Source organism: Pantoea sp. Cy-640, assembly GCF_011752635.1.
GTDB lineage: Bacteria > Pseudomonadota > Gammaproteobacteria > Enterobacterales > Enterobacteriaceae > Pantoea > Pantoea dispersa.
Map to the genome: position 1 here is coordinate 282,659 of NZ_VWXB01000005.1, position 114,544 is coordinate 397,202.

At 58.5% G+C, this 114,544-nt stretch carries 109 protein-coding genes, 10 tRNA genes and 1 riboswitch (2 of these 120 cut by a window edge); of the genes, 65 read left to right on the top strand and 54 right to left on the bottom strand.

The window, feature by feature from the left end; translation table 11 throughout:
• From mrdA to leuS, 7 genes are all read right to left on the bottom strand, one after another.
• Positions 1-1,026: the 5' portion of a peptidoglycan DD-transpeptidase MrdA gene (mrdA, locus tag F3J36_RS15075; RefSeq protein WP_021508584.1), read on the bottom strand. It extends 879 nt beyond the left edge of the window; only the first 1,026 of its 1,905 coding nucleotides appear in the window; its start codon is at positions 1,024-1,026; its stop codon lies beyond the left edge, outside the window.
• Positions 1,027-1,060: 34 nt separating this feature from the next.
• Positions 1,061-1,531 (bottom strand): 23S rRNA (pseudouridine(1915)-N(3))-methyltransferase RlmH, encoded by a 471-nt coding sequence (rlmH, locus tag F3J36_RS15080; protein ID WP_058757899.1) that lies wholly within the window; start codon positions 1,529-1,531, stop codon positions 1,061-1,063.
• Between the two features lie 3 nt (positions 1,532-1,534).
• Positions 1,535-1,852 carry a ribosome silencing factor gene (gene rsfS / locus F3J36_RS15085; protein ID WP_021508582.1) on the bottom strand — a complete coding sequence of 106 codons (318 nt, stop codon included), beginning with the start codon at positions 1,850-1,852 and terminating at the stop codon, positions 1,535-1,537.
• A 92-nt stretch (positions 1,853-1,944) separates the two neighbouring features.
• Complete coding sequence (gene nadD / locus F3J36_RS15090) at positions 1,945-2,589, bottom strand: nicotinate-nucleotide adenylyltransferase (protein WP_021508581.1); 645 nt, start codon at positions 2,587-2,589, stop codon at positions 1,945-1,947.
• Positions 2,582-3,613 carry a DNA polymerase III subunit delta gene (holA, locus tag F3J36_RS15095; RefSeq protein ID WP_021508580.1) on the bottom strand — a complete coding sequence of 344 codons (1,032 nt, stop codon included), beginning with the start codon at positions 3,611-3,613 and terminating at the stop codon, positions 2,582-2,584. The genes nadD and holA overlap by 8 nt, the downstream gene beginning before the upstream one ends.
• Entirely contained in the window at positions 3,610-4,209 is a 600-nt protein-coding gene (gene lptE, locus F3J36_RS15100; protein WP_021508579.1) for an LPS assembly lipoprotein LptE, read from the bottom strand. Before lptE ends, holA begins: the two co-directional genes overlap by 4 nt.
• Before the next feature lie 14 nt (positions 4,210-4,223).
• A complete protein-coding gene (leuS, locus tag F3J36_RS15105) occupies positions 4,224-6,806 on the bottom strand; it encodes a leucine--tRNA ligase (protein WP_058769436.1) in 2,583 nt (860 codons plus the stop codon).
• 221 nt (positions 6,807-7,027) lie between these two features.
• Between leuS and F3J36_RS15110 the strand changes: the two genes are divergently transcribed.
• Positions 7,028-7,510 (top strand): zinc ribbon-containing protein, encoded by a 483-nt coding sequence (locus F3J36_RS15110; RefSeq protein ID WP_021508577.1) that lies wholly within the window; start codon positions 7,028-7,030, stop codon positions 7,508-7,510.
• Positions 7,511-7,944: 434 nt separating this feature from the next.
• On the opposite strand, the gene F3J36_RS15115 is transcribed toward F3J36_RS15110, so the two are convergent.
• The 9 genes from F3J36_RS15115 to miaB all read right to left on the bottom strand — a co-directional run bounded on the left by F3J36_RS15115 (position 7,945) and on the right by miaB (position 17,250).
• A complete protein-coding gene (locus tag F3J36_RS15115) occupies positions 7,945-8,670 on the bottom strand; it encodes an amino acid ABC transporter ATP-binding protein (RefSeq protein WP_166719964.1) in 726 nt (241 codons plus the stop codon).
• Positions 8,671-9,348: a glutamate/aspartate ABC transporter permease GltK gene (gene gltK, locus F3J36_RS15120; RefSeq protein ID WP_152391251.1), complete on the bottom strand. Its 678-nt coding sequence runs from the start codon at positions 9,346-9,348 to the stop codon at positions 8,671-8,673. It lies immediately after the preceding gene.
• Positions 9,348-10,088: an amino acid ABC transporter permease gene (locus F3J36_RS15125; RefSeq protein ID WP_021508574.1), complete on the bottom strand. Its 741-nt coding sequence runs from the start codon at positions 10,086-10,088 to the stop codon at positions 9,348-9,350. The genes gltK and F3J36_RS15125 overlap by 1 nt, the downstream gene beginning before the upstream one ends.
• Before the next feature lie 161 nt (positions 10,089-10,249).
• The gene (locus F3J36_RS15130) at positions 10,250-11,143 is read right to left on the bottom strand and encodes a glutamate/aspartate ABC transporter substrate-binding protein (protein ID WP_021508573.1); all 894 of its coding nucleotides are present in this window, start codon (positions 11,141-11,143) and stop codon (positions 10,250-10,252) included.
• Between the two features lie 438 nt (positions 11,144-11,581).
• Positions 11,582-13,108: an apolipoprotein N-acyltransferase gene (gene lnt / locus F3J36_RS15135; RefSeq protein WP_166719965.1), complete on the bottom strand. Its 1,527-nt coding sequence runs from the start codon at positions 13,106-13,108 to the stop codon at positions 11,582-11,584.
• 4 nt (positions 13,109-13,112) lie between these two features.
• Entirely contained in the window at positions 13,113-13,994 is an 882-nt protein-coding gene (gene corC / locus F3J36_RS15140) for a CNNM family magnesium/cobalt transport protein CorC (protein WP_021508571.1), read from the bottom strand.
• A gap of 82 nt (positions 13,995-14,076) precedes the next feature.
• Positions 14,077-14,550 carry an rRNA maturation RNase YbeY gene (gene ybeY / locus F3J36_RS15145; RefSeq protein WP_166719966.1) on the bottom strand — a complete coding sequence of 158 codons (474 nt, stop codon included), beginning with the start codon at positions 14,548-14,550 and terminating at the stop codon, positions 14,077-14,079.
• Positions 14,547-15,620: a PhoH family protein gene (locus F3J36_RS15150; protein ID WP_058769440.1), complete on the bottom strand. Its 1,074-nt coding sequence runs from the start codon at positions 15,618-15,620 to the stop codon at positions 14,547-14,549. Before F3J36_RS15150 ends, ybeY begins: the two co-directional genes overlap by 4 nt.
• Before the next feature lie 205 nt (positions 15,621-15,825).
• A complete protein-coding gene (miaB, locus tag F3J36_RS15155) occupies positions 15,826-17,250 on the bottom strand; it encodes a tRNA (N6-isopentenyl adenosine(37)-C2)-methylthiotransferase MiaB (RefSeq protein ID WP_021508568.1) in 1,425 nt (474 codons plus the stop codon).
• 596 nt (positions 17,251-17,846) lie between these two features.
• Here miaB and ubiF point away from each other — a divergent pair.
• Entirely contained in the window at positions 17,847-19,019 is a 1,173-nt protein-coding gene (ubiF, locus tag F3J36_RS15160) for a 3-demethoxyubiquinol 3-hydroxylase (protein WP_166719967.1), read from the top strand.
• A gap of 106 nt (positions 19,020-19,125) precedes the next feature.
• On the opposite strand, the gene F3J36_RS15165 is transcribed toward ubiF, so the two are convergent.
• The 12 genes from F3J36_RS15165 to nagB all read right to left on the bottom strand — a co-directional run bounded on the left by F3J36_RS15165 (position 19,126) and on the right by nagB (position 26,043).
• A tRNA-Gln gene (locus F3J36_RS15165) sits at positions 19,126-19,200 on the bottom strand.
• A 28-nt stretch (positions 19,201-19,228) separates the two neighbouring features.
• A tRNA-Gln gene (locus F3J36_RS15170) sits at positions 19,229-19,303 on the bottom strand.
• Between the two features lie 7 nt (positions 19,304-19,310).
• Positions 19,311-19,387: transfer RNA gene (locus F3J36_RS15175), tRNA-Met, on the bottom strand.
• Between the two features lie 29 nt (positions 19,388-19,416).
• Positions 19,417-19,491 (bottom strand) — tRNA-Gln (locus F3J36_RS15180).
• Positions 19,492-19,525: 34 nt separating this feature from the next.
• Positions 19,526-19,600, bottom strand: a tRNA-Gln gene (locus tag F3J36_RS15185).
• Between the two features lie 21 nt (positions 19,601-19,621).
• Positions 19,622-19,706: transfer RNA gene (locus tag F3J36_RS15190), tRNA-Leu, on the bottom strand.
• Between the two features lie 7 nt (positions 19,707-19,713).
• Positions 19,714-19,790, bottom strand: a tRNA-Met gene (locus tag F3J36_RS15195).
• Positions 19,791-20,006: 216 nt separating this feature from the next.
• Complete coding sequence (asnB, locus tag F3J36_RS15200; RefSeq protein ID WP_058757891.1) at positions 20,007-21,674, bottom strand: asparagine synthase B; 1,668 nt, start codon at positions 21,672-21,674, stop codon at positions 20,007-20,009.
• Between the two features lie 339 nt (positions 21,675-22,013).
• Entirely contained in the window at positions 22,014-22,766 is a 753-nt protein-coding gene (locus F3J36_RS15205; RefSeq protein WP_021508565.1) for an HAD-IIA family hydrolase, read from the bottom strand.
• Positions 22,767-22,807: 41 nt separating this feature from the next.
• Positions 22,808-24,028, bottom strand: coding sequence for an N-acetylglucosamine repressor (locus tag F3J36_RS15210; RefSeq protein WP_021508564.1), 1,221 nt, complete (start codon positions 24,026-24,028; stop codon positions 22,808-22,810).
• 7 nt (positions 24,029-24,035) lie between these two features.
• Complete coding sequence (nagA, locus tag F3J36_RS15215; protein WP_058758042.1) at positions 24,036-25,184, bottom strand: N-acetylglucosamine-6-phosphate deacetylase; 1,149 nt, start codon at positions 25,182-25,184, stop codon at positions 24,036-24,038.
• Between the two features lie 58 nt (positions 25,185-25,242).
• Entirely contained in the window at positions 25,243-26,043 is an 801-nt protein-coding gene (gene nagB / locus F3J36_RS15220; RefSeq protein WP_166719968.1) for a glucosamine-6-phosphate deaminase, read from the bottom strand.
• 343 nt (positions 26,044-26,386) lie between these two features.
• Here nagB and nagE point away from each other — a divergent pair, with 343 nt between their 5' ends.
• From nagE to F3J36_RS15235, 3 genes are all read left to right on the top strand, one after another.
• Entirely contained in the window at positions 26,387-28,420 is a 2,034-nt protein-coding gene (gene nagE, locus F3J36_RS15225; protein WP_058758041.1) for an N-acetylglucosamine-specific PTS transporter subunit IIBC, read from the top strand.
• 151 nt (positions 28,421-28,571) lie between these two features.
• Positions 28,572-30,239 (top strand): glutamine--tRNA ligase, encoded by a 1,668-nt coding sequence (gene glnS, locus F3J36_RS15230; protein WP_058757889.1) that lies wholly within the window; start codon positions 28,572-28,574, stop codon positions 30,237-30,239.
• A gap of 236 nt (positions 30,240-30,475) precedes the next feature.
• The gene (locus F3J36_RS15235) at positions 30,476-30,871 is read left to right on the top strand and encodes a hypothetical protein (RefSeq protein ID WP_021508559.1); all 396 of its coding nucleotides are present in this window, start codon (positions 30,476-30,478) and stop codon (positions 30,869-30,871) included.
• Positions 30,872-30,932: 61 nt separating this feature from the next.
• On the opposite strand, the gene fur is transcribed toward F3J36_RS15235, so the two are convergent.
• From fur to ybfF, 4 genes are all read right to left on the bottom strand, one after another.
• Complete coding sequence (fur, locus tag F3J36_RS15240) at positions 30,933-31,382, bottom strand: ferric iron uptake transcriptional regulator (RefSeq protein ID WP_021508558.1); 450 nt, start codon at positions 31,380-31,382, stop codon at positions 30,933-30,935.
• Positions 31,383-31,734: 352 nt separating this feature from the next.
• Complete coding sequence (gene fldA / locus F3J36_RS15245) at positions 31,735-32,265, bottom strand: flavodoxin FldA (RefSeq protein WP_021508557.1); 531 nt, start codon at positions 32,263-32,265, stop codon at positions 31,735-31,737.
• Positions 32,266-32,402: 137 nt separating this feature from the next.
• The gene (gene ybfE, locus F3J36_RS15250) at positions 32,403-32,678 is read right to left on the bottom strand and encodes a LexA regulated protein (RefSeq protein ID WP_010616122.1); all 276 of its coding nucleotides are present in this window, start codon (positions 32,676-32,678) and stop codon (positions 32,403-32,405) included.
• Positions 32,679-32,847: 169 nt separating this feature from the next.
• Entirely contained in the window at positions 32,848-33,612 is a 765-nt protein-coding gene (gene ybfF, locus F3J36_RS15255) for an esterase (RefSeq protein ID WP_021508556.1), read from the bottom strand.
• A 248-nt stretch (positions 33,613-33,860) separates the two neighbouring features.
• Between ybfF and seqA the strand changes: the two genes are divergently transcribed.
• Complete coding sequence (seqA, locus tag F3J36_RS15260; RefSeq protein ID WP_010616121.1) at positions 33,861-34,400, top strand: replication initiation negative regulator SeqA; 540 nt, start codon at positions 33,861-33,863, stop codon at positions 34,398-34,400.
• Between the two features lie 25 nt (positions 34,401-34,425).
• A complete protein-coding gene (gene pgm / locus F3J36_RS15265) occupies positions 34,426-36,066 on the top strand; it encodes a phosphoglucomutase (alpha-D-glucose-1,6-bisphosphate-dependent) (RefSeq protein ID WP_166719969.1) in 1,641 nt (546 codons plus the stop codon).
• 42 nt (positions 36,067-36,108) lie between these two features.
• Here pgm and kdpE read toward each other — a convergent pair whose 3' ends face one another.
• Positions 36,109-36,783 (bottom strand): two-component system response regulator KdpE, encoded by a 675-nt coding sequence (gene kdpE, locus F3J36_RS15270; RefSeq protein WP_021508554.1) that lies wholly within the window; start codon positions 36,781-36,783, stop codon positions 36,109-36,111.
• A gap of 246 nt (positions 36,784-37,029) precedes the next feature.
• On the opposite strand from kdpE, the gene F3J36_RS15275 reads away from it, so the two are divergent.
• The 11 genes from F3J36_RS15275 (at position 37,030) to nei (ending at position 46,269) form a co-directional block, all read left to right on the top strand.
• Positions 37,030-37,230, top strand: a complete 201-nt coding sequence (locus tag F3J36_RS15275) for a YbfA family protein (protein ID WP_166719970.1) — start codon at positions 37,030-37,032, stop codon at positions 37,228-37,230.
• Between the two features lie 151 nt (positions 37,231-37,381).
• Positions 37,382-38,338, top strand: a complete 957-nt coding sequence (locus F3J36_RS15280) for a 2-thiouracil desulfurase family protein (RefSeq protein ID WP_058757888.1) — start codon at positions 37,382-37,384, stop codon at positions 38,336-38,338.
• A 12-nt stretch (positions 38,339-38,350) separates the two neighbouring features.
• Positions 38,351-39,778: a deoxyribodipyrimidine photo-lyase gene (gene phrB, locus F3J36_RS15285; RefSeq protein WP_166719971.1), complete on the top strand. Its 1,428-nt coding sequence runs from the start codon at positions 38,351-38,353 to the stop codon at positions 39,776-39,778.
• Positions 39,779-39,796: 18 nt separating this feature from the next.
• Positions 39,797-40,540, top strand: coding sequence for a type 2 GTP cyclohydrolase I (locus tag F3J36_RS15290; protein ID WP_166719972.1), 744 nt, complete (start codon positions 39,797-39,799; stop codon positions 40,538-40,540).
• Between the two features lie 161 nt (positions 40,541-40,701).
• Complete coding sequence (gene pxpB, locus F3J36_RS15295; RefSeq protein WP_088516294.1) at positions 40,702-41,358, top strand: 5-oxoprolinase subunit PxpB; 657 nt, start codon at positions 40,702-40,704, stop codon at positions 41,356-41,358.
• Entirely contained in the window at positions 41,352-42,290 is a 939-nt protein-coding gene (gene pxpC, locus F3J36_RS15300; RefSeq protein WP_088516295.1) for a 5-oxoprolinase subunit PxpC, read from the top strand. The genes pxpB and pxpC overlap by 7 nt, the downstream gene beginning before the upstream one ends.
• Positions 42,274-43,011, top strand: coding sequence for a 5-oxoprolinase subunit PxpA (gene pxpA / locus F3J36_RS15305; protein WP_166719973.1), 738 nt, complete (start codon positions 42,274-42,276; stop codon positions 43,009-43,011). Before pxpC ends, pxpA begins: the two co-directional genes overlap by 17 nt.
• Positions 43,012-43,068: 57 nt before the next feature.
• On the top strand, positions 43,069-43,797 hold the full coding sequence (locus F3J36_RS15310) for a DUF969 domain-containing protein (protein ID WP_021508546.1): 729 nt from the start codon (positions 43,069-43,071) through the stop codon (positions 43,795-43,797).
• On the top strand, positions 43,797-44,813 hold the full coding sequence (locus F3J36_RS15315) for a DUF979 domain-containing protein (RefSeq protein WP_166719974.1): 1,017 nt from the start codon (positions 43,797-43,799) through the stop codon (positions 44,811-44,813). The genes F3J36_RS15310 and F3J36_RS15315 overlap by 1 nt, the downstream gene beginning before the upstream one ends.
• A 7-nt stretch (positions 44,814-44,820) precedes the next feature.
• Complete coding sequence (pcp, locus tag F3J36_RS15320) at positions 44,821-45,468, top strand: pyroglutamyl-peptidase I (RefSeq protein ID WP_166719975.1); 648 nt, start codon at positions 44,821-44,823, stop codon at positions 45,466-45,468.
• Positions 45,469-45,480: 12 nt separating this feature from the next.
• A complete protein-coding gene (gene nei / locus F3J36_RS15325) occupies positions 45,481-46,269 on the top strand; it encodes an endonuclease VIII (protein WP_058769449.1) in 789 nt (262 codons plus the stop codon).
• Positions 46,270-46,613: 344 nt separating this feature from the next.
• Here nei and F3J36_RS15330 read toward each other — a convergent pair whose 3' ends face one another.
• Positions 46,614-47,897, bottom strand: a complete 1,284-nt coding sequence (locus F3J36_RS15330) for a citrate synthase (protein WP_021508542.1) — start codon at positions 47,895-47,897, stop codon at positions 46,614-46,616.
• Positions 47,898-48,652: 755 nt separating this feature from the next.
• Between F3J36_RS15330 and sdhC the strand changes: the two genes are divergently transcribed.
• The 22 genes from sdhC to F3J36_RS15440 all read left to right on the top strand — a co-directional run bounded on the left by sdhC (position 48,653) and on the right by F3J36_RS15440 (position 68,340).
• Complete coding sequence (gene sdhC, locus F3J36_RS15335; protein WP_021508541.1) at positions 48,653-49,042, top strand: succinate dehydrogenase cytochrome b556 subunit; 390 nt, start codon at positions 48,653-48,655, stop codon at positions 49,040-49,042.
• Complete coding sequence (gene sdhD / locus F3J36_RS15340; protein WP_166719976.1) at positions 49,036-49,383, top strand: succinate dehydrogenase membrane anchor subunit; 348 nt, start codon at positions 49,036-49,038, stop codon at positions 49,381-49,383. The genes sdhC and sdhD overlap by 7 nt, the downstream gene beginning before the upstream one ends.
• On the top strand, positions 49,384-51,150 hold the full coding sequence (sdhA, locus tag F3J36_RS15345) for a succinate dehydrogenase flavoprotein subunit (protein ID WP_021508539.1): 1,767 nt from the start codon (positions 49,384-49,386) through the stop codon (positions 51,148-51,150).
• 14 nt (positions 51,151-51,164) lie between these two features.
• Positions 51,165-51,881 carry a succinate dehydrogenase iron-sulfur subunit gene (locus tag F3J36_RS15350; RefSeq protein ID WP_021508538.1) on the top strand — a complete coding sequence of 239 codons (717 nt, stop codon included), beginning with the start codon at positions 51,165-51,167 and terminating at the stop codon, positions 51,879-51,881.
• Between the two features lie 206 nt (positions 51,882-52,087).
• Positions 52,088-54,895 (top strand): 2-oxoglutarate dehydrogenase E1 component, encoded by a 2,808-nt coding sequence (gene sucA / locus F3J36_RS15355; protein WP_021508537.1) that lies wholly within the window; start codon positions 52,088-52,090, stop codon positions 54,893-54,895.
• Between the two features lie 15 nt (positions 54,896-54,910).
• Positions 54,911-56,125 carry a 2-oxoglutarate dehydrogenase complex dihydrolipoyllysine-residue succinyltransferase gene (gene odhB, locus F3J36_RS15360; protein WP_021508536.1) on the top strand — a complete coding sequence of 405 codons (1,215 nt, stop codon included), beginning with the start codon at positions 54,911-54,913 and terminating at the stop codon, positions 56,123-56,125.
• Positions 56,126-56,195: 70 nt separating this feature from the next.
• Positions 56,196-57,362: an ADP-forming succinate--CoA ligase subunit beta gene (sucC, locus tag F3J36_RS15365; RefSeq protein WP_006118458.1), complete on the top strand. Its 1,167-nt coding sequence runs from the start codon at positions 56,196-56,198 to the stop codon at positions 57,360-57,362.
• Positions 57,362-58,237, top strand: a complete 876-nt coding sequence (sucD, locus tag F3J36_RS15370; protein WP_021508535.1) for a succinate--CoA ligase subunit alpha — start codon at positions 57,362-57,364, stop codon at positions 58,235-58,237. Before sucC ends, sucD begins: the two co-directional genes overlap by 1 nt.
• 676 nt (positions 58,238-58,913) lie before the next feature.
• Positions 58,914-60,485, top strand: coding sequence for a cytochrome ubiquinol oxidase subunit I (gene cydA / locus F3J36_RS15375; protein WP_058757874.1), 1,572 nt, complete (start codon positions 58,914-58,916; stop codon positions 60,483-60,485).
• A gap of 11 nt (positions 60,486-60,496) precedes the next feature.
• Positions 60,497-61,636, top strand: coding sequence for a cytochrome d ubiquinol oxidase subunit II (gene cydB, locus F3J36_RS15380; RefSeq protein ID WP_021508533.1), 1,140 nt, complete (start codon positions 60,497-60,499; stop codon positions 61,634-61,636).
• A 15-nt stretch (positions 61,637-61,651) separates the two neighbouring features.
• Positions 61,652-61,765: a cytochrome bd-I oxidase subunit CydX gene (gene cydX, locus F3J36_RS15385; protein WP_010615998.1), complete on the top strand. Its 114-nt coding sequence runs from the start codon at positions 61,652-61,654 to the stop codon at positions 61,763-61,765.
• Positions 61,765-62,058: a cyd operon protein YbgE gene (gene ybgE / locus F3J36_RS15390; protein WP_058775290.1), complete on the top strand. Its 294-nt coding sequence runs from the start codon at positions 61,765-61,767 to the stop codon at positions 62,056-62,058. Before cydX ends, ybgE begins: the two co-directional genes overlap by 1 nt.
• 177 nt (positions 62,059-62,235) lie before the next feature.
• The gene (gene ybgC, locus F3J36_RS15395) at positions 62,236-62,658 is read left to right on the top strand and encodes a tol-pal system-associated acyl-CoA thioesterase (protein ID WP_168714917.1); all 423 of its coding nucleotides are present in this window, start codon (positions 62,236-62,238) and stop codon (positions 62,656-62,658) included.
• Positions 62,655-63,341, top strand: coding sequence for a Tol-Pal system protein TolQ (gene tolQ / locus F3J36_RS15400; RefSeq protein WP_010616001.1), 687 nt, complete (start codon positions 62,655-62,657; stop codon positions 63,339-63,341). Before ybgC ends, tolQ begins: the two co-directional genes overlap by 4 nt.
• Before the next feature lie 13 nt (positions 63,342-63,354).
• Positions 63,355-63,783, top strand: a complete 429-nt coding sequence (gene tolR / locus F3J36_RS15405; RefSeq protein ID WP_021508530.1) for a colicin uptake protein TolR — start codon at positions 63,355-63,357, stop codon at positions 63,781-63,783.
• A gap of 25 nt (positions 63,784-63,808) precedes the next feature.
• Positions 63,809-65,068 (top strand): cell envelope integrity protein TolA, encoded by a 1,260-nt coding sequence (tolA, locus tag F3J36_RS15410; protein WP_021508529.1) that lies wholly within the window; start codon positions 63,809-63,811, stop codon positions 65,066-65,068.
• Between the two features lie 116 nt (positions 65,069-65,184).
• On the top strand, positions 65,185-66,480 hold the full coding sequence (gene tolB / locus F3J36_RS15415; protein WP_021508528.1) for a Tol-Pal system beta propeller repeat protein TolB: 1,296 nt from the start codon (positions 65,185-65,187) through the stop codon (positions 66,478-66,480).
• Between the two features lie 64 nt (positions 66,481-66,544).
• Positions 66,545-67,063 carry a peptidoglycan-associated lipoprotein Pal gene (gene pal / locus F3J36_RS15420; protein ID WP_021508527.1) on the top strand — a complete coding sequence of 173 codons (519 nt, stop codon included), beginning with the start codon at positions 66,545-66,547 and terminating at the stop codon, positions 67,061-67,063.
• 9 nt (positions 67,064-67,072) lie between these two features.
• Entirely contained in the window at positions 67,073-67,864 is a 792-nt protein-coding gene (gene cpoB / locus F3J36_RS15425; RefSeq protein ID WP_058757869.1) for a cell division protein CpoB, read from the top strand.
• Between the two features lie 166 nt (positions 67,865-68,030).
• A tRNA-Lys gene (locus tag F3J36_RS15430) sits at positions 68,031-68,106 on the top strand.
• 50 nt (positions 68,107-68,156) lie between these two features.
• Positions 68,157-68,232, top strand: a tRNA-Lys gene (locus tag F3J36_RS15435).
• A gap of 32 nt (positions 68,233-68,264) precedes the next feature.
• A tRNA-Lys gene (locus tag F3J36_RS15440) sits at positions 68,265-68,340 on the top strand.
• A gap of 463 nt (positions 68,341-68,803) precedes the next feature.
• On the opposite strand, the gene F3J36_RS15445 is transcribed toward F3J36_RS15440, so the two are convergent.
• Entirely contained in the window at positions 68,804-70,270 is a 1,467-nt protein-coding gene (locus F3J36_RS15445; RefSeq protein WP_104092700.1) for an AlkA N-terminal domain-containing protein, read from the bottom strand.
• Between the two features lie 158 nt (positions 70,271-70,428).
• Between F3J36_RS15445 and F3J36_RS15450 the strand changes: the two genes are divergently transcribed.
• The 3 genes from F3J36_RS15450 to pnuC all read left to right on the top strand — a co-directional run bounded on the left by F3J36_RS15450 (position 70,429) and on the right by pnuC (position 72,877).
• Positions 70,429-70,944, top strand: a complete 516-nt coding sequence (locus tag F3J36_RS15450) for a methylated-DNA--[protein]-cysteine S-methyltransferase (protein WP_021508524.1) — start codon at positions 70,429-70,431, stop codon at positions 70,942-70,944.
• Positions 70,945-71,070: 126 nt separating this feature from the next.
• Positions 71,071-72,132 (top strand): quinolinate synthase NadA, encoded by a 1,062-nt coding sequence (gene nadA, locus F3J36_RS15455; RefSeq protein WP_166719977.1) that lies wholly within the window; start codon positions 71,071-71,073, stop codon positions 72,130-72,132.
• A gap of 25 nt (positions 72,133-72,157) precedes the next feature.
• Positions 72,158-72,877, top strand: a complete 720-nt coding sequence (pnuC, locus tag F3J36_RS15460; RefSeq protein ID WP_021508522.1) for a nicotinamide riboside transporter PnuC — start codon at positions 72,158-72,160, stop codon at positions 72,875-72,877.
• Here pnuC and zitB read toward each other — a convergent pair.
• From zitB to F3J36_RS15480, 4 genes are all read right to left on the bottom strand, one after another.
• Positions 72,874-73,830 (bottom strand): CDF family zinc transporter ZitB, encoded by a 957-nt coding sequence (gene zitB / locus F3J36_RS15465; protein WP_166709783.1) that lies wholly within the window; start codon positions 73,828-73,830, stop codon positions 72,874-72,876. The two genes, pnuC and zitB, sit on opposite strands and share 4 nt — an antisense overlap.
• Positions 73,805-76,885, bottom strand: coding sequence for an ATP-binding protein (locus F3J36_RS15470; RefSeq protein ID WP_166719978.1), 3,081 nt, complete (start codon positions 76,883-76,885; stop codon positions 73,805-73,807). Before F3J36_RS15470 ends, zitB begins: the two co-directional genes overlap by 26 nt.
• Complete coding sequence (locus F3J36_RS15475) at positions 76,867-77,451, bottom strand: response regulator transcription factor (protein ID WP_021508519.1); 585 nt, start codon at positions 77,449-77,451, stop codon at positions 76,867-76,869. The genes F3J36_RS15470 and F3J36_RS15475 overlap by 19 nt, the downstream gene beginning before the upstream one ends.
• Before the next feature lie 103 nt (positions 77,452-77,554).
• Positions 77,555-77,914 (bottom strand): YbgS-like family protein, encoded by a 360-nt coding sequence (locus F3J36_RS15480; protein ID WP_058757861.1) that lies wholly within the window; start codon positions 77,912-77,914, stop codon positions 77,555-77,557.
• Between the two features lie 294 nt (positions 77,915-78,208).
• Between F3J36_RS15480 and aroG the strand changes: the two genes are divergently transcribed.
• Complete coding sequence (gene aroG / locus F3J36_RS15485; RefSeq protein WP_021508517.1) at positions 78,209-79,261, top strand: 3-deoxy-7-phosphoheptulonate synthase AroG; 1,053 nt, start codon at positions 78,209-78,211, stop codon at positions 79,259-79,261.
• Between the two features lie 63 nt (positions 79,262-79,324).
• Here aroG and gpmA read toward each other — a convergent pair whose 3' ends face one another.
• The 6 genes from gpmA to modE all read right to left on the bottom strand — a co-directional run bounded on the left by gpmA (position 79,325) and on the right by modE (position 86,044).
• Positions 79,325-80,077, bottom strand: coding sequence for a 2,3-diphosphoglycerate-dependent phosphoglycerate mutase (gene gpmA, locus F3J36_RS15490; protein ID WP_010616013.1), 753 nt, complete (start codon positions 80,075-80,077; stop codon positions 79,325-79,327).
• A gap of 152 nt (positions 80,078-80,229) precedes the next feature.
• Positions 80,230-81,264: a galactose-1-epimerase gene (gene galM / locus F3J36_RS15495; protein ID WP_166719979.1), complete on the bottom strand. Its 1,035-nt coding sequence runs from the start codon at positions 81,262-81,264 to the stop codon at positions 80,230-80,232.
• Entirely contained in the window at positions 81,258-82,406 is a 1,149-nt protein-coding gene (gene galK / locus F3J36_RS15500) for a galactokinase (protein ID WP_166719980.1), read from the bottom strand. Before galK ends, galM begins: the two co-directional genes overlap by 7 nt.
• Complete coding sequence (galT, locus tag F3J36_RS15505; RefSeq protein ID WP_021508514.1) at positions 82,407-83,450, bottom strand: galactose-1-phosphate uridylyltransferase; 1,044 nt, start codon at positions 83,448-83,450, stop codon at positions 82,407-82,409.
• Between the two features lie 262 nt (positions 83,451-83,712).
• Positions 83,713-85,185 carry a molybdate ABC transporter ATP-binding protein ModF gene (gene modF / locus F3J36_RS15510; protein WP_104187140.1) on the bottom strand — a complete coding sequence of 491 codons (1,473 nt, stop codon included), beginning with the start codon at positions 85,183-85,185 and terminating at the stop codon, positions 83,713-83,715.
• A gap of 76 nt (positions 85,186-85,261) precedes the next feature.
• Positions 85,262-86,044, bottom strand: coding sequence for a molybdenum-dependent transcriptional regulator (gene modE, locus F3J36_RS15515; protein ID WP_166719981.1), 783 nt, complete (start codon positions 86,042-86,044; stop codon positions 85,262-85,264).
• Positions 86,045-86,161: 117 nt separating this feature from the next.
• Between modE and F3J36_RS15520 the strand changes: the two genes are divergently transcribed.
• The 4 genes from F3J36_RS15520 to modC all read left to right on the top strand — a co-directional run bounded on the left by F3J36_RS15520 (position 86,162) and on the right by modC (position 88,968).
• Complete coding sequence (locus tag F3J36_RS15520; protein ID WP_021508511.1) at positions 86,162-86,320, top strand: AcrZ family multidrug efflux pump-associated protein; 159 nt, start codon at positions 86,162-86,164, stop codon at positions 86,318-86,320.
• Positions 86,321-86,447: 127 nt separating this feature from the next.
• The gene (gene modA / locus F3J36_RS15525; protein ID WP_166719982.1) at positions 86,448-87,221 is read left to right on the top strand and encodes a molybdate ABC transporter substrate-binding protein; all 774 of its coding nucleotides are present in this window, start codon (positions 86,448-86,450) and stop codon (positions 87,219-87,221) included.
• Positions 87,218-87,910, top strand: a complete 693-nt coding sequence (gene modB, locus F3J36_RS15530; RefSeq protein WP_021508509.1) for a molybdate ABC transporter permease subunit — start codon at positions 87,218-87,220, stop codon at positions 87,908-87,910. Before modA ends, modB begins: the two co-directional genes overlap by 4 nt.
• A complete protein-coding gene (modC, locus tag F3J36_RS15535; RefSeq protein ID WP_021508508.1) occupies positions 87,910-88,968 on the top strand; it encodes a molybdenum ABC transporter ATP-binding protein ModC in 1,059 nt (352 codons plus the stop codon). Before modB ends, modC begins: the two co-directional genes overlap by 1 nt.
• Positions 88,969-89,138: 170 nt before the next feature.
• Here modC and F3J36_RS15540 read toward each other — a convergent pair whose 3' ends face one another.
• Positions 89,139-89,957, bottom strand: coding sequence for a pyridoxal phosphatase (locus F3J36_RS15540; RefSeq protein ID WP_058757854.1), 819 nt, complete (start codon positions 89,955-89,957; stop codon positions 89,139-89,141).
• Between the two features lie 148 nt (positions 89,958-90,105).
• Between F3J36_RS15540 and pgl the strand changes: the two genes are divergently transcribed.
• Positions 90,106-91,101: a 6-phosphogluconolactonase gene (pgl, locus tag F3J36_RS15545; protein WP_166719983.1), complete on the top strand. Its 996-nt coding sequence runs from the start codon at positions 90,106-90,108 to the stop codon at positions 91,099-91,101.
• Between the two features lie 78 nt (positions 91,102-91,179).
• On the opposite strand, the gene F3J36_RS15550 is transcribed toward pgl, so the two are convergent.
• Positions 91,180-91,656: a kinase inhibitor gene (locus tag F3J36_RS15550; RefSeq protein WP_058781275.1), complete on the bottom strand. Its 477-nt coding sequence runs from the start codon at positions 91,654-91,656 to the stop codon at positions 91,180-91,182.
• Positions 91,657-91,723: 67 nt separating this feature from the next.
• Positions 91,724-93,016 carry an adenosylmethionine--8-amino-7-oxononanoate transaminase gene (bioA, locus tag F3J36_RS15555; RefSeq protein ID WP_021508504.1) on the bottom strand — a complete coding sequence of 431 codons (1,293 nt, stop codon included), beginning with the start codon at positions 93,014-93,016 and terminating at the stop codon, positions 91,724-91,726.
• Between the two features lie 87 nt (positions 93,017-93,103).
• Here bioA and bioB point away from each other — a divergent pair, with 87 nt between their 5' ends.
• Genes bioB through bioD form a run of 4 tightly spaced genes read left to right on the top strand, consistent with a single transcriptional unit; the run spans position 93,104 to position 96,691 of the window.
• Positions 93,104-94,135, top strand: coding sequence for a biotin synthase BioB (gene bioB, locus F3J36_RS15560; protein ID WP_058757850.1), 1,032 nt, complete (start codon positions 93,104-93,106; stop codon positions 94,133-94,135).
• On the top strand, positions 94,136-95,287 hold the full coding sequence (gene bioF, locus F3J36_RS15565; RefSeq protein WP_166719984.1) for an 8-amino-7-oxononanoate synthase: 1,152 nt from the start codon (positions 94,136-94,138) through the stop codon (positions 95,285-95,287).
• Positions 95,268-96,023: a malonyl-ACP O-methyltransferase BioC gene (gene bioC, locus F3J36_RS15570; RefSeq protein WP_166719985.1), complete on the top strand. Its 756-nt coding sequence runs from the start codon at positions 95,268-95,270 to the stop codon at positions 96,021-96,023. The genes bioF and bioC overlap by 20 nt, the downstream gene beginning before the upstream one ends.
• Complete coding sequence (gene bioD / locus F3J36_RS15575; RefSeq protein WP_058775301.1) at positions 96,020-96,691, top strand: dethiobiotin synthase; 672 nt, start codon at positions 96,020-96,022, stop codon at positions 96,689-96,691. The genes bioC and bioD overlap by 4 nt, the downstream gene beginning before the upstream one ends.
• 42 nt (positions 96,692-96,733) lie before the next feature.
• Here the strand turns inward: bioD and F3J36_RS15580 are convergent, their stop codons facing one another.
• On the bottom strand, positions 96,734-97,450 hold the full coding sequence (locus F3J36_RS15580; RefSeq protein ID WP_021508499.1) for an ABC transporter ATP-binding protein: 717 nt from the start codon (positions 97,448-97,450) through the stop codon (positions 96,734-96,736).
• Positions 97,451-98,368: 918 nt separating this feature from the next.
• On the opposite strand from F3J36_RS15580, the gene uvrB reads away from it, so the two are divergent.
• Entirely contained in the window at positions 98,369-100,390 is a 2,022-nt protein-coding gene (gene uvrB / locus F3J36_RS15585; protein ID WP_166719986.1) for an excinuclease ABC subunit UvrB, read from the top strand.
• Between the two features lie 30 nt (positions 100,391-100,420).
• Here the strand turns inward: uvrB and yvcK are convergent, their stop codons facing one another.
• Complete coding sequence (yvcK, locus tag F3J36_RS15590; RefSeq protein ID WP_021508496.1) at positions 100,421-101,323, bottom strand: uridine diphosphate-N-acetylglucosamine-binding protein YvcK; 903 nt, start codon at positions 101,321-101,323, stop codon at positions 100,421-100,423.
• A gap of 194 nt (positions 101,324-101,517) precedes the next feature.
• Positions 101,518-101,654, top strand: a riboswitch (molybdenum cofactor riboswitch).
• Between yvcK and moaA the strand changes: the two genes are divergently transcribed.
• The 7 genes from moaA (at position 101,643) to F3J36_RS15625 (ending at position 106,285) form a co-directional block, all read left to right on the top strand.
• Entirely contained in the window at positions 101,643-102,629 is a 987-nt protein-coding gene (gene moaA / locus F3J36_RS15595) for a GTP 3',8-cyclase MoaA (protein ID WP_021508495.1), read from the top strand. (Overlaps the previous riboswitch by 12 nt.)
• Before the next feature lie 17 nt (positions 102,630-102,646).
• Entirely contained in the window at positions 102,647-103,162 is a 516-nt protein-coding gene (moaB, locus tag F3J36_RS15600) for a molybdenum cofactor biosynthesis protein B (protein ID WP_166719987.1), read from the top strand.
• Between the two features lie 2 nt (positions 103,163-103,164).
• On the top strand, positions 103,165-103,650 hold the full coding sequence (gene moaC / locus F3J36_RS15605) for a cyclic pyranopterin monophosphate synthase MoaC (protein WP_058757847.1): 486 nt from the start codon (positions 103,165-103,167) through the stop codon (positions 103,648-103,650).
• Complete coding sequence (gene moaD / locus F3J36_RS15610; protein WP_021508492.1) at positions 103,643-103,888, top strand: molybdopterin synthase sulfur carrier subunit; 246 nt, start codon at positions 103,643-103,645, stop codon at positions 103,886-103,888. The genes moaC and moaD overlap by 8 nt, the downstream gene beginning before the upstream one ends.
• Positions 103,889-103,890: 2 nt before the next feature.
• On the top strand, positions 103,891-104,343 hold the full coding sequence (gene moaE / locus F3J36_RS15615) for a molybdopterin synthase catalytic subunit MoaE (RefSeq protein ID WP_166719988.1): 453 nt from the start codon (positions 103,891-103,893) through the stop codon (positions 104,341-104,343).
• An 82-nt stretch (positions 104,344-104,425) separates the two neighbouring features.
• Positions 104,426-105,520 carry a DUF1615 domain-containing protein gene (locus F3J36_RS15620; protein WP_166719989.1) on the top strand — a complete coding sequence of 365 codons (1,095 nt, stop codon included), beginning with the start codon at positions 104,426-104,428 and terminating at the stop codon, positions 105,518-105,520.
• 57 nt (positions 105,521-105,577) lie between these two features.
• The gene (locus F3J36_RS15625; RefSeq protein ID WP_021508489.1) at positions 105,578-106,285 is read left to right on the top strand and encodes a Bax inhibitor-1/YccA family protein; all 708 of its coding nucleotides are present in this window, start codon (positions 105,578-105,580) and stop codon (positions 106,283-106,285) included.
• A gap of 136 nt (positions 106,286-106,421) precedes the next feature.
• Here F3J36_RS15625 and F3J36_RS15630 read toward each other — a convergent pair whose 3' ends face one another.
• The 3 genes from F3J36_RS15630 to F3J36_RS15640 are packed head-to-tail and all read right to left on the bottom strand — an operon-like array spanning position 106,422 to position 109,389.
• Positions 106,422-107,387 (bottom strand): lysylphosphatidylglycerol synthase domain-containing protein, encoded by a 966-nt coding sequence (locus F3J36_RS15630; protein WP_058757844.1) that lies wholly within the window; start codon positions 107,385-107,387, stop codon positions 106,422-106,424.
• Entirely contained in the window at positions 107,387-108,631 is a 1,245-nt protein-coding gene (clsB, locus tag F3J36_RS15635; RefSeq protein ID WP_166719990.1) for a cardiolipin synthase ClsB, read from the bottom strand. The genes F3J36_RS15630 and clsB overlap by 1 nt, the downstream gene beginning before the upstream one ends.
• A complete protein-coding gene (locus F3J36_RS15640) occupies positions 108,628-109,389 on the bottom strand; it encodes an endonuclease/exonuclease/phosphatase family protein (RefSeq protein ID WP_021508486.1) in 762 nt (253 codons plus the stop codon). Before F3J36_RS15640 ends, clsB begins: the two co-directional genes overlap by 4 nt.
• A gap of 176 nt (positions 109,390-109,565) precedes the next feature.
• Between F3J36_RS15640 and F3J36_RS15645 the strand changes: the two genes are divergently transcribed.
• From F3J36_RS15645 to F3J36_RS15660, 4 genes are all read left to right on the top strand, one after another.
• The gene (locus F3J36_RS15645; RefSeq protein ID WP_021508485.1) at positions 109,566-109,958 is read left to right on the top strand and encodes a YbhQ family protein; all 393 of its coding nucleotides are present in this window, start codon (positions 109,566-109,568) and stop codon (positions 109,956-109,958) included.
• Positions 109,959-110,197: 239 nt separating this feature from the next.
• Positions 110,198-111,604 carry an ATP-dependent RNA helicase RhlE gene (rhlE, locus tag F3J36_RS15650; RefSeq protein ID WP_021508484.1) on the top strand — a complete coding sequence of 469 codons (1,407 nt, stop codon included), beginning with the start codon at positions 110,198-110,200 and terminating at the stop codon, positions 111,602-111,604.
• A gap of 4 nt (positions 111,605-111,608) precedes the next feature.
• On the top strand, positions 111,609-112,571 hold the full coding sequence (gene dusC, locus F3J36_RS15655; protein ID WP_031279875.1) for a tRNA dihydrouridine(16) synthase DusC: 963 nt from the start codon (positions 111,609-111,611) through the stop codon (positions 112,569-112,571).
• A gap of 174 nt (positions 112,572-112,745) precedes the next feature.
• On the top strand, positions 112,746-113,945 hold the full coding sequence (locus F3J36_RS15660; protein ID WP_021508482.1) for an MFS transporter: 1,200 nt from the start codon (positions 112,746-112,748) through the stop codon (positions 113,943-113,945).
• Here the strand turns inward: F3J36_RS15660 and F3J36_RS15665 are convergent.
• Positions 113,929-114,544, bottom strand: the final stretch of a protein-coding gene (locus F3J36_RS15665; RefSeq protein ID WP_166719991.1) for an inorganic phosphate transporter. The gene runs 992 nt beyond the window's last position; 616 of the gene's 1,608 nt are visible here — the last part of the coding sequence; its start codon lies beyond the right edge, outside the window — the gene reads right to left on this strand; its stop codon occupies positions 113,929-113,931. The genes F3J36_RS15660 and F3J36_RS15665 overlap by 17 nt on opposite strands.

Here is a 114,544-nt window from a genome sequence, read left to right on the forward strand (position 1 = left end):
GAGCGCTGAGACCGCCACATAAGGTTTAACCGTGGAAGCTGGCGGATACGATGCCTGCAGCGCGCGGTTATACAGCGGGCGGTTCTCATCGCCGAGCAGCGCCTTATAATCTTTACTCGAAATACCATCGACAAACAGATTCGGATCGTAACTGGGTGTGGAGACCAGCGCGAGAATCTCGCCGGTGCGCGGATCGCTCACCACCACGGCGGCGCGGCTGCCGGTCAGCAGGGTTTCGATGTACTGCTGTAGCTTGAGATCGATGGTCAGCCAGATATCGCGTCCGGCCTGCGGTGACTGCTCATGCAGCTGACGGATCACGCGGCCGCGGTTGTTAACTTCCACCTCTTCGTAGCCGGTTTTGCCGTGCAGCACATCTTCGTAATAGTTTTCGATGCCGAGCTTACCGATGTCGTGGGTGGCTGCGTAATTCGGCCATTTGCCTTCTTCATCAAGGCGCTTGACGTCACGATCGTTGATTTTCGAGACGTAACCCACCACGTGCGTCAGCGTCTGGCCGTAGGGATAGTAGCGGCGCTGGTAGCCTTTCACTTCCACGCCCGGGAAACGGTACTGGTTCACTGCGAAGCGCGCGACCTGCACTTCATTCAGGCCGGTTTTGACCGGAATGGAGGTAAAGCGGCGCGAGCGCTTGCGCTCTTTTTCAAACGCATCGATGTCATCGTCGGTCAAATCCAGCACCGGCCGCAAATCCTGCAGCGTCTGCTTCAGATCATCGACTTTTTCCGGCACCAGCTCGGCCTGGTAAATGGTGCGATTGAGCGCCAGCGGCACACCGTTGCGGTCATAGATGATGCCGCGGCTGGGGGCAACCGGCACCAGTTTGATGCGGTTTTCGTTTGAACGGGTGCTGTAGTCGTCGAAGCGCAGGATCTGCAGATGATACAGATTGACCACCAGCACGCTGGAGAGCAGCAGGATGCCGACAAAGGCCACCAGGGCGCGGCGGACAAACAGTTTCTGTTCGGCAGTGTAATCGCGAAAAGCGTTGCTCTGTAATTTCATCCGCTGCGTTTATTGTCTGGAGGTTGTCAGGCGTTTATTCACGGTGATAAGGGTGATTAGTGGTAATACTCCAGGCACGATACAGGCTTTCCGCCACCAGCACACGCACCAGCGGGTGCGGCAGCGTTAACGCGGACAGTGACCAGCTCTGTTCGGCTGCCGCTTTACACGCCGGCGCCAGGCCTTCCGGCCCACCAATCAGCAGGCTGACATCACGCCCGTCCAGCTTCCAGCGCTCTAACTGCTGCGCCAGCTGCGGCGTTTCCCACGGCTGTCCGGGAATATCCAGCGTCACAATGCGGTTGCCTTTGCCCACCGCCGCCAGCATCGCTTCACCCTCTTTTTCCAGAATGCGTTTGATGTCGGCGTTTTTGCCGCGTTTACCGGCCGGCACTTCAGTCAGCTCAAACGGCATATCTTTGGGAAAGCGACGCAGGTACTCCATGAAACCGGTCTGAACCCAGTCGGGCATTTTGGTGCCGACGGCGACAAGCTGCAGTTTCAACGTTTAGCTCCAGAGCTTTTCCAGCTCGTACAGCTGGCGGCTCTCTTCCTGCATCACGTGCACGATCACTTCACCGAGATCGACCACAACCCAGTCAGCAGCCGCTTTGCCGTCGACGCCGAGCGGTTTCAGTCCTGCCGCGCGCGATTCCTGCATCACATGGTCAGCGATGGAGGAGACATGGCGGTTGGAGGTCCCGGTACAGATAATCATGCAATCGGTGATACTGGATTTGCCCTGCACATCAATCGCAACGATGTCCTGGCCTTTGAGATCATCAATCTTATCAATAACGAACTCTTGGAGTGCTTTGCCTTGCAAAAGGTTCCCCTTAAAAACAGGTGATTATGGGCAGGCTGAATGCCCCGGAAAACGCAGCCAAAAATGAAGCGGCGCAGTATAGCACGCGGCGATCAATCGCGATATAAGCCCGCGCGATCGATGTAGTCGATCACCGCCGCTGGCAGCAGATCGGCGCAGTCCTGGCCATGATGGCGGCGCTGGCGAATCTCAGTGGCAGAAATGTCGAACAGCGGCGTATCCGCCAGCCAGATGTGGCCTGCCGGTGCGCGATGCAGCTGCTGCACCTCATGCGCGCGGTGCGCATCCAGCCACTGCTGCATCTCTGGCGTAGCCATCTGCGCGGCGTAGCCTGGACGCTGACAAACCAGCAGGTGACACAGCGACAGCAGTTCCTGCCAGCGATGCCATTTTCCTAACGTTAGCAGAGAATCCTGACCGATGATAAACCCGAGGGGCTGTTGTGCACCGCGCTCGGCGCGCAGGGTTTCCAGCGTGTCCACCGTCCATGACGGCGTGGTGCGCGTCAGCTCGCGCGTGTCGATATCAAACAGCGGACGATCGGCAATGGCGCAGCGCAGCATCGCCACGCGCTGTTGTGCGCTGGCTTCCGGCTGCGGCCGGTGCGGCGGCACGTTGTTCGGCAGCAGCGTCACTTTTTGCAGGCCAACCTGCTGCGCCAGCGCGGTGACCGGACGCAGATGGCCGAAATGAATTGGATCGAAAGTGCCGCCAAACAGCGCGTAAAGGTCAGACATCAGTTAAACCCAGCGGAAAATCACGATGGCACAGCAGCAATGACAGCGTCTCCAGCTGCGGCCACAAATTCTGACCGTAGTCCTGCTTCATGGTCAGTTCGAGTTGAGCCAGCAGATGCACCGCTTGCTGCAGCCGTTGCGCATCCAGTCGCTGCAGCGCTTCAGTGAACAGGGCACGGCGGTTCTGCCAGATACGCTGTTGATCCATCAGCGTACGCAGCGGCTGCTTCGCCTGCTGGCGTTGCAGCTGCAGTAGCGTCAGCAGATCGCGCTGCAGCGTGCGCAGCAGAATCACCACTTCGCTGTCCTCTTTTTGCAACTGACGCAAAATGTGCAGCGCGCGTTTGCTCTTGCCGGCCAGCAGCGCATCAACCCAGTGAAACGGCGTGAAATGCGCGGCATCGTTCACCGCTTCTTCCACGCGGGGCAGCGTCAGTTTGCCGTCCGGCCACAGCAGCGACAGCCGCTCCAGCGCCTGGGCCAGCGCCAGCAGATTACCTTCATAACAGTAGCAGAGCAGCTGAATTGCCGCGTCATCAATACTCAGCTGCAGGGCTTTCGCGCGGGCGGCCACCCAGCGCGGCAGCTGCGCCTGTTCCGGCGTCTGGCACGGCACCAGCACCGCACTGGCGCTGAGCGCTTTGAACCAGGCACTGTTTTCCTGCGCTTTGGTCAGCTTCGCCATCCGCAGCACCAGCATAATGTCGCTGTGCAGCAGCGCAGCCAGTTTCACCAGCTGTTCGGCGATGGCGGCGTTGGGGCCGTTTTCCGGCAGCTGCAGCGTCAGCGTCTGGCGCTGTGTGAACAGGCTCAGCGACTGACAGCTGGCGAAAATCGCCTCCCAGTCAGTCTGCGCATCAACGCTGACGGAAAAATGCTCGTCGAAGCCCTGCTGAGCGGCGGCAGCGCGGATGGCATCTGCGCTCTCCTGAATCAGCAGGGGTTCATTACCGGTGAGAAAATAACAGGCGCGCAGCCCCTCTCGAAGCTGCGCGCGCAGTTGTTCAGGATAGATCCTGATCATTGCAGACTGGTGGCTGACGAGGAGGGCACTTCCGGTGAGTCCGCGCCTGGCGCAATCACTTCAGGTTGCGGCAGCGTCTCTTTGTTGCTCTCCTGCGCGGCGTGTACCGTCAGCAGCTTACGTACCAGCTGCTCGGCGGCACGCTGACGCATCTCCTGCACGATCATATCCTGCTCGGCATCCTTCGCCAGCGCGGCGTTCGGGTTGTCGAAGAACGAACGGTACACCGTGGTGCTGATCGGATAAATGCCTTTACCCGGCAGCAACACCTGCGCGCTGACGGTCATCACCAGCGAGTATTCCGCGGTGGTGCCGCTGATGAATACCGACGCGGTGTCGCGTCCCTGACTCTCCGCGCCGAGACGCAGCGTCGGGTATTGCGCACTGGCCGCTTTGCTGTCTTCAACGATTTTGACATCGTTGATGCGCAGCTGCTGACGCACGGTGCGCGCCAGCGGGCCATACGGATCGCCGCTCTGGACGATCAGCGTTTTCATTTCCGGTGGCACCTGCGTGGTGCCGCGCGGATGAAAACCACAGCCGGCAGTGACCAGCACTGCCAGCAGGACAAACAGCCTGATAACGAGTTGTCGCACAGTTCCTCCTGAACTTAACCTACGACCAGGTTAAGCAGTTTGCCAGGGACATAAATCACTTTACGAAGGGTGACGCCATCCAGATATTTCGCCACCAGATGCTCCTGTGCCGCACGCGCCTGCACCTGTTCCTGCGTCGCATCCGGTGCCACGGTAATTTTACCACGCACTTTACCGTTGACCTGCACCACCACCAGCAGCGAATCCTCTACCATTGCCGCTTCATCGGCAACCGGCCAGCTGGCGTCGTCGATGCTGCCTTCGCCACCCAGTGCCTGCCACAGCACGTAGCTGGCGTGCGGGGTGAATGGATAGAGCAGGCGCGTTACGGCGACCAGCGCTTCCTGCATCAGGGCGCGATCCTGTTCGCTCTCCTGCGGCGCGCGCAGCAGTTTGTTCATCAGCTCCATGATCGCCGCAATCGCGGTGTTGAAGGTCTGACGACGGCCGATGTCATCCGCCACTTTGGCGATGGTTTTGTGCAGATCGCGACGCAGCGCTTTCTGCTCATCATTGAGCGCGTTGACATCCAGCGCCACGGTCGCGCCTTTAGCCACGTGATCGTACGCCAGCTTCCACACGCGTTTCAGGAAGCGGTTAGCGCCTTCCACGCCTGACTCCTGCCACTCCAGCGTCATCTCCGCCGGGGAAGCAAACATCATGAACAGACGCACGGTATCTGCGCCGTAGCGCTCAACCATCAGCTGCGGGTCGATGCCGTTGTTTTTGGACTTCGACATTTTGCTCATGCCCGCGTAGATCACTTCGCGGCCCTGATTGTCGATGGCTTTGGTGATGCGGCCTTTTTCGTCGCGCTCGACGTTAACGTCAACCGGAGAAACCCAGTTGCGCTCGCCGTTGGCACCGACGTAGTAGAAGGCGTCTGCCAGTACCATGCCCTGGCACAGCAGGCGTTTGGCCGGCTCGTCAGAGTTGACCAGGCCCGCGTCGCGCAGCAGCTTGTGGTAGAAGCGGAAATACATCAGGTGCATGATGGCGTGTTCGATACCGCCCACATACTGATCGACCGGCAGCCAGTAGTTCGCTGCCGCCGGATCCAGCATGCCTTCGTTGTAGTTCGCACAGGTGTAACGCGCGTAGTACCACGATGATTCCATAAAGGTGTCGAAGGTGTCGGTTTCACGCAGCGCCGGCTGACCGTTGACGGTGGTTTTCGCCCACTCCGGATCGGCTTTGATTGGGCTGGTGATACCGTCCATGACCACGTCTTCCGGCAAAATCACCGGCAGCTGATCTTCTGGGGTTGGCATCACGGTGCCATCTTCCAGCGTCACCATCGGAATTGGCGCACCCCAGTAGCGCTGGCGTGACACACCCCAGTCGCGCAGGCGATAGTTCACTTTACGCACGCCGACGCCTTTGGCCGCTAGCGCATCGGCGATAGCGTTGAAGCCGGCGTCGTGGTCCAGACCGTCAAACTCGCCGGAGTTGAACAGCGTGCCTTTTTCGGTCATCGCCGCGGCGCTGATATCCGGCGCGGTACCGTCGAGGTTGAGCACCACCGGCTTGATATTGAGATCGTATTTGGTGGCGAATTCCCAGTCGCGCTGGTCATGACCCGGTACGGCCATCACGGCACCGGTGCCGTACTCCATCAGCACGAAGTTAGCGACCCAGACCGGAATCTCTTCGCCCGTCAGCGGATGGATAGCGTGCAGGCCGGTGGCCATGCCTTTCTTCTCCATCGTGGCCATGTCCGCTTCGGCGACTTTGGTGTTGCTGCATTCAGCAATGAAATCAGCCAGCGCCGGGTTGTTGACGGCAGCCTGGCGCGCCAGAGGATGACCGGCTGCCACGGCGACATAGGTTGCCCCCATGAAGGTGTCAGGACGGGTGGTGTAAACCGTGACTTTTTCCGCGCTGTTGGCCACGTCAAAGGTGATCTCGACACCTTCAGAACGGCCAATCCAGTTGCGCTGCATGGTCTTGACCTGCTCCGGCCAGTCCTCCAGCTTATCGAGGTCGTTGAGCAGCTCTTCGGCGTAATCGGTGATTTTCACGAACCACTGCGGGATCTCTTTGCGTTCGACTTTGGTGTCGCAGCGCCAGCAGCAGCCATCGATCACCTGTTCGTTCGCCAGTACGGTCTGGTCGTTCGGGCACCAGTTGACTGCGGAGGTTTTTTTGTAGACCAGACCTTTTTCGTACAGTTTGGTGAAGAACCACTGTTCCCAGCGATAATACTCAGGCTGACAGGTCGCCAGTTCGCGACTCCAGTCATAGCCGAAGCCCAGCAGTTTCAGCTGGTTTTTCATGTATTCGATGTTGTCGTAGGTCCAGGGTGCTGGCGCGGTGTTGTTTTTCACCGCCGCCCCTTCAGCGGGCAGGCCAAAGGCATCCCAGCCAATCGGCTGCAGGACGTTTTTGCCCAGCATGCGCTGGTAGCGCGCAATCACATCGCCAATGGTGTAGTTACGCACGTGGCCCATGTGCAGGCGGCCAGAAGGATAGGGCAGCATAGACAGGCAGTAGTATTTCTCTTTGCCTTCCTGCTCGGTCACTTTGAAGGTTTCGTTTTCGTCCCAGTGCTGCTGGACGCGGGATTCTATCTCTTCCGGGCGGTATTGCTCTTGCATGGCTGCCTGTGGTCCTTGTGAAATCGTTTTTTAAACACTTTTGATCCGCATAGCATACCCATAAGGCCGCCCCTCAACAACAATTGACGCCCTCCGGCGGCGTGATTTGTGTCGAATGCGCCAGCGCTTTCACCCTTTTGCGATTTCCTCTGCGCTAAGCGCAGCAAATATGGCAAAGCGGCTAAACTTAACTCAGCATCCGCAGCGGAAAGGAGAACAAAATGAATAATGTGGCGCAGGAGTATCGTGCAACGGTAGCAGCATTAACCCAGCGGCTGGAGCGTGGCGAGCGTGATGTCGACGCACTGGTCGCCGAGGCGCGTAGTGCGCTGCTGCAGAAACAGACGCTGACCACCGCCGAAGTCGACGAGGTCATGCGCGCGGTGCGGCGCGATTTGCACGAGTTCGCGCTCAGCTATCAGGAGTCCAGCGAAGCGCTCGGCGATTCAGTGTTTCTGCGGGTGATTCGTGAAAGCCTGTGGAAAGAGCTGGCCGATATCACCGATAAGAGCCAGCTGGAGTGGCGCGAAGTGTTTCAGGATCTGCGGCATCACGGCGTGTATCAGAGCGGCGAAGTGGTGGGGCTGGGCAATCTGGTGTGTGAAAAGTGCGGCTTTACCCGGGCGATTTACACCCCGGAGAGCCTGACGCGCTGCCCGGAGTGCGGCCACGATCAGTTCCAGCGTCAGCCGTTTGAGCCCTGAATTATCACCGTGCTCTGAAGCAAAAAAAGTATTGCTGCTGAAGGCGTGCGGACTGTCAGAAGGGAACCTGAACACGCCCGGATCGGCAAAACCCGCATCCCTGCGTGCCTCGACACGCGGCATCCCTGCCGCGTGACGTCCGGCTTAGTTCAGGCTCCCTTCTGCCGTAAAAAACAGGTGCGGCGGTATGCGCGCATTTAGTCACCGCGATGATGAAGCTTAATAGTGCGCAAGGCATAGCGACTTGCGGCAGCCTCCGCGCCAGGGAAGGCGCGGCGGCAGGCTCCAGGAGGATTCTGCCGGTGCGGCAAGACGCTATGCCTTGCGCAGTCGCGTACCGCATCACAGCAGCAATATATCGATTTTGGTGAAGTGCAGGAGGGGCAAGATAAGCCCTGACGCTGGCGGTCCGTGGACCGCCAGCATTGTGAGTATTAGTGCAGGATTTTCGCCAGGAAGTCTTTGGCACGGTCGGACTGCGGATTGCTGAAGAAGTCATCCTTGTTGGTGTCTTCAACGATCTTCCCTTCATCCATAAAGATGACGCGATTCGCCACTTTGCGTGCAAAGCCCATCTCGTGCGTCACCACCATCATCGTCATGCCCTCGTTGGCTAACTCCACCATGACGTCCAGCACTTCGTTGATCATCTCCGGATCCAGCGCGGAAGTCGGTTCATCGAACAGCATGGCGATAGGATCCATGCACAGCGCACGGGCGATGGCGACGCGCTGCTGCTGACCGCCAGACAGCTGACCAGGGAATTTCTCCGCATGCGCCGCCAGACCCACGCGCTTCAGCAGGGCAAGGCCCTTATCGCGCGCGGCAGTTTTGTCGCGCTTCAGCACTTTCACCTGTGCCAGCACCAGGTTATCAATGATGCTGAGATGCGGGAATAGTTCGAAGTGCTGGAACACCATGCCCACTTTGCTGCGCAGTTGGGCGAGATTGGTTTTTTTGTTGTTCACCTCGGTACCGTTCACCTGAATGTTGCCCTGCTGCACAGGCTCCAGCCCGTTCACCGTTTTAATCAGCGTCGATTTACCCGAGCCGGACGGTCCGCAGACCACCACTACTTCACCTTTCTTCACTTCGGTGGAGCAGTCGGTCAGCACCTGAAAGTGCCCATACCACTTAGAAACATTTTTCAGGCTAATCATTTAAACCGTCCTTTTTCTTTTCAGATAACTGACCAACAGCGAAGCGCTCAGGCTGATCACGAAGTAGACCAGACCGGCAAACAGAACCATTTCTACCTGGGTACCGTCACGTTCACCGATGGTGGACGCGGTGCGGAAGAAGTCCGCCAGGCTTAACACATACACCAGCGAGGTGTCCTGGAACAGCACGATGCCCTGCGTCAGCAGCAGCGGCACCATGGCGCGGAACGCCTGCGGCAGGATGATCAGCTTCATCGACTGCCACTGCGTCATACCCAGCGCCAGCGCCGCGTTGGACTGGCCGCGCGAGATGCTCTGGATACCGGCGCGGATAATCTCCGAGTAGTAAGCGGCTTCAAACAGCGCAAACGCCACCATGGCGGAGATCAGGCGGATATCGGTTTTTGGCGACAGCCCAAGCACCTGCTGCAGGAAGCTGGGAACCACCAGATAGAACCACAGCAGCACCATCACCAGCGGCACCGAGCGGAACAGGTTCACGTACAGTTTGGCGAACCAGCGGACCGGGGCGAACGCGGACAAGCGCATCACCGCCAGAATGGTGCCCCAGATAATGCCAAACACTACCGCCACTGCCGTGATTTTCAGCGTAATGATCATGCCGTTAAGCAGATAGGGCAGGCTGGGCGGAATCGAACTCCAGTCAAAATCGTACATTATTTGCCTCCCAGGTTGCCGGGCAGGCGGATTTTGCGTTCTACCAGACTCATAATCAGCATGATCACCAGGTTAATACCGACGTAGGCCAGGGTGATAGCGGTGAAAGATTCATAGGCATGCGCCGAGTAATCCAGCAGCTTGCCCGCCTGCGCCGCCAGGTCGACCAGACCGATGGTAGAGGCGATGGCGGAGTTCTTCACCAGGTTAAGCATTTCCGAGGTCATCGGCGGCACAATCACGCGGTAGGCGTTAGGCAGCAGCACGTAGCGGTAGGTCTGCGGCAGCGTCAGGCCCATCGCCAGACCGGCGTTTTTCTGGCCGCGCGGCAGCGACTGAATCGCGGCGCGCACCTGCTCACACACGCGTGCGGCGGTGAACAGACCGAGACAAATGGTTGAAGAGAGGAAAAACTGGATGTTCGGGTCCAGTTCAGCCTTAAACCACATGCCGAGCTTCTCCCCGACCAGTTCTGGCGCCACCAGATACCAGAAGAAGAACTGCACGATCAGCGGGATATTACGAAACAGCTCCACGTAGCAGGTGCCAATCGTGGACAGCCAGCGATTAGGCACGGTACGCAGAATGCCAAAGAAGGAACCTACCAGGAAGGCGATAATCCAGGCGCAGCAGGAGACCGCGACGGTCACCTGAAATCCGGACCACAGCCAGCCGAGGTAAGTCGTATTGCCGAACGGAGCCTGCTGTAAAAAGATGCCCCAGTTCCAATCGATACCCATAACGAGCTCCGGTAAAAAAAGGGTAGCGAGGCTACCCATAAGATTGTTGAGCGGTGTCTTGTGTCCTGCTTCAGGGGAACGGCCTGTTACAGTCTGTCTGTCCGCACCGCGTGTTCAGCAATCGAGAGGGCAGCGGTGCCGCCCTTGTTTTCATTGTTAATTCAGAGTGCTTTGTCGTTCGGTGCTTTAAACAGCGCCTGCATGTCAGAAGACAGCTCGAAGTTCAGGTTCAGGTTCTTCGGCGGAATTGGCTGTTTGAACCAGGTATCGAACCATTTGGTGGCTTCACCCGATGTCTGCGCTTTGGCGATGGTGTCATCCATCAGCTGTTTAAACGGCGCATCGTCTTTACGCAGCATGCAGCCGTAGGCTTCTTTGGACTGCGGCGTGCCAGTGATTTCCCAGTTATCCGGTTTCTTCGCCTTGGCACGTTCACCGGCCAGCAGCGCGTCATCCATCATGAAGGCCACTGCGCGACCGGTTTCCAGCGTGCGGAACGAGTCACCGTGATCTTTCGCGCTGATGATGCGCATATCCATTTTCTTCTCGTCATTCAGCTTGCGCAGCAGAATCTCAGAGGTGGTGCCCGAGGTGACGACCACGGTTTTGCCTTTCAGATCGGCGAAATCTTTAATGTCGCCACCTTTTTTCACCAGCAGACGCGTACCGATGATGAAGATGGTGTCAGAGAACGCCGCCTGCTGCTGACGTTCTACGTTATTGGTGGTCGAGCCACACTCGAAATCGTAGGTGCCGTTCTGCAGCAGCGGAATACGGTTTTGTGAGGTGATCGGCAGCATTTTGACCTGCAGATCCGGCTTATTCAGTTTCGCTTTGATGGCGGCAACAATGGCGTTGGAGTAGTCCTGCGAATAGCCCACCACTTTCTGCTGGTTGTCGTAGTAAGAAAAGGGAACGGATGACTCACGGTGCCCCACGACAATCACGCCACTATCATTAATTTTTTTCAGGGTGCCGGTGAGATCTTCCGCCTGGGCCGCGCCCGCTGCTGCGCCCAACAGCAGAAGCGATAATGCCACTTTGCGAATCTGCATGTTCCTACTCCTTCGTGTGAATGTTGCGCAGAACATAAACTGCGCAGATTGTGATGTTGTGTGTATTTCCTGCTGCTTTTTTAATTATCCCTTAGCGCAACTGCGCGCAGGATAGTGATTAACATAGCGAATTGTTAACGTAATGAAACAAAAAAGTTTGTTTTTTGCGAGCCGCTCCGCACCAATAAGAGGCAAAAAACAGCCTCTGCGCCAATTAAGTGCGCTTCGGTGCCAGATAATAGTGCGCAAACGTGGCATTACGCTGACAAATCACCGATGTTGCTAAAACCACTGAAATAATTAGCAATGATCGTGCCAGTACGCGGAGAGCGGGCAAAAAGGCAGCAGAAAGTGGCGGTGACTAAGGATAAAGGGAGCGGAAAACTGCGCAGAAAAAAGGCGAAGCCTGCGCTTCGCCTGGTGAGAGGGGGCGGGATATCAGGCGCGGCGGCGTAAAATCGCCAGCACGATGCCTGCCAGCGTCAGCAGCCATACCGGCCAGATACCGACGCGTGCATATGGCGTTTCCCCGCTGGCAGGCGTGACTGTAGCGCTCAGCACGTCGCGGGTGAACTGCGGGATGATGTTCTCCACGTCTCCCTGCGCATTCACCACTGCGGTAACACCGTTGTTCGTTGAGCGCAGCAGCGGGCGACCCAGCTCCAGCGCACGCATGCGTGCCATCTGGAAATGCTGCCACGGACCAATCGAATGACCGAACCAGGCATCGTTCGACACCGTCAGCAGGAAGTTGGTGTCCGGACGGAAGTTGGCGCGCACCTGTTCGCCCAGCACGATCTCATAGCAAATGGCGCTGGTGAGATTGTAGCCCGCCACTTTCAGCTGCGGCTGCAGGTAGGCGCCACGGCTGAATGAGGACATCGGCAGGTCGAAGAACGGAGCCAGCGGACGCAGCAGACCTTCCAGCGGCACAAACTCGCCAAACGGCACCAGATGGTTTTTCTGGTAGCGGTTGCGGCTCTGATAGCTGTAAGGCTGCGCGCCGCCCAGCACAATTACCGAGTTGTAATCGTGATAGCGGTTATCGCTCTCCACGCGCGAATCAACAATGCCGGTGATCAGCGTGCTGCCGCGCGCGCGCAGTTCGTCATCCAGCGCATGCAGAAACGGCTGCTGATTACTCTCCAGATCGGTAATCGCCGACTCCGGCCAGATGATGATTGGCGCTTTGCCGATAAACGGCTTGCTGTATGCGGTATAGACGCGCAGCGTGGTCAGCAGCTGCTGCGGATCCCACTTCATTGACTGCGGAATATTGCCCTGCACCATCGCTACATTGACGCTGCGCTGCGGCAGCGGCTGATACCACTGCAGCATTCGCAGTGGCCACGGCAGCAGCAGCAGCGCGACGGCGATAATCAGGTTTTTCACGCTGCGGTGGTAGCAGGCCGAGGCCAGCAGACCGGCAATCACCATTAGCAGGAAGGTGATGGTTTCCACGCCAGCCAGCGGCGCCAGGCCTTTCAGCGGCCCATCGATTTGGCTGTAGCCAAACTGCAGCCACGGAAAGCCGGTCAGCACCCAGCCGCGCAGAAACTCGGTGACCTGCCACAGCGCCGGTGCCGCCAGCGCCATGCGCCACAGCGTGGCCCGTGGCCAGAAGCGGTTCAGCAGCAGGGCAAACAGCAGCGGGTAAAGCGCCAGATAGGCGGCGAGCAGCACCACGAGGAACACATTGACCGGGCCGGGCATGCCGCCAAACGTCGCAATGCTGACGTACACCCAGTTGATGCCGCTACCGAACAGGCCAAAGCCCCAGGCAAAACCGATGCCTGCCGCCTGCGCGCTGCGGCGATCCAGCAACAGCAGCTGCAAACCAGCCAGAGAGAGCAGGGCGGCGGGCCAGAAATCATATGGGGAAAAGGAAAGGGTGCCCGCGGCACCCAGAATTAACGCCAGCAGCAGGCGAACCCGCTGCTGCGAGTAGAGAGAGGCTAATGCCATAAAATTATTCGTCTTCCAGTTGCGGTTGCGGAGAGTCTTCCGGAATTTTCACATGCACCTGGATGATACGGCGGCTGTCAGCCATCGCAACTTTGAATTGGTAACCCTCAATGTCGATGCTTTCACCGCGCGCCGGCAGATGGCCGAATCCCTGCATCACCAGACCGCCAATGGTATCGACTTCGTCATCACTGAAATCGCTACCAAATACCTCATTGAAATCCTCAATTGGCGTCAGCGCACGCACCGTATAGGTGTGGCGGTTGAGCTGGCGGATATCGCGATCTTCTTCGTCGTCATATTCGTCTTCAATTTCGCCGACGATCAGCTCCAGGATATCTTCGATGGTCACCAGTCCGGAGACACCACCGAACTCATCAATGACGATCGCCATATGATAGCGCTGCGAGCGGAACTCTTTGAGCATGCGATCGACGCGCTTGCTCTCAGGCACCACCACGACCGGGCGCAGCACTTTTTCCATGCTGAATGGCTCGGCGCTGCTGCTCATAAACGGCAGCAGATCTTTCGCCATCAGAATGCCTTCAACATGGTCTTTATCTTCGCTGATCACCGGGAAGCGCGAGTGGGCAGATTCAATAATCACTGCCAGGCACTCTTCAAGGCTCTGGTTGCGCTTCAGGGTAATCATCTGCGAGCGCGGGATCATAATGTCGCGCACGCGCTGTTCGGCAATATCCAGCACCCCTTCCAGCATGTCGCGGGTGTCCTGGTCGATCAGCTCTTTTTGCTCAGAATCGCGGATCAGTCCCAGCAGTTCGTCACGGTTTTTGGGTTCGCCGTGGAAAAGCTGATTGATTAACAGGGAGAAAAAACCCTTTTTACTACTGGGTGCGTCGTTGTTTTGAGAATGGTCGTCGCTCATGGCGTTTTTATTTAGTTCTCTCGAATGAGGGAAAGGAACTGCCGGCATCCTCGCCAGCAGCGCAATGTCCTGAACCGGCGGTTCAGGCGTCTTCTTTTTCCGAAATGTACGGATCGGGATAGCCAAGAGCAAGCATTATCTCGGTCTCGAGCGCTTCCATCTCTTCAGCTTCCTCGTCTTCAATATGGTCATAACCCAGCAGATGCAGCGTGCCGTGAACCACCATGTGTGCCCAGTGCGCTTCAGGGCTTTTGCCCTGCTCGGCCGCTTCCTGCTCAACAACCTGACGACAAATAATCAGGTCGCCCAGCAGCGGCAGCTCAATGCCCGGCGGTGCTTCAAACGGGAACGACAGCACGTTAGTCGGCTTATCTTTGCCGCGATAAGTCAGATTAAGCTCATGACTCTCCGCTTCATCGACCAGCCGTATCGTGACTTCGCTCTCAGGCTGAAACGGCGTGACCGCCGCCTCCAGCCAGCGCTGAAACGCCGCTTCTGCGGGCAGGCCGTATTCATCGGCACACGCCAGCTGCAAATCTAAAATCACCGTGCTCATGAAGGCTCCTGCGGCGTCGGCTGGCTGGCAGGTTGAGCCGCCTGTGCTTCACGCTTACGCTCTTCCGCCAGTTTATCACGGCGTTTCTGGTCCGCTTCTTCCCAGGCTTCATAAGCATTAACAATGCGTGCGACCACCGGATGACGCACCACGTCTTCGCTGTGGAAAAAGTTGAAGCTGATCTCTTCCACATTGGCCAGCACTTCGATGGCGTGGCGCAGACCGGATTTGGTGCTGCGCGGCAGGTCAATCTGCGTCACGTCACCGGTAATCACCGCTTTGGAGTTGAAGCCGATACGCGTCAGGAACATCTTCATCTGTTCGATGGTGGTGTTCTGGCTCTCATCAAGAATCACGAACGCGTCATTCAGCGTACGGCCACGCATGTAGGCCAGCGGCGCGACTTCAATCACGTTGCGCTCCATCAGCTTCTCGACGCGCTCGAAGCCCAGCATTTCAAACAGGGCGTCATACAGCGGACGCAGGTAAGGATCGACTTTCTGACTGAGATCGCCGGGCAGGAAGCCGAGCTTTTCGCCGGCTTCGACCGCCGGACGCGTCAGCAGAATACGGCGAATCTCCTGCCGCTCCAGCGCATCCACCGCGGCGGCGACCGCCAGATAGGTTTTCCCGGTCCCGGCCGGCCCAATGCCGAACGTGATGTCGTGATCGAGAATATTGGCGATGTACTGCGCCTGGTTTGGCGTACGCGGTTTAATCACGCCGCGCTTGGTCTTGATGTTTACCGCTTTACCGTACTCCGGCACGCTGTCGGCCGTCTGCTCCAGCACGCGACTCTCTTTGATCGCCAGATGGATCTGATCCGGTTCAATGTCCGGGATCTGGCCGCGCACCGGCGCGGTATCAACGTACAGCGAACGCAGAATATTGGCGGCCGCCTCGACACTCAGCGCGCGGCCGACCAGCTTAAACAGGTTGTCGCGGCGATTGATCTCAATGCCCAGACGGCGCTCCAGCTGTTTTACGTTGTCATCAAACGGACCGCACAGGCTCATCAGTCGACGATTGTCTGCCGGTTCAAGGGCGATTTCACGAGTTTCGATATTCAAATGAATCCTTTGGGTCACTCAGGGCCAGTTGAAAGAAATAGCAGATACCGCACGCCAGGCGTCAGCATCTTTACGGAATTATTTATGGGGTCGCGCCCGGGCGCAAGCTTCAGGGAAGATATTTGGGCGGCAGCTGCGGAAAGCAAGGGCTGCGGGATGAAACAGGCGACAGCGCGTTGTGCGCTGTCGCTCAGTAATCGCGGTCTCAAGGTTGATACAGGCCCACGCCGATCTCATCCTCTTTACGCGTACGCGCAATCACCGATGCCGGACTCTCCGCGACGCGCAGGCCCATCTCCTCTTCGGTGCGAACCACGACGCCACGCAGCGAATTGGTATAAACATCGACGATTTCGACATCAACAAATTTACCGATCATGCGCACGTCGCCTTCAAAGTTGACCACGCGGTTGTTTTCGGTACGGCCGGTCAGCTCCATCACATTCTTACGTGAGGTGCCCTCCACCAGAATACGCTGAACGGTACCAAGCATGCGGCGGCTCCATGCCATCGCCTGCTGATTGATGCGATCCTGCAAAATGTACAGACGCTGCTTCTTCTCCTCTTCCGGCACGTCGTCCGGCAGATCGGCCGCTGGCGTACCCGGACGCGCCGAGTAGATAAAGCTGAAGCTGGTGTCGAAATTAACTTCGCCGATCAGCTTCATGGTCTGCTCGAAATCCTGCTGGGTTTCGCCCGGGAAGCCAATGATGAAATCTGAACTGATCTGGATATCCGGGCGCGCGGCCACCAGCTTGCGGATAATCGCTTTGTACTCCAGTGCAGTGTGCGCTCGCTTCATCAGCGTCAGAATACGATCGGCACCGCTCTGCACTGGCAGGTGCAGGAAGCTCACCAGCTCCGGCGTATCACGATAAACGTCGATGATGTCGTCGGTGAACTCAATCGGATGGCTGGTGGTGAAACGAATCCGGTCAATTCCGTCAATCGCGGCCACCAGACGCAGCAGCTCGGCAAAGGTACAAATCTGGTCGTCAAAGGTTGCGCCGCGATAGGCGTTGACGTTCTGCCCCAGCAGATTCACTTCACGCACGCCCTGTGCCGCCAGCTGGGCAACTTCCAGCAGGATGTCATCGCAGGGACGGCTCACTTCCTCGCCGCGCGTATAAGGCACCACGCAGAAAGTGCAATACTTATTGCAGCCTTCCATGATCGAGACAAAAGCCGTAGGCCCTTCAGCACGCGGCTCCGGCAGGCGATCAAACTTTTCGATTTCCGGGAACGAAACGTCAACAATCGGGCTTTTGCTGCCGCGCACCTGATTAATCATCTCCGGCAGACGATGCAGCGTCTGCGGGCCAAAAACGATGTCCACGCACTGCGCGCGCTGGCGAATTTTATCGCCCTCCTGCGAAGCCACACAGCCGCCCACGCCAATAATCAGCTCAGGATTCTTCGCCTTCAGCTTCTTCCAGCGTCCCAGCAAGTGAAACACTTTTTCCTGCGCCTTCTCACGGATGGAGCAGGTATTCAGCAGCAGAACGTCTGCGTCTTCGGCTTCCTCCGTCAGGGTATAGCCGTGCGTGCTGTTCAGTAGGTCAGCCATCTTCGATGAATCATATTCGTTCATCTGACAGCCCCAGGTTTTGATATGCAGTTTTTTGGTCATTGAACTAGCCATTGATTCTGAGCAGAGAAGTGCAGGGCGCGTATTGTAATGCTTTGGCGCGGGTGTGACCAGCATGCCCGTCATACTTCGCACGCCAGGTGCGTTGGCTGCGCGCGGCTCCCCCGGTCACTTACTGATGTAAGCTCCCGGGATGATCCTTGCTTGCCGCCTTCCCGGCGCACGAATTATTTAGGGCATGATGCCCGGTTATATTTCGCACGCCAGGTGCGTTGGCTACGCGCGGCTCCCCCGATCACTTACTGATGTAAGCTCCCGGGGAGATCCTTGCTTGCCGCCTTCCTGGCGCACGAATTATTTAGGGCATGATGCCCGGTTATACTTCGCACGCCAGGTGCGTTGGCTGCGCGCGGCTCCCCCGGTCACTTACTGATGTAAGCTCCCGGGGAGATCCTTGCTTGCCGCCTTCCCGGCGCACGAATTATTGAGGGCATGATGCCCGGTTATATTTCACACGGCTGAGCCGTCTGAAGCACAAGGTTAGCAGGGCTTTTCTGCTGGTGCGGTAAATTTCCGGTACACTTTGCCACATAGAGTGCTGCCGCAAGGCGTCACGGCAATCAGAAGGATAAGAGTCAATGCAGGATTCACAGTTTGATGTGGTGGTGGTGGGCGGCGGCATGGTCGGTGCCGCGCTGGCCTGTGGTCTGGCGCAGCAGCAGTTTCGCGTGGCGGTGATTGAGCGTGCCGAACCGGCCGCGTTTGACGCCAGCCTGGCGCCGGATATACGTATCTCCGCCATTGGTGCGTCATCGGTGGCGCTGCTGCGCCAGCTCAATGTCTGGCCGCGTGTCCAGGCGATGCGCAGCGCGCCCTACCGCAAGCTGGAAACCTGGGAGTGGCAAAGCGCACACGTCACCTTTGACGCCGCTGCACTGGGCATTCCCGAGCTGGGCTATATGGTGGAAAACAGCGTGCTGCAGCGCGCGCTGTGGGAGCAGATGCAGCAGGATGGCGTAACGCTGCTGTGTCCGGCCTCACTGCAGACGCTGCAGGCGCACAGCGGCGGCTGGCAGCTGCAGCTGGATGACGGGAGCACGCTGGATAGCCAGCTGGTGGTGGGGGCCGATGGTGCTCATTCGCGCGTGCGACAGCTGGCGGGTATCGGCGTGCGCGGCTGGAACTATGCGCAATCCTGCATGCTAATCAGCGTTGAGTGTGAACACGAGGCCGGCGATGTCACCTGGCAGCAATTTACGCCGGATGGACCGCGCGCGTTTCTGCCGCTGTTCGATCGTCACGCTTCGCTGGTGTGGTACGACGCGCCGGCACGGATCCGTCAGCTGCAAAATCTGCCGCTCAGCCAGCTGGCCAAAGAAGTACAGGCCAACTTCCCGGCGCGTGTCGGCCGCTTCGAGGTGAAGAACGCGGCGTCGTTTCCGCTGGTGCGCCGCCATGCCACGCGCTATGTGCTGCCGGGCCTGGCGCTGGTCGGTGATGCTGCACACACCATCAATCCGCTGGCCGGGCAGGGGGTTAATCTCGGCTACCGCGATGTGGATGCGCTGATTGATACGCTGGTGGATGCGCGCAGCCAGGCGCAGCGCTGGGCATCGCTGCCGGTATTGCAGCGTTATCACCGCCAGCGCTACAAAGATAACTTGCTGATGCAGGGCGGTATGGATCTGTTCTACTTCGCCTTTAGCAACGCGCTGCCGCCGCTGCGTGTGGTGCGTAACCTTGGACTGATTGCGGCAGAGAATGCTGGCGTGCTCAAGCGTCAGGTGCTGCGTTACGCGCTGGGGTTGTAAACACACCGGGCGCCGCAATTGTGGCGGCGTCATTTGTTGTATAAGGCGTGAAATTCAGGAACGACAAAAACAACAAAGCCCGCAAAAGCGGGCCTGTTGTGCAATTTGGCTGGGGTGCAGGGATTCGAACCCCGGAATGCCGGAATCAGAATCCGGTGCCTTACCGCTTGGCGACACCCCAATAGGTGTTTGGTCAAATTGTCTTTGTATGGCTGGGGTGCAGGGATTCGAACCCCGGAATGGTGGAATCAGAATCCACTGCCTTACCGCTTGGCGACACCCCAATTTGTTTGGTGGCTACGACGGGAATCGAACCTGTGACCCCATCATTATGAGTGATGTGCTCTAACCGACTGAGCTACGTAGCCAGATTGTACTGCTTTACTGCACCCGATGATGGCTGGGATACCTGGATTCGAACCAGGGAATGCCGGTATCAAAAACCGGTGCCTTACCGCTTGGCGATATCCCATTCGTCGACTCGTATCCACGAGAGTGCATCGGATTGGCTGGGGTACCTGGATTCGAACCAGGGAATGCCGGTATCAAAAACCGGTGCCTTACCGCTTGGCGATACCCCATCCGGCTGCCGAAGACTGAAATGGTGCGGGAGGCGAGACTTGAACTCGCACACCTTGCGGCGCCAGAACCTAAATCTGGTGCGTCTACCAATTTCGCCACTCCCGCAAAAAGATGGTGGCTACGACGGGAATCGAACCTGTGACCCCATCATTATGAGTGATGTGCTCTAACCAACTGAGCTACGTAGCCATCTTTTTTCGCGTTACCTTCATCGGCGTTGCGGGGCGCATTATGCGTATTGAGCTTTGTAGCGTCAACAAATTTTTTGCCGTTTTTTGCCTTAACGCGCCTGTTTGTCTGGCTTGTAACCAGGCTGATGATTTATTCGGCAATTTTCGATCGTATCCGCGTCAGATGCAAGAAAAAGGGGCCACAATGGGCCCCTTATACGCACAAAGAAAATGCTTATTTGTACGCTGACTGATGCACGCCTACCGCACGTCCTGACGGATCGTCCATCGATTTAAATGCTTCATCCCACTCAATGGCTTTCGCCGACGAACAGGCCACGGATGGACCGCCCGGCACGCACTCTGCCGCGCTTGGCAGTGGGAACAGCTCCTCAAAGATCTCGCGGTACAGATACGCTTCTTTCGAGGTTGGCGTGTTGTGCGGGAAGCGGAAATGTGCGGTCGCCAGCTGCTGCTCGCTAATCTGCTTCGCCGCCACTTCTTTCAGCGTGTCAATCCAGCTGTAGCCTACGCCATCAGAGAACTGCTCTTTCTGACGCCATGCCACGCTCTCCGGCAGGTAAGAGGAGAAACACTCACGCAGAATGTGTTTTTCCATTTTGCCGTTGCTGCCGCACATTTTGTCTTCCGGGTTGATGCGCATCGCGACATCAAGGAATTTCTTATCAAGGAACGGCACACGTGCTTCCACGCCCCACGCCGACATCGCTTTGTTAGCGCGCGCGCAGTCAAACATGTGCAGCGCCAGCAGCTTACGCACGTTTTCTTCGTGGAACTCCTGGGCGTTCGGTGCCTTGTGGAAGTAGAGGTAACCGCCAAACACTTCATCCGCACCTTCACCGGACAGCACCATTTTGATGCCCATCGCTTTGATTTTACGCGACATCAGATACATCGGTGTCGACGCGCGAATGGTGGTCACATCGTAGGTTTCGATGTGGTAAATCACATCGCGGATCGCATCCAGACCTTCCTGCACGGTGAAGTGAATTTCATGGTGCACGGTACCGAGGTGATCGGCCACCGCCTGCGCCGCTTTCAGATCCGGCGATCCTTCCAGACCGACGGCAAAGGAGTGCAGCTGCGGCCACCATGCATCGCTCTTGTCCTGATCTTCCACGCGTTTGGCGGCATAGCGCTTGGTCACCGCAGAGATGATGGAAGAGTCGAGGCCGCCGGACAGCAGCACGCCGTACGGTACGTCTGACATCAGGTGGCTCTTCACTGACTCTTCCAGCGCGTGCTTCAGGCCAGCGGCATCGGTGGTGTTTTGCGCCACGGCGGCAAAATCCATCCAGTCACGCTGCCAGTAACGACGGATTTCGCCATCGGTGCTGGAGAGGTAGCTTCCCGGCGGGAACTCTTTGATGCTGCGGCACACCGGCACCAGCGCTTTCATTTCAGAAGCAACATACAGGTTGCCGTGCTCATCGTTGCCCATATAGAGGGGAATAATACCGATGTGATCGCGGCCAATCAGATACTGCTGTTTGACGCTGTCCCACAGAATGAAGGCGAACATGCCCTGCAGATCGTCGAGGAAGTCGAGGCCTTTTTCCTGATACAGCGCGAGGATGACTTCGCAGTCTGAACCGGTCTGGAACGCGTAACGATCGCTCAGTTCCGCGCGCAGCGCCTGGTGGTTATAAATTTCGCCGTTAACAGCCAGTACGTGGGTGTGATCCGCGTTGTACAGCGGCTGGGCGCCGTTGTTCACGTCAACGATGGACAGGCGCTCGTGCACCAGAATGGCTTTCTCATCAGCGAAGACACCTGACCAGTCCGGGCCGCGGTGACGCATCAGACGCGAACATTCCAGCGCTTTCTTGCGCAGTTCAACAGGATCGGTCTTCAGATCCAGCACACCAAAAATCGAACACATAACTGACTCCTGATCTCACCCTGTGGCGATGTTATTGACTTGTTTGTCCGGCAGCCTGCGCTGCGTGATGTATAAGAAAATGCGCTAATTGATGGTGGTAACGCAAGCGAAATCACCAAATACTGATAAAAAGATTGTTGGTGTGAAGTAATGTTGTATTTTATTCAAAAAATTAGCGATTAAATTAGATGGTGTCTAATGAATTGTCAGAAGTGATGGTTTTGTGCGCAGCCGATGAGATCGCGTCAGCGGCTGAATCACAGCGGTGTGCCAGACAGATAAAAAAGCCCTGCACACCGTAACGGCGAGCAGGGCCATAAGCAGACAGCATGACGCTAATCAGAACAGGTCGATATCAGCCACGGAAGGGTAGATCCAGTCCGGACGGAACGGCATGGCGTCGATATCGCTCAGCGTAGAGACGCCGGACAGCACCAGAATGGTTTCCAGACCGGCCTGGAAGCCAGCCAGAATATCGGTGCGCAGGTTATCGCCCACAATCACCGTCTCTTCTGAATGCGCATGCATTTTATTCAGTGCGGCGCGCATGATGTAAGGGCTGGGCTTACCGACATAAAACGGTTTGCGGCCGGAAATGGTTTCGATACCGGCACAGAGCGCGCCACAGGCCGGCACAAAGCCGCGTGCGTGGGTATCAGGATTGGTCGCGATAAAACGCGCACCGTTAGCTACAAAGAAAGCGGCTTTATGCATCATTTCCCAGTTAAACGATCGCGTCTCGCCGACGATGACGAAATCCGGGTTGACGTCAGTGATGGTAAAACCGGCTTTATACAGTTCATGAATCAGCGCGCCTTCACCAATCACGTAGGCTTTTTTGCCCTCCTGACGACGCAGGAAATCCGCGGTGGCCATGGCGGAGGTGTAGAACACCGAATCCGGGATGTCGACGCCGGCGTTGGCAAAGCGGTTGGCCAGATCCTGCGCGGTTTGTGACGGATAGTTGGTTAGTACCACTAGCGGCATCTCTTTTTCCAGAATGCGCTGCAGGAATTCGTTTGCGCCTTTCACGGCGGTATTGTCGTGCATCAACACGCCGTCGATGTCACAGATTACGCTTTTGATGGTCATAGGTGGCTTCCGGTCGGGCCTGCCAGCCGGCAGGCTTTCTATTATTCTTCCAGCAGGTGCTGCAGCAGAATGCCATTCAGCATAGCGCGTTTTGCCAGCGCGAAAGCGCCAATTGCCGAACGATGGTCAAGCTCTGACCGCACCACGGGCAGATTTTTGCGAAACGCGTTCAACGCCTGGGTGTTAATGCAGCCCTCAATCGCCGGGAACAGCACTTTGTCGGCATCGGTAATTTCGCCGGCCAGCACCACTTTTTGCGGGTTAAACAGGTTAATGGCGATAGCGATCGCTTTGCCGAGATAGCGGCCAACGTATTCGATCACTTCGCAGGCCAGCGCGTCGCCCTGATTGGCGGCGCGGCAGATTTGCGGCATCTGGCAATCATCCAGCGTCAGGCTGCTGGGATAACCCTGATTGAGCAGGTGGCGCACACGGTTCTCAATCGCGCCGTTGGCGGCGATGGTTTCGAGGCAGCCAAAGTTGCCACAGTGGCAGCGTTCGCCGAGCGGATCGACCTGAATGTGGCCAATCTCACCTACGTTGCCATTGCTGCCGAGAAAAATGTGGCCGTTAGCGATGATGCCGGCGCCGGTTCCGCGGTGTAAACGCACCAGAATGGAGTCTGCACAGTCGCGGCTTGCACCGAAATAGTGCTCAGCCAGCGCCAGGCTGCGGATATCGTGCCCGACAAAACTGGTGACGTTGAAGCGTTTTTTCAGGCTCGCCACCAGCGGCCAGTGGCTGACGGCAATGTGCGGCATGTAGCGAATGATGCCGTTAATCGGGTCGACCAGCCCCGGCAGGATCACCGCGATAGCGATCAGCTCATGAATTTTACGCTGGTGCGCGCTCATAAAGGCACTGATGGCGTTGAACAGCGCGTTCTCCAGCGTCTCCTGGGTGCGCTCCGGCAACGGATAATCTTCCTGCGCCAGCGATTTTCCGCTGAGATCGAACAGCGTCAGCGTGGCATCGTTGCGCCCCAGGCGCACGCCGATGGTATGAAAATGGCGGGTTTCGGTGATGATGGAGATGGCGCGGCGCCCACCGGTGGAGGCCTGTTGCTCCACCTCTTTGATGAGGCCGCGTTCGATAAGCTGACGGGTAATTTTGGTGACGCTGGCGGGCGCAAGCTGGCTGAGTTCGGCAATCTGAATACGCGAAATCGGCCCCTGTTGATCAATCAGCCGGTAAACAGCTGCACTGTTAAGTTGTTTGACAAGATCGACATTTCCTATTTGAGTCTGGCCGCCAGTGGTCATTCAGTACTTACTCGCTGAGGACGTTGTCTCCGTTGACGAACGTCTTAGTGATTTGATAATCGCGGGTAAAGACAGTGAGGTTGGCGACTTTTCCTGCTTCCACCGTACCAAACTGCTTTTCCACACCCATTGCCCTTGCCGGATACAGGGTCGCCATGCGCAGCGCTTCGTCCAGCGCGATACCACAATGTTCCACGCTATTCTGCACCGCTTCAATCATCGTCAGCGCAGATCCGCTCAGGGTACCGTTCTCATCTACGCACAGGCCGTCGCGATAGTATATTGTTTTACCTGCAAAAATGAATTGATCAATCGACGCACCGGCCGGCGCGGTGGCATCGGTCACCAGCACCAGTTTGTCGCCTTTGATTCGTTTTGCATTGCGCACGTTAGCGTAATTGACATGTAAACCGTCTGCAATAATGCCGCAGTATACATCAGGCGAATCAAACAGCGCACCGATAAGACCTGGCTCACGACCGCTAAAGGCGCTCATGGCGTTATACAGGTGGGTGGCAAAAGTGACGCCCGCGCTGATGCCCGCTTTGGCTTCGGCATAGGTGGCATTAGAGTGACCAGACGACACAATAATTCCGGCGTCACGCAGCTGGCGAATCACCGCGCTGCCCGCATTTTCCGGTGCCAGCGTAACTTTGGTGATGACGTCAGCGTTGGCGCATAGGAAATCCACCAGCTCCGCATCCGGCAAACGAATCAGCTGCGGATTGTGGGTGCCTTTCTTCTCTTTATTCAGCCACGGACCTTCCAGATGCAGGCCCAGCGCCTGATTCTGATGCTTCGCCAGGTAAGCACGCATGGTTTCAATCGCGCGCTTCATCAGTTCATCACTGCTGGTAATCAGCGTCGGTAAATAGCTGGTGCAGCCGGATTTTTCATTGGCACGCTGCATGATCTCCAGCGTTTCCACGCTCAGGGCATTGATGTCATCGTTGAACTGCACGCCGCCGCAGCCGTTGAGCTGCAGGTCGATAAATCCGGGAGCGATGAACGCACCAGCCACATCTTGTTGTGGAATTGCGGCGTCCAGCGCATCGCGCGGGCAGACACGCTCAATCAGGCCATTGGCAATCACCACGGCGTGATTGTCCAGAACTTCATGACCGGTAAAAATCCGGCCGTTAACTAATGCGTACATCATCTCTTCTCCCGGCTGAACCTGCTGCGCTTAACAGCAGGCTTTCTACAACGTGTTGTTACACACCCTTCATATTTTCCGCTTCCATTTCGCGGAAATATTTCACGGTTTTCACTTTCAGTTCCATGGTGGCTGGCTCATCACACACCACCACCGCTTTCGGGTGCAGCTGCAGGCAGCTGATGGTCCACATGTGGTTGACGTTACCTTCTACCGCCGCCTGCAGCGCCTGGGCTTTGACGTGGCCGGTCACCAGAATCATCACTTCTTCCGCATCCAGCAGCGTGCCGACGCCCACGGTCAGGGCATATTTAGGCACCTGATCAACATCGCCGTCGAAGAAACGCGAGTTCGCCACACGGGTGTCGTGCGTCAGGGTTTTAATGCGGGTGCGGGAAGAGAGCGAAGAAGCCGGCTCGTTGAACGCAATGTGGCCATCGTTGCCGACACCGCCCATAAACAGGTGGATTTTACCCAGTGCGCGGATCTTCTCTTCGTATTGGCGACATTCTGCGTCAATATCTTCGGTATTGCCATTCAGAAGATTGATATTTTCTGGTTGAATATCAACGTGATCGAAAAAGTTACGGTACATAAAGCTGTGATAGCTTTCCGGATGCTCTTTCGGCAGACCGACATACTCATCCATATTGAAGGTGATCACGTGTTTGAAACTAACCTGGCCCGCTTTATGCATCTCGATCAGGTGCTTGTAGGCTTCCAGCGGCGTACCGCCGGTTGGCAGTCCCAGCACAAAGGGACGGTCTGCGCTGGGTTTAAAGGCATTGATGCGATTAACGATATGGCGTGCAGCCCATTTACCCACCTGGGTCGGTGTGGCCAAAGGGATCAGTCTCATGTCTTCACCTCAGTTAAGATTGGAAAGTTAGGGTCGCGTTTACTGCTGCAGCTGGCTGCTTATAGGGTAACCCGTTTGCGCGCTCGCGGCGTTGGAAAAGTGCGACCTGATATTTTTCATCATAAAATAAGTTTGTGGTGGTGGCTAGCATTTCGCAGTGAAAAACGTCCATTTTGGTGATTAAAGTCACAGTTGCACTGGTTTTAATTTGCGAGGCGAATTAATTTATCTTTACACTGCGCCTCGTGGTGAAGTGTGTCATCAAGGTACCGGGTGCCGGGATAATAAAATCAACCCGCATCACGGCAAAACGCCAGTCTCATAGGGGGAGAATAAGGTGAGTATTTTAGGATATCTGCAAAAGGTCGGCCGCGCGCTTATGGTGCCGGTAGCGACCCTGCCGGCAGCGGCAATCCTGATGGGGGTAGGTTACTGGATCGATCCGGACAGCTGGGGCGCAGGCAATGCGCTGGCAGCACTGCTGATCAAATCGGGTTCTGCCATCATCGACAATATGTCCGTGCTGTTCGCCATCGGTGTGGCTTACGGCATGTCAAAAGATAAAGACGGTGCAGCGGCATTAACCGGCTTTGTAGGTTTCCTCGTGGTTACTACCCTGTGTTCACCCGCCGCGGTGGCCATGATTCAGAAAATGCCGGTGGAGCAGGTGCCTGCCGCCTTCGGTAAAATCAACAACCAGTTTGTCGGCATTCTGGTGGGCATTCTCTCGGCGGAAGTTTATAACCGCTTCAGCCACGTTGAGCTGCCTAAGGCGCTGTCGTTCTTCAGCGGTCGCCGTCTGGTGCCGATCCTGGTCTCCTTCCTGATGATTGTGGTCGCCTTTATCCTGATGTACGTCTGGCCGATCATTTTCGGCGGTCTGGTGAGCTTTGGTGAGCACATTCAGAAACTGGGCTCGGTCGGTGCGGGCGTGTACGCCTTCTTTAACCGTCTGCTGATTCCGGTTGGCCTGCACCACGCGCTGAACTCGGTGTTCTGGTTCGACGTGGCAGGCATCAACGACATTCCGAAATTCCTGGGCGGCGCGCAGTCTATCGCCAACGGTACCGGCATCCCGGGTATCACCGGTCGCTATCAGGCGGGCTTCTTCCCGATCATGATGTTCGGTCTGCCGGGTGCGGCGCTGGCAATCTATCATTGCTCACGTCCGGAAAACCGCGCTAAAGTCGGTGGTATCATGCTGGCAGCGGCATTCGCCGCCTTCTTCACCGGCATCACCGAGCCACTGGAATTCTCCTTCATGTTCGTGGCACCGGTGCTGTATGTCATCCACGCCGTGCTGACCGGTATTTCGGTCTTCATCGCTGCCAGCATGCACTGGATTGCCGGTTTCGGTTTCAGTGCCGGTCTGGTGGACATGGTGCTGTCGACGCGTAACCCGCTGGCTGTGCACTGGTGGATGCTGATCCCGCAGGGTCTGGTGTTCTTCGTCATCTACTATGTGGTGTTCCGCTTCACCATTCAGAAATTCAACCTGCTGACGCCGGGCCGCGAGCTGGCTGCCGGTGATGAGACAGATGGCTACGACGTCAACGTTGATCACAGCAGCAACGGTGAGAGCGAAACCGAATCTCTGGCACGTCGCTACATCGGCGCGGTGGGCGGTTCTGACAACCTGACCAACATCGACGCCTGCATCACCCGTCTGCGTCTGAATGTGAAAGACTCGGCGCAGGTGAATGAAAGCGTGGCCAAACGCCTCGGTGCTTCTGGTGTGATCCGCCTTAACAAGCAGAGCGTGCAGATCATTGTTGGTACGCAGGCCGAAAGCATTGCGACCGCGATGAAAACCGTACTGAGCAAAGGTCCGGTAGCCGGCGCAGCGGCACCTGCTGCGGCAACCACCGCCGCGCCTGCGGCTGCTCAGCCCCAGGCCGTGCGCAACAGCGAGAAAAAGGTGATTGCAACGCTGCTGGCACCGGTCAGTGGCGAAGTGGTAGCGCTGGAAAACGTGCCGGATGAAGCTTTCGCCAGCAAAGCGGTAGGCGATGGCCTGGCGATCAAACCGAGCGATAAAACTGTCGTCGCGCCGGTGGCGGGTACCGTGGTGAAAATCTTCAACACCAACCATGCATTCTGCCTTGAAGCCGAAAATGGCGTCGAGATTGTCGTGCACATGGGTCTCGATACCGTCGCGCTGGAAGGTAAAGGGTTTACCCGTCTGGTGGAAGAGGGCGCAACCGTCACAGCGGGTCAGCCGATCCTCGAAATGGATCTGGACTTCCTCAACGCCAATGCGCGTTCGATGATCAGCCCGGTGGTGGTCAGCAACAGCGATGATTTCGCTGGTCTGAATCTGCTGGCAGGCGGTACCGTGGTGGCAGGCGTTACGCCGCTGTATGAAGTCAAAAATTAACAGGTTTTGATCGTCACTGAAGGCAGGAAGCAATTCCTGCCTTTTTTGTTTTAAAACGACCAACAAACGGTTGTTTCCCTTCAGCGCTTTGTGGATCATACTCCGTTACTTCGTGGTACAAATCACCCGCTATTGTTTTGAGGATTTTGAGATGAGTGAGGCTGAAGCCCGCCCAACGAACTTTATTCGTCAGATCATCGACGAAGATTTGGCGAGCGGTAAGCACAACAGTGTGCATACCCGTTTCCCGCCTGAGCCCAATGGTTACCTGCATATTGGCCATGCAAAATCGATCTGCCTGAACTTTGGTATCGCACAAGATTATCAGGGGCAGTGCAACCTGCGTTTCGACGACACCAATCCGGTCAAAGAGGATATGGAGTTCGTTGAATCGATCAAGAATGATGTGCAATGGCTGGGCTTTGAGTGGAGCGGCAACATTCGTTACTCCTCTGACTACTTTGACCAACTATTCAACTACGCGGTTGAGCTGATCAACAAAGGTCTGGCCTACGTTGACGAGCTGTCGCCAGAGCAGATCCGTGAATACCGCGGCACGCTAACCGCGCCGGGCAAAAACAGCCCGTATCGCGATCGCAGCGTGGAAGAGAACCTGGCGCTGTTCCAGAAGATGCGTGATGGCGGCTTCGAAGAGGGCAAAGCCTGTCTGCGTGCCAAAATCGACATGGCATCCAGCTTTATTGTGATGCGCGATCCGGTGTTGTACCGCATTAAATTTGCCGAACACCACCAGACTGGCAACAAGTGGTGCATCTATCCGATGTACGACTTTACCCACTGCATCTCCGATGCGCTGGAAGGCATCACCCATTCCCTGTGTACGCTGGAGTTCCAGGATAACCGTCGTCTCTACGACTGGGTGCTGGATAACATCACCATTCCGGTGCATCCGCGTCAGTATGAGTTCTCGCGCCTGAATCTGGAATATGCGGTGATGTCGAAGCGTAAGCTGACGCAGCTGGTGAGCGAGAAGATTGTTGAAGGCTGGGACGATCCGCGCATGCTGACCGTATCCGGTCTGCGCCGTCGTGGCTATAGCGCGGCGTCAATCCGCGAATTCTGCCGCCGTATCGGTGTGACCAAGCAGGACAACATTGTTGAGATGGCGTCGCTGGAGTCGTGCATTCGTGACGACCTCAACGAGAACGCGCCGCGCGCCATGGCGGTGCTGGATCCGCTGAAAGTGGTGATCGAGAACCTGCCGGCCGGGCATGAAGAAATCATCAGCATGCCGAACCACCCGAACAAACCGGAGATGGGCACGCGTGAGGTGCCGTTCAGCCGTGAGGTGTGGATCGATCGTGCCGACTTCCGTGAAGAGGCCAACAAGCAGTACAAACGTCTGGTGCTGGGTAAAGAAGTTCGTCTGCGTAACGCTTACGTCATTCGTGCCGAGCGCGTGGCGAAAGATGAAGCCGGCAACATCACCTGCATCTACGCTACCTGCGATGTCGACACCCTGAGCAAAGATCCGGCCGATGGCCGCAAGGTGAAAGGCGTTATCCATTGGGTGTCGGCGATTCACGCGCTGCCTGCCGAATTCCGCCTGTACGATCGTCTGTTCAGCGTGCCAAATCCGGGAGCGGCCGAGGATTTCCTCACCACCATTAACCCGAACTCGCTGGAGATCAAACAGGGCTTCGTTGAGCCGGGTCTGCGTGCCGCCAGCGCGCTGGCGCCGTATCAGTTTGAGCGCGAAGGTTACTTCTGCGCTGACAGCGTGTACTCGCAGCCGTCGAAACTGGTGTTCAACCGCACTGTGGGTCTGCGTGATACCTGGGCAAAAATCGGCGAATAATTTTACTGCTTGATAGCACGATATGATCAGCAAAGGGCGAGCAATCGCCTTTTTTTATTGCCCGTTATCTGCAAACGGGAATCGATTATGCTGAACCAGACAAAAAACAGTAATTACCCGCGATTACGACTAATCTGACTTTAATAAAATTAACTAATTTACCCGTGTGAAATCGTTATTTTCAGGTAGGCTATGCGCTCTTAAATGTTGCTGTGCGGGTTAGCGAAGGAAGAAAAATGACAAGTCTCGCTCTGGAAGCCAAACATAGCGTGGTGGTTTTACATCAGCTTATCGAACGTATTTTTAATCAGGCCGAAGGCAGCGATGACAGTATGGATCTGCTGCTGTCGCACTTTCATCCCGACTTCAAAATGGTGACGCCGCAAGGCAAACAGCTCGATCTCAATGACACTGAAACCCTGTTTCGCAAACTGCACGGGCAGCGGGAAGGGATGCGAATCGCCACCAGTGAGCATGCCATCATTTCCCAGCAGCAGCAGGAAGTGACCATTCAGTATCACGAACTGCAAATGCTTAACGGCAACAACCAGACCCGCATTTCGCTGGCGGTGCTGGACTGCAGCACGCCGGTTCCGCGCTGGCGCTATTTGCAGGAAACGCTGGTCGCCTGAACGCAGCCATAAAAAAACCGGTGCCTGGCACCGGTTTTTTTATACTGCATAGCATATTCAATTACTGATCGTGGAGCGTCTCGTCTTCGCGGCAGTCTCCCAGCGCACAGTGGCCGTACAGATACAGGCTGTGGTTGCTGAGTTTAATACCGTGGCGTGTCGCAATCTCACGCTGACGCGTTTCGATAGATTCATCGCTGAACTCGATCACTTTGCCGCAGTCGAGGCAAATCAGGTGATCGTGGTGATGCTGCTGGGTCAGTTCGAACACGGATTTCCCGCCTTCGAAGTTATGACGCGTCACGATGCCGGCGTCGTCAAACTGGTTCAGAACACGGTATACCGTCGCCAGACCAATCTCTTCGCCCATGTCGATCAGGCGTTTGTACAAATCTTCCGCACTGACATGATGGGACTCGGGTCCGGGTCCCTGAAGCACTTCCAGAATCTTCAGTCTGGGCAGCGTGACTTTCAGGCCAGCCTTTTTCAATGCGGAGTTGTTGTCAGTCATGCGGATATTGTCCTGTTACTTTGCTAGTCACTTACGGCGCAAAGGCCTTGAATGTGTGGTCAACGCGCATTCTCATTTGCGTCTCATTATAGAGCTCAGCCTGCGAAATGAAAACCGGCTGCGGCGGACAATTCCCCGGATGCTGTAAGGAGAAATGTCGTGAACCTCAGCGGGATCGTGCAGATCGATGTTCCTTTTCGCGCAGTCTCAGTCTGATGCCCGAGGAATAAGCAGATGACCGTTGCGGGTATTCTACAGAATTGAGGGAAAAAGTTAAAAAACCGTAGCTATTATTTTTATAGGTAATTCCATTGCCCGATGTGAGCCAGCGCCCACATCGGACAGGAAAGCATCAGGCTTCGATAATCGCCTGCAGCTGCAGCTCATCAAAGATCTGCTTAACCCATTTGTCGACGCGCTCGTTAGTCAGTTCAGGCTGACGATCTTCATCGATGGCGAGGCCGAGGAAGTGTTTGTCGTCTGCCAGTCCTTTAGAGGCTTCGAAGTGGTAACCTTCGGTTGGCCAGTGGCCCACAATCACTGCGCCGTTTGGCTCAATGATGTCGCGAATGGTGCCCATCGCGTCACAGAAGTACTCGGCGTAATCTTCCTGATCGCCGCAGCCAAACAGCGCTACCAGCTTACCGTTGAAATCAATCTCTTCCAGCGTCGGGAAGAAGTCATCCCAGTCGCACTGGGCTTCACCGTAGTACCAGGTCGGAATACCCAGCAGCAGAATATCGAATGCTTCGAGATCTTCTTTGGTGCTCTTAGCAATGTCATGCACTTCGGCGACATCTTTACCCAGTTGTTTCTGGATCATTTTTGCAATGTTTTCAGTGTTGCCGGTATCGCTGCCGAAGAAAATGCCTACGATTGCCATGGAGTGAGTAACCTCTTAAATCCTGATTGTGAAAGTAAGTCAGAAGACGACACAGTTATGCGAATGATAGCAGACCGGCGAAAAGCGCGGAATGTGTAAAGCGCCGAGTTTGTGTTCCAGCGTGCGGTCTGCGCACGTTACGCCAGTTTGAGCTGCGCCAGCAGCATTTGTTCAATCAGTTCACTGCGGCTGATGTTCTGCTGCTCGGCCAGCGTATTAAGCGCGTCGACCGCTTCGCTGGACATTTTCAGCTCAACGCGGCGCAGGCCGCGCACCCGGTCGCGCTTCAGCTGGTTGCGCTTATTAATGCGCAGCTGCTCATCACGCGACAGCGGACTGGTTTTAGGGCGACCGGGACGCCGCTCGTCTGCGAAGAGGTCGAGCGTGGTACGATCTGTCTGTTCTTTTGCCATGGTTTGTGAAACTGCGTGGGCGCGAACGGCGGAAAGGCGCTGCGCGATTTAAACATTTATCGGCCCGACCGCGGCGAAAAAAGCATCCGCGGCAAATTTTTAGCGCGACATCATACTCCAGCGCCCGGCGCGACGCCAACCCTAAACCGCCCGTAGCAATCTTTTGCTTTTACAGGTTAAAAAAGCGGCGCACCGCGCGCAGTACGGCATCGGGTTTTTCGGCATGCACCCAGTGGCCGGCACCGCTGATAATGTGCGCCTGCGCCTGCGGGAACTGGCGCAGCAGCGCATCACGGTGCTGATTGTCCAGATAGGGTGAATCACCGCCGCGAATAAACAGCGCCGGATGAGGCCACGCGGGCACCTCCTGCCAGCCGGAGAGCACCGGATAATTGTCCCATAACACCGGCACGTTAAAGCGCCATTCGCCTTCATGGAAGGATTTCAGAATGAACTGAATCACGCCTTCTTCGCGCACGTGCTCACGCATCACGTCGGCCGCAGCGCTGCGGCGCGTGACACCAGCTGCGCTGACCGCACGGATCGCCGCGAAGATCTCATCGTGGCGTCGCGTCTGGTAATCCACCGGCGCGATATCAATCAGCACCATTTTGCCAATCCGTTCGGGCGCAACGGCGCTCAGCGCCATGGCAATTTTGCCGCCCATTGAGTGGCCGATAACATCGACCCGTTCGATGTGGTGCGCATCCAGCGTGTCAACCATATCCTGCGCCAGCGCAGCGTAGTGCATCTCTTCGCTGCGCGGTGACAGGCCGTGGTTACGGACATCCACCTGCAGCGTGGGCCGTGCATCGCGCACGCCGCGCGCCAGTACGCCGAGGTTATCCAGGCTACCAAACAGGCCATGAATTAACAGAATGGGCTGGGCATCAGGGGCAGATTGTTCAGTTTGCAGACGGGCGTTCAAAATCATGGCTAAAGTTCTTTCGGTTGAGACCTGGGCTTAGGGTATCATGGATTCACCTGTCCCGGCGCCAGGCGGTCAGGCATTAGGGCATATTCCGACTTTTGCCCGTAAACGATGCCAGCGCTACCGGCTGTCGCGGATTTAACTTTATAATCCTTATGTTAGAGCCCGCTCACATTTTGCACGACCGGATTTTGTTAAGGCCTTTGCAAAGTAGCGTGGTTCTGCCATTTGCCAGAATCGCACGGAAAAAGATGAAAACGATTGAAGTTGACGAAGAACTCTACCGTTATATTGCCAGCCACACGCAGCACATTGGTGAAAGCGCCTCGGACATTTTGCGCCGTATGCTGAAATTCACTGCCGGCCAGAGCGCATCCGCTGCGCCAGCGGCGAATGCGGCGGTAAAAGAAGCACCGGCTGCACGCAGCGAAGCGCGACCTCAGGATCGCGTGCGCGCCGTACGCGAGCTGCTGCTGTCTGACGAGTATGCGGAGCAGAAGAAGGCGGTTAATCGCTTCATGCTGATCCTGTCAACGCTTTATCGTCTTGATCCGGCAGCCTTTGCTGATGCCACTGCCTCGCTGCAGGGCCGCACCCGCGTTTACTTTGCGGGCGACGAGCACACGCTGCTGCAAAATGGCACCCATACTAAGCCGAAGCACGTGCCCGGCACGCCGTACTGGGTGATCACCAATACCAATACAGGTCGTAAATGCAGCATGGTGGAACACATCATGCTTGCCATGCAGTTCCCGCAGGAACTGGCAGAGAAAGTTTGCGGCACCATTTAAACCGAAGCGTCAGGGAGAAGCGCCAATGGCCAATCACCCCCGTGCCGGGCAACCTGCCCAGCAGAGCGATTTGATTAACGTTGCACAATTAACCTCGCAGTACTACGTCCTGAAGCCGGATGCGGCGAACCCGGACCATGCGGTGAAATTTGGCACCTCCGGCCACCGCGGCAGCGCGGGACGTCATAGCTTCAACGAAGTACACATTCTGGCGATTGCGCAGGCGATCGCTGAAGAGCGTAAAAAGAACGGCATCACCGGCCCGTGCTACGTAGGTAAAGACACCCATGCGCTGTCTGAGCCGGCGATCCTGTCAGTGCTGGAAGTGCTGGCCGCTAACGGCGTTGATGTGATTGTGCAGCAGGACAACGGCTATACGCCGACGCCAGCTATCTCCAACGCCATTCTGGAGCATAACAAGCGCGGCGGCGCGCAGGCGGACGGTATCGTGATTACCCCGTCGCACAACCCGCCGGAAGACGGTGGCATCAAGTACAATCCGCCGAACGGTGGACCGGCTGACACTAACGTCACCAAAGTGGTGGAAGATCGCGCGAATCAGCTGATCAAAGGTGAGCTGAAAGAGGTTAAGCGTCTGGCGCTGGATCAGGCGTGGGCCAGTGGCCACATCGTTGAGCAGGATCTGATCCAGCCATACGTTGAAGGTCTGGCGCAGGTGATTGACTTCCCGGCGATCCAGAAAGCCGGCCTGAAAATCGGTGTCGATCCGCTCGGCGGTTCCGGCATGGCCTACTGGCAGCGCATTGCTGAGCACTACCAGCTGGATCTGACCATCGTCAATGATGCCATCGATCAGACGTTCCGCTTCATGCATCTGGATAAAGATGGCGTGGTGCGCATGGACTGTTCGTCCGAGTGCGCGATGGCCGGTCTGCTGGCGTACAAAGACAAGTTCGATCTGGCCTTCGGTAACGATCCGGATTACGACCGTCACGGCATCGTCACGCCCGCCGGTCTGATGAACCCGAACCACTATCTGGCGGTAGCGATCAACTACCTGTTCCAGCACCGTCCGCAGTGGGGCAAAGAGGTGGCCGTCGGTAAAACGCTGGTTTCCAGCGCGATGATCGACCGCGTGGTGAACGACATTGGTCGCAAGCTGGTAGAAGTACCGGTCGGCTTCAAATGGTTCGTGGATGGTCTGTTCGACGGCAGCTTTGGCTTTGGCGGCGAAGAGAGCGCCGGCGCCTCGTTCCTGCGTTTCGACGGCTCCGCCTGGTCAACAGACAAAGACGGCATCATCCTGTGTCTGCTGGCGGCGGAAATCACTGCGGTTACCGGTAAGAACCCGCAGCAGCACTATGATGAGCTGGCCGCGCGTTTTGGTGCGCCAAGCTACAACCGTCTGCAGGCATCTGCCACTTCTGCGCAGAAAGCGGCACTGTCGAAGCTGTCACCTGAAATGGTCAGCGCCGATACGCTGGCGGGCGACCCGATCACCGCACGTCTGACCGCGGCACCGGGCAACGGCGCCTCGATTGGTGGTCTGAAAGTGATGACTGAAAACGGCTGGTTCGCGGCACGTCCGTCCGGCACGGAAGACGCCTACAAAATCTATTGTGAAAGCTTCCTCGGCGCTGAGCATCGCCAGCAGATCGAGAAAGAAGCGGTAGAAATTGTCAGCGAAGTGCTGAAAAACGCCTGACAGGGCATCCTGCATGAAGAAGGCCGCGTTTGCGGCCTTTTTTTATGGCATGAAGCGATAGCCGATGCCGGTTTCTGTCAGCAGGTGCGTCGGCTGGGTGGGATTGGCTTCCAGCTTTTGCCGCAGGTGTCCCATATAGATGCGCAGATAATGGCTGTGTTCCACGGCGTTGGGCCCCCACACCTGGTTAAGCAACTGGCGCTGGGTCAGTACTTTGCCAGCGTTATTCAGCAGCAGGCTGAGCAGGCGAAATTCGGTCGGTGTCAGATGCACCTCTTCGCCGCTGCGCAGCACGCGCCGCGCGGCGAGATCAACGCTCACTTCGCCAAACTGCACCAGCGGCTCCGGCTGGCTGCGCTGATGACGACGCAGCGCCACGCGCACGCGCGCCAGCAGTTCGCCGATGCCAAACGGCTTAGTGAGATAGTCGTCAGCGCCGGCATCCAGCGCCTCGATTTTATCCTGCTCGTCACTGCGTGCTGACAGCACAATTACCGGCATGCTGCTCCACTGCCGCACTTCGCGGATGAAGGCATTGCCATCGCCGTCCGGTAAACCGAGATCGAGAATCACCAAATCCGGTTTGCGCGTAGCCGCTTCAATCAGGCCGCGCTGCAACTGCTCCGCTTCCACAATCTTCAGGCCTTCGCTCTCCAGCGCCAGGCGCACGAAACGGCGAATCTCCTTTTCATCTTCGACAATCAAGATGGTCGTCACGCTGACTCCTGCGGCAAATAAGGTTAACGCATTACTTTAACAATAAACCGCGACGGCGTCCGTCACGATCTCAGTAACTCGCTGTGATCCAAAATTTTACAAAAATGTAACTTCCTTTCATCCCGGCCAGGAAATGGCTGAAAAAAGATCAAAATAGTGGTCGGATGAGTAGTAAAATTACACAACCAGGCGTAATATCTGAGGCAGATCACATTTCATAGCAAAATTTACCACGAGGAGGCATTGATGTATCAGGCATATCCATTCGCCAAAATTGTGCTGCGCCGTGTGCTGGTGGTATTGATTGGCGTACTGGCGCTGCCAGTGATGCTGTTCCGCCAGGATCGCGCGCGCTTCTACAGTTATCTGCACCGCATGTGGTGCAAAACCAGCACCAAACCGGTCTGGCTGGCGCAATCGGAAGCGGCAGGCGGTATCCACTGGTAACGCCCGGCTTCGCGGTGATAACCCGGTGACCTCGCTCGAGGCACCGGGTTTTTTTATCTTAAAGTGGTGCGACAAACGCATTGTCCCGCTGTTATCTCGCGGCATTTCAGCTACACTTAAACCTCTACAAGATTTTGGAGGTTGTACAAGTATGAGCGAGAAAATTCCTGTAGGTATCAGTGCCTGCCTGCTCGGGGATAGCGTCCGATTCGATGGCGGCCACAAGCGTTTTGCCTTTGCAACTGACGAGCTCGCGCCATTTGTGCGCTTCGAACCTGTCTGCCCGGAAATGGCCATCGGTCTGCCGACGCCGCGCCCGGCGCTGCGGCTGGTCAAACAGAGCGACGATCAGATCCACCTGTGTTTCAGCAAAGACGGCGGGGAAGAGCTGACCGACGACATGGCCCGCTGGTCTGCGGAGCGCGTCAAATCGCTGCATCATCTGTGCGGCTACATCCTGTGTGCCAAATCGCCGAGCTGCGGACTGGAGCGCGTGCGCGTCTACGAGCCTGACACTAACAACAATCGCAAAGCCGGCACCGGCGTGTTCACCTCGTTCCTGCAGAAAGAGCTACCGTGGCTGCCGCTGGAAGAGGATGGACGCCTGCACGATGATGCGATCCGCGAAAACTTCATGGGGCGCGTCTATGCGCTGCATGAGTTCAACGAAATGTGGCGCAGCGGGCTGACGCGCCACAAGCTGATTGCCTTCCACAGTCGCTACAAATTACTGCTGCTGTCGCATGCGCAGGATGAGTACCGCGAGATGGGGCGGTTTGTCGCGGCGATGGAACAGTGGGAGTCACTGGATGCGTACGCCTTTGAATACCGTAACCGTCTGATGCACCTGATGTCGCACCAGGCGTCGCGCCGTAATCACACCAATGTGCTGATGCACGTACAGGGCTATTTCCGGCCGAAGCTGAGTTCACCGCAGCGTCAGGAGCTGGCGCAGCTGATTGACCGCTACCGTCGCGGTGTGCAGCCGTTGCTGGCCCCCATCACCATGTTGAAACATTACATGGCAGAGTTCCCGCACCCGTGGCTGGCGCAGCAGCGTTATTTCGATCCCTACCCGGAAGCGCTGCGTCTGCGCTACGGCCAGTAAACACGGAGCGTTATGAGCACTCACTTAGTCTGGCTGCGTAACGATTTGCGCATGAATGATAACAGCGCACTGGCCGCGGCCTGCCGCGACAATCAGGCCGAGGTGCTGGCGCTGTTCATCGCCACGCCCGGCCAGTGGCAGCAACACAGCATGGCCCCCAAACAGGCGGCTTTTATCCATCAAAACCTGTGCCTGCTGCAGCAGTTGCTGGCAGAACGCGGTATCAAGCTGCACTATCATCAGTGCGATGACTTCGCCGCGTCGGTCGACTATCTTGCGACCTTCTGCCAGCAGCACAAGGTGGATGCGCTGTTTTACAACTATCAGTATGAAATCAATGAGCGCCAGCGCGATGCTGCGGTTGAGAAGCAGCTCGATCAGCAGGGCGTGGTGTGCCAGGGATTCGATGACAGCCTGCTGTTACCGCCGGGCAGCGTACAGACCGGCAGCAACAGCATGTTCAAAGTGTTCACGCCGTTCAGCAAAGCGTTTATCCGGCGTCTGCAACAGGGGCTGCCAGAGTGCCATCACGCACCGAAAGCGCGCGCCGGGGCACCCGTGGCCGCCGGCAAAAAAATAGCGGCATTCGATTATCCTGTGGAAAAATTCGACGAAACCTGGTTCCCCGCCGGAGAAGAGGCGGCGCTGAAGCAGCTGCGCCAGTTTGCCCAGCAGCGGGTGGAAAAATATGACCAGCAGCGCGACATACCGGCGATTGACGGCACCAGCCGCCTGTCGCCGTATCTGGCGATTGGTGTGCTGTCGCCGCGTCAGTGCCTGCATCGCATTCTGAAGGAGCATCCGCAGGCGCTTAATAACGGCAGCGCGCTGGTGTGGCTGAATGAACTGGTCTGGCGCGAATTTTATCGTCACCTGATGGTGGCCTTTCCGGCGCTGTGTAAGCATCAGCCGTTTGTCGACTGGACGCGCAACGTCAGCTGGCAACAGAATGAGCAACACCTTACCGCCTGGCAGCAGGGCAAAACCGGTTATCCGATTGTTGACGCAGCGATGCGCCAGCTCAATACGCTGGGCTGGATGCACAACCGGTTACGCATGATCACCGCCAGCTTCCTGGTGAAAGATCTGCTGATTGACTGGCGCGAGGGTGAACGCTATTTCATGCAGCAGCTGATTGACGGCGATCTGGCGGCTAACAACGGTGGCTGGCAGTGGGCCGCGTCGACCGGCACCGACGCCGCGCCTTACTTCCGCATCTTCAACCCGACGACCCAGGGCGAGCGCTTTGATAAGCAGGGCGAGTTTATCCGCCGGTGGCTGCCGGAGCTGCAAGACGTGCCGGACAGCGCCATCCATCAACCGCACGCCTGGGCGGAGAAAAATAACAAGAAACTCGATTATCCGGCGCCAATCGTGGAACATAAGGCGGCACGTAAAAAGACATTAGACGCCTTCGAGCGCGCGCGCAGCGCAGCCTGAGGCGGTCACGGAGCCGTTATGAACAATTTCGAGTTAGAACAGATCGTCAATCAGCAACTCAACACCAGTGCCTTCAGCGACTATGCGCCCAACGGTTTGCAGGTTGAGGGGCGTGAGCAGGTGCGCCGCGTAATAACCGGCGTGACGGCCTGTCAGGCACTGCTGGATGAGGCGGTAAAACGCCAGGCCGATGCGATACTGGTGCATCATGGCTACTTCTGGAAGAGCGAAGCGCCGGTGATCAAAGGCATGAAACGCCAGCGTCTGCGCACGCTGCTGGCCAATGACATCAACCTGTACGGCTGGCACCTGCCGCTCGATGCTCACCCACAGTTGGGCAACAACGCCCAACTGGCCACGCTGTTTGATATCGACGTCAAAGGTGAAATTCAGCCGCTGGTGCCCTGGGGCGAGCTGGCTGAGCCGCTAAGCGGTTCGGCGCTGGCGGAAAAAATCGCGGCGCGCCTCGGCCGCCAGCCGCTGCACTGCGGTGATAATGCTCCGGCGCTGATTCGCCGGGTGGCATGGTGCAGCGGTGGCGGTCAGGGCTTTATCGATGCGGCCGCCGCCTTTGGCGTTGACGCCTTTATCAGCGGTGAAGTCTCTGAGCAGACCATTCACAGCGCCCGGGAACAGGGACTGCATTTCTTTGCTGCCGGCCATCATGCCACCGAACGCGGCGGCATCAAAGCGCTCGGTGAGTGGCTCGCCAGCCAGCATGGTCTGGATGTGACCTTTATCGATATCGACAACCCCGCCTGACCGCCTCGCTTATGCGCCCGGAAAACACGTGCCGGGCGCAAATCAGTTGACACATCTCCTTCACTTTCGCATAACTTATTGACTTTTCGCATAAGCGAATGCCCTCAGGCGCGCCGTCACTGCGGTCACGGCGCGTTTTATTAATGACCGGGAGGTGGGTTTTGCAACGAGCACGTTGTTATCTGCTGGGTGAGCGGGCGGTGGTACTGGAGCTGGAACCGCCGGTTTCGCTCGTCAGCCAGCAGCGCATCTGGGGATTGTGCCAGCGGCTGCAGCAGAATGAGCAGATCGCGGAAGTGATTCCGGGCATGAATAACCTGACGCTGCTACTGCGCGATCCGCAGCTGAAAGCGCTGGATGCTATCGAGCGTTTGCAGCGCTGGTGGGAAGAGAGCGAGGTGCTGCTGGCCGAGCCGCGTCAGGTTGAGATTCCGGTGGTGTATGGCGGCGCGGGCGGTCCGGATCTGGTGGAGGTCGCCCGTGCGGCGGATCTGACCTCGCAACAGGTGGTGGAGCTGCACAGCAGCGCGGATTACGTGGTCTATTTCATTGGCTTTCAGCCGGGTTTCCCTTATCTCGGCGGGCTGGATGAGCGGCTGCACACGCCGCGTCGCGCCGAGCCCCGGCTGGTGGTGCCTGGCGGTTCGGTGGGCATTGGCGGCAGCCAGACCGGCATCTATCCGCTGGCCGCGCCCGGTGGCTGGCAGCTGATTGGCCACACGCCGCTTAGCCTGTTCGATCCACAACAGCAGCCGCCGACGCTGCTGCGTCCCGGCGACAGCGTCCGCTTCGTGCCACAACGGGAGGGCGTATGTTAAACATTTTGCGTGCCGGATTAATGACCTCTGTGCAGGATCGCGGTCGCCACGGCTGGCGGCAATACGGTATCAGCCTGAGCGGCGCACTGGATGAGCCTTCAATGCGCACGGCCAATATGCTGGTCGGCAATGCGGAAAACAGCGCGGTGCTGGAAATTGTGCTCGGTCAGTTCAAAGCGGAGTTTCGTCGCGACGGCTGGTTTGCGCTGACCGGTGCCAGCTGCAGCGCCGAACTGGATGGCCAGCCGGTGTGGACCGGCTGGCGTCTGCCGGTGAAAAAAGGCCAGGTGCTGAGTCTGTCTATGCCCACGCGCGGTATGCGCAGCTATCTGGCGGTGAACGGCGGTTTCGCCATCGACGCCATGCTGGGCTCGCACAGCACCGATCTCAAAGCGGCCTTTGGCGGCTGGCAGGGACGTAAACTGCAGGATGGCGATCAGCTGCCGCTGGGCAAGCCGACGCACCGCTTCAGCCATCAGGCTGGCGTCCGACAGCTGCTGTGGGGCAACCGCATCCGCGCGCTGCCGGGGCCGGAGTACAACGAATTTACCCACGACGCGCAGGACGCATTCTGGCGTAACCCGTGGCAGCTCAGCCCGCAAAGTAACCGCATGGGCTACCGGCTGCAGGGCAGTCCGCTGCAGCGCAGTGTCGCACGTGAACTGCTGTCGCACGGCCTGGTGCCGGGTGTGGTGCAGGTGCCGCCGAACGGCCAGCCGATTGTGCTGATGGCCGATGCGCAAACCACCGGCGGCTATCCGCGTATTGCCTGCGTCATCGAAGCCGATCTCTATCAGCTGGCGCAGATTCGTCTGGGAGAACCGATTCACTTCATCCGCTGCACGCTGGAGGAGGCGCTGCTGGCCAAACAGCAGCAGCAACGTTCGCTTGATCAGATAGCCTGGGGGCTTGCTCATGAAGATCGATCTTAACGCCGACCTCGGTGAAGGCAGTGCCAGCGATCGGACCCTGCTGGAGCTGGTGAGCTCGGCCAACATCGCCTGCGGTTTCCATGCCGGCGATGCCGAAACCATGCTGCAGTCGGTGCGCTGGGCCAGCGCCAATGGCGTGGCGATTGGTGCGCATCCGAGCTTTCCTGACCGGGAAAATTTTGGCCGGACCGCCATGCAGCTGCCGCCGGAAACCGTGTACGCGCAGGTGATCTACCAGATTGGTGCCCTGAAAAGCCTTGCCGAAAGTGAAGGGGCGAAGCTGGTGCACGTGAAGCCGCACGGCATGCTGTATAACCAGGCAGCGGCGGATGCAGCGCTGGCGGATGCGATTGCGCGCGCGGTGAAAGCCGTCGATCCGGCGCTGATTCTGGTTGGCCTGGCGGGCAGCGCTTCAATTGCCGCCGCCGCGCATCATGGTCTGCGCACGCGCGAAGAGGTGTTTGCTGACCGCGGCTATCTGGCCAGTGGCGCGCTGGTGCCGCGCAGCCAGCCGGGGGCGTTAATCGAAGAGGCTGAGCAGGCGCTGGCGCAGACGCTCACCATGGTGCAGCAGCGTCAGGTGCGCAGCGTCAGCGGCGAATGGGTGGCGGTAAATGCGCAGACGGTCTGTCTGCACGGCGATGGTGCCCATGCGCTGGAATTCGCCCGCACGCTGCGCGCTGCTTTTGCGACAAATCAGATTGCTGTCACCAGCGCCTGATCATTGACTGTTAGCCCGGCCTGTTGCCGGGCTTTTTATTTCTGACGAGGGGAAAACATGGATAACGTGGTCAATCTCTGGCCGTTACTTGGCATTGCCGCGATTGTGCTTGGCTTTGTGCTGCGCTTCAACCCGGTGCTGGTGGTGATTGTTGCCGGTTTTGTCACCGGGCTGGCGGCGCATATGCCGCTCGGCGATATTCTGGAGAAGCTGGGTTCCGGCTTTCTCAATACCCGTAATCTGCCGCTGATCCTGCTGTTACCGCTGGCGGTCATCGGATTGCTGGAGCGCCACGGTTTAAAAGAGCGTGCGCAGACGTGGATCGCCCGGATCAAAACCGCCACCGCCGGCCGTTTACTGATCGTCTATCTGTTCGTGCGTGAGCTGACTGCGGCGCTGGGGCTGACCAGCCTGGGCGGGCATCCGCAGATGGTGCGTCCGCTGCTGGCGCCGATGGCCGAAGGTGCCACTGAAAACCGTTACGGCAGCGTATCACCGGAGATTCGTCAGCGGCTGCGCGCCATGTCGGCGGCTACCGATAACGTCGGGCTGTTCTTCGGTGAAGACATTTTCGTGGCCTTCGGCGCGATCATTTTTATGCACAACTTTATGCAGGAGTCAGCGGGCATCAGCACCGAACCGTTGCACATCGCGCTGTGGGGCATTCCGACGGCGCTGTGTGCGTTCCTGATTCATGCTGCGCGACTGGTGCGGCTCGACCGTCAGCTGTCGCGTGAGCTGGGCGCGCTCAACCAGCAGGCGCTGCGCGCAAAAGGAGGTGAGTGATGTTTCAGCAACAGTATCTGATGTGGCTGGCCGGGGCGATCCTGCTGATTGTCGCGCTGCTGTCATGGCGCGATAGCGCCAACCCACGCCGTTTTACCACCGGTTTATTCTGGGCGCTGTACGGTCTGATTTTCCTGATTGGCGACGGTGCTTATCAACTGATGGGGCAGTGGGCCGGTGATGCGGAGCTGGGACGTCGTTGGTTGCATATTGCCGTGGGCGCGGCGGTGGTGATCATGGCGCTAATTGCCGGGTTCGGCGGCGTGCGCCTCGGTCGCTACCATCAGCGCAGCGATGAACAGAAGCAGCAGAGTGCGCAGCGTCTCGGCAATAAGCTGTTTCTGCCGGCGCTGGCGATCCCGCTGGTGACGGTGATTGGCGTGCTGGCGTTCAATCATATTCCCGGTCTGCAGGAGAGGGTGTTTGGCCCGGGCAATCATTCGACGCTGGTCACGCTGTTTTCGATGATGATTGGCTGCGTGCTGGGCTGGCTGATTGCGCTGAAGTTTACCCACGAGAAGCCGCTGCAGTCGATGCAGGAGACGCGGCGTTTGCTGGATGCGGTTGGCTGGGCGTTTATTTTGCCGCAGATCCTCGCCACGCTTGGCCTGCTGTTTACCAGCGCTGGCGTCGGCACGGCGATTTCGCATCTGACCGAACACTATCTGGCGGTGGATAACCGGCTGATTGCGGTGGCGGTGTATGCACTGGGCATGGCGCTGCTGACCATGGTGATGGGCAACGCGTTTGCGGCGTTTCCGATTGTCACCGCCGGCATCGGTATTCCGATTCTGGTGCTGCAGCACGGTGGCAATCCGGCGGTGATGGCGGCGATCGGCATGTTCTGCGGTTACTGCGGCACGCTGATGACGCCGATGGCTGCCAACTTCAATATTGTTCCGGCGCGTTTACTGGAACTGCCGGACCGTAACGCGGTGATCAAGGCTCAGGTGCCAACCGGTGTGCTACTGTTAGTAGTAAATATTTTCCTGCTTTATTTCCTGATGTTCCTGTGAGGTTGCGATGAAAACGGTGTTAATGACGGCGTTCGAGCCGTTTGGCGGCGAGCGCATTAATCCGTCGTGGGAAGCGGTGCGCAGCTTTGATGGTCGGGAGTTCGGCGGCGCGCGGATTGTGGTGCGCCAGCTGCCGGTGGTATTCGCCCGCTGCGGCCAGGTGCTGACCGCTGCGCTGGAAGAGCTGCAGCCGCACCGCGTGCTGTGCGTCGGCCAGGCTGGCGGGCGCAGCGATATCAGCGTAGAGCGCGTGGCGATTAATGTGAACGATGCGCGCATTCCGGATAATGACCAGCAGCAGCCGGTCGATCAGCCGATTGTCGCCGGGGGACCGGCGGCCTATTACTCTACGCTGCCGATCAAAGCGATGGTCGCGGCACTGCGCGAAGTGGGGATTCCGGCTTCGGTGTCGCAAACCGCCGGGACGTTTACCTGCAATAACGTCATGTATCACCTGCTGCACTGGCTGCAGACCACAGGCAGCGCAGCACGCGGCGGTTTCGTGCATATTCCTTATATGCCGCAGCAGGCGGCGCAGCATCCTGGCGCACCAAGTATGTCGACCGCCAGTGTGATTCAGGCGCTGGAAACGTCGCTGCAGGTGATTCTCAGCACAGAGAAAGACATTCGCGAAGTGGGCGGCGCAACCCATTAATCAGGAGCGGTTATGCCAGAGGGACCGGAGATCCGCCGCGCGGCGGATCAACTTGCAGCGGCAATGGTGGGCAAGCCTCTGACCGAGGTATGGTTTGCTTTTCCGGCGCTGAAGACCTACGAACCGGCGCTGATGGGGGAAACCATCGACGCCTTTGAAACGCGCGGCAAGGCACTGCTGACACACTTCTCCAACGGGCTGACGCTGTATAGCCATAATCAGCTGTACGGCGTGTGGCGTGTGGTGCCGAGCGGGACTGAGCCCAATACTTCGCGCCAGCTGCGCGTGCGGCTGGGGAATGCCGACCGGGCAATTTTGCTGTATAGCGCTTCGGATATTGAGCTGCTGAACGCAGATACGCTCGGCGCGCATCCGTTTTTACAACGCGTCGGACCGGACGTGCTGGACGCCACGCTGACGGTGGAAGAGGTGCGCGAGCGACTGCTGTCGCCGCGTTTTCGTCGCCGCCAGTTCAGCGGTTTGCTGCTGGATCAGGCATTTCTCGCCGGGCTCGGCAACTATCTGCGCGTCGAGATTTTGTGGCACGCCGGTTTGCTGGCGCAGCATCGTGCACAGGATTTAAGCGATCAGCAGCTGGATGCGTTGAGCCACGCCATGCTGGCGGTGCCGCGTTTGTCTTATCAGATGCGTGGCAGCATGAAGAAGTATCACGAAGAGGCGGCGTTTCGTTTCGAGGTGTTTCACCGCCAGGGCAAAAAGTGCCGGCGCTGCGGTACCGTCATTGAGAAGGGCGTACTGTCATCACGACCGTTTTACTGGTGTCCGGGCTGTCAGCATTGAGTTTTAGTCATCAATAGAAGAGGCGCGGGACAGGCCATCATCGTCTTGCGGCAAACCGCACCAGATCTAATGCACTGACTGGCTGAGCCCCGGGGCAGGCAATCCGCAGCGCTGAACAGCATGAGGAAGTCAGGATGAGACCGCATGGATGCGGGCGAAAGCCGGAGCCGGGACAGGATGTCCCGTCGACGGCGGTCCGTCAGACTGACAAAGGATGTGAAGGTACCGCGTCAGCGGCGCGAGGACGCCTGAAACGGGGCTCAGCCAGGCAGGGCTTGGCACGATGCGTCCCAAACATTCGCCGTGTACTAAAAAGAAAAGGGCGGGATAACCCGCCCTGATTGTTATTTTTTCAGCGCCGAGCTGAATTCGCGCTCGGTGTAACCGGTGTAGAGCTGACGTGGGCGGGCAATCTTCATGCCTTCGTCGTGCATCTCTTTCCAGTGCGCAATCCAGCCAACGGTACGCGCCATCGCGAAGATCACGGTAAACATTGATGACGGAATGCCCATCGCTTTCAGGATGATGCCGGAATAGAAATCGACGTTCGGATAGAGTTTGCGCTCGATAAAGTACGGGTCGTTCAGCGCGATGTGCTCCAGTTCCATCGCCACTTCCAGCAGGTCGTCCTTCATGCCCAGCTCGTTCAGCACTTCATGACAGGTTTCACGCATCACGGTTGCGCGCGGGTCATAGTTCTTATACACACGGTGACCGAAGCCCATCAGACGGAACGAATCGTTCTTATCTTTGGCGCGACGCACGAATTCCGGGATGTGATCCACGGTGCTGATCTCTTCCAGCATACGCAGCGTGGCTTCGTTGGCACCACCGTGCGCAGGTCCCCACAGCGAGGCGATACCGGCGGCGATACAGGCAAACGGGTTGGCACCGGAAGAACCGGCGGTACGCACGGTAGAGGTTGATGCGTTCTGTTCGTGGTCAGCGTGCAGGATCAGGATACGGTCCATGGCGCGTTCCAGCACCGGGTTCACTTTGTACTCTTCACACGGCGTAGCAAACATCATGTGCAGGAAGTTACCGGCATAGGAGAGATCGTTACGCGGATACACAAACGGCTGGCCGATGGAGTATTTGTAACACATCGCGGCCATAGTCGGCATTTTTGACAGCAGGCGGAAGGCGGCGATTTCACGGTGACGTTCAATATTCACGTCTAATGAATCGTGATAGAAGGCGGCCAGCGCGCCGGTAACGCCGCACATCACCGCCATCGGGTGTGAATCACGACGGAAGCCGTGGAACAGGCGGGTGATCTGCTCGTGAATCATGGTGTGACGGGTTACGGTGGTGCGGAACTCGTCGTACTGCGCCTGAGTAGGGGCTTCGCCGTTCAGCAGGATGTAGCACACTTCCAGATAGTTTGAGTGGGTAGCCAGCTGATCGATAGGGAAACCGCGATGTAACAAAATCCCTTCATCACCATCAATAAAGGTAATTTTTGATTCGCAGGACGCCGTAGAGGTAAAACCGGGGTCGAAGGTGAACAGGCCTTTTGAGCCAAGGGCGCGGACATCAACAACATCCTGTCCCAGCGTGCCTTGCATCACATCCAGTTCCACGGAGTTGTTATCTTGTAGGGTTAGCGTCACTTTTTTATCTGTCATTTTTCGTCTCCATAGCGCCTTAGTAGGTAAGGATCTTAGACACCTGAACAGTCATCATGTTGCGTTTACCCGCCGTATTTTCGGGCCGCCGCTACACTGGCTGCGCGCGCGCAGTGCGGTCATTTACTTGCGTAAACGCCCATCATTTGCACGCTTACTGCCTTGTTGCAACCCGCACGACTTAGGCTAAAACAGAATCTTCACAGCATCACTCAGCGGTAACGTTCATGCTGCAAGGTTACGGAGCGAAATGTGTAAAGCCAATCGGTGGTGTCCGGGCATGACGCGCTGCACATCGTGGATGTTAAAGATCCTGTCACGACATAACTTCTTGGTAACCAATAACCTGACGGTTTGTGTTGCTCGTAAAGGCAATGTTACATAACTTGAGCTTAGGGGAAAGTGTATCCCCATAACTTTTATGCATCATAGGGTTTTAGTGCGTTCGTTTGTAACTGAAATGTTGATCTATTGTCAAATCAGATAATTAAAAATGTATAAATTGTGAAATACGTGAGGCGGATCACTGTTCAGCTTAAATGTGACCAAAGAGATTGTAGGGGAATTGTAATCAGAATGTGATCCTCCTATACTGCCGCCAGGTCTCCGGAATACCCTGACACCAGGAGCCACCCAGCGTTTTACCCGCTTCACTTAACACTGGATGTTGCTATTTTGGTGGCGGTTGCAGTCCGAACACGCACTGTGCTCTTCTGTAACTCAGGACCGGAGGAAGCAAAATAAAAAAGAGCTGTGTGGGCAAAACCGTGAAAAAACAAAGACCTGTTAACTTGGATCTCTCGACGATCCGGTTTCCCGTTACTGCAATATCGTCCATTCTCCACCGCGTCTCCGGCGTGATTACCTTTGTCGCTCTCGGAATTCTGCTCTGGTTACTGGGTCTCTCCCTCTCTTCTCCGGAAGGTTTCCAGCAAGCGGCATCCATCATGGATAGCTTCTTCGCCAAATTCATCATGTGGGGCATCCTGACCGCGCTGGCATATCACGCAGCAAGCGGCATTCGTCACATGCTGGCCGACTTCGGTTTTACGGCAGAAACCCTGCAGGTGGGAACCCGTACCGCGCAAGCGGTTTTTGTTATCACTGTCGTGCTCTCAATTCTGGCTGGAGTCCTCGTATGGTAAGCAATGCTTCTGCATTAGGACGCAACGGTATCCATGACTGGTTGTTACTGCGTGCTGCTGCAATCTTAATTACGCTCTACATTCTCTACATCCTCGGTTTTGTCGTGATGACCGTCACGCTGACGTATGACGTCTGGCGCGGCTTTTTCGCTTCCTCCTTTACTAAAGTGTTCACGTTGCTGACGCTGTTCTCGATTCTGGTCCATGGCTGGATTGGCATGTGGCAGGTCCTGACCGACTACGTGAAACCGCTGGCAACGCGTCTGGTGTTGCAACTGGTGATTGTGGTCGCGCTGTTGTCGTATGCAATTTATGGAACTGTTGTGGTGTGGGGTGTGTAAATGAGTTTGCCAGTCAGAGAATTTGATGCCGTGGTGATCGGCGCAGGTGGTGCGGGTATGCGCGCCGCGCTGCAAATCTCCCAGTCGGGCCAGAGCTGTGCTCTGTTATCCAAAGTGTTCCCAACCCGTTCCCACACCGTATCGGCGCAGGGCGGGATTACCGTGGCACTGGGTAACTCCCACGAAGATAACTGGGAATGGCACATGTACGATACCGTCAAAGGCTCCGATTACATCGGTGACCAGGACGCGATCGAATATATGTGTAAAACCGGTCCGGAAGCGATTCTGGAGCTGGAGCACATGGGCCTGCCATTCTCCCGTCTTGATGACGGCCGCGTTTATCAGCGTCCGTTTGGTGGCCAGTCGAAAAACTTCGGTGGTGAGCAGGCGGCGCGTACCGCTGCTGCTGCCGACCGTACCGGCCACGCCCTGCTGCATACGCTGTATCAGCAGAACCTGAAAAACAAAACCACCATCTTCTCCGAGTGGTATGCACTGGATCTGGTGAAAAACGCTGACGGCGCGATCGTCGGCTGTACCGCCATCTGCATCGAAACCGGTGAAACGGTCTACTTCAAAGCCAAAGCCACTATCCTCGCGACCGGCGGTGCTGGCCGTATCTATCAGTCCACCACCAACGCCCACATCAACACCGGCGACGGCGTCGGCATGGCGCTGCGTGCCGGCGTGCCAATGCAGGATATGGAGATGTGGCAGTTCCACCCAACCGGCATCGCGGGTGCGGGTGTGCTGGTGACCGAAGGCTGCCGTGGTGAAGGTGGCTATCTGCTGAACAAGCATGGCGAACGTTTCATGGAGCGCTACGCGCCAAACGCCAAAGATCTGGCGGGCCGTGATGTGGTGGCGCGTTCAATGATGGTGGAAATTCGTGAAGGTCGCGGCTGCGACGGCCCGTGGGGTCCGCACATTAAACTGAAACTCGACCATCTGGGCGCTGAAGTGCTGGAATCCCGTCTGCCGGGCATCCTCGAACTGTCGCGCACCTTTGCTCACGTTGACCCGATTAAAGAACCGATTCCGGTTATCCCGACCTGCCACTACATGATGGGCGGCGTACCGACCCGCGTGACCGGTCAGGCGCTGCGCGTTAACGAGCAGGGCGAAGATGAAGTGATTCCGGGCCTGTTCGCGGTAGGCGAAATTGCCTGCGTATCGGTACACGGCGCAAACCGTCTTGGCGGCAACTCGCTGCTCGACCTGGTGGTATTTGGCCGCGCGGCCGGTGTTCATCTGATGGAGTGCATCGCTGAGCAGGGTGAACTGCGCGACGCCACCGAAGATGAAATCGACGCGGCGATGGCCCGCTTCAACCGCTGGGAAAACAACACCACCGGTGAAGACCCGGTTGAAATCCGCAAGGCGCTGCAGCGCTGCATGCAGAACAACTTCTCGGTATTCCGTGAAGGGGATGCGATGCGTGAAGGCCTGGCCGAGCTGAAAGAGATTCGTGAGCGCCTGAAAAACGCGCGTCTCGATGACCGTTCACCGGACTTCAACACCCAGCGTATCGAATGCCTTGAGCTGGATAACCTGATGGAAACCGCTTACGCCACCGCGGTAGCGGCCAACTTCCGCACCGAAAGCCGTGGCGCTCACAGCCGCTTCGACTACCCGGAGCGTGATGATGCCAACTGGCTGTGCCACAGCCTCTATGTTCCGCAAACGGAAAGCATGACGCGCCGTGAGGTGAACATGCAACCGAAACTGCGTGCGGCCTTCCCGCCGAAAGCGCGTACTTACTAATTGCGGAGATCATCATGAGACTCGAATTTTCTATCTATCGCTACAACCCGGAAGTCGATGACAAACCGCGCATGCAGGATTACACCCTCGAAGCGGAAGATGGTCGCGACATGATGCTGCTGGACGCGCTGATCCGTCTGAAAGAGAAGGATCCTACGCTGGCCTTCCGTCGCTCCTGCCGTGAAGGCGTGTGCGGCTCCGATGGCCTCAACATGAACGGTAAAAATGGCCTGGCGTGTATCACGCCGGTCTCCGCACTGGGCAATGGCAGCAAGAAGATTGTTATCCGTCCGCTGCCCGGTTTGCCGGTAATCCGCGACCTCGTGGTGGACATGGGACAATTCTATGCTCAGTATGAGAAGATTAAGCCTTTCCTGTTGAATAATGGGGAAAATCCGCCAGCGCGCGAGCATCTGCAAACGCCTGCGCAGCGCGAGCACCTGGACGGCCTGTACGAGTGTATTCTCTGTGCCTGCTGCTCCACGTCGTGCCCGTCATTCTGGTGGAATCCGGACAAGTTCATCGGTCCGGCCGGCCTGCTGGCGGCGTACCGCTTCCTGATTGACAGCCGCGACACCGAAACCGATGCGCGCCTCGACAATCTGAATGATGCTTTCAGTGTTTTCCGCTGTCACAGCATCATGAACTGTGTGAGCGTGTGCCCGAAAGGCTTAAACCCAACGCGCGCCATCGGCCACATTAAGTCGATGCTGCTGCAGCGCGGGGCGTAACAAACGGAAGTCACGATCGGGAACCCAGGTTCCCGATCGTTTACGGAAGCCTCTATAAGCGCGGTACTGACCACGCTTATAAAGGTTCCCTTACGGGCCAGGCGCCGGTTGCGCACAGGTTCGTATCGCTGAACTCACTACGGCAAGCCGCGTAAGCGGCAACAAATGAAACCTCAAAAAAGCAGATTAATGCTTAAGGGATCACAATGCAGAACAGCGCGATGAAACCCTGGCTGGACTCCTCCTGGCTGGCCGGCGCGAACCAGTCCTACATAGAGCAACTCTATGAGGATTTCCTGACCGATCCTGACTCTGTTGATGAAGTGTGGCGCTCGATGTTCCAGCAGCTGCCGGGCACCGGCGTGAAACCTGAGCAGTTTCACTCCACGACGCGTGAATACTTCCGCCGCCTGGCGAAAGACGCCACCCGCTACACCTCCACAGTCACCGATCCGGCCGCTAATTCCAAACAGGTTAAAGTGCTGCAGCTGATTAATGCGTTCCGCTTCCGCGGCCATCAGCACGCTAACCTCGATCCGCTCGGCCTGTGGAAGCAGGAGCGCGTGGCGGATCTCGATCCGGCCTTCCACGATCTGACCGACGCCGATTTTCAGGAAAGCTTTAACGTAGGCTCTTTCGCCATTGGCAAAGAGACCATGAAGCTGGCCGATCTTTATGCCGCACTGCAGCAGACCTACTGTGGTTCGATTGGTGCAGAGTACATGCACATCAACAACACCGAAGAGAAGCGCTGGATTCAGCAGCGTCTGGAATCGGTGGTGGGCCATGCGTCATTCAGCGCGGACGAGAAAAAAGGTTTCCTGAAAGAACTGACGGCGGCAGAGGGCCTGGAAAAATACCTCGGCGCGAAATTCCCGGGTGCCAAACGCTTCTCGCTGGAAGGCGGTGATGCGCTGGTACCGATGCTGCGCGAAATGATTCGCCACGCCGGCAAGAGCGGCACGCGTGAAGTGGTGCTGGGCATGGCGCACCGCGGCCGTCTCAACGTGCTGATCAACGTGCTGGGTAAAAAACCGCAGGATCTGTTCGACGAGTTCTCCGGCAAGCACAAAGAGCACCTCGGTACCGGTGACGTGAAGTACCACATGGGCTTCTCGTCAGACGTGGAAACCGAAGGCGGCCTGGTGCACCTGGCGCTGGCGTTCAACCCGTCGCATCTGGAAATTGTAAGCCCGGTAGTCATGGGCTCGGTGCGTGCGCGTCTGGATCGTCTGGCGGAGCCGGGCAGCAACAAAGTCCTGCCGATCACCATTCATGGTGACGCCGCGGTTATTGGCCAGGGCGTGGTGCAGGAAACCCTGAACATGTCGCAGGCTCGCGGTTACGAAGTGGGCGGCACCGTACGCATCGTGATTAACAACCAGGTGGGCTTCACCACCTCGAATCCGAAAGATGCGCGTTCTACCCCGTACTGCACCGACATCGGCAAAATGGTGCTGGCACCGATCTTCCACGTCAACGCGGACGATCCGGAGGCGGTGGCGTTTGTTACCCGTCTGGCGCTGGATTATCGCAACACCTTCAAACGCGATGTGTTCATCGACCTGGTGTGCTACCGCCGTCACGGCCATAACGAAGCCGACGAGCCAAGCGCAACCCAGCCGCTGATGTATCAGAAAATCAAAAAGCATCCGACGCCGCGCAAAATCTACGCCGATCAGCTGGAAAGCGAAGGCGTGGCCACGCAGGAAGATGCCACCGAGCTGGTAAACCTGTACCGCGACGCGCTGGATGAAGGCGAGTGCGTGGTGCCGGAATGGCGTCCGATGAGCCTGCACTCGTTCACCTGGTCTCCGTACCTCAACCACGAGTGGGATGAGAGCTACCCGGAAACCGTGGACATGAAACGTCTGCAGGAGCTGGCGCGCCGCATCAGCAGCATTCCGGAAGCGGTGGAAGTGCAGTCGCGCGTTGCCAAGATTTACAACGACCGCAAAGAGATGGCGGAAGGCAACAAGCTGTTCGACTGGGGCGGCGCGGAAAACCTCGCTTACGCCACGCTGGTGGACGAAGGCATTCCGGTGCGCCTGTCGGGTGAAGACTCCGGCCGCGGCACCTTCTTCCACCGTCACGCGGTGATTCACAACCAGCAGAACGGTTCGACTTACACTCCGCTGCACCATATCCATAACGGTCAGGGTCAGTTCAAGGTGTGGGATTCGGTGCTGTCGGAAGAAGCGGTACTGGCGTTCGAATACGGTTACGCCACCGCCGAGCCGCGCGTGCTGACCATCTGGGAAGCGCAGTTCGGTGACTTCGCCAACGGCGCTCAGGTGGTGATCGATCAGTTCATCAGCTCCGGCGAGCAGAAATGGGGCCGCATGTGTGGTCTGGTGATGCTGCTGCCACACGGCTATGAAGGGCAGGGTCCGGAGCACTCTTCCGCGCGCCTTGAGCGCTATCTGCAGCTGTGTGCTGAGCAGAACATGCAGGTCTGTGTGCCATCAACGCCAGCGCAGGTGTACCACATGCTGCGTCGTCAGGCGCTGCGCGGTATGCGCCGTCCGCTGATCGTGATGTCGCCGAAGTCGCTGCTGCGTCATCCCCTGGCGGTATCCAGCCTTGATGAGCTGGCCAACGGCAGCTTCCAGCCGGCGATTGGTGAGATCGACGACCTCGATCCGCAACAGGTGAAACGCGTGGTGCTGTGCTCCGGTAAAGTTTATTACGATCTGCTGGAGCAGCGTCGTAAGAACGAGCAGACCGATGTCGCCATCGTGCGTATCGAACAGCTCTATCCGTTCCCGCACAAAGCGGTGCAGGAAGCGCTGAAGAATTACGCCCATGTTCAGGATTTCGTCTGGTGTCAGGAAGAGCCACTGAACCAGGGCGCATGGTATTGCAGTCAGCATCATTTCCGCGAAGTGGTTCCATTTGGTGCGTCACTGCGTTACGCAGGCCGTCCGGCTTCTGCTTCACCGGCCGTGGGCTATATGTCCGTACATCAACAACAGCAGCAAGACCTGGTAAATGACGCGCTGAACCTTGGTTAATTAAAAGGAAAGAAAATGAGTAGCGTAGAAATTCTCGTTCCCGATTTGCCTGAATCCGTAGCGGACGCCACGGTAGCCACCTGGCATAAAAAACCCGGCGACTCTGTGACCCGCGACGAAGTGCTGGTCGAGATCGAAACTGACAAAGTGGTACTGGAAGTGCCTGCCGCCGCTGACGGTGTGCTGGAAGCGGTGCTGGAAGACGAAGGCGCCACCGTAACGTCGCGCCAGATTCTGGGCCGTCTGAAGGAAGGCAACAGCGGCGGGAAAGAGACCACGGCAAAAGTGGAAAGCAAGGAGTCTACGCCTGCACAGCGTCAGACTGCATCTCTGGAAGAAGAGAGCAATGACGCGCTCAGCCCGGCCGTGCGCCGCCTGATTGCGGAAAACAACCTCGACGCCAGCCAGATTAAAGGCACCGGTGTTGGCGGCCGTTTGACGCGCGAAGATGTGGAAAAACATCTGGCGAAGAAAGCCGACGGCGCGAAAGCGGCACCGGCAGCCGATGCGGCTCCGCAGGCAGTCGCCAACCGCAGCGAGAAGCGCGTGCCAATGACCCGTCTGCGCAAGCGCGTGGCCGAGCGTCTGCTGGAAGCGAAAAACAGCACCGCGATGCTGACCACCTTCAACGAAGTCAACATGAAGCCGATCATGGATCTGCGCAAGCAGTACGGCGATGCCTTCGAGAAGCGTCACGGCGTGCGTCTGGGCTTTATGTCCTTCTACATCAAAGCGGTGGTCGAAGCGCTGAAACGCTTCCCGGAAGTCAACGCGTCGATCGACGGCGATGATGTGGTGTACCACAACTATTTCGATGTCAGCATCGCGGTCTCAACGCCGCGTGGTCTGGTGACGCCAGTGCTGAAAGACGTTGATGCGCTGAGCATGGCCGACATCGAGAAGAAAATTAAAGAGCTGGCGGTGAAAGGCCGTGACGGCAAGCTGACGGTGGAAGAACTGACCGGCGGTAACTTCACTATCACCAACGGTGGTGTGTTCGGTTCGCTGATGTCTACGCCGATCATCAACCCGCCGCAGAGCGCGATTCTGGGGATGCACGCCATCAAAGATCGCCCAATGGCGGTGAATGGTCAGGTGGTGGTGCTGCCAATGATGTATCTGGCGCTCTCCTACGATCACCGTCTGATCGATGGTCGTGAATCTGTCGGCTATCTGGTCGCGGTGAAAGAGCTGCTGGAAGATCCGGCGCGTCTGCTGCTGGATGTCTGATTTTCGCCGGGCGCGCTGGCACGAGGCGCGCCCAAATTAACCCTGTTTAGATCTGAATGGATAGAACATCATGAACTTACACGAATACCAGGCGAAGCAGCTGTTTGCACGGTATGGTATGCCAGCACCGACTGGCTACGCCTGCACCACGCCACGTGAAGCCGAAGAAGCCGCCTCGAAAATTGGCGCGGGTCCGTGGGTGGTGAAATGTCAGGTTCATGCCGGTGGCCGCGGTAAAGCGGGCGGTGTGAAGGTGGTTAACAGTAAAGAAGACATTCGTGCTTTCGCTGAAAACTGGCTGGGCAAACGTCTGGTGACCTACCAGACTGACGCCAATGGCCAGCCGGTAAACCAGATCCTGGTTGAAGCGGCGACCGACATCGATCAGGAGCTGTATCTGGGTGCGGTGGTTGACCGTGCTACCCGTCGCGTGATCTTCATGGCGTCAACAGAAGGCGGCGTGGAAATCGAGAAAGTGGCGGAAGAAACCCCGCACCTGATCCACAAAATGGCGCTGGATCCGCTGACCGGCCCGCAGCCATACCAGGGCCGCGAGCTGGCATTCAAACTGGGTCTGACCGGCAAGCAGGTCAGCCAGTTCACCAAAATCTTCATGGGTCTGGCGACCATGTTCCTGGAGCGCGACCTGGCGATGGTTGAGATCAACCCGCTGGTGATCACAAAACAGGGCGACCTGATCTGTCTGGATGGCAAACTGGGTGCCGATGGCAATGCCCTGTTCCGTCAGCCAGAGCTGCGTGAAATGCGCGACCCAAGCCAGGAAGACCCACGTGAAGCCCACGCGACGCAGTGGGAACTGAACTACGTCGCGCTGGAAGGCAACATTGGCTGTATGGTCAACGGCGCTGGTCTGGCGATGGGCACCATGGACATCGTGAAACACCACGGTGGTCAGCCTGCAAACTTCCTTGATGTTGGCGGCGGCGCAACCAAAGAGCGCGTTACCGAAGCCTTCAAAATCATCCTGTCTGACGATGCTGTGAAAGCGGTATTCGTTAACATCTTCGGCGGCATCGTGCGCTGCGACCTGATCGCAGACGGCATCATCGGTGCTGTGGCTGAAGTGGGTGTCAACGTACCGGTCGTGGTACGTCTGGAAGGTAACAACGCCGAGCTGGGCGCGAAGAAACTGGCGGACAGCGGTCTTAACATCATTGCAGCAACCAGCCTGACAGACGCAGCACAGCGTGTTGTCGCTGCTGCGGAGGGTAAATAATGTCCATTCTGATCGACAAAAACACCAAAGTCATTTGCCAGGGTTTCACCGGTGGCCAGGGAACGTTCCACTCTGAGCAGGCGCTGGCCTATGGTACGCAGCTGGTTGGCGGTGTGACGCCAGGTAAAGGCGGCACCACCCATCTCGGTCTGCCGGTGTTTAACACCGTGCGCGAAGCAGTAGAAGCCACGGGCGCCACGGCCACCGTGATCTACGTGCCGGCACCGTTCTGCAAAGACGGTATCCTGGAAGCGATCGACGCGGGTATCAAACTGATCATCACCATCACCGAAGGTATCCCGACGCTGGATATGCTGACCGTGAAAGTGAAGCTGGACGAAGCGGGCGTGCGCATGATCGGCCCGAACTGCCCGGGCGTGATCACGCCAGGCGAATGTAAGATCGGTATCATGCCGGGCCACATTCACCAGCCAGGCCGCGTCGGTATCGTGTCACGTTCCGGTACGCTGACCTATGAAGCGGTTAAGCAGACCACCGACATCGGCTACGGCCAGTCCACCTGTGTGGGCATCGGCGGTGACCCGATCCCTGGCTCTAACTTCATCGACATCCTGAAAATGTTCCAGGACGATCCGCAGACCGAAGCGATCGTGATGATCGGTGAGATCGGCGGCAGCGCTGAAGAAGAGGCCGCGGCGTTCATCAAAGAGCACGTGACCAAGCCTGTCGTCGGCTACATCGCCGGCGTAACGGCGCCGAAAGGCAAGCGTATGGGCCACGCCGGCGCCATCATTGCCGGTGGTAAAGGCACCGCCGATGAGAAATTTGCTGCGCTGGAAGCGGCCGGTGTGAAAACCGTTCGCAGCCTGGCCGATATCGGCGACGCGGTGAAAGCGGTACTGCCAGCGAAATAATATTTTGCTGCTGAAAGAACAAAGCCACCTGCGGGTGGCTTTTTTTATGGCTGTAATGCACGGCCATTAGCCGTCCTCACACATTTGCAGTAAAAACGTAACGGCAACATTTTCTGCGGCTATGCTTACTTTGTCGTTGAGTAAAGAAGGGCAAAGAGGCGTGCTTTTTCCCGTCAGCGTCCAGGCATCTGGCTGGCACAGAGGTTAAATAATTACGCGAAAGGTAATTGTTTTCTTAATTGCGCTATCGATTTATGACAACTAATTAACAACAACTCTAACACTACATATCTGGAAAATTATTGTCTTAATCCAGATCAATAAAAGGCGATATATAGCAAACTTTACCGCTGGCTAAAAGCAACCCAACCGGTATAAATTGCGCTGCATCAATTCAGTCTTTTTCATCATTTTTCAGGAGTTTGTGCCAGGCGTTGTCATATCAATTCTGTCGCCTCCTCATCTTACTCCTGCTCGAAACAGGCTGAAGCGATCGGTTTTTCGGGGAATTTTCACCACTGTTACTCGCTCACTTCGGGCCGCAGTACGCATTGTGCTGTCGGTAACAAAACTGGAATCAATAATCAGTCGTTCCTGACCTTATTCTGCATCGCACTGCCCGCTGTTTGTGGTTGTTATTCGCAGGATGAGTTCATGCGAGGAGCAAGGAGTCATCATGTTAGATATTGTCGAGCTGTCGCGTTTACAGTTTGCCCTGACGGCGATGTACCATTTCCTGTTCGTGCCCTTAACGCTCGGTATGGCGTTTTTACTGGCGATCATGGAAACGGTCTATGTCCTGTCGGGAAAACAGATTTATAAAGATATGACCAAATTCTGGGGCAAGTTGTTTGGTATCAACTTTGCGCTGGGCGTGGCCACCGGTCTGACCATGGAATTTCAGTTCGGTACCAACTGGTCTTATTACTCCCACTACGTCGGCGATATCTTCGGTGCGCCGCTGGCCATCGAAGGCCTGATGGCGTTCTTCCTTGAATCCACCTTTGTCGGCCTGTTCTTCTTCGGCTGGGATCGCCTCGGTAAAGTGCAGCACCTGGCGGTGACCTGGCTGGTGGCACTCGGCTCGAACATGTCCGCGCTGTGGATCCTGGTGGCGAACGGCTGGATGCAGAACCCGATCGCCTCCGAGTTCAATTTCGAAACCATGCGTATGGAGATGGTGAGCTTCTCCGAGCTGGTGCTGAACCCGGTGGCGCAGGTGAAATTTGTGCATACCGTGGCCGCGGGCTACACCACCGGTGCGATGTTCATTCTGGGCATCAGCGCCTGGTATCTGCTGAAAGGGCGCGACATCGCGTTTGCTAAACGTTCCTTTGCGATCGCTGCCAGCTTCGGTATGGCTGCCGTGCTGTCGGTCATCGTGCTGGGTGACGAATCCGGCTATGAAATGGGCGACGTGCAGAAAACCAAGCTGGCCGCCATCGAAGCCGAATGGGAAACCCAGCCGGCGCCGGCGGCCTTTACGCTGTTTGGCGTGCCGGATCAGGCGACGCAGGAGAACAAGTACGCCATCCAGATCCCGTATCTGCTCGGTTTAATTGCTACGCGTTCCGTCGATACGCCGGTCACCGGTCTGAAAGATCTGCTGGCGCAGCATGAAGTGCGCATCCGTAACGGTATGAAAGCCTATGCGCTGCTGAACGAGCTGCGTGCCGGCAGTAAAGATCCGGCGGTGCGCAGTGAGTTTGAGACGCATAAACAGGATCTCGGCTACGGTCTGCTGCTCAAGCGTTATACCCCGGACGTGGCGAACGCCACGGAAGCGCAAATCCAGCAGGCAACGCAGGATTCCATTCCGCGCGTGGCACCACTCTATTTCGCCTTCCGCATCATGGTGCTGTGTGGCGTGCTGCTGCTGGGCATCATTGCGCTGTCGTTCTGGAGCGTGATTCGTAACCGCATCGGTAAGAATCGCTGGCTGCTGAAAGCGGCGCTGTACGGTATTCCACTGCCGTGGATTGCCGTCGAAGCTGGCTGGTTTGTCGCTGAATATGGCCGTCAGCCGTGGGCGATTGGTGAGGTGCTGCCAACCGCCGTGGCCAACTCGTCGCTGACCGTCGGCGATCTGCTGTTCTCGATGATCCTGATCTGCGGCCTGTATACCGTGTTCCTGGTGGCGGAGATGTATCTGATGTTCAAATTTGCCCGCCTTGGTCCAAGCAGCCTGAAAACCGGCCGCTATCACCATGAAACAGTGCAGGCTGTGACTCAACCGGCGCGCGGATAAGGAGAGCGACCATGTTTGACTATGAAGTGTTGCGTTTTGTCTGGTGGCTGCTGATTGGCATTCTGCTGATCGGTTTTGCCGTCACCGACGGCTTCGATATGGGCGTGGGAATGCTGACCCGCATCCTCGGTCGCACCGATACCGAGCGTCGCATCATGATTAACAGCATCGCGCCGCACTGGGACGGTAATCAGGTCTGGCTGATTACTGCCGGCGGGGCGCTGTTCGCCGCCTGGCCAATGGTCTATGCCGCCGCGTTCTCCGGTTTTTACGTGGCGATGATTCTGGTGCTGGCCTCGCTGTTCTTCCGTCCGGTCGGCTTTGATTACCGGTCGAAGATTGAAGATATGCGCTGGCGCGGTGCCTGGGACTGGGGCATCTTCATTGGTAGCTTTGTGCCGCCGCTGGTGATTGGCGTGGCGTTCGGTAACCTGCTGCAGGGCGTGCCGTTCCATGCTGATGAGTACCTGCGCCTGTTCTACACCGGTAATTTCTTCCAGCTGCTTAATCCGTTTGGCCTGCTGGCTGGGGTGATCAGCGTCGCGATGATTCTGGCCCAGGGCGCGACTTACCTGCAGATGCGCACCAGCGGCGAACTGCACCTGCGTTCCCGCACCGCGGCGCAAATCAGCGCGCTGGTGATGCTGGTGGGCTTTGTACTGGCCGGCGTGTGGGTGAAGTACGGTATTGATGGCTATGTGCTGAAAAGCGCAATCGATCATCACGCGGCGTCTAACCCGCTGGGTAAAGACGTGGTGCGTGAAGCCGGCGCCTGGCTGGTCAATTTTGAACAGATGCCGGTGCTGTGGTTGTTCCCGCTGCTCGGCGCGCTGCTGCCGCTGCTGACGATCCTGTGTTCGCGCATGGAGAAGGGCGCATGGGCGTTTATCTTCTCTTCGCTGACGCTGGCGTGCGTCATTATGACGGCTGGCATTGCGCTGTTCCCGTTCATCATGCCATCCAGCACCGTGCCGGGCACCAGCCTGACCATGTGGGATGCGACCTCCAGCCTGCTGACGCTGCAGATCATGACCGTGGCTGCCATCATCTTTGTGCCGATCATTCTGGCTTACACCAGCTGGTGTTACTACAAGATGTATGGCCGCATCACCAAAGAACACATTGAGCGCAATACGCACTCCCTGTACTGATTGAGGAGATTAAGCATGTGGTATTTTGCCTGGATTCTTGGCACCTTGCTGGCCTGTGCGTTTGGCGTGGTCACGGCACTGGCGATCGAGCATGTGGAAGAGGGCGGCGCGCAGGACGACAAGCTCTGATGCGCAGCCTGATACAGACGCTGTATCGTCTGATGGATAAGGGCCCGCTGCGGGCCCTTTCACTGATTCTGGCGCTGTGGCTGGCCGGATGCGTCATCTGGCAGCCGGCGCGCTTTGCCGCACGCACCAGTGAGCTCGCTATCTGGCACGGATTATTGTTAATCTGGGCGGTGTGCAGCGGCGTGATTCACGGCACGGGTTTCCGGCCACAGCGTGCCCGCTGGCAGGCGCTGTTTGCCCCGCTGCCGGCGCTGATCGTGCTGGCGCTGGGAATTTACTGGTTCTACCATTAAGTTCTTTCTCAGCCCGCAAGGGCTGTTTTTCCGCTGCTGACGTGAGTTTTTGTCAGCGGTTGGTCAGGAAATCTCCCAAAAATCCTTCCAGTTGTTAACGTCTGATAATTATTTTCTCTTGGCTCTGGCGGACCATTCCCAAGCCGATCTCACTTGCGTATAGTAGCAACGTTTAAAATGAGACCGGGATGTAGAGTGAGTACAACGCTGTTTCGCTGGCCGGTTCGGGTCTATTACGAAGACACTGACGCCGGTGGTGTGGTTTACCACGCCAGCTATCTTGCTTTTTATGAACGAGCACGTACCGAGATGTTGCGCCAGCACCATTTCAATCAACAGGCCCTGTTGGAAGAGCAGGTGGCTTTTGTGGTACGGCGCATGACGGTGGACTTTATTGCCGCGGCACGTCTCGACGACCTTCTGGAGATCCAGAGCGAAGTGACAGCAATGACGCGCGCAACCATGACGTTCTCGCAGCGTATCGTGAATGCTGAAGGCAAAGTGCTCAATGAAGCAGACGTCCTGATTGCCTGCATCAACCCACATCTAATGAAGCCGATTGCGCTTCCCAAGTCTATTGTCGCGGAGTTCAAGCAGTGACTGACATGAACGTTCTTGATTTGTTCCTGAAGGCAAGCCTTCTGGTCAAACTTATCATGTTGATTTTGATCGGCTTTTCTATTGCCTCCTGGGCAATCATCATTCAGCGCACCCGCATTCTTAACGCGGCGGGGCGTGAGGCCGAGGCGTTCGAGGACAAGTTCTGGTCCGGTATCGAGCTGTCGCGTCTCTATCAGGAAAGCCAGGCGCGCCGTGACGAGCTGAGCGGGTCCGAACAGATTTTCTATTCTGGCTTCAAAGAGTTTGCCCGCCTGCACCGCGCTAACAGCCATGCGCCGGAAGCGGTGGTCGAAGGGGCCGGTCGCGCCATGCGCATCTCGATGAACCGTGAACTGGAAGCGCTGGAAAATCACATCCCATTCCTTGGCACCGTCGGTTCCATCAGCCCGTATATCGGTCTGTTTGGTACGGTGTGGGGGATCATGCATGCCTTTATCGCACTGGGTGCGGTGAAACAGGCCACGCTGCAAATGGTTGCGCCCGGTATCGCCGAAGCGCTGATCGCCACCGCAATCGGTCTGTTCGCGGCCATTCCTGCCGTTATGGCGTATAACCGTCTGAACCAGCGCGTGAACAAGCTGGAGCAGGGCTACGACAACTTTATGGAAGAGTTCACGGCCATCCTGCATCGTCAGGCTTTCTCTACCGACAACAGCAAGTAAGTCGAGGTTAACGATGGCCAGAACCCGTGGTCGCGGGCGTCGCGACCTTAAGTCGGAAATCAACATTGTTCCGCTGCTGGACGTGCTGCTGGTGTTGCTGCTCATCTTTATGGCAACCGCGCCAATTATTACGCAGAGCGTGGAAGTGGACCTGCCGGACGCAACCGATTCGAAAACCGTTTCCAGCGACGATAATCCGCCGGTGATCGTGGAAGTGGCCGGGGTAGGGCAGTACAGCCTGGTGGTGGATCACGATCGTATGACGCAGCTGCCGCCGGAGCAGGTGGTGAGCGAAGCGCAGCGCCGTATTGAAGCCAATCCGAAGACGGTCTTCCTGATTGGTGGGGCGAAAGATGTGCCTTACGACGAAATCATCAAGGCGCTGAACCTGTTGCATCAGGCTGGCGTGAAATCCGTCGGTTTGATGACGCAGCCGATTTAACGCGAACCGTTTTTGGGAACCGAGAGTGTCGAAGGCAACCGAGCAGAACGAGAAGTTAAAACGCGCGATAATCATTTCGGTGATTCTGCACATCGTGCTGATCGCCCTGCTGATTTGGAGCTCGTTTAACGAACATATCGAAGCCAGCGGCGGCGGTGGCGGCAGTGATATCGACGCGGTGATGGTCGATCCTGGCGCGGTGGTTGAGCAGTATAACCGTCAGCAGAATCAGCAGAGTGACAGTCAGCGCGCCGAGCAGCAGCGCCAGAAGCAGGCACAGCAGCAGGCGGAAGAGTTGCAGCAGAAGCAGGCCGCTGAACAGCAGCGGCTGAAAGAGCTGGAAAAAGAGCGTCTGCAGGCGCAGCAGGAAGCCAAAGAGCAGGCGAAGCAGCAGGCTGAGCAGCAGAAGGCGGCTGAAGCAGCAGCGAAGCAGGCGCAGGAGCAGCAGAAAGCCGCAGAAGCGGCCGCAGCGAAAGCCAAAGCCGATGCCAAAGCGCAGGCCGATGCTCAGGCGAAGGCCGCAGCGGACGCGAAAGCCAAAGCGGAAGAGCAGGCGAAGCAGGCCGCAGCCGACGCGAAGAAGAAAGCGGAAGAGCAGGCCAAAGCCGCCGCAGCCGAAGCGGCGAAAGAGAAAGCCGCGCAGCAGGCGAAAGCCGCAGCTGAAGCCAAAGCCAAAGCGGAGGCAGAAGCCAAAGCTCAGGCCGCGGCAGATGCGAAAGCCAAAGCTGCACAGGAAGCCAAAGAGAAAGCTGCGGAAGCCGCGAAAGAGAAAGCGGCCGCCGAAGCCAAAGCGAAAGCTGAGGCAGCAGCCAAAGCCAAAGCGGATGCGGCGGCGAAAGCTAAAGCTGCCGCCGATGCGAAGAAGAAAGCGGCTGCCGAAGCGGCGAAGAACGAGAGCGATGTGGATGATCTGTTAGGCGGTCTCTCTTCCGGTAAGAATGCGCCGAAAAGCGGTGCGGCGTCCGGTGGTGGTGCGGCGGCAGGTCAGGGCAATCAGAAGAAGGCGGGTGCCTCAGGTGCTGAGGTCAATGCGTATCTGGGTCAGATCACCAGTGCGATTCAGAGCCGCTTCTACGATGCCGATCTGTATCGCGGTAAAAGCTGCGATCTGCGGATTAAACTGGCACCGGATGGTTTGCTGATTGACGTGAAAGCTGAAGGCGGCGATCCGGCGCTGTGTCAGGCGGCTATTACCGCAGCGAAGCAGGCACGCATTCCGAAGCCGCCTTCGCAGGCCGTATATGAAGTGTTTAAGAACGCACCGATGCGTTTCAAACCAGAATAATGCAGTAACGTACGGCAGGTTGAACTAAGGTTAGCTTGCCGTACTCTATGAGTACTCGTGTTTTTTCAGGAACTGTGCGAATTATCATGAACTCAGGTTCAGATAAGGGAGATAAGATGAAGCAGGCACTTCGTGTAACCTTAGGTTTTTTTGTACTGCTGTGGGCAGCGATGCTGCACGCGGAAGTACGCATTGAAATTACGCAGGGCGTGAATACCGCACGCCCAATTGGTGTGGTGCCGTTCCAGTGGGCCGGTCCGGGCGCTGCACCTGAAGATATTGGTGGCATCGTCGCAGCAGACTTACGTAACAGCGGTAAATTCAACCCGCTGGATCGCTCTCGTCTGCCACAGCAGCCGACCAGCGCACAGGAAGTTCAGCCTGCCGCGTGGAGCGCACTGGGTATTGATGCCGTGGTCGTCGGGCAGGTTACGCCGAACGCCGATGGCAGCTACCAGGTGGCTTACCAGCTGGTGGATACCGGTGGCGCACCGGGCACCGTGCTGGCGCAGAACTCCTACAAAGTCACCAAACAGTGGCTGCGCTATGCAGCGCATACCGCCAGCGATGAAGTGTTTGAGAAGCTGACCGGTATCAAAGGCGCGTTCCGTACCCGTATCGCCTATGTGGTGCAGACCAACGGCGGTCAGTTCCCGTACGAGCTGCGCGTGTCTGACTATGATGGTTACAACCAGTTTGTGGTACACCGTTCGCCGCAGCCGCTGATGTCACCGGCCTGGTCGCCAGACGGCAGCAAAGTGGCTTACGTGACCTTTGAAAGCGGTAAATCGGCGCTGGTGGTGCAGACGCTGGCCAACGGCGCTATCCGTCAGGTAGCTTCTTATCCGCGTCACAACGGTGCACCGGCCTTCTCGCCGGACGGCTCTAAGCTGGCCTTCGCTCTGTCGAAAACCGGTAGCCTGAACCTGTACGTGATGGATCTGGCCTCCGGTCAGACGCGTCAGGTGACCGATGGCCGCTACAACAGCACCGAACCTACCTGGTTCCCGGACAGCCAGACGCTGGCTTACACTTCGGATCAGGCCGGTGCGCCACAGATTTACAAAGTTAACGTTAACGGCGGAACGCCACAGCGCATTACCTGGGAAGGGGCTCAGAACCAGGATGCGGATGTGTCATCTGACGGTAAAACGATGGTGATGATCAGCAGCGCCGGTGGCGCGCAGCACGTCGCCAAACAGGATCTGGAAACGGGAGCCGTTCAGACAATAACGGACACGTTCCTGGATGAGACGCCAAGTCTGGCTCCTAACGGCACGATGGTAATCTATAGCTCTACTCAGGGGATGGGTTCCGTGTTGCAGTTGGTTTCAACCGATGGGCGTTTCAAAGCGCGTCTTCCGGCAACTGATGGACAGGTCAAATTCCCTGCCTGGTCGCCGTATCTGTGATGCATCGCTCCCTCGCCTGGCGGGGGAGTAAAATGTATGGCAAACAAAATAATAGGATAAAGAAATGCAACTGAACAAAGTGCTGAAGGGTTTGATGCTGGCTCTGCCGGTTATCGCGGTAGCTGCATGTAGCTCTCACAAAAACAACAACAACGATCAGACCGGTATGGGTGCTGACGGTGCATACGGCGCTGGCGCTGGCCAGAACGGCAACATGTCTTCTGACGAGCAGGCGCGTCTGCAGATGCAGCAGCTGCAGCAGAACAACATCGTTTACTTCGGTCTGGACAAGTATGACGTGCAGTCTGAATACGCTCAGATGCTGGATCAGCACGCTGCTTTCCTGCGCAGCAACCCATCTTACAAAGTGACCATCGAAGGTCACGCGGATGAGCGCGGTACCCCAGAGTACAACATCGCCCTGGGAGAGCGTCGTGCTAACGCCGTTAAAATGTACCTGCAGGGTAAAGGCGTGTCTGCTGACCAGATGTCTATCGTATCTTACGGTAAAGAGAAACCTGCTGTACTGGGCCACGACGAAGCGGCTTACGCTAAAAACCGTCGTGCCGTACTGGTTTACTAAGAGAATCACATGATTAGTAACTTCAGACTTCATCTGTTGAGTCTGTCGTTACTGGTTGGCGTAGCGGCCCCCTGGGCCGCTAATGCCCAGGCGTCAATCAGTAGCGTTGGCTCAGGCTCGGTCGAAGACCGTGTCACCACTCTTGAACGTATCTCCAATGCCCAGGCTCAGCTTCTGCAGCAGTTGCAGCAGCAGATGAGTGATAACCAAAGCGATATCGATTCGCTGCGCGGGCAGATCCAGCAGAACAGTTATCAGCTTAATCAGGTGATTGAGCGGCAGAAGCAGCTTTATCAGCAGATCGACAGTCTGAGCAGCAGTAATGGTGCGCAGGCCAGCGGTGGTGCCGATGCAGCAGCCGGTGCCGCAGCGGGAAACGCTGATGCGGGGAGCAGCAACACGGCTGCCGCTGCACCCGCACAAACCGGCGATGCCAACACCGATTACAATGCTGCCGTCGCGCTGATTCTTGAGAAGAAACAGTACGACCAGGCGATTACTGCGCTGCAGGCGTGGGTGAAGAAGTATCCGGACTCCACCTATCAGCCGAATGCCAATTACTGGCTGGGTCAGTTGTTTTACAACAAAGGCAAAAAGGACGATGCGGCCTACTATTTTGCCACTGTAGTTAAAAACTACCCGAAATCGCCAAAAGCGGCGGAAGCGCTGTTTAAGGTTGGGGTGATCATGCAGGAGAAGAACGATACAGCGAAAGCGAAAGCGGTCTACCAGCAGGTGATCAAACAGTTCCCTAACTCTGAGTCTGCTAAGCAGGCACAAAAACGGCTCGCTGCGATGTAATTGCTGCAGTTAAGACCGGATTTCGTCTGATTTCTGGTCTTGCCGCATGAAAGGTAAGCAGTTGAGACATTTAGCGGAAAATAAGGGTTGCGCCCTCCCGCTAAATCAGTAATATATGCCGCCGTTGCCGGGACATATCTTAACAAGTATCGGCAGCACTGAAGATGGGTCGTTAGCTCAGTTGGTAGAGCAGTTGACTTTTAATCAATTGGTCGCAGGTTCGAATCCTGCACGACCCACCATCTCAACCATTCAGTTTTGATGTCACTTCAGTTTGCTTCACAACCTTGATGGGTCGTTAGCTCAGTTGGTAGAGCAGTTGACTTTTAATCAATTGGTCGCAGGTTCGAATCCTGCACGACCCACCATCAAGTCGAAAGTTGTAAGCCACTTCCCGAGCGGGTCGTTAGCTCAGTTGGTAGAGCAGTTGACTTTTAATCAATTGGTCGCAGGTTCGAATCCTGCACGACCCACCAGTTATGTAGAAAGGCGCCCTAAAGGCGCCTTTTTGCTTTTCTGCCTGCCAATGTGCGATGCCAGCCCAACAAAACCCTCAGCTGTAAATCCGGTGAATAGCCAGTTAAGGCGGGACGGATCGCGAAGAAATCCCACATCCCTGTAGATCGGCCTCGCCATCCATGGCTCGGACGCTTCGCTCCTTCCGCTCCCGCCTTAACTGGCCATCAAGCCTTGACATTGCTTTAGATAATCGCACCCATGCTCAAAGAAGACGGAAGGGCCGGGCGGTGGAGTAAAGCTTCCGGCGCATGGACAAAAATGCCGGGAGCATTTTTGAACAACGCGTAGCGTTGGCCCACAAAGTGGGCGAGCCTCAGGGATGAGGCGAGTAAACCGCCGGCAGAGCCTACAGGGCCGTATTTACGGCGACTTTACGGAACCGCCCGGTTCTTTCGGCTGGCTGCAAGGTTTCAAGCTGATCTACTTTTTTACCTTATCCGGCGTCAGGCTCTTCCAGATATGCAGCACCGCGTAACTGCGCCATGGGCGCCACACCTGCGACATCTGCTCTGCGACCTTTGCGCTCACGCCACCGAGATTATTGCGGATCGCAATGTCCTCTTTCGGAAAGGCATCCGGCCAGCGCAGGGCGCGCATGGCGATATAACTCGCTGTCCATGGCCCGACACCCTTCAGCGCCAGCAACTGCTGCTGCACCACGTCCGGATTAACCGCGCCATTGAAGCGCAGCGCTCCTGAGGCGCAGGCCCCGGCCAGTGCCTGGATCGCCTGCGCGCGGGCGCTCACAATGCCGAGGCTGGCAATATCATCCAGGGTGGCAGTAGCCAGTGATTCGGCCTCTGGCGGTAAGCGGGAGAGCGCAGGCCACGGCGTGGTGAGGGGCGCGCCAAAACGCTCCGCCACGCGACTGCTCAGCGTCGTCGCGGCTTTCACCGTCACCTGCTGGCCGAGGATGGCGCGGACCGCCAGTTCGAAGCCGTCAAACGCACCAGGAACGCGCAAACCCGGATAACGTGCCAGACTCGCAGCTAATAGCGGATCCTGGCTGAGCTGCTCGCTGATGCGCTGTGGCTGTGCATCCAGATCAAACAGATCGCGCAAGCGGCGCAGCAGGGCAGGCAGCACCGGCGTCAGCGTGGTAGTAAATTGCACCTTCAGCGCCTGCTTTTCCGGCAAATGGCTAATGCGCACCCAGCCACGACACTGACCGAGCGCCACAGTACGATGATAAACGCCCTCGCTGACCCACTCGACTTGCTTCATCACGCGCTGTTGCAGGAAATCGAGGATGGCGTCCCAGTCATAAGGAGGCCGGTAGCTGAGGCGCAGTTCGGCGCTCTCCTGCTCACCATTCAGGGCTTCCGTCTGAATCTGCTTACGCAGACGCGATGGCGTCATGCGATAGCGCGCCTGGAACACGTCGTTAAAACGGCGCAGACTGCGAAAACCGCTGGCATAGGCAATTTCGGTCACCGGCAATGCGGTTTCAGTCAGTAGCTGCTTCGCCAGCAACATGCGCCGGGTTTGCCGCAGTTCAAGCGGCGACACGCCCAGCTCCTGCTGAATCACCCGTCTTAGCTGGCGTTCACTCAGGTCAAACTCGCTGGCGATCTCAGCCAGTGTCTCCTGTTCTTCCAGTAAGCCTTCTTCGATACGGCGAATCAGCCGGTCGGCGATGCGATGATGGCTATCGACCGGTGCCGAACCAGGTGCCAGCTCGGGACGACAGCGCAGGCAGGGGCGAAAGTGTGCCTTTTCAGCCGCTTCGGCACTGGTGAAAAACAGGCAGTTCTTCTGCATCGGCGCTTTCACCGGACAGATCGGACGGCAGTAAATACCGGTGGAGGTCACGCCGACAAAAAACACCCCGTCGAAACGGCTGTCGCGCGCCGTCAGCGCCTGATAGGCAATTTCAGGATCAAACATCATCGTCTCCGGCAAATAAACACCATCGTCGCGCAGGTGCGGATGGAAAACTGGCTGCTTTCGGACAGCTAACCAGTTTATGCTCATGGCCGAAAACAGCCAGTTTCGCTGCGCAAAAGTGCGATAATCATCCGCATAGCCCACCCCGGAGGTGCAACATGTATCACGCTAAAATCATTACCACGCCCGTCGGAGAACTGACGCTCATTGCCACGGATCGCGGTCTGTCAGCCATTTTATGGGAAAACGAAGGCGCGCAGCGCGTGCCGCTGAAACCGATCGCGCGTAACGACCAGCATCCAATTCTCTGTGAGGCTGAGCGCCAGCTGCGCCAGTACTTTGCCGGCGAGCGCCAGCAGTTTGACATGCCTTACGACACCGTTGGCACTGCGTTTCAGAAAAAGGTCTGGCAGGCGCTGCTCACCATTCCGTTTGGTGAAACCCGCAGCTATCTGCAAATCGCGGAGCAGATCGGCAACCCGAAAGCGGTACGTGCCGTCGGGGCTGCCAACGGTAAAAATCCGTTGTCGATCATGGCGCCCTGTCATCGGGTTATCGGCAGCAACGGTAAGCTCACCGGCTTTGCTGGCGGCCTGGCGGTAAAAGCGTTTCTGCTTGAGCTGGAAAGCCCACAACAGGCGCAGGCTGGCGCGCAGCTGGTACTTCCCGCATAAAAATTACACGACAGGCTCGGTGTAATCCGCTATTGTGTTTAGCATATAAAACACGATGGCGGATTTAATGCCGCATCATCGTCCTGATGGGCGATTTTGTTAAATCGATAAAACGAGAGCCGTGTCATGAGTGCAATGTTTGATGCTGAAAGCGCCATTTATCCCTTCCCGCCGAAACCGGCGCGCCTCAGCCCGCAGGAAAAAGCCGGTTACATCGAAGAAATTAAACGTCTGCTCAAAGCACGCGATGCGGTGATGGTGGCGCATTACTACACCGATCCGGAAATCCAGGCGCTGGCCGAAGAGACCGGCGGCTGCGTGGCGGATTCCCTTGAGATGGCGCGCTTTGGCAGCCAGCATCCGGCGCAAACGCTGCTGGTGGCCGGCGTCCGTTTCATGGGCGAAACCGCCAAAATCCTTAGCCCGGAAAAAACCGTGCTGATGCCCACGCTGCAGGCGGAGTGCTCGCTTGACCTCGGTTGCCCGATTGACGAATTTAACCGCTTCTGCGATGCGCATCCGGAACGGACCGTAGTGGTGTATGCCAACACGTCGGCGGCGGTAAAAGCACGTGCCGATTGGGTGGTGACGTCCAGCATTGCGGTTGAGCTGATCGAATATCTCGACAGTCGCGGTGAAAAAATCATCTGGGCACCGGACCGCCATCTGGGCCGTTACGTCACGCAGCAAACCGGCGCTGATGTGCTGTGCTGGCAGGGCGCCTGCATCGTGCATGATGAGTTCAAAACCCAGGCGCTGCAGCGCATGAAGGCGCTCTATCCTGACGCGGCGGTGCTGGTGCACCCGGAGTCACCGCAGGCGATTGTCGAACTGGCCGATGCGGTCGGTTCTACCAGCCAGTTGATTCAGGCCGCTAAAACGCTGCCGCATCCGCAGATGATTGTGGCGACCGATCGCGGCATCTTTTACAAAATGCAACAGGCGGTACCGGACAAAGAGTTACTGGAAGCGCCCACTGCGGGCGAAGGGGCGACCTGCCGCAGCTGCGCGCACTGCCCGTGGATGGCGATGAATGGCCTGCAGGCTATCGCTGAAGGGCTGGCACACGGCGGCGAGCAGCATGAAATTTACGTCGATGCGGCGCTGCGTCAGGCGGCGTTACTGCCGCTCAACCGCATGCTAGACTTTGCAGCACAACTCAAACTTACGCTGAAAGGGAACGCCTGAGGCGGTTTTCATACAGGTGCAGATGATGGACTTCTTTAGCACACACAATATTCTGGTTCACATTCCGATTGGCGTCGGCGGCTACGATCTGTCATGGATTGAGGCGATCGGTACGCTGGCCGGCCTGCTGTGTATCTGGCTTGCCAGCCAGGAAAAAATTATCAACTACCTGTTTGGTCTGATTAACGTCACGCTGTTTGCGGTGATTTTCTTTCAGATTCAGCTGTATGCCAGCCTGCTGCTGCAGCTGTTCTTCTTTGTTGCCAACGTGTACGGCTGGTACGCGTGGAGCCGGCAGACCAGCAGCCATGAAGCGGCACTGAAAATCCGCTGGCTGCCGCTGCCGAAAGCCATCGGCTGGGGCGCCGCCTGCGTGATCGCCATTGCGCTGATGACGCGCTATATCGACCCGGTATTCGCTTTCCTCACGCGCACCGCGGTGGGCCTGATGCAGTCGCTCGGTCTTAACGTGGTAATGCCGCAGCTGCAGCCGGATGCCTTCCCGTTCTGGGATTCCTGCATGATGGTGCTGTCGATTGTGGCGATGATCCTGATGACGCGCAAATACGTCGAGAACTGGCTGCTGTGGGTGGTGATCAACGTTATCAGCGTGATGATCTTTGCGCGTCAGGGCGTGTATGCCATGGCGCTGGAGTACGCCATCCTGACGCTGATCGCGCTGAACGGCACGCGCCTGTGGATGCAGAGCGCACGGGAACAGGGTTCGCGCGCGCTGTCCCATTAGTGGTGATGATGCGCGTGGCCTTCCAGCGCTGCGTGCTCGTGCTGCGAGCCGCTCTCCTCGCATAACTCGCAGTCCGGGCCGACGCAGGGCTGATACTCCATCTGCACCGTGGCATGGGCGATCTGATAATGCTGGTGCAGATACTGATGAATACGTCGCAGCAGGCCGTCGTGATCGTACGGCGGAATCACCTGCACGTGCAGCGTCAGCACCGGCTTTTCGCCCACCTGCCACACATGCACATGATGTACATTACGCACTTCATCAATGTGACGCGTCAGTGCCCGCGCCAGCTTATCCACGTCGATATGCGTCGGTGCGCCTTCCAGCAGCTCGTGCAGGCTCTCGCGCAGCAGCGCCCAGCCGCTGCGCACCACCAGCAACGCCACCAGCAGCGACAGAATCGGATCGATCGGCGTCCAGCCGGTCAGCATGATGATCACTGCCGCCACGATTGCGCCCACCGAACCCAGCAGATCGCCCAGCACGTGCAGCGCGGCGGCACGCACGTTGAGATTCTTCTCTTCGCTGCCGCGGTGCAGCAGCCAGAATGACAGCAGATTCGCCAGCAGGCCGGCAATGGCGATGCCGAGCATCAGGCCGCCTTCAATCGGCTCGGGCTGGTAAAAACGGCGCAGCGCTTCCCAGACGATCAGGACGGTAATCACCAGCAGCGCGATGGCGTTAACGAACGCTGCCAGCGTGGTCAGACGCAGCAAGCCAAAGGTGTGACGCGCATTCGGTTTGCGCCGGGCGAACTGCACGGCCAGCAGCGCCATCAGCAGCGCGGCGGCATCGGTGAGCATATGTCCGGCATCGGCCAGCAGCGCCAGCGAGCCGGACACCAGCCCGCCGATGACCTCGGCAACCATAAACAGCGCGGTGACGCCAAACGCGGCGGCGAGACGCGTGCGGTTGCCGCCGTGCTCACTGTGAGAATGAGTGTGTGCCATAACGTTCCAGTTGGTTAAGTAGCCTGTTCGTTAATGATATCAGTAAATTGAGATTATCACGGTCAGGCTGATGCTGTTTTGCCGCGTCGGCCAGCTGCTGGCAGCGGGCGGCCACGTCGTCAATGCCGAGCATCAGCCAGCTGCCTTTCAGGCGGTGCGCCGCGCGCGCCAGCTGGGGCCAGTCTGCAGCCGCGCTCGCCTGCAGCAGCGCATCACGATCCTGCTGCAGCGTACGCTGCAGGGTGTGGCAAATACGCGGGATGAAAGCCGGATTGTGCTGCGCCAGAATCTGCAGGCTGTCCGGCAGCACCTGCAGCGGATCGCGCACTGCCTGCGCCAGCAGCGGTGCAATATCCCGCAGAGTCACCGGCTTGACCAGCTGCGCTTCGTCCGCCTGCAGCGGCAGTTTCAGCAGCTGTACGTCGGCGGAGCACAGTATGCGCAGCGCAGGCTGTTCGCGCTGGCGCTGACGACGGCGCAGGATGCGCAGCAGCGTCAGGCCGTCGGGGCGTGGCATCATCTGGTCGATAAACAGCACATCAAACGGCTGCTGCGCATCGGCCCGCAGCAGTTCGCGGCCATCCTCAAACACCGCCGCAGTAATGCCAAAGCTCGCCAGCTGCTGCTGCATCACCAGCAGATTAGTCGGGTGATCGTCGACAATCGCTACGCGCAGCTGCGGATAGTGCGGCCAGTGCGTGGCGTCATCCGCCGCCGTCGCCGCACAGGGTTCCAGCGGCAGGCGCACGCTCACCGTGGTGCCCTGCTGCGGCGCGGAGTGCAGCGACAACGTGCCGCCCATGCGCTGTACAATCTCGCGACAGATAAACAGCCCGAGGCCGCTGCCCTGCACCGCATGGCGCTTGCCCGACGGCGCCTGATACCACGGTTCAAACAGCTGCGCCTGCTCGCTGAGCGGAATGCCGCTGCCGCTGTCGCTCACCGTCAGCGCGATATCCCCGGCGACCGCCAGCGTCAGGCGGATTTCGCCGTGGCGGGTAAATTTCAGTGCATTGGCCACCAGGTTGTTCACCACCTGCTGCAGGCGATCGCTGTCGAGCATCACGCTGGCCGGCAGCGGCGTCAGCGCCGCTACGTGCAGCTGCGGCCCGCCATCGCGCATCAGCGGGTGATAAAACTGCTGTTGCTGCTGTAGCCATAGTGTGAGATCGAGCGGGCGCGGCGTGAGGCGGAAGCTGTGATTCTCGATGCGCGCATGATCCTGCAGGTCGTTCAGCAGCGTCATCAGCGACCGGGCGCTGCTGTGCATTACATCGAGCCGCGCGCTCGGATGCTGCTGCTGCTCCAGCTCCAGCAGGCCCAGTATCGCCTGCATCGGCGTGCGCAGCTCGTGGCTGGCGGTGGCGAGAAACTGACTTTTAGCGGCATTGGCGCGCTCCGCCTGCTCGCGCTGTAACCGCTCACGCCGCTGCTGCAGATAGCGGCGCAGCAGCAATACCAGCAACAACAGGATGATCACGGCGGCCGCAATCAAAATCAGCAGCGGCACATTGCGCATCGTCATGGTGGTGCCGGGCTGCGGCGGCTGCGACCAGCTGACGCGCATCTGGTTCAGCGTATCCGCCGGAATCTGCTGCAGCGCATGGTCGAGCAGGGCGCTCAGCTGCGGCTGCTGTGCGCTCACCTGCGGTGCCAGCGGCCAGGCGATATCGCTGGCCACAAAGGCGAGATGCACGCGGTTGCCCTCATGGCTGGCCATGCGCCAGCGCGCCGACAGCACGTTATCCACCACTGCATCAATCTGGCCAGTGTTGAGGGCCTGCCACAGCTGGGCGCGATTGTCGAACAGCTGGGGCGCGATCTCAGCCGGAAGCAGACGCTGCGCCAGATCGCCACGCAGCACGCCGACGCGCTGAGCGTGCAGCGCGGACCAGTCCATCGGCTGCCTGTCGGACAGCGTGTAAATGCCCCAGATGGCGCGCCACACTGGCAGCGCGGTGCGGTTAGCATCGTCCCCGTACAGCGGCTGTAACAGGTTGAGCATCACCTGCTGCTGCTGCAACAGACTGGCGGCCTGCTGCGGATTATTGACCCAGCGCGGCGTGAAACGCAGGCCGGTGCTCTGGCTCAGGGCGTTAAGCAGGTCAATACCGAAGCCGCGCGCGTTGCCGCTGGCATCGCGATAGCTCCACGGCGCGTTATCGCTCCCGGCGGCATAAGGGATGGCATCCTGCTGCGCCAGCCACTGTTTCTCTTCGCCCGTCAGCATCAGGGTTTGCGTATCCTGATAGCGCAGCAGCGGCGGACTCCAGCGCTGCTGCACGCGATTGCTGAACTCCGCTGGCAGCAAACGCAGCTGGCGGTTGAGCCAGGCAATCAGCGCCGGATCGCGCGTCAGTGCGCGCAGCGACAGCTCGCCGGCACCGGGATCGGCAGTGATTTGATAAATCTGTCCCTGCTGCAGCTGGCCGAGCAGGAAACCGGCGCTGGCTTCATCGGCCACCAGATAGTCACTCTGCTGGTTCAGCAGCGCATACAGCGCCTGTAAATTGCCGGGCAGCGTCTGCCAACGGTGGCGATGTGCAAAGTTTTCCGGCAGCTGCGCCAGCGTGTCGGCGGCGATGGTCAGCTGAGCGTTGTCACTGTTGAACATCACCGCGCGCTGGTTGTCGCGATTGCGGTAGATGCGCATCGGGCTGGTGAACCAGCTCTCGCTGGTCAGTACGTCGGCGGGCAGATTGCGCTGGCGAGTGCTCAGCACCATATCCACGTCGCCACGCTGCAGCGCCGCCAGCTGGGCGGCAAAGTCAGGATAGCCGTGCAGGCTGAATGTGCTGCCGCTCAGCTGGCTAAGGGCGCTGAGATAATCGGCATCAATGCCCCAGATGCGATCGCCAATGCGCATCGCCCAGGGCGCGCTGTTTTGCGCCGGCACCGCCACGCGCAGCACCGTTCCCGGCCACGGCTCGGCGTGCGGCGCGGGCATCATGGCGGGCAGCATCACACTGCTGGCGGGCTGCAATCCGGCGCGCGCCAGCAGACTGAAAAACAGCGCGAACAGCAGCAGCCAGCGTTTCACTGCTGCGCTTTCCACAGTTCTGCCAGCTCGACCACCGACTGCACGCCGGTCTTCTCAAGGATATTTTTCTTGTGGGTGCTGACGGTTTTATTGCTGATGTGCAGCTGTTCGCCAATCTGGATATTCGACAGCCCGCGCACCAGCAGCGCCACAATCTGCTGCTCTTTCTCGGTGAGCGGTAGCGCAATGCGCTCCGGCAGCGGCGGAAACGCCTGCTGGCCGCCCAGCACCGCCAGAATCGCGCTCAGCAACTGCGCCATGCTTTGACTCTTCACCACATAGCCGGCCGCGCCGAGCGAGGCGGCGCTGAGCAGCGTGTGGCGGCTCTGCTGGGCCGAGTAAATCAGCACCGGACACTGCGGATGGCGCGCGCGCAGACGGCGCAACAGCTCCAGACCATCGCTATCCGGCAGGCCGATATCGAGCACAATCAGGTCAATATGATGCTGTTGCAGCAGCTGGCGCGCCTGGGCTTCGTCACCGGCGGCGTAGAGCTGTAATGGAATAGGGGCGTTGAGGCAGGCCGCTTCCAGCGCGACTTCAACTAAAGGGTGATCATCGATAAGCAGCAGCGCAGCCATGAAACAGTTCCTGTGAATTTCATAGCGTTAGCATAGCGGAAATAGGGCAGGGGAAAAACAACAGGGCGAACCGAAGCTCGCCCTGCATCACGCTCCGCGTGGATTACTGTGTGGTGCCGTCAGTTTTGTGTTTAACGTGACCACCGCCTTCCTTGGTTTCAACTTTCTTGTTCATATCCGGGCAGCGACCATCTTTACACATGGTATTTTTGTGTTCCTGGCTGGCCGACATATTGCCAGAGGTGGTACCAGAAGTCGCGGCACCGTTGGTGTTCATGCTGCCGTTATTAATGTTGCTATTATCGACATTATTTGGCGGCAGATTCTCTTTCGCGCCGCCCGCGGCTGCGCCGGCTTCAGCTGACGCATTCGCCTGGCCGTTGTTGTTATCCGCAGCCAGTGCTGCGCCGCTGCCCAAAGTCATCGCTGCCGTCAGAAAAATCAATGCAAACTTATTCATCATTATGCTCCTGTAATAAATGGATAGTTGCCGCGTGACACCCGCTGGTGCTGTTTGACGAAAAAAGCGTGCCGCGACGGAATTTAATTCCGTCATGAGTGTTCGGCATGAATATAAATAGCGAAAGCACCTCATTCCTCAGTGCTTACGTTTAAAAAGCTTAGTTCATAAACGAATAAATGCAAATCTGAGCGAGCCATTGGCGCGCAGGACATAATTTACACCTGGTGCCTGAAGGGATACATTGGACGGGTTGCGCCCGGCGTACGCAGGGCCAGAAATTTGAATGGAATAAGTATGGATTACCAGAACGACGATTTACGTATCAGAGAGATCAAAGAGTTACTGCCCCCTGTTGCGCTGCTGGAAAAATTCCCCGCCACCGATAACGCTGCTCAAACCGTTGCCCAGGCCCGCCAGGCCATTCACCGCATTCTGCACGGTGAAGATGACCGCCTGCTGGTGGTGATTGGGCCATGCTCCATCCACGATACGCAGGCAGCCAAAGAGTATGCCGCTCGCCTGCTGACGTTGCGCGAGGAGCTGAAGGGTGAGCTGGAAGTGGTGATGCGCGTGTACTTTGAAAAACCGCGTACCACGGTGGGCTGGAAAGGGCTGATCAACGATCCTTACATGGACGGTAGCTTCCAGATTAACGACGGCCTGCGCCTGGCGCGTAAGCTGCTGGTGGATATCAACGACACCGGACTGCCGGCTGCCGGTGAGTTCCTCGATATGATCACACCGCAATACATGGCGGATTTGATGAGCTGGGGCGCCATTGGTGCGCGCACCACCGAATCGCAGGTGCACCGCGAGCTCTCCTCCGGGCTCTCCTGTCCGGTCGGCTTCAAAAACGGCACTGACGGCACCATCAAAGTAGCCATCGATGCCATCGGCGCTGCCAGCGCGCCGCACTGCTTCCTGTCAGTCACCAAATATGGTCATTCGGCGATTGTCGAAACCAGCGGTAATGAAGATTGCCACATCATTCTGCGCGGCGGCAAAGAGCCGAACTACAGTGCGGAACACGTTGCAGCGGTGAAAACCGGGCTGGAAAAAGCGGGCCTGCGTCCACAGGTGATGATCGATTTCAGCCACGCCAACAGCAGCAAGCAGTTCCAGCGTCAGATGGTGGTGGCCGCAGACGTGGCGCAGCAGATTGCCGGCGGCGAGCAGGCGATTACCGGCGTGATGATTGAGAGCCACCTGGTGGAAGGCAACCAGAGCCTCGACAGCGGCAAACCGCTGGTGTACGGCCAGAGCGTCACCGACGCCTGTATTGGCTGGGACGACACGGAAAAAGCGCTGCGTCAGCTGGCACAGGCGATCAAAACCCGTCGCGGCTAACGGCAGCGCACGGCATAAAAAAAGGCCAGACTCGCGTCTGGCCTTTTGCGTTTCAGCGTGAACTTACTTCGCTTTACCCTGGTTAGCAACGGCGGCGGCTTTCGCTGCGATCTCGTCGGCATCACCCAGATAATAATGTTTGATTGGCTTGAAGTTCTCGTCGAACTCATACACCAGCGGTACGCCGGTTGGGATGTTCAGTTCGAGGATCTCATCTTCGCTCATGTTATCGAGGTATTTCACCAGCGCGCGCAGTGAGTTACCGTGCGCGGCAACGATCACTTTCTCACCGCTCTTGATGCGCGGCAGAATGCTCTCGTTCCAGAATGGGATCACGCGATCGATGGTCAGTGCCAGGCTTTCGGTGGTCGGCAGCTGCGCGTCGGTCAGGGATTTGTAGCGCGGGTCGTGGCCCGGGAAACGCTCGTCGTTACGATCCAGCTCTGGCGGCGTAACGGCAAAGCCGCGGCGCCACTGTTTCACCTGATCGTCGCCGTATTTGGCGGCGGTTTCCGCTTTGTCCAGACCCTGCAGCGCACCGTAGTGACGCTCGTTCAGACGCCAGGTTTTCTCGACCGGCAGCCAGGCCTGATCCAGCTCATCCAGCACGTTCCACAGAGTGTGGATAGCACGCTTCAGCACTGAGGTGTAGGCAAAATCAAACACGAAACCTTCTTTTTTCAGCAGCTGACCGGCTGCTTTGGCTTCGGTGCGACCCTTGTCGGACAGATCCACGTCGTACCATCCGGTGAAGCGGTTTTCCTGATTCCACTGGCTTTCGCCGTGGCGCACCAGAACCAGCTTAGTTACGGCCATAGCTTTACTCCTTAATGCTTAATGTTTCGATGATGATAGAAACCGGCTGCGGCCGCTGATTTCAGCGGCACACTGATAGCGCCATACCATAGCGGAAAACAGCGCACGGCGTAAGCCTGTCGGCACCGCAGTGCGCGTTTTTCAACCGGCGCTTAGTGCGGGGTGAAGCGATAACGCGTCACGGAGTGCCATGTGTCGCCGGGCTGCAGCCAGCAATCAGGCTGCGGCCACTCGCTATGGTTGGGCGAATCCGGTAAAAACTCACTCTCCAGAGCGATGCCCTGGAAAGCAGTATAGCTGCCCTGTTCACGGGCGCGCGTTCCCTCCAGATAGTTGCCGGAGTAGAACTGCAGCGCCGGCGCGGCGGTGAACACGCTCACGCTAAGTTTGTTGTCCGCTGACCACAGCTGCGCAGCAGGCTGGCTGCTGTCACCGGCGGTGGTGAGCAGAAACGCGTGATCGTAACCTTTCACCGCGCGCTGATCGTCGTCGGCCAGGAACTCATCCGCCACGCGTTTCGGCTGGCGGAAATCAAAGCTGGTACCGTCTACCGCTTTCAGCGGCGCATTGGGAATGCCTGCGCTGTCCACCGGCAGATAACGATCGGCCTGCAGTTGTAAGCGATGCTGGCGCGCGTCGCCATGATGCGCATCAAGGTTGAAGTAAGCATGGTTGGTCAGGTTGACCGGACAGGCCTGATCGGTCTGCGCTTCATAGCGAATCGACAGGCAGTTATCGTCATCGAGCTGATAAATCACATCGGCAATCAGATTGCCGGGGTAGCCCTGGTCGCCGTCCGGCGAATCAAGACGATAGTGCACTTCGCTGTCACTCTGGCTGAGAATCTGCCAGCGGCGCTTGTCGAAACCCTGCGGCCCGCCATGCAGCTGGTGCGGACCCTGATTGGCCGCCAGCAGCCGGTTAAGCGGCTTCAGCTCAGCGAAGGCGATGCGGTTCGCGTAACGCCCGATGGTGGCACCGAGATAAGCATCCTGATGCAGATAGTCGGACGGCGTGGCGCAGCCGAGCAGCGCTTCGCGCACGCTGCCGTCCTGCATCGGCACGCGCGCCGACAGCCAGGTGGCGCCCCAGTCCATAAAGGTGGCGACCATGCCGTTGCGGTTGCGCAGCACGGTGATGCGCCACGGCTGGCCGTCCGGCGCATGAGAGTTGACGTCGCTTACCATTGGCCCGCTCCTGCTGAGGCTTTGCACACGTAAAAGGTCTCTTTAATGCCGGTCTGCGCTTCGTACTGCTGCGCCACCGCCGCTTTTACCTGATCGACCAGCTCGCTTGGCATCAGGGCGACAATACAGCCGCCGAAGCCGCCGCCGGTCATACGCACGCCGCCGCGCGGGCCGATTTCCGCTTTAACTATCTCCACCAGCTGATCGATGGGCGGCACGGTGATCTCAAAATCGTCGCGCATTGAGGCGTGCGAGGCCGCCATCAGCTCACCCATGCGTTGCAGATCGCCGCTGCTCAGCGCGTCCGCGGCTTCCAGCGTCCGGGCGTTTTCGGTGATCACGTGACGCACGCGTTTGGCCACCAGCGGATCGAGCTGCTGTTCTGCCGCCGCAAACTCCTCCAGCGTCACGTCGCGCAGCGCCTTTTTGTTGAAGAAGCGCGCACCGGTTTCGCACTGCTCGCGGCGGGTATTGTATTCGCTGCCCACCAGATTACGGCGGAAGTTCGAGTTGATGATCACCACCGCGACATCCTCCGGCATGGATACGGCGCGCGTACCCAGCGTGCGGCAGTCCAGCAGCATGGCGTGATCCTGCTGGCCGAGCGCTGAAATCAGCTGATCCATGATGCCGCAGTTGCAGCCAACAAACTGGTTCTCCGCTTCCTGCCCGTTAACGGCAATCGCTGCGCCGTCGAGCTTCAGCTGATACAGCTGCTGGAACACAGTGCCCACCGCCACTTCCAGCGAGGCGGACGAGCTGAGACCGGCACCCTGCGGCACGTTGCCACTGATCACCATATCCACGCCGCCAAAGCTGGCGTCGCGCTGCTGCAGATGTTTCACCACGCCGCGCACGTAATTGGCCCACATCGGTTCGCTGAGCGGCTCAATCGGCGCATCCAGCGAGAAGCTATCCTGCTGATTGTCGTAATCCACCGCCACCACGCGCACCTGGCGATCGTCGCGGCGGGCGCAGGCAATCACGGTCTGATAGTCAATGGCGCAGGGCAGCACGAAGCCGTCGTTGTAATCGGTATGCTCGCCGATCAGGTTCACCCGGCCCGGTGCCTGAATGCTGTGACTCGGCGCGTAGCCGAAGGTGTCAGCGAAAACCTGTTGAGTGATCGATTTTAAAGACATTTATTGTTCCTCGCGGAAATGGATAGCGCTGACAGAGCGCAGACGTTCTGCTGCCTGTTCCGCCGTTAAATCACGTTGGGTCTCGGCCAGCATCTCGTAGCCAACCATAAATTTTCGTACCGTGGCGGAGCGCAGCAGCGGGGGATAGAAGTGCGCGTGCAGCTGCCAGTGATCGTTGGCTTCGCCGTTGAACGGCGCGCCGTGCCAGCCCATCGAATAGGGGAACGAGCACTGGAACAGATTGTCGTAACGGCTGGTGAGCTGCTTGAGCGCCAGCGCCAGATCGGTGCGCTGCGCCTCGCTGAGATCGGTAATGCGTTTCACGTGGGTTTTAGGCAGCAGCAGGGTTTCAAACGGCCAGGCCGCCCACCACGGCACTACCGCCAGCCAGTGATCGGTTTCAACCACGGTACGGCTGCCGTCCTGCAATTCGCGCGTTACGTAATCCACCAGCAGCGGCGTACCTTTATCGGCAAAGTAGCGGCGCTGATTGTCATCCTCTTTTTGCGCTTCATTCGGCAGAAAACTGTTGGCCCACACCTGACCGTGCGGATGCGGATTCGAGCAGCCCATGGCTGCGCCTTTGTTTTCAAACACCTGCACCCACGGATAGTGCTGACCGAGTTCAGCGGTCTGCTCCTGCCAGGTACGCACGATGTCCTGCAAGTTGTGCAGCGGCAGTTCGGGCAGGGTTTTGCTGTGATCCGGTGAGAAGCAGATCACCCGGCTGGTACCGCGCGCGCCTTCACAGCGCATCAGCACATCATCGCTCTGCGGCGCGTCCGGCGTATCGGTCATCAGCGCGGCAAAGTCATTGGTGAATACGTAAGTGCTTTTGTAATCGGGATTTTTGTCGCCGGTGATACGGGTGTTACCGGCGCACAGGAAGCAGTCCGGATCGTGTGCGGGCAGTTGCTCCAGCGCCGGCGTCTCCTGCGCACCCTGCCACGGACGTTTGGCGCGATGCGGTGACACCAGCACCCATTGATCGATCAACGGGTTATAGCGGCGATGCGGATGATCGACCGGGTTAAATTTTTGCATAACAAGTCCTGGTAATCGGCAAACAGAAGAAAATCACTGCCTTCAACGTAGCATAACGGTGGCGCTGAAAGCGTGATCCAGTCTGGATAAATGGTATCGTTTACACAAGGTGACGATTCTCATTTTGTGGGTTTATGCGCAGCGTTTGCTGAATAATGCGGCAGGCTAGTGGTAGCGGTTACATTTTTAGGGGAGGAAATCTGTCAGGTGCGTACTGTTATCGCCGGGCCGCCATGCATGGCGACCCGCTCATCAATGAAAACTAACGCAACGCCTCCTGCTGATAGACATAGCCCGCGCCCTGTTTTACAAAACTCAGGCGGTGGGTGATGCACTGCGGCGCGTCCTCGGCGTGGTGGGACACAAACATCAGCTGAGTACGGCCTTCGCCGATCAGCACATCAACAAAGCGGCGCACCAGCTGGCGGTTAATGGGATCGAGCCCCTGCAGCGGCTCATCCAGGATTAACAGCGTCGGGTGCTTCACCAGCGCGCGCGCAATCAGCACCAGCCGCTGCTGGCCCCACGACAGGCTATGAAACGGCGCATCGGCCAGCGCATTGTCCATGCCAAGCAGCGCCAGCCACTGGCGCGCCAGCGCTTTCTGCCGATCCGATACCGCCTGATACAGACCGATCGAATCAAAAAAGCCCGAGAGGATCACCGTCCGCACGTTACAGCTGACGCGGTAATCCAGATGCAGGCTGCTGCTGACGTAACCGATATGCTGCTTGATGTCCCAGATGGTTTCACCACTGCCGCGGCGAATACCAAACAGCGTTAAATCATTGCTGTAGCCCTGCGGATGATCGCCGGTGACCAGGCTGAGCAGGGTCGATTTACCCGCGCCGTTGGGGCCGATAATCTGCCAGTGCTCGCCGGGATTGACCTGCCAGTTCAGGCCGTCGATCACCGCGTGATCGTTATACGACACCACGCCGTTGCGCAGGATAACGCGCGGCGCATCTGCCGCCAGCTGCGGCAGCTGATCCGGCTGGTCCGGCTCCGGCAGCGCCATGCCCTGCAGGCGTTCGCTGTGCGCCAGCTGCGCCACCAGCGCTTCGGCGAGAATCGCCTGGCGCGCGCCCACGTGCGTCAGCGTGCACTCCGCCAGCACGCCGACCTGCTGGACAAAATCCGGGATATCGTCAAAGCGGTTCAGCACCAGTACCACGGTGTAGCCGTCGCGATGCAGCTGATGCAGCGTATCGGCGAGGCTGGCGCGCGATGCCACATCCAGACCATCAAAAGGTTCGTCGAGGATCAGCAAATCCGGCTGCGCCATCAGCGCCTGACACAGCAGCGTTTTGCGCGTTTCGCCGGTGGAAAGGTATTTGAAGCGGCGAGTCAGTAAAGCGCTGATGCCAAACTGCTGGGCCAGCGCCTGCGCCCGCGCCTCATCTTTTACTTCATCCTGAATGATCTCCAGCGCGGTGCGGCCGGTGTCATCTTCGCCTTCACTCAGCAGATCGGTATTGTTGCGCTCCCACTCCTGCGTCACCAGCTGTTGCAGCTGCTCCAGCGACAAACGGGTGCGGCGCTGAAAATCCTGCCGCAGCTCGCCCTTTGCCGCCGTCAGCTCGCCGGACAGCGCGCGCGCCAGCGAAGATTTACCGCTGCCGTTGGCACCGACAAAGGCCCAGCTTTCGCCGCTGTGCAGGGTTAAGTCCGGCAGGGTCAGGGTACGGCTATCGCTCAGGTGAAATATGCCTTGCGAAATTTGCAATGAGGCCATGATTTGTTCCGTTTTCTGCATCAAGTCGCTCAGTTGTAGCGAGCCAGCGAAATGAAGTCAAATCATGGCGGCCAGATCAGAGCAGTGTGGCGATGATGGCGTGTTCTGCATTAAAACAGGCGGTCACGGCGCTGCCGGGCTGCAGATTATGCTGGCGAAGCACCTGGCTGGGGACGGTGGCGCACAGCATTTCACCGCCCGTCAGCGCAATCAGCACTTCACTCTGCGTCTCGCCGGGTTCGATGGTGTGGACAAGGCCCGGCAGCTGATTATCGCCCTCGGCGGCGTCAGGCGTCAGGCGGATCCACGGCGCTTTGATCAGCACCAGCACCTCTTTACCGCTGTCGAGCTGCAGCCGCTCCGCGCTGCGTTCGGTCAGAGCCACCTGCAGGCGCGTCACGCCGTCGTTCAGCAGTACCTCAACGTGCTGTTGCACCTGCTGACGATCGCGCGCCTGCACCGTGCCAAACAGCTGGTTGCGCGCGCTGGTTTGCAGGGAAAAGCGGGCGATCGCCGCCAGCAGGCTGTCGAGCGGCAGGCTGTCGTTTTGCAGCACGTCAAAGGCTTTTTGCTGGATCTGCTCCATCAGCTGAAACAGCTGAATCAATCGCTCGCCGTAGCGCGTCAGCCGGGCACCGCCGCCGCCTTTGCCGCCGGTCGCGCGTTCGACCAGCGTCTGATCCGCCAGCTGATTCATCTCATTGATGGCGTCCCAGGCGCTTTTATAGCTGATGCCCGCCAGTCTGGCGCCCTGGCTGATGGAGCCGGTTTCCTGCACGCGCCTGAGCAGCTCAATACGGCGCGGATCGGCAAACAGTTTCTGCTGAAGACGAATGTGAAGAGAGAGTTCTGCCTGCATGTCAGCTCCTTAGGTGAATGCGCCAATTGTAAGGCCTAAAGTAAAAGCACGAAAAGGGCAGTGCCTTTTTTTCTCCAGCCGTTACAATCACTTTTTTACTCTTTGCGCGAGGTTTCCATGCTGGAACTGTTAAAAAGCCTGGCGGTCGCCATCATCATGGTGCCCATCGTGATGGCGATTATGCTGGGTCTGATTTACGGCCTGGGTGAAGTCTTTAACGTCATCTCTAAATTTGGCCGCCGCGACGACCGTCCCGCCAATAGCTCACACCACTGATTTTTAACGCCCGCACGCTGCGGGCGTTTTGCCCTTAACTTCCCGCCGTTTTTGCCGATATAAAGCTCATGACAGCTTTCAGGCTCGCGTTGTATTATCAACTATATAACGTAACCTGGAGCTCTCTATGCAAAATACGCTTTATCACTGGGCGGCGGCAGCCGTGGTCACCGTGTCACTGTCGGGTCAGGCGCTGGCGGCGGAGAAAATTACTGTGTTCGCTGCGGCCTCGCTGACCAACGCGATGCAGCAGATTGCCACGCAATATCAGCAAAAAAGCGGCGTTGAAGTGGTATCCTCGTTCGCTTCCTCGTCGACGCTGGCGCGGCAAATCGAGCAGGGCGCCCCGGCGGATCTGTTTATCTCTGCCGATCAGCAGTGGATGGACGATGCGGTGGCGAAAAACAGCGTGATCGGCAGTACGCGCCACACGCTGCTGGGCAACGATCTGGTGCTGGTGGCGGCAAAAAGCGCTCACGCGCAGCCGGTGACCATCAATGCGCAGACCCCATGGCAGAACCTGCTTAAGGGCGAGCGCCTGGCGGTGGGCGATCCGGATCACGTGCCGGCAGGCATTTATGCCAAAGAAGCGCTGCAAAAGCTGGGCGCGTGGGACACGCTGGCTTCACGGCTCGCACCGGCTAACAACGTGCGTGCCGCGCTGGCGCTGGTGGAGCGCCGCGAAACGCCGTATGGCATCGTGTACGGTTCCGACGCGGTAGCCAGTGATAAAGTGCAGGTGGTCGGACGCTTCCCCGAAGCGAGTCACAAACCCGTAGAGTACCCGATGGCGGTGGTCAGCGATCACCAGAACGCAGCGGTGCAGGCCTTCTATGACTATCTGCAGGGGCCGGATGCCGCTGCCGTGTTTAAACAGTATGGATTTACGCCGAAGAGATGATACTGAGCGATCCCGAATGGCAGGCCGTGTTCCTCAGCCTGAAAGTTTCCTGCGTGGCGGTGCTGTGCAGCCTGCCGTTTGGCATCCTGATGGCCTGGATTCTGGCGCGCTGTCGCTTTCCCGGCAAAACCCTGCTCGATAGCCTGATTCACCTGCCGCTGGTGCTGCCGCCGGTGGTGGTGGGCTATTTGCTGCTGCTGACGCTGGGCCGGCGCGGTCTGATTGGCAGCTGGCTGTACGACTGGTTCGGTATCACCTTCGCCTTCAGCTGGCGCGGTGCGGTGCTGGCCTCCGCAGTGATGGCGTTTCCGCTGATGGTGCGCGCCATTCGTCTGGCACTGGAAGCGGTAGACAGCCGGCTGGAGCAGGCGGCGCGGACCTTGGGCGCGGGCCGCTGGCGGGTGTTTTTCACCATCACGCTGCCGCTGACTTTTCCGGGCATCATCGTGGGCACCGTGCTGGCGTTTGCCCGCTCGCTCGGTGAGTTTGGTGCCACCATTACTTTTGTCTCCAACATTCCCGGCGAAACCCGCACCATCCCGTCAGCCATGTTTACCCTGATTGAAACGCCCGGCGCGGAAGGTACTGCGGCGCGGCTGTGCGCGGTGGCGATTGCGCTGGCGCTGCTGTCGCTGGTGGCCTCGGAGCTGCTGGCGCGCTGGGGCCGCAAGCGGCTGGGAGCGGCCTGATGCTGAAAATCAACATTGCGCAACAGCTCGGTGAGCATCAGCTCAACGTCGATGTGGAGATTCCGGCCAGCGGCATCACCGCGATCTTTGGCGTGTCCGGAGCGGGAAAAACCTCATTAATCAATGCCATCAGCGGTCTGACGCAGCCGCAGAGCGGCCAGATTGCGCTTAACGATCGTCTGTTGTTTGACCGCGACAGCGGTATCAATCTACCGCCGGAAAAACGCCGCATCGGCTACGTGTTTCAGGATGCGCGCCTGTTTCCCCATTATCGCGTGCGCGGCAATCTACAGTATGGCATGGCGCCTAAAATGAAAGCGCAGTTCGGGGCGCTGGTGACGCTGCTGGGACTGGATGCGCTGCTGGATCGCTATCCGGCCTCGCTGTCGGGGGGGGAAAAGCAGCGCGTGGCGATGGGCCGGGCGCTGCTGAGCGCGCCGGATATCCTGCTGATGGACGAACCGCTGGCGTCGCTCGATCTGCCACGCAAGCGCGAGCTGATGCCCTATTTGCAGAAGCTGGCGAAGCAGGTGGAGATTCCGCTGCTGTACGTGAGCCACAGCCTGGAGGAGATTGTCCAGCTGGCGAATCAGGTGCTGGTGCTGGATAACGGTAACGTCAAAGCCTTCGGCGCGCTGGAAAAAGTGTGGGGCAGCAGCGCGATGCGACCGTGGCTGCCGGCGGCCGAGCGCAGCAGCGTGTTGCGCGTGCAGGTGCTGGAGCAGCATCCGGATTACCCGATGACCGCGCTGTCGCTTGGCGATCAGCACATCTGGGTCAGCCGGGTGAATCAGCCGGTGAAAAGCGTACTGCGCATCCGTATCGCCTCGGCGGACGTGTCGCTGGCGCTGCAGCCGCCGCAAAATACCTCGATCCGCAATATCTTACCGGCGCAGGTGGTGGAGCTGCTGGAGCTGGACGACCAGGTCGAAGTGAAGCTGCGCATCGGCGTCAGCGAGCTGTGGGCGCGCATTTCACCGTGGGCGCGCGACGAACTGAATATCCGGCCCGATCAGTGGCTGTATGCGCAGATCAAGAGCGTGTCGATTACCGCGTAACACAAACCGGACGACAGCGCGGTACGTCCGGTCTGCGGATCAGCGCGATTAATCGCGCCGCTACCGGATGTGCCATGGAGCGCTGCAGTAATCACCCGTTGCACCCTCTGGAGCGGCGCGCTTTTTTCCGGTCAACCTGACTGATGCCTTGTGCCGCGACCAGCCTGGCGTTACAGCACCTCCTGGTAGATCACCTGCGCAATGCCCGGCTCAAGGTTAGTACCGATCACTTTGCGCGCGCGTGCTTTGATGGCGTCATCGGCATTGCCCATCGCCACGCCCAGCCCGGCCTGCTCCAGCATGCTGAGATCGTTGTAATTGTCGCCAAACGCCAGCACGTCCTGCATGCTCAGACCCTGGCTCGCCACCCACTGCGCCAGGCGTTTGCCTTTGCTGTTGCCGGCCTGGGCGATGTCGACCTGATCGTGCCAAGACCATTCACACGCCAGACCCAGCTCGCGTTCGGTGCGTTCGGCAAATTGCTGCAGCGCGCGGGTATCCGGATGCGACAGGGCAAATTTCCAGATCGACTGCGCGTCGTGCGCCGCCTGCGCCAGACTCGGCACCTGCACAAACAGCGGGCGCTGCGCTTCCGGCAGCGACTGCGCCCAGTTGAGGGTGCGCGTCACATGGCCGGTCGCTTCCTGGTACAGCATCGCATCATCGACATACAGCAGACCGTGAATATTCTCCTGATCGAGCATCTCAATCACCCGCGCCGCCTGACTTTTCTCCAGCGGATCGGCAGCCAGCACCCGTTGCGCCTGGTAATCGTACAGGTACGTGCCGTTACAGCAGATGGCGGGCGTTGTCAGCTGCAGCGCCTGATAAAACGGATGAATCGCGCAGTGATGGCGACCGGTGACGATCAGCACCTGAACGCCAGCCTGTTGCGCGCGGGCTAAGGCTTCAAGGGATTCTGGCAGGATGGTTTTGTTTGGGGTCAGCAGGGTGCCGTCGAGGTCAAGGGCGATTACGCGGTAGCTCATTACACTTTCCGTCCGGAGTTAGCAAAGCATTAAGTCTACACCCGCCAGCGGCCCTGAGACAAAAAGCAGGGCACAAATCAGCCCAGCGCGCGGCGGTGAAACGCGCTACAGTTACTGTTTTTCATCAGGCAGCGAATAAGGAAAACGCATGAAACAAGTCGTGTATACCGCCAGTCCCGAGAGCCAGCAGATCCACGCCTGGCAGATGCAGGAAGATGGCGCACTGACGTTATTGCAGGTCACGGATGTGGCCGGCCAGGTGCAGCCGATGGTGGTGAGCCCGAAGAAAGATTTTCTCTATGTCGGCGTGCGTCCGAATTTTCGCGTACTGGCGTACCGCATTGCGGCCGACGGTACGTTGAGCCTGGCCGGTGAAGCGCCGCTGCCGGGCAGCCCGACTCACATTTCTACCGACCGCCAGGGCAACTATCTGTTCTGCGGCTCCTATAACGATGCCTGCGTCAGCATCAGCCCGATTGGCAGCGACGGCCTGCCGCAGGCGCCGCTGCAGGTGATTAACGGGCTGGAGGGCTGCCATTCGGCGAATATCGACCTCAGCAACCAGACGCTGTTTGTGCCGGCGCTGAAACAGGATCGCATCTGCCTGTATCAGCTGCAGGCGGACGGCACGCTGGCACCGCGCGCGCAGCCGCAGGTGACCACCGTAGAAGGCGCCGGCCCGCGTCATATGGCGTTCCACCCGAACGGCGCCTATGGCTATGTGGTTAACGAACTGGACAGCACCGTCGACGTCTGGGCGCTGAATAATGTTAACGGCCAGGTCGAGCGCGTGCAGAGCCTTGATATCATGCCGCCAGGCTTCAGCGACACACGCTGGGCAGCGGATATCCATATCACCCCGGACGGTCGCTTCCTGTATGCCTGTGACCGCACCAGCAGCACGCTGACCGTGTTCAGTATCAGTGAGGACGGCTCGGTGCTGACGATTGAAGGTTATCAGCCGACCGAAACTCAGCCGCGTGGCTTTAACATTGACGGCAGCGGTCAGTATCTGGTGGCGGCGGGGCAGAAATCGCATCACATTGAAGTCTATCGCATTGGCGAGCGTGGCCTGCTGCAACCGCTGGCGCGTTACGCCGTGGGTCAGGGGCCGATGTGGGTAGTGATTCACGCGCTGGACTGAGGAACGCTCCTGAGTCATGCAGGGTCGCCATCTACGGCGACCTCTGCCGGGGTGCGCAGCGATGCGCACCTTATGTAATCAGGCGTATTTCACCGTGATCGATGCGCTGGCCAGCGCGTGGAAGTGCACGTTGAAGCCGACCATCGCGCCGCTGGCACCTTCGTCCACCTCAATTTTCTCCACGTCCAGCGCATGCACCGTAAAGATGTAGCGATGCGATTCGCCCTGCGGCGGCGCTGCGCCACCGTAACCGCTCTGGCCGAAATCGGTGCGTGTCTGAATGGCACCCTCCGGCAGTTCCGCCACGCCGGAACCGGCGCCCTGTGACAGCACGGTCACCTCAGCCGGAATATTAGCGACCACCCAGTGCCACCAGCCGGAGCCGGTCGGGGCATCCGGATCGTAGCAGGTCACCACAAAGCTTTTAGTGCCGGCCGGCACTTCATCCCATGCCAGGTGCGGCGACAGGTTATCGCCCTGGTAACCCATGCCGTTAAACACGTGGCGCTCGGGCATTTTATCGCCATCGTTAAAATCCTGGCTCACTACGCGCATGATCTCTCCTTTCCTGTTGTGTACTGCTCTCCATGATGGTGGAAAATGGCGGCGAGTGCCAGCGGTGTCAGGGCTGAAAGTGGCCGTCCACCGCCAGTGCAGCGCTTAACGCCGCCGTCAGTTGCGTCAGCTGTGCGGCAGAAATCAGATAAGGTGGCATCAGGTAAATCAGCTTACCGAACGGGCGAATCCATACGCCGCGTTCCACGAAGAACTGCTGCAGCGCCGCCATGTTCACCGGCTGATGGGTCTCAATCACGCCAATCGCCCCCAGCACGCGCGCATCCGCCACCATCGGATGGTCACGCAGCGGCAGCAGTTCCGTTCGCAGCTGCTGCTCAATCGCCGCCACCTGCGCCGGCCAGTGCCCTTCGTTTATCAGCTTCAGGCTTTCAACCGCCACCGCACAGGCCAGCGGATTGCCCATAAAGGTCGGACCATGCATAAAGCAGCCTGCCGCGCTGCGGCTGATGGTATCGGCGACGTCGCGCGTGGTCAGGGTGGCGGAAAGTGTCAGGGTGCCGCCGGTCAGCGCCTTGCCGAGGCACAAAATGTCCGGCGTGATGCCGGCGTGCTCGCAGGCAAACAGCTTGCCGCTGCGGCCGAAGCCGGTGGCGATCTCATCGGCGATCAGCAACAAACCGTAGCGATCGCACAGCGCCCGCACCTGTTGCAGATAGCGTGGATGGTAAAAGCGCATGCCGCCGGCACCCTGCACGATAGGTTCCAGAATTACCGCGGCAATGCTGCGATGGTGCTGTTCGGCCAGCCGGGCGAAATCGGCAATATCGTTGTCATCCCAGTCATCGTCAAAGCCACACTGCGGCGCGCGGGCGAACAGATGCTCGGGCAGGTAGCCGCGCCACAGGCTGTGCATGGAGTTTTCCGGATCGCAGACCGACATGGCGGCAAACGTATCGCCGTGATAACCGCGCTGCAGCGTGAGGAATTTCTGCCGCGTCTCTCCGCGTCCCAGCCAGTACTGCAGCGCCATTTTCATCGACACTTCGACGGCGATCGAGCCGGAATCGGCGAGGAACACGCACTCCAGCGCCTCGGGCGTCATGGCGATCAGCTGGCGGCTCAGCTCCACGGCTGGCGGATGGGTGATGCCGCCGAACATCACGTGTGACATCTGCGCCATCTGCTGCTGCAACGCCTGATTGAGGCGCGGATGGTTATAGCCGTGGATCGCTGCCCACCACGACGACATGCCGTCGACCAGCTCACGTCCATCGGCCAGCTGCAGCGTGCAGCCGTGCGCGGCCACCACCGGGTAGCACGGCAGCGGATCGCGCATTGAGGTGTAAGGATGCCAGATATGCTGGCGGTCAAAGCGGAGGTCGTCCTGTGTGAACATCTGTCTTGTAAACCATTTTGAAAAGATTTAGTTTACAAGTATAACCACGTTAATCGTCAGGATGAACCCCCTTTTTTGGAGTAAGCAATGGCTAATCGCTGGACACTGGCTCAGGCTCAGGCGCTATTTGATAAACCTTTTCTCGAGCTGATGTTTGAAGCACAGCAGGTGCACCGCCAGCACTTCGACCCGCGTCAGGTGCAGGTCAGCACGCTGCTGTCGATCAAAACCGGCGCCTGTCCGGAAGACTGTAAATACTGTCCGCAGAGCGCGCGTTACAAAACCGGGCTGGAAACCGAGCGCCTGATGGAGGTGGAAGCGGTGCTGGAATCGGCGCGCAAGGCCAAAGCAGCCGGCTCCAGCCGCTTCTGCATGGGCGCAGCGTGGAAAAACCCGCACGAGCGCGACATGCCGTACCTGGAGCAGATGGTGCAGGGCGTGAAAGCCATGGGCATGGAAACCTGCATGACGCTGGGAACGCTCGACCACGATCAGGCGCAGCGGCTGGCCAGCGCCGGGCTCGATTTTTACAACCATAACCTCGACACCTCGCCGGAGTTTTACGGCAGCATCATCACCACCCGTACCTATCAGGAGCGTCTTGATACGCTGGATAAAGTGCGCAACGCCGGCATCAAAGTGTGTTCAGGCGGCATTGTCGGGCTGGGCGAAACGGTTAACGACCGCGCCGGATTGCTGGTGCAGCTGGCCAACCTGCCCACGCCGCCGGAGAGCGTGCCGATTAACATGCTGGTGAAAGTCAAAGGCACGCCGCTGGCGGATAACGATGACGTCGAGCCGTTCGACTTTATCCGCACCATTGCCGTGGCGCGCATCATGATGCCAACCTCGCACGTGCGCCTGTCGGCCGGTCGCGAGCAGATGAGCGAACAGACCCAGGCGATGTGCTTCATGGCGGGTGCCAACTCAATTTTCTACGGCTGCAAGCTGCTGACCACGCCGAACCCGGAAGAGGACAAAGATCTGATCCTGTTCCGCAAGCTGGGCCTGAATCCGGAGCACACCGCCACGACTGCGGGCGATAACGAACAGCAGCATCAGCTCAGCGAGCAGTTGCTGCACGCCGACAGCGCGCAGTTCTATAACGCGGCCGTGTAAATGTGGTCTGAACGTATTGCGCAGGCGCTGACGGCGCAGCGTGCCGCCGACGGCTGGCGGCAGCGGCGGCGCATTGAGCACAACAGCGTGCGTGAAATTACCCTCGACGGGCAGCGCTATCGCCACTTCTCCAGTAATGATTACCTCGGCCTGAGCCAGCATCCGGCGGTGATGACTGCCTGGCAGCAGGGCGTGTGCGAGGCGGGCGTCGGTGCCGGCGCTTCCGGCCACGTCACCGGCTACAGCCGTCACCATGCGCAGCTGGAGCAGCAGCTGGCGACCTGGCTCGGCTACCCGCGCGCGCTGCTGTTTATCTCCGGCTTTGCCGCCAACCAGGCAGTGATCCATCTGCTGGCGCAAAAGTCGGATCGCATTATCGCTGACAAACTGGCGCACGCCTCGCTGCTGGATGCCGCCAGTCACAGTCCGGCAACGCTGCGCCGTTTTGCCCACAACCAGCCGGCCAGCCTGGCGAAACTGCTGGCGACGCGCGCGGAAGGCGGCACGCTGGTGGTGACCGAGGGCGTATTCAGCATGGATGGCGACAGTGCGCCGCTGGCTGAACTTGCCGCCGAAACCCGGCGCGCGGGCGGCTGGCTGCTGGTGGACGATGCGCACGGCATTGGCGTCACCGGTGAGCAGGGGCGCGGCAGCTGCTGGCAGCAGCAGGTGAAACCGGAACTGCTGGTGGTGACCTTTGGTAAAGGCTTTGGCGTCAGCGGCGCCGCGCTGCTGTGTGATGACGCCACCGCAGATTACGTCGAGCAGTTCTCGCGCCATTTAATCTATTCCACCGCCATGCCGCCGGCGCAGTGCTGTGCGCTGCTGGCGGCGCTGCAGCAGATCCAGCAGGGCGACGCGCTGCGCGCGCGGTTGCAGCAAAATATTGCCCGCTTTCGCGCGGGCGCTGCGCAGTTGCCGTGGCAGCTGATGGCCTCTGACAGCGCCATTCAGCCGCTGATCGTTGGCGAAAACCGTGCCGCGCTGGCGCTGGCGCAGCGGCTGGCGCAGGCCGGTTGCTGGGTGAGCGCGATCCGGCCACCGACGGTGCCGCCGGGTACCGCGCGGCTGCGCATTACGCTCACCGCCGCGCATCATCCCGAAGATATCGACGCGTTGCTGGAGGCACTGTATGACGCTGCAGGTGAATAAACAGGCGGTGGCGCAGGCGTTTGGCCGGGCGGCCGCGCACTACGAACAGCATGCCCAGCTGCAGCGCCAGAGCGGCGAGGCGCTGCTGGCGCTGGCGCCGGCCGGATTTGGCCCGCAGCTGCTGGATGCCGGCTGCGGCACCGGCTGGTTCAGCCGCTACTGGCGCGATCGCGGTCGCCAGGTCTGCGCGCTGGATCTGTCACCGGCGATGCTGCAGACGGCGCGCGAACAGCACTCGGCGCACGACTATTTACAGGGCGATATCGACCAGTTACCGCTGGCGGATAACAGCGTCGACGGCGTCTGGAGCAACCTGGCGGTGCAGTGGAGCAGCGATCTGCGCACCGCGCTGCAGCAGTTTCTGCGCGTGACGCGCCCGGGCGGCAGCGTGCTGTTCTCGACGCTGCTCGACGGCTCGCTGCAGGAGGTGCACCAGGCGTGGGCGCAGATCGATGGTCGGCGTCACGCCAATCGCTTCCTCAGCGGCGATGCCTTTGCCCTGGCGACCGCGGGCCTGCCGCTGCGCAGCCAGACGCAGATCGTCACGCTGCATTTCCCCAGCGCGCTCAGCGCCATGCGCTCGCTAAAAGGCATCGGCGCGACGCACTTGCACGATGGGCGACACGCGGCCCTGCTGACGCGCCCGCAGCTGGCGCAGCTGGAGCAGCACTGGCCGCAGGATGCGCACGGCTATCGTCTCAGTTATCACCTGATGTATGGAGTTTTACAAAAATGACACGCTGGTTTATTACCGGAACTGACACCGAAGTGGGCAAAACGGTCGCCAGCGGCGCCCTGTTGCAGGCGGCCAGCGCTGCGGGATTACGCACTGCTGGCTACAAACCGGTGGCCTCCGGCTGCGAGGTCACGCCCGACGGCGTGCGCAACAGCGACGCGCTGGCGCTGCAGCGCTACAGCAGCCTGGCGCTGAGCTATGAGCAGGTAAACCCGCTGGCGTTCATCGAACCGACGTCGCCGCATATCGTCAGCGCAGAAGAGGGCAGACCGATTGAATTTGCGCAGCTCTCCGCTGGCTTACGCGCGCTGGAACAGCAGGCTGAATGGGTGCTGGTGGAAGGCGCGGGCGGCTGGTTCACGCCGTTGTCCGCGACGCAAACTTACGCCGACTGGGTCGCCGCCGAGCAGCTGCCGGTGATTCTGGTGGTCGGCGTGAAGCTCGGCTGCATCAACCACGCCATGCTGACGGCGGAAGCGGTGAAGGCGCGCGGGTTGCGCCTCGCCGGCTGGATTGCCAATGACATCCAGCCGCCGGGTAAGCGACATGCGGAATATCTGGCGACGCTACAACAGCGCATTGCGGCCCCGTTCCTCGGTGAGATTCCGTGGCTGAGCAGCGCGGCACAGCAGGCCGACTGTGGCCGTTACCTTACCCTGCCACAGTAAATGGCGCGGCGGCGCAGCACTCTGCGCCGCACGCTACCAACGCTAGGTGGCCGTTAACCACTTACTCACCGTTACATCATCCAGCTGCGCCACGCTGCCCTGCGCCACGTTGCGGCCACGATGCAGCAGCAGAAAATAGTCTGCCACGCGGCGAATGAACGACACATGCTGTTCCAGCAGCAGAATCGTCAGGCCATAGTCGCGGTTCAGGCGGCGAATCAGATTCCCCATCTCCTCCTCCAGCCACGGCGACATGCCTTCGGTGGGTTCATCGAGGATCAATAGTTTGGGCTGCAGCACCAGCGCGCGCGCCAGGGCCAGCTGCTGCTGCTGATCCATCGGCAGTTCGCCGCTGCGCTGATGACGCAGCGAGTAGAGCGCCGGAAACAGATCGAACACCATCTCGGGAATGGCGCGGCTGCGATCGTCCTGTGCCGCCATCAGCGCAATCAGCAGGTTATCTTCCACGCTCATCTGGGAAAAGATGTGGCGTCCCTGTGGTACGTAGCCGATGCCCATGCGCGCGCGCTGCTCAGCAGGCTGCAGCAGCAGGTTTTCCGGCGGCGCGCCGTCTTCCTGCCAGGTCATCGATCCACTATTAATGGGCAGGCGACCCATAATACAGTTCACCAGCGTGGTTTTGCCCATCCCCGGGCTGCCCAGCACGCCGGTGCAGGTGCCTGGCGGCAGATCGAGATCCACATCCCATAAAATATGGTTCTGACCGTAAAATTGATTCACCGAACGTAAACTCAGCATCTGACATTCTCCTTCCAGATTATTCGCCTGAATGCTCCCGCTCTGTGTCGTCTGGCATACAGTCATGCACAATGGCTATTGGGACACTGCTGTCGCCGGCGGCGCTTGTTCATCCTGCCGGCATGGACTCGTCACTCCACCGTTAATTCACTGCAATTCCCAGGCCAGATCCGCCAAAGCAGCCTCAATCGGGGTAAAAGGCAGCGAAACTCGCCATAATTGATGAGAAAAGCTTAACAATTGCCCACAGTAATAACTCGCCTGCACTTTGACGGTGCTGACTGCTTAACGTTTCTGGTGCATCTGTGCTGTCATAAGGCAGGGACTGAAGAAATAAGTGGCCTTAACGCTGGGCTTTTTCCCGTTACGGCACGATGGGGTACGCCAAAAGAATAGTTAAAGCCGCGCGGGATGATGGAAAAAAAATCGCAAAAAAAATTTTTTCGCACGGCAGGATAAGCGAGGGGAAAATTATACACAGCCGATGGACGTGGGGCTGGATTCAGTTATCCACTATTCCTGTGGATAACCTTGTGCATTAGCGACTGAAAACCGGGCGCAAGCGAGGAAATACGCGGGTTGCATACATAATGCTGCGAAACTGGGCTTTTGAGTCAAAGTCTTTTAAATCAGCAGGTTATTTAAAAGCAAGCCTGAGAATTGTCTGGCTTGTCATCAGACTGCAATTTAATGACGCTCTATTGACAATTGTTAAAAGCGTTGCTCGTCTGGGGATAACCTTGCGCAACAAATGCTTCCGGATTACCGCATAAATTACGCTGAAGCGAATCGCGGCATCTCCCCATCATCGTGCAGTATATCTGTAATTATATCCAGTATTTTTTTCTGGCAAAATCGCCATAGCAGAGTAGAATTACCAGCCTGCCCGCCGACTTCTTCAGCAGGAACCGTAATACCATGAGTAAAGCCTTTAAACTCAACTCCGCTTTCAAACCTTCAGGCGATCAGCCTGAGGCGATTCGTCGCCTTGAAGAAGGGCTGGAGGATGGACTGGCGCATCAGACGCTGCTGGGGGTTACCGGTTCAGGAAAAACCTTTACCATCGCCAACGTCATTGCCGATCTCAACCGGCCGACCATGGTTATGGCTCCGAATAAAACGCTGGCGGCACAGCTGTATGGCGAGATGAAAGAGTTCTTTCCGGATAATGCCGTCGAGTTCTTCGTCTCCTACTACGACTACTATCAGCCGGAAGCCTACGTGCCCAGTTCGGATACCTTCATCGAGAAAGATGCGGCGGTAAACGAGCACATTGAGCAGATGCGTCTCTCTGCCACTAAAGCGATGCTGGAGCGCCGCGACGTGATTGTGGTGGCGTCGGTTTCTGCTATCTACGGCCTGGGCGATCCCGATCTCTACCTGAAAATGATGCTGCATCTGACGCGCGGCATGATCATCGACCAGCGCAGCATTCTGCGCCGCCTCGCCGAACTGCAGTACACCCGCAACGATCAGGTTTTCCAGCGCGGCACCTTCCGCGTGCGCGGCGAAGTGATCGATATCTTCCCGGCGGAATCCGATGACATTGGTCTGCGTGTAGAGCTGTTTGATGAAGAGGTTGAGCGCCTGTCGCTGTTCGACCCGCTGACCGGCCAGGTGATCTCGGTGATTCCGCGTTTCACCATCTACCCGAAAACGCACTACGTCACGCCGCGCGAGCGTATTCTGCAGGCGATGGAAGAGATTAAGGATGAGCTGGCGGTGCGGCGCAAAGTGCTGCTGGAGAACAACAAACTGCTGGAAGAGCAGCGCATCACCCAGCGCACCCAGTTCGACCTCGAAATGATGAACGAACTCGGCTACTGTTCGGGCATTGAAAACTATTCGCGCTATCTCTCCGGACGCGGACCCGGCGAGCCGCCGCCGACGCTGTTTGATTACCTGCCGGCGGATGGCCTGCTGGTGGTCGATGAATCCCACGTGACTATTCCGCAGATTGGCGGCATGTATCGCGGTGACCGCGCGCGTAAAGAGACGCTGGTGGAGTACGGTTTCCGCCTGCCGTCGGCGCTGGACAACCGTCCGCTGCGCTTTGAAGAGTTTGAAGCGCTGGCACCGCAGACCATTTACGTCTCGGCCACGCCAGGTAACTACGAGCTGGAGAAATCGGGCGGCGACGTTATCGATCAGGTGGTGCGGCCTACCGGTCTGCTCGATCCGATCCTTGAGGTGCGTCCGGTGGCGACCCAGGTCGACGATCTGCTGTCGGAGATCCGCAAGCGCGTCGAAATCAACGAGCGCGTGCTGGTCACTACGCTGACCAAGCGCATGGCCGAAGACCTCACCGAGTATCTTGAAGAGCACGGCGAGAAGGTGCGCTATCTGCACTCCGACATTGATACCGTTGAGCGTATGGAGATCATTCGCGATCTGCGTCTCGGGGAGTTTGACGTGCTGGTGGGGATCAACCTGCTGCGCGAAGGGCTGGATATGCCGGAAGTGTCGCTGGTGGCGATTCTGGACGCCGATAAAGAGGGCTTCCTGCGCTCCGAGCGCTCGCTGATTCAGACCATCGGACGCGCGGCGCGTAACGTCAACGGCAGAGCGATTCTCTACGCAGATAAGATCACGCCGTCGATGGCGCGGGCGATGGAAGAGACCGAGCGCCGCCGCGAGAAGCAGCAGCGTTATAACGAAGAGCGGGGCATTGTGCCGCAGGGCCTGAACAAGAAAATCACCGATATTCTTGAGCTGGGCAAAAACGTGGTGAAAACGCGCGGCAAAGGTAAAACGACTTCACGCACTGCCGCCGAAGCTGAGGCCAGCTATCTGGCGCTCACGCTACAGGCCATGCAGAAGAAGATCCACGAGCTGGAAGGGCAGATGCAGCAGCACGCGCAGAACCTGGAGTTCGAAGAGGCCGCGCGGGTGCGCGACCAGCTGCACGAGCTGCGTGAACTGTTTATCGCCGCCTCTTAATGTGAAGCCGGCGGTCGCGTTGCGCGCCGGCTAAACCGCCTGAATGGCATGCTCCAGCGCGCGGCGCAGCAGCTGGCGGTCGTGACGATAGCGGATATCTGCGGCTTCCAGCGGTTCGCGCACGATCAACCGCTCAGTGACGCCGCGCGTGTCTGCTGACGGGCCGACCACTACAGCGTCAATCACCCGTTTGCCAATGGCTTTTTCCATCATCGCCAGCTTGTCGGCGACCGTCAGGCTGGCCGCCGCCGGACTCAGTTCGCGCCCGAGATTACCGATGAACACCATGGTGGCGGGCGTCCGGCGCAGCGCGCGTGCCATCTCCTCCATCAGCAGAATCGGCATCAGGCTGGTGTAAAAGCTGCCGGGACCAATCAGGATCAAATCGGCCTCGGCGACGGCGTCCAGCGCTTCACGCGTCGGCACCACATTAGGGTGCAGCATCAGCTCTTCCGGCGCCTGCTTCATTTCGTCAATCGCCGTTTCACCGTACACCATATTGCCTTCGCTATCCTGCGCGACCAGGTCCACCGGCTGCTCCGACATCGGAATCAGAAACGCATCCACCTTCAGCAGATTGCGGATAATATTGATGGCTTCCAGCGGACGCACGCTGAGGTGATCGAGCGCTTTCAGGATCAGATTGCCCAGATTATGCCCGGCCAGTTCGCCGTTGCCGGTAAAGCGATACTCGAACATGGCAGAGGCCACGCTGGGTTCGGTGATCAGCTGATTAATGCAGTTGCGCATGTCGCCCCAGGCAATGCCGCCTTCTGAACGGCGTATGCGGCCGGTGGATCCACCGTTGTCGGTGGTGGTGACGATGCCGGTCAGGCGTGAGCCCAGCGGCGCCAGCGCCGACATCACGCGGCCAAGGCCGTGGCCGCCACCGAGTGCCACCACGCGATCCAAATCTGCCAGGGTACGATTCATGCTGCTCCTTAAAACGCCGCACGTGAGGTGCAGACGGCGTTCAACTGATGTGTATCAATATCTGTCGCGCATTTTACCGTATCCTGTCGCGAAAATGCGGTGAAATAACGTTATGTATCAATATATATAGCGATAAATGCCGATGGATGCGAGCGTCAAATCGCGCTACCATTTGCTTTAACCGTGTTGTCCACAATGACAACAGACTCCCAAGCCTTGCGTTCCTAAGTCGTGTGATATGGATGCCTGGCCGCAGCCGCGAGCTGCCAGGGTGCAGAAAGAAATGACTGCATCTCCCGTACTTTGGAAAGGTGTTCAGGTGCCACAATTTACAGATGCCTATGCGCGCAGCTTTTATTATCTGCGCCTGTCGGTCACGGATGTGTGTAACTTCCGTTGTACCTACTGCCTGCCCGACGGCTACCGGCCGAACGGCGTGCACAACAAAAGTTTTCTCTCGCTGGATGAGATTCGTCGCGTGACGCGTGCCTTTGCGGCGGCGGGCACCGAAAAAGTGCGCCTGACCGGCGGCGAACCCTCGATGCGGCGCGACTTCACCGATATCATTGCCGCCGTGCGCGACAACGCGGCAATCCGCCAGATCGCCATGACCACCAATGGCTACCGCATGGCGCGCGACGTCGGCGCCTGGCGTGCGGCAGGCCTCACCCATATCAATGTCAGCGTCGACAGCCTCGACGCACGGCAGTTTCACGCCATTACCGGGCAGAACAAGTTTCACGAAGTCATGGCGGGGATTGATGCGGCCTTTGATGCCGGTTTCAGCACCGTCAAAGTCAACAGCGTGTTGATGCGCGACGTCAACAGCCACAGCCTGGAGACCTTTCTGGCGTGGATCCGCACCCGGCCGATTCAGCTGCGCTTTATCGAGCTGATGGAAACCGGCGAGGGCGGCGATCTGTTCCGCCGTCATCATGTGTCCGGCGAGGTGATTCGCGATCAGCTGATCATGCAGGGCTGGCAGCGCCAGCCGCGCGGCCGCAGCGATGGTCCGGCCCAGGTGTTCCGCCATCCGGATTATCAGGGTGAAGTCGGCCTGATCATGCCGTATGAAAAAGATTTCTGCGCCAGCTGTAATCGCCTGCGCGTATCGGCGATCGGTAACCTGCATCTGTGCCTGTTTGGCGACGGCGGCGTGCCGCTGCGCGATCTGCTGGCCTCCGACGATCAGCAGGCCGAGCTGCAGGCGCGCATCGCTCACAGCCTCGGGCAGAAGAAGCAGACGCATTTCCTGCATCAGGGCAATACCGGCATCACGCAGAACCTCTCCTTCATTGGTGGCTAAACACAGGAGTTACGGCCATGGGTAAACCTTCCGGCGATTTTGTCGCCTTAAATGCGGCGGTGATGACCGTCTCTGACAGCCGCGACGCCAGCAGTGACAGCTCCGGCGACTATCTGCGTGAGGCGCTGACCGAAGCCGGGCATCAGGTGGTTGATCACGCCATCGTCCCGGACAACCGTTATCGCATCCGCGCCACGGTGTCGCGCTGGATCGCCAGTGAAGATGTGCAGGTGGTGCTGATTAACGGCGGTACCGGCTTTAACAGTAAAAACAGTACGCCGGAAGCGCTGCTGCCGCTGCTGGACCGCGAAATTGACGGCTTTGGCGAACTGTTCCGCATGATCTCCTACGAGGAGATCGGCAGCGCGACGCTGCAGTCACGCGCGGTGGCCGGCCTGGCTAACCAGACGCTGATTTTTGCCGTGCCGGGCTCAACCGGTGCCTGCCGCAGCGCGTGGGAGCGGATCATCGAAGCCCAGCTGGATGCGCGTACGCGTCCGTGTAATTTTGTCTCACATTTGAAGAAGTTATAAGTATGTCCTCGTTAACCCATATCAACGCGGCCGGCGAAGCCCACATGGTGGACGTCTCCGGTAAAACTGACACCGTGCGAGAAGCGCAGGCGGAAGCGCTGGTGCTGATGCAGCCTGCCACGCTGCAAATGATCCTCGACGGCAGCCATGACAAAGGCGATGTTTTTGCCACCGCACGCATTGCCGGTATTCAGGCGGCGAAGCGCACCTGGGAACTGATTCCGCTGTGCCATCCGCTGATGCTGAGCAAAGTCGAGGTGACGCTGGTGGCTGAGCCGGAGCACAGCCGCGTACGCATTACCTCGCGCTGTCGCCTGAGCGGCAAAACCGGCGTGGAAATGGAAGCGCTGACCGCCGCCTCGGTCGCGGCGCTGACCATCTACGACATGTGCAAAGCGGTGCAGAAAGATATCGTCATCGACCAGCTGCGGCTGCTGAGCAAAAGCGGCGGTAAATCCGGTGATTTCCAGGCGGTGCGCCATGATTAAGGTGCTGTTTTTTGCCCAGGTGCGCGAACTGACCGGCACCGCCGCGCTGGATCTGGCGGCAGAGTATGCTGATGTCGCCACGCTGCGCGCTGCGCTGGCGCAGAAAAGCGATCGCTGGGCGCTGGCGCTGGAGTCCGGCAAGCTGCTGGCGGCGGTGAATCAGACGCTGGTGCCGATGAACCATCCGCTGCGCGCCGGCGATGAAGTGGCGTTCTTCCCGCCGGTTACCGGAGGCTGAGCATGACAACCCGAATTCGCGTCGGCAGCGCGCCGTTTAACGTTGGCGACGAGTATGCGCTGCTGGCGGCGCATGACAGCGACGGCGCGGTCGTCACCTTCACCGGCAAAGTCCGCAATCACAATCTCGGCGACAGCGTGGCCGCGCTAACGCTGGAGCACTATCCCGGCATGACGGAAAAAGCGCTGGAGGAGATTGTGGCGGATGCGCGTCAGCGCTGGGCGCTGCAGCAGGTGACGGTGATTCATCGCGTGGGCGAACTGTTCCCCGGTGAGGAGATCGTGTTCGTTGGCGTCAGCAGCGCCCATCGCGGCAGCGCCTTTGCCGCCAGTGAATTCATCATGGATTACCTGAAAACCCGCGCGCCGTTCTGGAAGCGCGAAGCCACCGCGCAGGGTGATCGCTGGGTCGATGCCCGCGACAGCGACCATCAGGCCGCCGAACGCTGGAACTAGCGCGCAAAATCCGCCTGCGCTGATAGCCGCCAGACCACGAAAACGGTAAGGTACGGTTTTTGCTGGCTTATCAGGGAGCAGGATGAACACCAACACGATATTACGCGGCGCAGCGCTACTGGCTGCGCTGGTGCTGGCCGGATGCAGCACCAAAAAGGAGCCGCAGCTGCCGGCCCGCCAGCCCGCTGACGTGAAAGCGCAGATTCAGCAATTGCTGCCCGCCCATGTGACGCAAAAATCGGCCTGGGCCGACGACATCTATACCGCGCTGCGCGTGCAGCACATCGACGCCAGCGCCAGCAACATTTGCGCGGTGATCGCCGTGACCGATCAGGAATCTAACTTCAGCGCCGATGCCACCGTGCCGGGTCTGCCAAAAATCGCCTGGGCGGAAATTGACCGCCGCGCCGCCAGCGTGCACGTGCCGGCGTTTCTGGTGCGCACCGCGTTACTGATCAAATCCTCCAATGGCGAGAGCTACGCGGCACGTCTCGATAAGGTGCACAGCGAGAAAGAGCTGAGCGCCATTTTCGATGACTTTATCGATATGGTGCCGATGGGGCAGAAGTTGTTCGGTAATCTCAACCCAATCCACACCGGCGGGCCGATGCAGGTCAGCATTGCCTTTGCCGAAGCGCATGCGCAGGGCTATCCATACCCGATTGACGGTTCAATCCGGCGCGAAGTGTTCAGCCGGCGCGGCGGTATCTACTTCGGCACGCTGCACCTGCTGGGCTATCCGGTGGAGTACAGCCAGCCGCTGTACCGCTTCGCCGACTTCAACGCCGGCTGGTACGCCAGCCGCAACGCCGCGTTCCAGGCTGCGGTGGCGCGTGCCAGCGGCATCAAACTGGCGCTGGACGGCGACCTGATCCGCTACGGCAGCAAACAGGCGAGTGCCACCGAACTGGCGGTGCGCACGCTGGCGAAACAGCTGGACATGAGCCCGCGGGAAATTCGCCGCGATCTGGAGAAGGGCGACAGCGAAAGCTTCAGCGACAGCACGCTGTGGAAACAGACCTTTATCCTCGCCGATAAGATGGCGGGAAAACGTCTGCCGCGCGAAGTGCTGCCGGGCATTAAGCTGGAGAGCCCGAAAATTACCCGTAATCTCACCACCGCGTGGTTTGCCCAGCGGGTTGACGGGCGATATCAGCAGTGTATGACGCGCCGTTGACGATCGGTGGTGTACACTTCACACTGACGTTATCAGTAACTTTTAAAGAGGTGCATCATGGATCGATATCCACGTAATGGTTCAATCGTGCAGCAGGCATCGACCGGGCTGCAAACCTATATGGCGCAGGTGTATGGCTGGATGACCTGCGGTTTACTGCTGACGGCATTTGTGTCGTGGTTTGCCGCGCGCACGCCTGCCGTCATGGAGCTGGTGTTTGCCAATCGCATCACCTTCTTCGGCCTGATTATCGCGCAGCTGGCGCTGGTGTTCGTGCTTTCCGGCATGGTGCAGCGCATGAGCGGCGCCGTGGCGACCGGGCTGTTTATGCTCTATTCCGCGCTGACCGGGCTGACAATGGCGAGTATTTTCCTTGTTTATACCTACTCGTCGATCGCCAGTACCTTCTTTGTTACCGCGGGCATGTTTGGTGCCATGAGCTTTTACGGCTACACCACTAAACGCGACCTGAGCCGCTTCGGCAGCCTGCTGTTTATGGCGCTGATCGGCATTCTGCTGGCGTCGCTGGTGAACTTCTGGCTGAAAAGCCCGGCGCTGATGTGGGCGATTACCTATATCGGCGTGGTGGTGTTTGTGGGCCTGACGGCTTATGACACGCAGAAGCTGAAAGCCATCGGTGAGGGCATTGATGTTAACGATAAAGAGAATCTGCGCCGCTTCTCCATCATGGGCGCGCTGACGCTGTATCTCGATTTCATCAACCTGTTCCTGATGCTGCTGCGGATTTTCGGTAACCGTCGCTAAAAGTAACCAGCCATTAAGGCTGTGAAAATAATCGCGCCGCTACGGCAAGGTGAACGGTTTGTACTTATCAGCCCGTTTCACCTTCTCCGTAGCGGCGCAATGTATTAAGCGTTATTCAGCCTCCGCCTGGCACGCCTTATCGCGCCGCCATCTTGCGCTCATTCTTCTGCCGTAAATGCTTCGCGCGGCTCTCCAGCCACAGATACAGCACCAGTGCCAGCAGCAGCGGCAGAATAAAATAGAGCACGCGATAAGCCAGCAGCGCGGCGATAATCTCACCGTGCGAAGCATGCTGGCCGCTGAGCAGCGCGAGGAACACCGCTTCCAGCACGCCAATGCCCGCCGGAATATGAATAATCACCCCGGCAATACTGCTGATTAACAGCACGCCCAGCACGATGGGATAATCCACTTCACGCGCCAGCAGCAGCCAGATAATGGTGCCCATCACCATCCAGTTGGCGCAGGAAACGGCAAACTGAAACAGCGCCATGCGCAGTGAGGGCAGCTGCAGATGCTGGCCCTTTACCGTCCAGCGGCGCTTCTTCGCGAAAGCACAGGCCCACAGATAAACCGCCACCATCGCCAGCAGTACCGCACCAATCACCCGTAGCGTGCCTTCGCCGATGAACCAGCCGGGCGGAATCGGCACCATACCGGAGACAAACACTACGCCGCCAAGCAAAATGTAGCCGAGCCAGTTGGTGGCAATACTCAGTGAAAAGATGCGCGTGATAGTGCCGCCGGGCAGGCCGAGGCGCGAATAGAGGCGATAGCGCATCGCCACACCGCCCACCCAGGTGCTCAGCGTCAGGTTAAAGGCGTAACAGATGAATGACACCAGCATCACCTGACGTTTCGCCAGCTTATGCCCGCAGTAGGCGCGGCCAATCAAATCGTACAGACCATAGGTGAGGTAGCTCACCACCACTAACGCGGCGGCGCTCAGTACCACGTAGCGGTTATAGCCGACGATGACCTTATACACGTCCTCCCAGTTCACCTTGCGTGCGTAAACCACCAGCAGCACGATCACCGCAATGAAGAACAGCCAGGTAAGAATTTTTTTCGCTAACTGCCAGCGCGGGTTCTTTTTGCTCATCAGGGTTTCGCTCCTTCGTTATCGGCTTCAACCCGGTCCTGGGTTTCCATTTCCGGCTGCACCGGCGGATCGACCTGAGACAAATGGGGCGTATGGGCAGGCAGCCAGCCGGCGATGGCCGGGAAATGGCGCAGGAAATGGAACACGATGACGCTTTTGGTCAGCTGCCACCAGGTGCGCGGCGGCAGTTTGTCTTCATCGACGCGCACGCAGTCCGCAGCCAGCAGTTGCTCAAGGTTATCGCGCAGCGTCTGGTTGAAGGCGTGGTCGTGAATAATCAGGTTGGCTTCGAGATTCAGCGACAGGCTGAGTGGGTCGAGGTTGCTGGAACCGACCGTTGACCATTGCTGATCCTGCACCGCCACTTTGCCATGCAGCGGGCGGCGGCAGTATTCGTACACTTCAACGCCAGCATCCACCAGATAGTTGTACAGCAGCTCGGCGCCGACTTTGACAATCGGCATGTCCGGTTCACCCTGCACAATCAGCCGCACGCGCACACCGCGCTGGGCCGCGCTGCGCATTTCCCGCAGCAGGCGATAGCCGGGGAAGAAGTAGGCGTTGGCGATAATCACATCCTGCTTCGCCTTGCGCAGCATATCGAGATAGTGCTGTTCGATGTCATCGCGGTGCTCATCGTTATCGCGGTAGACAAACAGCACCTGCGCATCCCCGGGCAGGGCGTTCACCGCCAGGCGCTGGGAGCGCGCGCCCCACCAGCGGCGCGTCACCTGTTCGCTGCCGATCGCCTGCTGTACATAGCGCGCGATATCCAGCACCACCGGCCCTTTCACCTCCACGGCGTAATCCTGCTTGGCTTCCGGTCCGTAATCGGTGTTGTGCTCGGCGGAGAAATTGATACCGCCGACAAACGCAATCTCCTCATCAATCACCACAATTTTGCGATGCAGACGGCGGAACACGTTGGTTCGCATGCCCATCACCAGCGGACGCGGATCGTAATAGATAAAGCGCACGCCTGCTTCGGTCAGGCTGTTGATGTACTGGGTGGAAAGATCCGGCGAGCCGTAGCCATCCACCATCACTTCCACCTTAACGCCGCGCTGCGCGGCGGCCAGCAGATCGCGGTGCAGCGCCTTACCGACCTCATCTTCAAACAGGATAAACGTCTCCAGCAGCAGCGTACGCTGGGCGCGCTGAATCCCGCCGGAGACGCGCGGAAAGAATTGATCGCCATTTTCCAGCAGCCGCAGCTGGTTACCTTCGCGCCAGCTGAAATTCATAGAAAGATCTCCACGGCCAGCGGGGCATGATCGGACAGATGTGACCAGGGTTTCACCGGCAGCGCCCACGGCTGGCTCACCGACGCATTACGGATATAGATCCGATCGAGACGCAGCAGCGGAAAGCGCGCCGGGAAGGTGCGCGCCGGGCGACCGTTTTTCATGCTAAACACCTCCTGCAGACCGGCTCCGCGCTGTAAAAATCGATTAGCGCGTACCTGCCAGTCATTAAAATCGCCGGCCACCACCAGGGGCGCATCCGGTGGCAGCGACTCAATCAGTTCACACATCATGCGCATCTGCGCCAGACGGTGCTTCTCTTTCAGGCCGAGATGCACGCACAACGTGTGAATCGGTTCCGGCCGATCCGGCAGGCTGATCTGGCAGTGCAACATGCCGCGTTTCTCACTGCCGGCGACAGAAATATCGCGGTTTTGGTATTCGGTGATCGGAAAGCGTGACAGTATCGCGTTGCCGTGATGGCCCTCGGGATAGACCGCGTTGCGGCCGTAAGCGAAATCGTGCCACATGGTGTCGGCAAGGTATTCGTAGTGCGAATTTTCCGGCCAGTTTTCAATGTGTGCGGAGTGGATGGCGTGCGTGCCCATCACCTCCTGTAAAAAGACGATATCCGCCGAGGTCGCGCGCACTGCGTCGCGCAGTTCCGGCAGGATAAAGCGACGGTTAAAGCTGGTGAACCCCTTATGGGTATTGATCGTCAGGACTTTAAATGAAGATCCTTGCGTGTTTTGTGGCATACTGCGACGCGCTCCTTTTCATCATCAACAGAACAAAGTGTAGTCTTTGTCACAAATGGGTGGTGCTGGAGACAGAAAATTAGGGTGTTATCCGAAATTTGCTTTACATTGAGGAAATCCGTCTGGCTGCGGTCAGATACACTTGGGCGACCTGTTGGGTCTGCCAGGAGAAGAGAATGAAATGGTCTAATCGTGTTCAGATTGTTACCGGTCAAACCTGCCTGCATATTGCGACCCACCTGCTGGTGATCGCGGCGCTGGTGTGGGGCTGGAAACATAAGGCACTGGTCGAAGTGAGCAGTACCCTGGTGGCAGCTTATGCGCTGGTGTTCATCACCATGCTGGCCCTGCAGCGTAGTGCCCGTTTGCGCCGCTTTGGTGACTCTCTGGAAGAAGTAACGACGACATACTACTTCGGCGCGGCGATGCTTACGCTGTTCCTGATTTCACGCTTCATCCACAACAATCTGCTGATTGGTTGTCTGGGCGTGGTGATGCTGGTGGGCCCGGCGCTGGTGTCGCTGCTGGCCAAAGAGCCACCGCAGCGCGTGCAGAAAAAACGCAGCTAAGCGGACGTGCCAGCAAGAAAAGAGGAGCCCACTGCGGCTCCTTTTTTATGCGCTACCGCGCAGCGGCCCATCGCCCTCACGTTTTGCTGGTCGCGGTTCTTGCGGAAAGCTGCTACACTGCCGCTCTTACGCATGGTAGTTTGTGCCCTTTTCACACGCAGGCCTTGAGGCTGCGTCATATCCCCCCTGAAAACTACATCGCGCAGCGCGATCAGGGCGGTTCGGAGTAATACACCTGCATGTCTTTTGACTCTCTCGGCTTGAATGCCGATATTTTGCGTGCGGTAGCAGAACAGGGCTACCGTGAACCGACGCCAATCCAGCGTCAGGCGATTCCCGTGGTGCTGGCCGGTCGTGACCTGCTGGCGAGCGCCCAGACCGGCACGGGTAAAACCGCCGGTTTCACGCTGCCTCTGCTGCAGCGTCTGTCAGAAAAACCGGCAGCGGCGCGTGGTCGCCGTCCGGTACGTGCGCTGATCCTCACTCCAACCCGTGAACTGGCGGCGCAGGTTGGCGAAAACGTACGTGAATACAGCCAGTACCTCAATATGCGTTCGCTGGTTGTGTTCGGCGGCGTCAGCATTAATCCGCAGATGATGAAACTGCGCGGCGGCGTCGATGTACTGATCGCCACGCCGGGGCGTTTGCTCGATCTGGCGCACCAGAATGCGGTCGATCTGTCGCAGGTGGAAATCCTGGTGCTGGACGAAGCGGATCGCATGCTCGACATGGGCTTCATCCACGATATTCGCCGCGTGCTGGCAAAACTGCCGGCCAAACGGCAGAACCTGCTGTTCTCTGCCACCTTCTCGGACGAGATCAAAGCGCTGGCGGAAAAACTGCTCACCAACCCGGAACAGGTGGAAGTGGCACGCCGCAACACCGCTTCCGAGCAGGTGTCGCAGCAGGTGCATTTTGTCGATAAGAAGCGCAAACGGGAACTGCTGTCGCTGATGATTGGTCGCGACAACTGGCAGCAGGTGCTGGTGTTCACCCGCACCAAGCACGGTGCTAACCACCTCGCTGAGCAGCTCAACAAAGATGGCATCACTGCCGCCGCGATCCACGGCAACAAGAGCCAGGGCGCGCGTACCCGTGCGCTGGCCGACTTCAAAACCGGCGGCATTCGCGTGCTGGTGGCAACGGATATTGCCGCGCGCGGTCTGGATATCGAAGAGCTGCCGCATGTGGTCAACTACGAGCTGCCGAACGTGGCGGAAGATTACGTGCACCGCATCGGCCGTACCGGTCGTGCCGCGGCTACCGGTGCTGCGCTGTCGCTGGTGTGCGTGGACGAGCACAAGCTGCTGCGTGATATCGAGCGCCTGCTGAAGCGGGAAATTCCGCGCATTGCGCTGCCGGGCTTTGAGCCGGATCCGAGCATCAAGGCGGAGCCGATTCAGAATGGCCGTCAGCAGCAGCCACGCGGACGTGGCCAGGGCCGCGCGCCGGGGCAGGGTGCTGACGCACCGCGCAGCCGCAGCGGCGGCAATGGTCAGCGTGCCAGCGCCGGTAACGGCGGCGCGCGTCCACAGGGCGAGGCGCGTGCACCGCGTCGTCCGGGCAACAACGGCCCGGCTGCAGGTAACGCGGGTAAACCGGCGCGCTCACGTCGTCCGGCAGCGAAGAGCAACGGGAACGCGTAACGGTATGCGGGTTTTACTGGCGCCCATGGAAGGCGTACTGGATTCGCTGGTACGTGAACTGCTCTCCGGCGTGAATGACTATGACCTGTGCGTCACTGAGTTTTTACGCGTGGTCGATCAGCTGCTGCCGGTAAAATCCTTCTACCGTTTGTGTCCGGAACTGCACCATCACAGCCGGACGCCCTCCGGCACGCGCGTGCGCATGCAGCTGCTGGGCCAGTATCCTGAGTGGCTGGCAGAAAACGCCGCACGCGCGGTGGAGCTGGGCTCGTGGGGCGTTGACCTCAACTGCGGCTGCCCGTCGAAGCTGGTGAACGGCAGCGGCGGCGGTGCGACGCTGCTGAAAGATCCGGAGCTGATCTATCGCGGTGCCAGAGCGATGCGCGAGGCGGTGCCCGCTCATCTGCCGGTCACGGTGAAAGTGCGGCTCGGCTGGGATTCGGGCGCGCGGCGTTTCGAGATCGCCGATGCGGTGCAGCAGGCCGGTGCCAGCGAGCTGGTGGTGCATGGCCGGACCAAAGAGGACGGCTATCGTGCAGAGAGCATCAACTGGCAGGCGATTGGTGAGATTCGCCAGCGTCTGACAATTCCGGTGATCGCTAACGGCGAAATCTGGAACTGGCAGGATGCGCAGGATTGCCTGCGCATTACCGGCTGCGACGCGGTCATGCTCGGGCGCGGCGCGCTCAATGTGCCTAACCTGGGGCGCGTGGTGAAATACAACGAAGCCCCGATGCCGTGGTCGCAGGTGGTTGAGCTGCTGCTGCGCTACACCCAGCTGGAGAAGCAGGGTGATACCGGCAACTATCACGTTGCGCGCATCAAGCAGTGGCTGGGCTATCTGCGCAAAGCCTACCATGAGGCCGACGGCCTGTTCAGCGAGATCCGCACGCTGCGTGTCTCCGCCGAGATTGCCAGCGCCATCGAACGCCATGCCGCACGCATGGCCCAGGTGTCCTGCATCTGAACCTGAGCGGTGGTACCTGAACCGTCAGGTCCGCCGCGTTAACGGGCAAGCCAGCGATCACCCGGTGAAAGCGTGCGCTGCCGCCATGTTTTATAACAAAAAAAGCCGCGATCCTTAGTTTGCTAACCGGTATAGTGAACCTTCGCTTTCACCACGTTTCTGACGCCATCTTCCATGTCTGACGCCGCTGTACTGAGTAATGCTCAGTTAAATAAACGCATCCTCTCCGTCATCGTTTTCACCTTCTTTTGCTACCTGTCCGTCGGGTTGCCGCTGGCGGTGCTGCCGGGGTTTGTGCATAACCAGCTGGGCTTCAGCTCGTTTATCGCCGGGCTGATCATCAGTCTGCAATATTTCGCCACGCTGCTCAGTCGCCCGCACTCTGGCCGGCTGGCCGATCGCTACGGCCCGAAACGCGTGGTGATGATGGGGCTGGTGTGCTGCGGCATGAGCGGCGTGCTGTCGATCATTGCCGCGCTGTGCAGCGGTGCGCCGCTGCTGAGCCTGACGCTGCTGGCGCTGGGGCGGCTGTTTCTCGGCGTCGGGGAAAGTTTCAGCAGTACCGGCTCGACGCTGTGGGGCATGAACATCGTTGGCCCGCGGCAAACCGCGCGGGTCATTTCGTGGAACGGCGTGGCGACTTATTTTGCCATGGCGATTGGTGCGCCGCTGGGCGTGCTGCTGAATCAGATTTTTGGCATCAGCGGCTTTGCCGGTCTGGTCGCGCTGATGGGGGCGATCGGCTTCTGGATGGCCTCCGGCAAGCCGGCGGTCAGCGTCAGCGCCGGCGTGCGCATTCCGTTTCATCGCGTGGTCAGCCGCGTCTGGCTGTTTGGCCTGGCGCTGGGATTTGGCACCATCGGCTTTGGCGTAATCTCCACCTTCATTACCCTCTATTTCGCCAGTCGCGACTGGAGCGGCGCGGCGTTCGCGCTGACGCTGTTCAGCCTCGGCTTCGTGCTGGTGCGGCTGGCGTGCGGGCGCTATATCACGCGCTTCGGCGGGCTGCAGGTCTCGCTGATCTCCTTCGTGCTGGAGGGGGCCGGTCTGCTGCTGATTTGGCAGGCGGACAGCAGCTGGCTGGTGGATATTGGCGCTTTCCTCACCGGTGGCGGTTTCTCGCTGGTGTTCCCGGCGCTGGGCGTGGAAGCGGTGAAGCGGGTACAGCAGCAGGATCAGGGATCGGCGCTCGGGACCTATTCGGCGTTTCTCGATTTGGGGCTGGGGTTGACCGGACCAGTGGCGGGGCTGTTAATCGGCCACTGGGGCATGCAGTCGGTGTATCTGGCGGCAGCACTGATGGTGCTGGGCGCGTTCCTGATTACGCTGCGCCTGCACCAGCAGTCTTCAGAGCCTATCAGGCCAGATGAATAAACAGCGCATACAGCAGCCCTGACAGCAGCACCGATACCGGCAGCGTCAGCACCCACGCCAGCGCCAGATTACGCAGGGTGGCGAGCTGCAGGCCGGATCGGTTGGCCGCCATGGTACCGGCCACGCCGGACGACAGCACATGGGTGGTCGACACCGGTAAACCAAAGGCATCGGCCGCGCCGATAGTAGCCATCGCCACCAGCTCCGCACTGGCACCCTGCGCATGGGTGAGATGGGTTTTGCCGATGCGCTCACCCACCGTAACCACAATCCGGCGCCAGCCGACCATGGTGCCGAGACCCAGCGCAATCGCCACCACCACTTTGACCCACATCGGGATAAAGCGCGTAGCCGCGTCCAGCTCGTGCTTCACCGCCGTCAGGTTGCGCGCCGTCTCCTCCGGCAGCGCGACGTTGGCCGATTGCAGATGCTTGATGGTTTCCGAGGCGAGATACATATCGTTGCGCGTATTGGTGACCGCCTGCGCCGGAATATTTTCTACCGAACCGTACTGGCGAATCTGTTCGCCGATATCGCCGAGCATCATGCCGAGCGCCGGCAGCACCTGCGGCCGGCTCTGGCTGGTGCGTACATATTCC

Bases quoted from the DNA above. Each gene is read 5' to 3' on its own strand.
- nadD (WP_021508581.1), bottom strand. From the start codon at position 2,589: ATGTCTGACCTTTACGCGCTGTTTGGCGGCACTTTCGATCCAATTCAT.
- holA (WP_021508580.1), bottom strand. From the start codon at position 3,613: ATGATCAGGATCTATCCTGAACAACTGCGCGCGCAGCTTCGAGAGGGG.
- leuS (WP_058769436.1), bottom strand. From the start codon at position 6,806: ATGCAAGAGCAATACCGCCCGGAAGAGATAGAATCCCGCGTCCAGCAG.
- F3J36_RS15110 (WP_021508577.1), top strand. From the start codon at position 7,028: ATGAATAATGTGGCGCAGGAGTATCGTGCAACGGTAGCAGCATTAACC.
- F3J36_RS15115 (WP_166719964.1), bottom strand. From the start codon at position 8,670: ATGATTAGCCTGAAAAATGTTTCTAAGTGGTATGGGCACTTTCAGGTG.
- gltK (WP_152391251.1), bottom strand. From the start codon at position 9,348: ATGTACGATTTTGACTGGAGTTCGATTCCGCCCAGCCTGCCCTATCTG.
- F3J36_RS15125 (WP_021508574.1), bottom strand. From the start codon at position 10,088: ATGGGTATCGATTGGAACTGGGGCATCTTTTTACAGCAGGCTCCGTTC.
- F3J36_RS15130 (WP_021508573.1), bottom strand. From the start codon at position 11,143: ATGCAGATTCGCAAAGTGGCATTATCGCTTCTGCTGTTGGGCGCAGCA.
- lnt (WP_166719965.1), bottom strand. From the start codon at position 13,108: ATGGCATTAGCCTCTCTCTACTCGCAGCAGCGGGTTCGCCTGCTGCTG.
- corC (WP_021508571.1), bottom strand. From the start codon at position 13,994: ATGAGCGACGACCATTCTCAAAACAACGACGCACCCAGTAGTAAAAAG.
- ybeY (WP_166719966.1), bottom strand. From the start codon at position 14,550: ATGAGCACGGTGATTTTAGATTTGCAGCTGGCGTGTGCCGATGAATAC.
- miaB (WP_021508568.1), bottom strand. From the start codon at position 17,250: ATGACCAAAAAACTGCATATCAAAACCTGGGGCTGTCAGATGAACGAA.
- ubiF (WP_166719967.1), top strand. From the start codon at position 17,847: ATGCAGGATTCACAGTTTGATGTGGTGGTGGTGGGCGGCGGCATGGTC.
- asnB (WP_058757891.1), bottom strand. From the start codon at position 21,674: ATGTGTTCGATTTTTGGTGTGCTGGATCTGAAGACCGATCCTGTTGAA.
- F3J36_RS15205 (WP_021508565.1), bottom strand. From the start codon at position 22,766: ATGACCATCAAAAGCGTAATCTGTGACATCGACGGCGTGTTGATGCAC.
- F3J36_RS15210 (WP_021508564.1), bottom strand. From the start codon at position 24,028: ATGACCACTGGCGGCCAGACTCAAATAGGAAATGTCGATCTTGTCAAA.
- nagA (WP_058758042.1), bottom strand. From the start codon at position 25,184: ATGTACGCATTAGTTAACGGCCGGATTTTTACCGGTCATGAAGTTCTG.
- nagB (WP_166719968.1), bottom strand. From the start codon at position 26,043: ATGAGACTGATCCCTTTGGCCACACCGACCCAGGTGGGTAAATGGGCT.
- glnS (WP_058757889.1), top strand. From the start codon at position 28,572: ATGAGTGAGGCTGAAGCCCGCCCAACGAACTTTATTCGTCAGATCATC.
- F3J36_RS15235 (WP_021508559.1), top strand. From the start codon at position 30,476: ATGACAAGTCTCGCTCTGGAAGCCAAACATAGCGTGGTGGTTTTACAT.
- fur (WP_021508558.1), bottom strand. From the start codon at position 31,382: ATGACTGACAACAACTCCGCATTGAAAAAGGCTGGCCTGAAAGTCACG.
- fldA (WP_021508557.1), bottom strand. From the start codon at position 32,265: ATGGCAATCGTAGGCATTTTCTTCGGCAGCGATACCGGCAACACTGAA.
- ybfE (WP_010616122.1), bottom strand. From the start codon at position 32,678: ATGGCAAAAGAACAGACAGATCGTACCACGCTCGACCTCTTCGCAGAC.
- ybfF (WP_021508556.1), bottom strand. From the start codon at position 33,612: ATGATTTTGAACGCCCGTCTGCAAACTGAACAATCTGCCCCTGATGCC.
- seqA (WP_010616121.1), top strand. From the start codon at position 33,861: ATGAAAACGATTGAAGTTGACGAAGAACTCTACCGTTATATTGCCAGC.
- pgm (WP_166719969.1), top strand. From the start codon at position 34,426: ATGGCCAATCACCCCCGTGCCGGGCAACCTGCCCAGCAGAGCGATTTG.
- F3J36_RS15275 (WP_166719970.1), top strand. From the start codon at position 37,030: ATGTATCAGGCATATCCATTCGCCAAAATTGTGCTGCGCCGTGTGCTG.
- F3J36_RS15280 (WP_058757888.1), top strand. From the start codon at position 37,382: ATGAGCGAGAAAATTCCTGTAGGTATCAGTGCCTGCCTGCTCGGGGAT.
- phrB (WP_166719971.1), top strand. From the start codon at position 38,351: ATGAGCACTCACTTAGTCTGGCTGCGTAACGATTTGCGCATGAATGAT.
- F3J36_RS15290 (WP_166719972.1), top strand. From the start codon at position 39,797: ATGAACAATTTCGAGTTAGAACAGATCGTCAATCAGCAACTCAACACC.
- pxpC (WP_088516295.1), top strand. From the start codon at position 41,352: ATGTTAAACATTTTGCGTGCCGGATTAATGACCTCTGTGCAGGATCGC.
- pxpA (WP_166719973.1), top strand. From the start codon at position 42,274: ATGAAGATCGATCTTAACGCCGACCTCGGTGAAGGCAGTGCCAGCGAT.
- F3J36_RS15310 (WP_021508546.1), top strand. From the start codon at position 43,069: ATGGATAACGTGGTCAATCTCTGGCCGTTACTTGGCATTGCCGCGATT.
- F3J36_RS15315 (WP_166719974.1), top strand. From the start codon at position 43,797: ATGTTTCAGCAACAGTATCTGATGTGGCTGGCCGGGGCGATCCTGCTG.
- pcp (WP_166719975.1), top strand. From the start codon at position 44,821: ATGAAAACGGTGTTAATGACGGCGTTCGAGCCGTTTGGCGGCGAGCGC.
- nei (WP_058769449.1), top strand. From the start codon at position 45,481: ATGCCAGAGGGACCGGAGATCCGCCGCGCGGCGGATCAACTTGCAGCG.
- F3J36_RS15330 (WP_021508542.1), bottom strand. From the start codon at position 47,897: ATGACAGATAAAAAAGTGACGCTAACCCTACAAGATAACAACTCCGTG.
- sdhD (WP_166719976.1), top strand. From the start codon at position 49,036: ATGGTAAGCAATGCTTCTGCATTAGGACGCAACGGTATCCATGACTGG.
- sdhA (WP_021508539.1), top strand. From the start codon at position 49,384: ATGAGTTTGCCAGTCAGAGAATTTGATGCCGTGGTGATCGGCGCAGGT.
- F3J36_RS15350 (WP_021508538.1), top strand. From the start codon at position 51,165: ATGAGACTCGAATTTTCTATCTATCGCTACAACCCGGAAGTCGATGAC.
- sucA (WP_021508537.1), top strand. From the start codon at position 52,088: ATGCAGAACAGCGCGATGAAACCCTGGCTGGACTCCTCCTGGCTGGCC.
- odhB (WP_021508536.1), top strand. From the start codon at position 54,911: ATGAGTAGCGTAGAAATTCTCGTTCCCGATTTGCCTGAATCCGTAGCG.
- sucC (WP_006118458.1), top strand. From the start codon at position 56,196: ATGAACTTACACGAATACCAGGCGAAGCAGCTGTTTGCACGGTATGGT.
- sucD (WP_021508535.1), top strand. From the start codon at position 57,362: ATGTCCATTCTGATCGACAAAAACACCAAAGTCATTTGCCAGGGTTTC.
- cydA (WP_058757874.1), top strand. From the start codon at position 58,914: ATGTTAGATATTGTCGAGCTGTCGCGTTTACAGTTTGCCCTGACGGCG.
- cydB (WP_021508533.1), top strand. From the start codon at position 60,497: ATGTTTGACTATGAAGTGTTGCGTTTTGTCTGGTGGCTGCTGATTGGC.
- cydX (WP_010615998.1), top strand. From the start codon at position 61,652: ATGTGGTATTTTGCCTGGATTCTTGGCACCTTGCTGGCCTGTGCGTTT.
- ybgE (WP_058775290.1), top strand. From the start codon at position 61,765: ATGCGCAGCCTGATACAGACGCTGTATCGTCTGATGGATAAGGGCCCG.
- ybgC (WP_168714917.1), top strand. From the start codon at position 62,236: ATGAGACCGGGATGTAGAGTGAGTACAACGCTGTTTCGCTGGCCGGTT.
- tolR (WP_021508530.1), top strand. From the start codon at position 63,355: ATGGCCAGAACCCGTGGTCGCGGGCGTCGCGACCTTAAGTCGGAAATC.
- tolB (WP_021508528.1), top strand. From the start codon at position 65,185: ATGAAGCAGGCACTTCGTGTAACCTTAGGTTTTTTTGTACTGCTGTGG.
- pal (WP_021508527.1), top strand. From the start codon at position 66,545: ATGCAACTGAACAAAGTGCTGAAGGGTTTGATGCTGGCTCTGCCGGTT.
- cpoB (WP_058757869.1), top strand. From the start codon at position 67,073: ATGATTAGTAACTTCAGACTTCATCTGTTGAGTCTGTCGTTACTGGTT.
- F3J36_RS15445 (WP_104092700.1), bottom strand. From the start codon at position 70,270: ATGTTTGATCCTGAAATTGCCTATCAGGCGCTGACGGCGCGCGACAGC.
- F3J36_RS15450 (WP_021508524.1), top strand. From the start codon at position 70,429: ATGTATCACGCTAAAATCATTACCACGCCCGTCGGAGAACTGACGCTC.
- nadA (WP_166719977.1), top strand. From the start codon at position 71,071: ATGAGTGCAATGTTTGATGCTGAAAGCGCCATTTATCCCTTCCCGCCG.
- pnuC (WP_021508522.1), top strand. From the start codon at position 72,158: ATGGACTTCTTTAGCACACACAATATTCTGGTTCACATTCCGATTGGC.
- zitB (WP_166709783.1), bottom strand. From the start codon at position 73,830: ATGGCACACACTCATTCTCACAGTGAGCACGGCGGCAACCGCACGCGT.
- F3J36_RS15475 (WP_021508519.1), bottom strand. From the start codon at position 77,451: ATGGCTGCGCTGCTGCTTATCGATGATCACCCTTTAGTTGAAGTCGCG.
- F3J36_RS15480 (WP_058757861.1), bottom strand. From the start codon at position 77,914: ATGATGAATAAGTTTGCATTGATTTTTCTGACGGCAGCGATGACTTTG.
- aroG (WP_021508517.1), top strand. From the start codon at position 78,209: ATGGATTACCAGAACGACGATTTACGTATCAGAGAGATCAAAGAGTTA.
- gpmA (WP_010616013.1), bottom strand. From the start codon at position 80,077: ATGGCCGTAACTAAGCTGGTTCTGGTGCGCCACGGCGAAAGCCAGTGG.
- galM (WP_166719979.1), bottom strand. From the start codon at position 81,264: ATGGTAAGCGACGTCAACTCTCATGCGCCGGACGGCCAGCCGTGGCGC.
- galK (WP_166719980.1), bottom strand. From the start codon at position 82,406: ATGTCTTTAAAATCGATCACTCAACAGGTTTTCGCTGACACCTTCGGC.
- galT (WP_021508514.1), bottom strand. From the start codon at position 83,450: ATGCAAAAATTTAACCCGGTCGATCATCCGCATCGCCGCTATAACCCG.
- modF (WP_104187140.1), bottom strand. From the start codon at position 85,185: ATGGCCTCATTGCAAATTTCGCAAGGCATATTTCACCTGAGCGATAGC.
- modE (WP_166719981.1), bottom strand. From the start codon at position 86,044: ATGCAGGCAGAACTCTCTCTTCACATTCGTCTTCAGCAGAAACTGTTT.
- F3J36_RS15520 (WP_021508511.1), top strand. From the start codon at position 86,162: ATGCTGGAACTGTTAAAAAGCCTGGCGGTCGCCATCATCATGGTGCCC.
- modA (WP_166719982.1), top strand. From the start codon at position 86,448: ATGCAAAATACGCTTTATCACTGGGCGGCGGCAGCCGTGGTCACCGTG.
- modB (WP_021508509.1), top strand. From the start codon at position 87,218: ATGATACTGAGCGATCCCGAATGGCAGGCCGTGTTCCTCAGCCTGAAA.
- modC (WP_021508508.1), top strand. From the start codon at position 87,910: ATGCTGAAAATCAACATTGCGCAACAGCTCGGTGAGCATCAGCTCAAC.
- F3J36_RS15540 (WP_058757854.1), bottom strand. From the start codon at position 89,957: ATGAGCTACCGCGTAATCGCCCTTGACCTCGACGGCACCCTGCTGACC.
- pgl (WP_166719983.1), top strand. From the start codon at position 90,106: ATGAAACAAGTCGTGTATACCGCCAGTCCCGAGAGCCAGCAGATCCAC.
- F3J36_RS15550 (WP_058781275.1), bottom strand. From the start codon at position 91,656: ATGCGCGTAGTGAGCCAGGATTTTAACGATGGCGATAAAATGCCCGAG.
- bioA (WP_021508504.1), bottom strand. From the start codon at position 93,016: ATGTTCACACAGGACGACCTCCGCTTTGACCGCCAGCATATCTGGCAT.
- bioB (WP_058757850.1), top strand. From the start codon at position 93,104: ATGGCTAATCGCTGGACACTGGCTCAGGCTCAGGCGCTATTTGATAAA.
- bioF (WP_166719984.1), top strand. From the start codon at position 94,136: ATGTGGTCTGAACGTATTGCGCAGGCGCTGACGGCGCAGCGTGCCGCC.
- bioC (WP_166719985.1), top strand. From the start codon at position 95,268: ATGACGCTGCAGGTGAATAAACAGGCGGTGGCGCAGGCGTTTGGCCGG.
- bioD (WP_058775301.1), top strand. From the start codon at position 96,020: ATGACACGCTGGTTTATTACCGGAACTGACACCGAAGTGGGCAAAACG.
- F3J36_RS15580 (WP_021508499.1), bottom strand. From the start codon at position 97,450: ATGCTGAGTTTACGTTCGGTGAATCAATTTTACGGTCAGAACCATATT.
- uvrB (WP_166719986.1), top strand. From the start codon at position 98,369: ATGAGTAAAGCCTTTAAACTCAACTCCGCTTTCAAACCTTCAGGCGAT.
- yvcK (WP_021508496.1), bottom strand. From the start codon at position 101,323: ATGAATCGTACCCTGGCAGATTTGGATCGCGTGGTGGCACTCGGTGGC.
- moaB (WP_166719987.1), top strand. From the start codon at position 102,647: ATGGGTAAACCTTCCGGCGATTTTGTCGCCTTAAATGCGGCGGTGATG.
- moaC (WP_058757847.1), top strand. From the start codon at position 103,165: ATGTCCTCGTTAACCCATATCAACGCGGCCGGCGAAGCCCACATGGTG.
- moaD (WP_021508492.1), top strand. From the start codon at position 103,643: ATGATTAAGGTGCTGTTTTTTGCCCAGGTGCGCGAACTGACCGGCACC.
- moaE (WP_166719988.1), top strand. From the start codon at position 103,891: ATGACAACCCGAATTCGCGTCGGCAGCGCGCCGTTTAACGTTGGCGAC.
- F3J36_RS15620 (WP_166719989.1), top strand. From the start codon at position 104,426: ATGAACACCAACACGATATTACGCGGCGCAGCGCTACTGGCTGCGCTG.
- F3J36_RS15625 (WP_021508489.1), top strand. From the start codon at position 105,578: ATGGATCGATATCCACGTAATGGTTCAATCGTGCAGCAGGCATCGACC.
- F3J36_RS15630 (WP_058757844.1), bottom strand. From the start codon at position 107,387: ATGAGCAAAAAGAACCCGCGCTGGCAGTTAGCGAAAAAAATTCTTACC.
- clsB (WP_166719990.1), bottom strand. From the start codon at position 108,631: ATGAATTTCAGCTGGCGCGAAGGTAACCAGCTGCGGCTGCTGGAAAAT.
- F3J36_RS15640 (WP_021508486.1), bottom strand. From the start codon at position 109,389: ATGCCACAAAACACGCAAGGATCTTCATTTAAAGTCCTGACGATCAAT.
- F3J36_RS15645 (WP_021508485.1), top strand. From the start codon at position 109,566: ATGAAATGGTCTAATCGTGTTCAGATTGTTACCGGTCAAACCTGCCTG.
- rhlE (WP_021508484.1), top strand. From the start codon at position 110,198: ATGTCTTTTGACTCTCTCGGCTTGAATGCCGATATTTTGCGTGCGGTA.
- dusC (WP_031279875.1), top strand. From the start codon at position 111,609: ATGCGGGTTTTACTGGCGCCCATGGAAGGCGTACTGGATTCGCTGGTA.
- F3J36_RS15660 (WP_021508482.1), top strand. From the start codon at position 112,746: ATGTCTGACGCCGCTGTACTGAGTAATGCTCAGTTAAATAAACGCATC.